Origin of the sequence: Sphingobium sp. CFD-2, assembly GCF_024611135.1 — a bacterium.
Taxonomy (GTDB): domain Bacteria; phylum Pseudomonadota; class Alphaproteobacteria; order Sphingomonadales; family Sphingomonadaceae; genus Sphingobium; species Sphingobium fuliginis.
This window is the reverse complement of record NZ_CP084405.1, coordinates 3,096,403-3,207,396: the sequence shown is the minus strand read 5'-3', so window position 1 is coordinate 3,207,396 and position 110,994 is coordinate 3,096,403. Positions and strand designations below refer to the sequence as shown.

General features: G+C 62.5%; 123 protein-coding genes and 1 riboswitch (2 of these 124 cut by a window edge). Of the genes, 66 read left to right on the top strand and 57 right to left on the bottom strand.

Annotated features, from left to right (window positions below; genetic code table 11):
- The 7 genes from LDB29_RS15860 to LDB29_RS15830 all read right to left on the bottom strand — a co-directional run.
- Positions 1–232 carry the 5' portion of an NAD(P)-dependent oxidoreductase gene (locus LDB29_RS15860; protein ID WP_025549946.1) on the bottom strand. It extends 1,220 nt beyond the left edge of the window, so the window shows 232 of its 1,452 coding nt (coding positions 1–232); it begins with the start codon at positions 230–232; its stop codon lies off the left edge, out of view.
- A gap of 165 nt (positions 233–397) precedes the next feature.
- Complete coding sequence (locus tag LDB29_RS15855; protein ID WP_061939563.1) at positions 398–1,207, bottom strand: undecaprenyl-diphosphate phosphatase; 810 nt, start codon at positions 1,205–1,207, stop codon at positions 398–400.
- A gap of 157 nt (positions 1,208–1,364) precedes the next feature.
- Positions 1,365–2,303 (bottom strand): complex I NDUFA9 subunit family protein, encoded by a 939-nt coding sequence (locus LDB29_RS15850; RefSeq protein ID WP_099186393.1) that lies wholly within the window; start codon positions 2,301–2,303, stop codon positions 1,365–1,367.
- A 103-nt stretch (positions 2,304–2,406) separates the two neighbouring features.
- A complete protein-coding gene (locus LDB29_RS15845; protein ID WP_048577407.1) occupies positions 2,407–2,985 on the bottom strand; it encodes a TMEM165/GDT1 family protein in 579 nt (192 codons plus the stop codon).
- A 94-nt stretch (positions 2,986–3,079) separates the two neighbouring features.
- Positions 3,080–3,197, bottom strand: a riboswitch (yybP-ykoY riboswitch).
- A 111-nt stretch (positions 3,198–3,308) separates the two neighbouring features.
- Positions 3,309–4,208 carry a UTP--glucose-1-phosphate uridylyltransferase gene (locus tag LDB29_RS15840; RefSeq protein WP_025549942.1) on the bottom strand — a complete coding sequence of 300 codons (900 nt, stop codon included), beginning with the start codon at positions 4,206–4,208 and terminating at the stop codon, positions 3,309–3,311.
- An 87-nt stretch (positions 4,209–4,295) separates the two neighbouring features.
- Positions 4,296–4,724 (bottom strand): hypothetical protein, encoded by a 429-nt coding sequence (locus tag LDB29_RS15835; protein WP_025549941.1) that lies wholly within the window; start codon positions 4,722–4,724, stop codon positions 4,296–4,298.
- Positions 4,725–4,922: 198 nt separating this feature from the next.
- Positions 4,923–5,096, bottom strand: a complete 174-nt coding sequence (locus LDB29_RS15830) for a DUF1674 domain-containing protein (protein WP_064485884.1) — start codon at positions 5,094–5,096, stop codon at positions 4,923–4,925.
- A gap of 104 nt (positions 5,097–5,200) precedes the next feature.
- Between LDB29_RS15830 and htpX the strand changes: the two genes are divergently transcribed.
- Positions 5,201–6,133, top strand: a complete 933-nt coding sequence (gene htpX, locus LDB29_RS15825; RefSeq protein WP_173676460.1) for a zinc metalloprotease HtpX — start codon at positions 5,201–5,203, stop codon at positions 6,131–6,133.
- Between the two features lie 144 nt (positions 6,134–6,277).
- Here the strand turns inward: htpX and LDB29_RS15820 are convergent, their stop codons facing one another.
- Together LDB29_RS15820 and LDB29_RS15815 are read right to left on the bottom strand one after the other, a co-directional pair.
- Entirely contained in the window at positions 6,278–7,513 is a 1,236-nt protein-coding gene (locus tag LDB29_RS15820) for a murein hydrolase activator EnvC (RefSeq protein WP_044661264.1), read from the bottom strand.
- A 154-nt stretch (positions 7,514–7,667) separates the two neighbouring features.
- Positions 7,668–8,090, bottom strand: a complete 423-nt coding sequence (locus LDB29_RS15815; RefSeq protein ID WP_025549938.1) for a 23S rRNA (pseudouridine(1915)-N(3))-methyltransferase RlmH — start codon at positions 8,088–8,090, stop codon at positions 7,668–7,670.
- A 330-nt stretch (positions 8,091–8,420) separates the two neighbouring features.
- On the opposite strand from LDB29_RS15815, the gene LDB29_RS15810 reads away from it, so the two are divergent.
- Positions 8,421–9,362, top strand: coding sequence for an IS110 family transposase (locus LDB29_RS15810; RefSeq protein ID WP_193666736.1), 942 nt, complete (start codon positions 8,421–8,423; stop codon positions 9,360–9,362).
- Positions 9,363–9,411: 49 nt separating this feature from the next.
- Here the strand turns inward: LDB29_RS15810 and rsfS are convergent, their stop codons facing one another.
- The 4 genes from rsfS to LDB29_RS15790 all read right to left on the bottom strand — a co-directional run bounded on the left by rsfS (position 9,412) and on the right by LDB29_RS15790 (position 13,343).
- Positions 9,412–9,801, bottom strand: coding sequence for a ribosome silencing factor (rsfS, locus tag LDB29_RS15805; RefSeq protein ID WP_044661265.1), 390 nt, complete (start codon positions 9,799–9,801; stop codon positions 9,412–9,414).
- A 12-nt stretch (positions 9,802–9,813) separates the two neighbouring features.
- Positions 9,814–10,446 carry a nicotinate-nucleotide adenylyltransferase gene (locus LDB29_RS15800; RefSeq protein WP_255309038.1) on the bottom strand — a complete coding sequence of 211 codons (633 nt, stop codon included), beginning with the start codon at positions 10,444–10,446 and terminating at the stop codon, positions 9,814–9,816.
- A 189-nt stretch (positions 10,447–10,635) separates the two neighbouring features.
- On the bottom strand, positions 10,636–12,069 hold the full coding sequence (locus tag LDB29_RS15795; protein ID WP_099186390.1) for a DNA recombination protein RmuC: 1,434 nt from the start codon (positions 12,067–12,069) through the stop codon (positions 10,636–10,638).
- Positions 12,070–12,155: 86 nt separating this feature from the next.
- Positions 12,156–13,343 (bottom strand): aminotransferase, encoded by a 1,188-nt coding sequence (locus tag LDB29_RS15790; RefSeq protein WP_099186389.1) that lies wholly within the window; start codon positions 13,341–13,343, stop codon positions 12,156–12,158.
- A 103-nt stretch (positions 13,344–13,446) separates the two neighbouring features.
- On the opposite strand from LDB29_RS15790, the gene LDB29_RS15785 reads away from it, so the two are divergent.
- Positions 13,447–13,707: a DUF6356 family protein gene (locus tag LDB29_RS15785; RefSeq protein ID WP_099186388.1), complete on the top strand. Its 261-nt coding sequence runs from the start codon at positions 13,447–13,449 to the stop codon at positions 13,705–13,707.
- A 224-nt stretch (positions 13,708–13,931) separates the two neighbouring features.
- Here the strand turns inward: LDB29_RS15785 and guaA are convergent, their stop codons facing one another.
- From guaA to rpsM, 10 genes are all read right to left on the bottom strand, one after another.
- Entirely contained in the window at positions 13,932–15,491 is a 1,560-nt protein-coding gene (gene guaA / locus LDB29_RS15780) for a glutamine-hydrolyzing GMP synthase (protein ID WP_044661270.1), read from the bottom strand.
- Positions 15,492–15,533: 42 nt separating this feature from the next.
- Positions 15,534–16,787, bottom strand: a complete 1,254-nt coding sequence (locus LDB29_RS15775) for a TCR/Tet family MFS transporter (protein ID WP_099186387.1) — start codon at positions 16,785–16,787, stop codon at positions 15,534–15,536.
- A 145-nt stretch (positions 16,788–16,932) separates the two neighbouring features.
- Positions 16,933–17,580, bottom strand: coding sequence for a YoaK family protein (locus tag LDB29_RS15770; RefSeq protein WP_099186386.1), 648 nt, complete (start codon positions 17,578–17,580; stop codon positions 16,933–16,935).
- Positions 17,567–17,980, bottom strand: a complete 414-nt coding sequence (locus tag LDB29_RS15765; protein WP_244968624.1) for an OB-fold-containig protein — start codon at positions 17,978–17,980, stop codon at positions 17,567–17,569. The genes LDB29_RS15770 and LDB29_RS15765 overlap by 14 nt, the downstream gene beginning before the upstream one ends.
- A 91-nt stretch (positions 17,981–18,071) precedes the next feature.
- Positions 18,072–18,614 (bottom strand): hypothetical protein, encoded by a 543-nt coding sequence (locus LDB29_RS15760; protein WP_099186385.1) that lies wholly within the window; start codon positions 18,612–18,614, stop codon positions 18,072–18,074.
- Between the two features lie 135 nt (positions 18,615–18,749).
- Positions 18,750–20,942, bottom strand: coding sequence for a prolyl oligopeptidase family protein (locus LDB29_RS15755; RefSeq protein ID WP_373886281.1), 2,193 nt, complete (start codon positions 20,940–20,942; stop codon positions 18,750–18,752).
- A gap of 205 nt (positions 20,943–21,147) precedes the next feature.
- On the bottom strand, positions 21,148–21,573 hold the full coding sequence (rplQ, locus tag LDB29_RS15750) for a 50S ribosomal protein L17 (protein WP_044661277.1): 426 nt from the start codon (positions 21,571–21,573) through the stop codon (positions 21,148–21,150).
- Between the two features lie 184 nt (positions 21,574–21,757).
- A complete protein-coding gene (locus tag LDB29_RS15745; protein ID WP_044661278.1) occupies positions 21,758–22,822 on the bottom strand; it encodes a DNA-directed RNA polymerase subunit alpha in 1,065 nt (354 codons plus the stop codon).
- Between the two features lie 122 nt (positions 22,823–22,944).
- Entirely contained in the window at positions 22,945–23,334 is a 390-nt protein-coding gene (rpsK, locus tag LDB29_RS15740; RefSeq protein WP_004208752.1) for a 30S ribosomal protein S11, read from the bottom strand.
- Positions 23,335–23,434: 100 nt separating this feature from the next.
- Positions 23,435–23,803: a 30S ribosomal protein S13 gene (gene rpsM, locus LDB29_RS15735; RefSeq protein ID WP_025552414.1), complete on the bottom strand. Its 369-nt coding sequence runs from the start codon at positions 23,801–23,803 to the stop codon at positions 23,435–23,437.
- Positions 23,804–24,120: 317 nt separating this feature from the next.
- On the opposite strand from rpsM, the gene LDB29_RS15730 reads away from it, so the two are divergent.
- Positions 24,121–24,660: a hypothetical protein gene (locus LDB29_RS15730; protein ID WP_137709593.1), complete on the top strand. Its 540-nt coding sequence runs from the start codon at positions 24,121–24,123 to the stop codon at positions 24,658–24,660.
- A 662-nt stretch (positions 24,661–25,322) separates the two neighbouring features.
- On the opposite strand, the gene LDB29_RS15725 is transcribed toward LDB29_RS15730, so the two are convergent.
- Positions 25,323–26,834, bottom strand: coding sequence for an acetyl-CoA hydrolase/transferase family protein (locus LDB29_RS15725; protein ID WP_099186382.1), 1,512 nt, complete (start codon positions 26,832–26,834; stop codon positions 25,323–25,325).
- A 100-nt stretch (positions 26,835–26,934) separates the two neighbouring features.
- On the opposite strand from LDB29_RS15725, the gene LDB29_RS15720 reads away from it, so the two are divergent.
- Positions 26,935–27,816 (top strand): LysR family transcriptional regulator, encoded by an 882-nt coding sequence (locus LDB29_RS15720; protein ID WP_025552267.1) that lies wholly within the window; start codon positions 26,935–26,937, stop codon positions 27,814–27,816.
- A 168-nt stretch (positions 27,817–27,984) separates the two neighbouring features.
- On the opposite strand, the gene LDB29_RS15715 is transcribed toward LDB29_RS15720, so the two are convergent.
- The 4 genes from LDB29_RS15715 to LDB29_RS15700 form a co-directional block, all read right to left on the bottom strand.
- A complete protein-coding gene (locus tag LDB29_RS15715) occupies positions 27,985–28,254 on the bottom strand; it encodes a 3TM-type holin (RefSeq protein ID WP_044661281.1) in 270 nt (89 codons plus the stop codon).
- A gap of 9 nt (positions 28,255–28,263) precedes the next feature.
- The gene (locus tag LDB29_RS15710; protein WP_044661282.1) at positions 28,264–28,803 is read right to left on the bottom strand and encodes a glycoside hydrolase family 108 protein; all 540 of its coding nucleotides are present in this window, start codon (positions 28,801–28,803) and stop codon (positions 28,264–28,266) included.
- Between the two features lie 408 nt (positions 28,804–29,211).
- Positions 29,212–30,441, bottom strand: a complete 1,230-nt coding sequence (locus tag LDB29_RS15705; RefSeq protein ID WP_257554791.1) for a hypothetical protein — start codon at positions 30,439–30,441, stop codon at positions 29,212–29,214.
- Positions 30,438–30,833: a hypothetical protein gene (locus LDB29_RS15700; protein ID WP_257554790.1), complete on the bottom strand. Its 396-nt coding sequence runs from the start codon at positions 30,831–30,833 to the stop codon at positions 30,438–30,440. Before LDB29_RS15700 ends, LDB29_RS15705 begins: the two co-directional genes overlap by 4 nt.
- A 258-nt stretch (positions 30,834–31,091) precedes the next feature.
- Between LDB29_RS15700 and LDB29_RS15695 the strand changes: the two genes are divergently transcribed.
- The 4 genes from LDB29_RS15695 to LDB29_RS15680 all read left to right on the top strand — a co-directional run bounded on the left by LDB29_RS15695 (position 31,092) and on the right by LDB29_RS15680 (position 35,864).
- The gene (locus tag LDB29_RS15695; protein WP_257554789.1) at positions 31,092–31,931 is read left to right on the top strand and encodes a hypothetical protein; all 840 of its coding nucleotides are present in this window, start codon (positions 31,092–31,094) and stop codon (positions 31,929–31,931) included.
- A 27-nt stretch (positions 31,932–31,958) separates the two neighbouring features.
- Positions 31,959–33,083 carry a hypothetical protein gene (locus LDB29_RS15690; protein WP_257554788.1) on the top strand — a complete coding sequence of 375 codons (1,125 nt, stop codon included), beginning with the start codon at positions 31,959–31,961 and terminating at the stop codon, positions 33,081–33,083.
- The gene (locus LDB29_RS15685) at positions 33,080–34,300 is read left to right on the top strand and encodes a hypothetical protein (protein WP_257554787.1); all 1,221 of its coding nucleotides are present in this window, start codon (positions 33,080–33,082) and stop codon (positions 34,298–34,300) included. The genes LDB29_RS15690 and LDB29_RS15685 overlap by 4 nt, the downstream gene beginning before the upstream one ends.
- Before the next feature lie 124 nt (positions 34,301–34,424).
- On the top strand, positions 34,425–35,864 hold the full coding sequence (locus tag LDB29_RS15680; RefSeq protein ID WP_257554786.1) for a hypothetical protein: 1,440 nt from the start codon (positions 34,425–34,427) through the stop codon (positions 35,862–35,864).
- A 52-nt stretch (positions 35,865–35,916) separates the two neighbouring features.
- Here the strand turns inward: LDB29_RS15680 and LDB29_RS15675 are convergent, their stop codons facing one another.
- The 3 genes from LDB29_RS15675 to LDB29_RS15665 form a co-directional block, all read right to left on the bottom strand.
- On the bottom strand, positions 35,917–36,285 hold the full coding sequence (locus tag LDB29_RS15675) for a hypothetical protein (protein WP_257554785.1): 369 nt from the start codon (positions 36,283–36,285) through the stop codon (positions 35,917–35,919).
- A gap of 123 nt (positions 36,286–36,408) precedes the next feature.
- The gene (locus LDB29_RS15670) at positions 36,409–37,026 is read right to left on the bottom strand and encodes an NAD(P)H-dependent oxidoreductase (RefSeq protein ID WP_257554784.1); all 618 of its coding nucleotides are present in this window, start codon (positions 37,024–37,026) and stop codon (positions 36,409–36,411) included.
- A gap of 11 nt (positions 37,027–37,037) precedes the next feature.
- Positions 37,038–38,150, bottom strand: coding sequence for an endonuclease/exonuclease/phosphatase family protein (locus LDB29_RS15665; protein ID WP_257554783.1), 1,113 nt, complete (start codon positions 38,148–38,150; stop codon positions 37,038–37,040).
- A 1,078-nt stretch (positions 38,151–39,228) separates the two neighbouring features.
- On the opposite strand from LDB29_RS15665, the gene LDB29_RS15660 reads away from it, so the two are divergent.
- The 15 genes from LDB29_RS15660 (at position 39,229) to LDB29_RS15590 (ending at position 52,990) form a co-directional block, all read left to right on the top strand.
- Positions 39,229–40,155 carry a toprim domain-containing protein gene (locus tag LDB29_RS15660; protein ID WP_257554782.1) on the top strand — a complete coding sequence of 309 codons (927 nt, stop codon included), beginning with the start codon at positions 39,229–39,231 and terminating at the stop codon, positions 40,153–40,155.
- 40 nt (positions 40,156–40,195) lie between these two features.
- The gene (locus LDB29_RS15655) at positions 40,196–41,830 is read left to right on the top strand and encodes a PRTRC system ParB family protein (protein ID WP_257554781.1); all 1,635 of its coding nucleotides are present in this window, start codon (positions 40,196–40,198) and stop codon (positions 41,828–41,830) included.
- 37 nt (positions 41,831–41,867) lie between these two features.
- Positions 41,868–42,302: a PRTRC system protein E gene (locus LDB29_RS15650; RefSeq protein WP_257554780.1), complete on the top strand. Its 435-nt coding sequence runs from the start codon at positions 41,868–41,870 to the stop codon at positions 42,300–42,302.
- Positions 42,303–42,349: 47 nt separating this feature from the next.
- Positions 42,350–42,556 carry a PRTRC system protein C gene (locus LDB29_RS15645; protein WP_257554779.1) on the top strand — a complete coding sequence of 69 codons (207 nt, stop codon included), beginning with the start codon at positions 42,350–42,352 and terminating at the stop codon, positions 42,554–42,556.
- Positions 42,557–42,559: 3 nt separating this feature from the next.
- The gene (locus tag LDB29_RS15640) at positions 42,560–42,781 is read left to right on the top strand and encodes a hypothetical protein (protein WP_257554778.1); all 222 of its coding nucleotides are present in this window, start codon (positions 42,560–42,562) and stop codon (positions 42,779–42,781) included.
- A gap of 40 nt (positions 42,782–42,821) precedes the next feature.
- Positions 42,822–43,727: a hypothetical protein gene (locus LDB29_RS15635; protein WP_257554775.1), complete on the top strand. Its 906-nt coding sequence runs from the start codon at positions 42,822–42,824 to the stop codon at positions 43,725–43,727.
- 8 nt (positions 43,728–43,735) lie between these two features.
- Entirely contained in the window at positions 43,736–44,554 is an 819-nt protein-coding gene (locus LDB29_RS15630) for a PRTRC system protein B (protein WP_257554773.1), read from the top strand.
- Positions 44,551–45,213 carry a PRTRC system protein A gene (locus LDB29_RS15625; protein ID WP_257554771.1) on the top strand — a complete coding sequence of 221 codons (663 nt, stop codon included), beginning with the start codon at positions 44,551–44,553 and terminating at the stop codon, positions 45,211–45,213. The genes LDB29_RS15630 and LDB29_RS15625 overlap by 4 nt, the downstream gene beginning before the upstream one ends.
- Positions 45,203–45,991 (top strand): PRTRC system ThiF family protein, encoded by a 789-nt coding sequence (locus LDB29_RS15620; protein ID WP_257554769.1) that lies wholly within the window; start codon positions 45,203–45,205, stop codon positions 45,989–45,991. The genes LDB29_RS15625 and LDB29_RS15620 overlap by 11 nt, the downstream gene beginning before the upstream one ends.
- Complete coding sequence (locus LDB29_RS15615; RefSeq protein WP_257554767.1) at positions 45,988–46,263, top strand: hypothetical protein; 276 nt, start codon at positions 45,988–45,990, stop codon at positions 46,261–46,263. Before LDB29_RS15620 ends, LDB29_RS15615 begins: the two co-directional genes overlap by 4 nt.
- Positions 46,260–46,532 (top strand): hypothetical protein, encoded by a 273-nt coding sequence (locus LDB29_RS15610; protein ID WP_257554765.1) that lies wholly within the window; start codon positions 46,260–46,262, stop codon positions 46,530–46,532. Before LDB29_RS15615 ends, LDB29_RS15610 begins: the two co-directional genes overlap by 4 nt.
- Positions 46,533–46,595: 63 nt before the next feature.
- Complete coding sequence (locus LDB29_RS15605) at positions 46,596–47,075, top strand: hypothetical protein (protein WP_257554763.1); 480 nt, start codon at positions 46,596–46,598, stop codon at positions 47,073–47,075.
- Between the two features lie 60 nt (positions 47,076–47,135).
- Positions 47,136–48,338 carry a hypothetical protein gene (locus tag LDB29_RS15600; RefSeq protein ID WP_257554761.1) on the top strand — a complete coding sequence of 401 codons (1,203 nt, stop codon included), beginning with the start codon at positions 47,136–47,138 and terminating at the stop codon, positions 48,336–48,338.
- A gap of 110 nt (positions 48,339–48,448) precedes the next feature.
- Complete coding sequence (locus tag LDB29_RS15595; protein ID WP_257554759.1) at positions 48,449–48,775, top strand: hypothetical protein; 327 nt, start codon at positions 48,449–48,451, stop codon at positions 48,773–48,775.
- A gap of 177 nt (positions 48,776–48,952) precedes the next feature.
- Positions 48,953–52,990, top strand: coding sequence for a lactate dehydrogenase (locus LDB29_RS15590; protein WP_257554757.1), 4,038 nt, complete (start codon positions 48,953–48,955; stop codon positions 52,988–52,990).
- Positions 52,991–53,026: 36 nt separating this feature from the next.
- On the opposite strand, the gene istB (LDB29_RS15585) is transcribed toward LDB29_RS15590, so the two are convergent.
- Both istB (LDB29_RS15585) and istA (LDB29_RS15580) read right to left on the bottom strand, forming a co-directional pair.
- On the bottom strand, positions 53,027–53,887 hold the full coding sequence (gene istB, locus LDB29_RS15585; RefSeq protein ID WP_119750084.1) for an IS21-like element helper ATPase IstB: 861 nt from the start codon (positions 53,885–53,887) through the stop codon (positions 53,027–53,029).
- Positions 53,884–55,146, bottom strand: coding sequence for an IS21 family transposase (gene istA / locus LDB29_RS15580; protein WP_119750086.1), 1,263 nt, complete (start codon positions 55,144–55,146; stop codon positions 53,884–53,886). Before istA (LDB29_RS15580) ends, istB (LDB29_RS15585) begins: the two co-directional genes overlap by 4 nt.
- Before the next feature lie 166 nt (positions 55,147–55,312).
- Between istA (LDB29_RS15580) and LDB29_RS15575 the strand changes: the two genes are divergently transcribed.
- On the top strand, positions 55,313–56,449 hold the full coding sequence (locus tag LDB29_RS15575) for a helicase-related protein (RefSeq protein ID WP_257554752.1): 1,137 nt from the start codon (positions 55,313–55,315) through the stop codon (positions 56,447–56,449).
- A 123-nt stretch (positions 56,450–56,572) separates the two neighbouring features.
- Here LDB29_RS15575 and LDB29_RS15570 read toward each other — a convergent pair whose 3' ends face one another.
- Complete coding sequence (locus tag LDB29_RS15570; protein WP_257554751.1) at positions 56,573–57,073, bottom strand: MucR family transcriptional regulator; 501 nt, start codon at positions 57,071–57,073, stop codon at positions 56,573–56,575.
- A gap of 250 nt (positions 57,074–57,323) precedes the next feature.
- Here LDB29_RS15570 and LDB29_RS15565 point away from each other — a divergent pair, with 250 nt between their 5' ends.
- From LDB29_RS15565 to LDB29_RS15470, 20 genes are all read left to right on the top strand, one after another.
- A complete protein-coding gene (locus LDB29_RS15565) occupies positions 57,324–58,517 on the top strand; it encodes a DUF932 domain-containing protein (RefSeq protein WP_257554750.1) in 1,194 nt (397 codons plus the stop codon).
- Positions 58,518–58,593: 76 nt separating this feature from the next.
- Positions 58,594–58,812 carry a hypothetical protein gene (locus LDB29_RS15560; RefSeq protein ID WP_257554748.1) on the top strand — a complete coding sequence of 73 codons (219 nt, stop codon included), beginning with the start codon at positions 58,594–58,596 and terminating at the stop codon, positions 58,810–58,812.
- 62 nt (positions 58,813–58,874) lie between these two features.
- Positions 58,875–59,288 (top strand): hypothetical protein, encoded by a 414-nt coding sequence (locus LDB29_RS15555; RefSeq protein WP_257554747.1) that lies wholly within the window; start codon positions 58,875–58,877, stop codon positions 59,286–59,288.
- Between the two features lie 195 nt (positions 59,289–59,483).
- Complete coding sequence (locus LDB29_RS15550) at positions 59,484–59,978, top strand: hypothetical protein (protein ID WP_257554745.1); 495 nt, start codon at positions 59,484–59,486, stop codon at positions 59,976–59,978.
- Positions 59,979–59,980: 2 nt separating this feature from the next.
- Complete coding sequence (locus LDB29_RS15545) at positions 59,981–60,568, top strand: RES family NAD+ phosphorylase (RefSeq protein ID WP_257554744.1); 588 nt, start codon at positions 59,981–59,983, stop codon at positions 60,566–60,568.
- 137 nt (positions 60,569–60,705) lie between these two features.
- Entirely contained in the window at positions 60,706–61,050 is a 345-nt protein-coding gene (locus tag LDB29_RS15540) for a DUF2958 domain-containing protein (RefSeq protein WP_257554743.1), read from the top strand.
- A 175-nt stretch (positions 61,051–61,225) separates the two neighbouring features.
- Entirely contained in the window at positions 61,226–61,642 is a 417-nt protein-coding gene (locus LDB29_RS15535; protein ID WP_257554742.1) for a hypothetical protein, read from the top strand.
- Between the two features lie 194 nt (positions 61,643–61,836).
- Positions 61,837–62,484 (top strand): hypothetical protein, encoded by a 648-nt coding sequence (locus tag LDB29_RS15530; protein ID WP_257554741.1) that lies wholly within the window; start codon positions 61,837–61,839, stop codon positions 62,482–62,484.
- 11 nt (positions 62,485–62,495) lie between these two features.
- Positions 62,496–62,957 carry a hypothetical protein gene (locus LDB29_RS15525; RefSeq protein ID WP_257554740.1) on the top strand — a complete coding sequence of 154 codons (462 nt, stop codon included), beginning with the start codon at positions 62,496–62,498 and terminating at the stop codon, positions 62,955–62,957.
- A 43-nt stretch (positions 62,958–63,000) separates the two neighbouring features.
- Entirely contained in the window at positions 63,001–63,756 is a 756-nt protein-coding gene (locus LDB29_RS15520) for a hypothetical protein (protein WP_257554738.1), read from the top strand.
- A 5-nt stretch (positions 63,757–63,761) separates the two neighbouring features.
- Positions 63,762–64,241, top strand: coding sequence for a hypothetical protein (locus LDB29_RS15515; protein ID WP_257554737.1), 480 nt, complete (start codon positions 63,762–63,764; stop codon positions 64,239–64,241).
- Positions 64,242–64,455: 214 nt separating this feature from the next.
- Positions 64,456–64,650, top strand: a complete 195-nt coding sequence (locus tag LDB29_RS15510; protein ID WP_257554735.1) for a hypothetical protein — start codon at positions 64,456–64,458, stop codon at positions 64,648–64,650.
- Between the two features lie 131 nt (positions 64,651–64,781).
- Entirely contained in the window at positions 64,782–66,266 is a 1,485-nt protein-coding gene (locus LDB29_RS15505; RefSeq protein ID WP_257554733.1) for a DUF3560 domain-containing protein, read from the top strand.
- Positions 66,263–66,781 (top strand): hypothetical protein, encoded by a 519-nt coding sequence (locus LDB29_RS15500; RefSeq protein ID WP_257554731.1) that lies wholly within the window; start codon positions 66,263–66,265, stop codon positions 66,779–66,781. The genes LDB29_RS15505 and LDB29_RS15500 overlap by 4 nt, the downstream gene beginning before the upstream one ends.
- Before the next feature lie 2 nt (positions 66,782–66,783).
- Positions 66,784–67,224, top strand: coding sequence for a hypothetical protein (locus LDB29_RS15495; protein WP_257554729.1), 441 nt, complete (start codon positions 66,784–66,786; stop codon positions 67,222–67,224).
- Positions 67,225–67,376: 152 nt separating this feature from the next.
- On the top strand, positions 67,377–69,074 hold the full coding sequence (locus tag LDB29_RS15490) for an ATP-binding protein (protein ID WP_257554727.1): 1,698 nt from the start codon (positions 67,377–67,379) through the stop codon (positions 69,072–69,074).
- 53 nt (positions 69,075–69,127) lie between these two features.
- Complete coding sequence (locus tag LDB29_RS15485) at positions 69,128–69,907, top strand: hypothetical protein (protein WP_257554726.1); 780 nt, start codon at positions 69,128–69,130, stop codon at positions 69,905–69,907.
- Positions 69,907–70,095 (top strand): hypothetical protein, encoded by a 189-nt coding sequence (locus LDB29_RS15480; protein ID WP_257554724.1) that lies wholly within the window; start codon positions 69,907–69,909, stop codon positions 70,093–70,095. The genes LDB29_RS15485 and LDB29_RS15480 overlap by 1 nt, the downstream gene beginning before the upstream one ends.
- Entirely contained in the window at positions 70,080–70,643 is a 564-nt protein-coding gene (locus tag LDB29_RS15475) for a hypothetical protein (RefSeq protein ID WP_257554722.1), read from the top strand. Before LDB29_RS15480 ends, LDB29_RS15475 begins: the two co-directional genes overlap by 16 nt.
- A 358-nt stretch (positions 70,644–71,001) precedes the next feature.
- Complete coding sequence (locus LDB29_RS15470; protein ID WP_257554721.1) at positions 71,002–71,337, top strand: hypothetical protein; 336 nt, start codon at positions 71,002–71,004, stop codon at positions 71,335–71,337.
- A gap of 178 nt (positions 71,338–71,515) precedes the next feature.
- Here the strand turns inward: LDB29_RS15470 and LDB29_RS15465 are convergent, their stop codons facing one another.
- From LDB29_RS15465 to LDB29_RS15440, 7 genes are all read right to left on the bottom strand, one after another.
- Positions 71,516–71,965: a hypothetical protein gene (locus LDB29_RS15465; protein WP_257554720.1), complete on the bottom strand. Its 450-nt coding sequence runs from the start codon at positions 71,963–71,965 to the stop codon at positions 71,516–71,518.
- A gap of 11 nt (positions 71,966–71,976) precedes the next feature.
- Positions 71,977–72,729, bottom strand: a complete 753-nt coding sequence (locus LDB29_RS15460) for a GNAT family N-acetyltransferase (protein ID WP_257554718.1) — start codon at positions 72,727–72,729, stop codon at positions 71,977–71,979.
- Entirely contained in the window at positions 72,722–73,603 is an 882-nt protein-coding gene (locus LDB29_RS15455; protein WP_257554716.1) for a hypothetical protein, read from the bottom strand. The genes LDB29_RS15460 and LDB29_RS15455 overlap by 8 nt, the downstream gene beginning before the upstream one ends.
- Positions 73,600–74,457 carry an RES family NAD+ phosphorylase gene (locus LDB29_RS15450; protein ID WP_257554714.1) on the bottom strand — a complete coding sequence of 286 codons (858 nt, stop codon included), beginning with the start codon at positions 74,455–74,457 and terminating at the stop codon, positions 73,600–73,602. Before LDB29_RS15450 ends, LDB29_RS15455 begins: the two co-directional genes overlap by 4 nt.
- Before the next feature lie 128 nt (positions 74,458–74,585).
- The gene (locus LDB29_RS29410; protein ID WP_373886349.1) at positions 74,586–74,822 is read right to left on the bottom strand and encodes an EamA family transporter; all 237 of its coding nucleotides are present in this window, start codon (positions 74,820–74,822) and stop codon (positions 74,586–74,588) included.
- A 174-nt stretch (positions 74,823–74,996) separates the two neighbouring features.
- Positions 74,997–75,146: a hypothetical protein gene (locus LDB29_RS15445; RefSeq protein WP_257554712.1), complete on the bottom strand. Its 150-nt coding sequence runs from the start codon at positions 75,144–75,146 to the stop codon at positions 74,997–74,999.
- A 305-nt stretch (positions 75,147–75,451) separates the two neighbouring features.
- Entirely contained in the window at positions 75,452–75,847 is a 396-nt protein-coding gene (locus LDB29_RS15440; RefSeq protein WP_257554711.1) for a hypothetical protein, read from the bottom strand.
- Positions 75,848–76,009: 162 nt separating this feature from the next.
- Between LDB29_RS15440 and LDB29_RS29405 the strand changes: the two genes are divergently transcribed.
- The 3 genes from LDB29_RS29405 (at position 76,010) to LDB29_RS15430 (ending at position 78,478) form a co-directional block, all read left to right on the top strand.
- A complete protein-coding gene (locus tag LDB29_RS29405; protein ID WP_275489330.1) occupies positions 76,010–76,207 on the top strand; it encodes a DUF5818 domain-containing protein in 198 nt (65 codons plus the stop codon).
- A 679-nt stretch (positions 76,208–76,886) separates the two neighbouring features.
- Positions 76,887–77,357, top strand: coding sequence for a DUF736 domain-containing protein (locus tag LDB29_RS15435; protein ID WP_257554709.1), 471 nt, complete (start codon positions 76,887–76,889; stop codon positions 77,355–77,357).
- Positions 77,358–77,440: 83 nt separating this feature from the next.
- Positions 77,441–78,478 carry a DUF2493 domain-containing protein gene (locus LDB29_RS15430; protein ID WP_257554707.1) on the top strand — a complete coding sequence of 346 codons (1,038 nt, stop codon included), beginning with the start codon at positions 77,441–77,443 and terminating at the stop codon, positions 78,476–78,478.
- A 173-nt stretch (positions 78,479–78,651) separates the two neighbouring features.
- Here the strand turns inward: LDB29_RS15430 and LDB29_RS15425 are convergent, their stop codons facing one another.
- On the bottom strand, positions 78,652–78,975 hold the full coding sequence (locus tag LDB29_RS15425) for a hypothetical protein (protein WP_257554705.1): 324 nt from the start codon (positions 78,973–78,975) through the stop codon (positions 78,652–78,654).
- Between the two features lie 468 nt (positions 78,976–79,443).
- Between LDB29_RS15425 and LDB29_RS15420 the strand changes: the two genes are divergently transcribed.
- The 5 genes from LDB29_RS15420 (at position 79,444) to LDB29_RS15400 (ending at position 86,126) form a co-directional block, all read left to right on the top strand.
- The gene (locus LDB29_RS15420; RefSeq protein WP_257554704.1) at positions 79,444–79,743 is read left to right on the top strand and encodes a CopG family transcriptional regulator; all 300 of its coding nucleotides are present in this window, start codon (positions 79,444–79,446) and stop codon (positions 79,741–79,743) included.
- A gap of 106 nt (positions 79,744–79,849) precedes the next feature.
- Positions 79,850–81,988, top strand: a complete 2,139-nt coding sequence (locus tag LDB29_RS15415) for a type IV secretion system DNA-binding domain-containing protein (RefSeq protein WP_257554703.1) — start codon at positions 79,850–79,852, stop codon at positions 81,986–81,988.
- Entirely contained in the window at positions 81,985–84,972 is a 2,988-nt protein-coding gene (gene mobF / locus LDB29_RS15410) for a MobF family relaxase (protein ID WP_257554701.1), read from the top strand. Before LDB29_RS15415 ends, mobF begins: the two co-directional genes overlap by 4 nt.
- A gap of 9 nt (positions 84,973–84,981) precedes the next feature.
- On the top strand, positions 84,982–85,572 hold the full coding sequence (locus LDB29_RS15405) for a restriction endonuclease (RefSeq protein WP_257554699.1): 591 nt from the start codon (positions 84,982–84,984) through the stop codon (positions 85,570–85,572).
- On the top strand, positions 85,569–86,126 hold the full coding sequence (locus LDB29_RS15400; protein ID WP_373886280.1) for a lytic transglycosylase domain-containing protein: 558 nt from the start codon (positions 85,569–85,571) through the stop codon (positions 86,124–86,126). Before LDB29_RS15405 ends, LDB29_RS15400 begins: the two co-directional genes overlap by 4 nt.
- 54 nt (positions 86,127–86,180) lie before the next feature.
- Here LDB29_RS15400 and LDB29_RS15395 read toward each other — a convergent pair whose 3' ends face one another.
- The 4 genes from LDB29_RS15395 to LDB29_RS15380 all read right to left on the bottom strand — a co-directional run bounded on the left by LDB29_RS15395 (position 86,181) and on the right by LDB29_RS15380 (position 90,018).
- The gene (locus LDB29_RS15395; RefSeq protein WP_257554698.1) at positions 86,181–86,813 is read right to left on the bottom strand and encodes a ParB/RepB/Spo0J family partition protein; all 633 of its coding nucleotides are present in this window, start codon (positions 86,811–86,813) and stop codon (positions 86,181–86,183) included.
- Entirely contained in the window at positions 86,779–87,243 is a 465-nt protein-coding gene (locus tag LDB29_RS15390) for a hypothetical protein (protein ID WP_257554696.1), read from the bottom strand. Before LDB29_RS15390 ends, LDB29_RS15395 begins: the two co-directional genes overlap by 35 nt.
- Entirely contained in the window at positions 87,240–88,466 is a 1,227-nt protein-coding gene (locus LDB29_RS15385; protein WP_257554694.1) for a phosphoadenosine phosphosulfate reductase, read from the bottom strand. Before LDB29_RS15385 ends, LDB29_RS15390 begins: the two co-directional genes overlap by 4 nt.
- A 244-nt stretch (positions 88,467–88,710) precedes the next feature.
- Positions 88,711–90,018 (bottom strand): helix-turn-helix transcriptional regulator, encoded by a 1,308-nt coding sequence (locus LDB29_RS15380; RefSeq protein WP_257554693.1) that lies wholly within the window; start codon positions 90,016–90,018, stop codon positions 88,711–88,713.
- A gap of 46 nt (positions 90,019–90,064) precedes the next feature.
- Here LDB29_RS15380 and LDB29_RS15375 point away from each other — a divergent pair, with 46 nt between their 5' ends.
- Both LDB29_RS15375 and LDB29_RS15370 read left to right on the top strand, forming a co-directional pair.
- On the top strand, positions 90,065–91,948 hold the full coding sequence (locus LDB29_RS15375; RefSeq protein WP_257554692.1) for an SGNH/GDSL hydrolase family protein: 1,884 nt from the start codon (positions 90,065–90,067) through the stop codon (positions 91,946–91,948).
- 14 nt (positions 91,949–91,962) lie between these two features.
- Positions 91,963–92,763 carry an alpha/beta fold hydrolase gene (locus LDB29_RS15370; RefSeq protein WP_257554690.1) on the top strand — a complete coding sequence of 267 codons (801 nt, stop codon included), beginning with the start codon at positions 91,963–91,965 and terminating at the stop codon, positions 92,761–92,763.
- Between the two features lie 118 nt (positions 92,764–92,881).
- Here LDB29_RS15370 and LDB29_RS15365 read toward each other — a convergent pair whose 3' ends face one another.
- The 4 genes from LDB29_RS15365 to LDB29_RS15350 all read right to left on the bottom strand — a co-directional run bounded on the left by LDB29_RS15365 (position 92,882) and on the right by LDB29_RS15350 (position 96,922).
- Positions 92,882–93,442 (bottom strand): hypothetical protein, encoded by a 561-nt coding sequence (locus tag LDB29_RS15365; RefSeq protein WP_257554688.1) that lies wholly within the window; start codon positions 93,440–93,442, stop codon positions 92,882–92,884.
- 157 nt (positions 93,443–93,599) lie between these two features.
- Positions 93,600–94,445: a hypothetical protein gene (locus LDB29_RS15360; RefSeq protein WP_257554686.1), complete on the bottom strand. Its 846-nt coding sequence runs from the start codon at positions 94,443–94,445 to the stop codon at positions 93,600–93,602.
- Positions 94,432–95,991, bottom strand: a complete 1,560-nt coding sequence (locus tag LDB29_RS15355) for an FAD/NAD(P)-binding protein (protein WP_257554685.1) — start codon at positions 95,989–95,991, stop codon at positions 94,432–94,434. The genes LDB29_RS15360 and LDB29_RS15355 overlap by 14 nt, the downstream gene beginning before the upstream one ends.
- 166 nt (positions 95,992–96,157) lie before the next feature.
- Complete coding sequence (locus LDB29_RS15350; protein ID WP_257554683.1) at positions 96,158–96,922, bottom strand: A24 family peptidase; 765 nt, start codon at positions 96,920–96,922, stop codon at positions 96,158–96,160.
- Positions 96,923–97,475: 553 nt separating this feature from the next.
- Between LDB29_RS15350 and LDB29_RS15345 the strand changes: the two genes are divergently transcribed.
- Together LDB29_RS15345 and LDB29_RS15340 are read left to right on the top strand one after the other, a co-directional pair.
- Positions 97,476–97,850 (top strand): winged helix DNA-binding protein, encoded by a 375-nt coding sequence (locus LDB29_RS15345; RefSeq protein ID WP_257554681.1) that lies wholly within the window; start codon positions 97,476–97,478, stop codon positions 97,848–97,850.
- A gap of 160 nt (positions 97,851–98,010) precedes the next feature.
- A complete protein-coding gene (locus LDB29_RS15340; protein WP_257554680.1) occupies positions 98,011–98,547 on the top strand; it encodes an SIS domain-containing protein in 537 nt (178 codons plus the stop codon).
- Positions 98,548–98,618: 71 nt separating this feature from the next.
- Here the strand turns inward: LDB29_RS15340 and istB (LDB29_RS15335) are convergent, their stop codons facing one another.
- Positions 98,619–99,386 (bottom strand): IS21-like element helper ATPase IstB, encoded by a 768-nt coding sequence (gene istB, locus LDB29_RS15335; RefSeq protein WP_054944222.1) that lies wholly within the window; start codon positions 99,384–99,386, stop codon positions 98,619–98,621.
- Positions 99,383–100,879, bottom strand: coding sequence for an IS21 family transposase (gene istA, locus LDB29_RS15330; RefSeq protein ID WP_082430708.1), 1,497 nt, complete (start codon positions 100,877–100,879; stop codon positions 99,383–99,385). The genes istB (LDB29_RS15335) and istA (LDB29_RS15330) overlap by 4 nt, the downstream gene beginning before the upstream one ends.
- A 141-nt stretch (positions 100,880–101,020) precedes the next feature.
- On the opposite strand from istA (LDB29_RS15330), the gene LDB29_RS15325 reads away from it, so the two are divergent.
- The 4 genes from LDB29_RS15325 to mazF all read left to right on the top strand — a co-directional run bounded on the left by LDB29_RS15325 (position 101,021) and on the right by mazF (position 103,092).
- Positions 101,021–101,509, top strand: coding sequence for a CBS domain-containing protein (locus tag LDB29_RS15325; RefSeq protein ID WP_257554678.1), 489 nt, complete (start codon positions 101,021–101,023; stop codon positions 101,507–101,509).
- Entirely contained in the window at positions 101,510–102,343 is an 834-nt protein-coding gene (locus tag LDB29_RS15320; protein WP_257554676.1) for a 3-deoxy-manno-octulosonate cytidylyltransferase, read from the top strand.
- Between the two features lie 174 nt (positions 102,344–102,517).
- A complete protein-coding gene (locus LDB29_RS15315) occupies positions 102,518–102,760 on the top strand; it encodes an AbrB/MazE/SpoVT family DNA-binding domain-containing protein (protein WP_257554674.1) in 243 nt (80 codons plus the stop codon).
- Positions 102,760–103,092 carry an endoribonuclease MazF gene (gene mazF / locus LDB29_RS15310; RefSeq protein WP_257554672.1) on the top strand — a complete coding sequence of 111 codons (333 nt, stop codon included), beginning with the start codon at positions 102,760–102,762 and terminating at the stop codon, positions 103,090–103,092. Before LDB29_RS15315 ends, mazF begins: the two co-directional genes overlap by 1 nt.
- Positions 103,093–103,132: 40 nt before the next feature.
- On the opposite strand, the gene LDB29_RS15305 is transcribed toward mazF, so the two are convergent.
- From LDB29_RS15305 to LDB29_RS15290, 4 genes are all read right to left on the bottom strand, one after another.
- Positions 103,133–103,942, bottom strand: coding sequence for a helix-turn-helix transcriptional regulator (locus tag LDB29_RS15305; protein ID WP_257554671.1), 810 nt, complete (start codon positions 103,940–103,942; stop codon positions 103,133–103,135).
- A 117-nt stretch (positions 103,943–104,059) separates the two neighbouring features.
- Positions 104,060–105,055 (bottom strand): FecR domain-containing protein, encoded by a 996-nt coding sequence (locus LDB29_RS15300; protein ID WP_257554670.1) that lies wholly within the window; start codon positions 105,053–105,055, stop codon positions 104,060–104,062.
- Positions 105,056–105,117: 62 nt separating this feature from the next.
- Positions 105,118–105,669, bottom strand: a complete 552-nt coding sequence (locus LDB29_RS15295) for an RNA polymerase sigma factor (RefSeq protein WP_257554669.1) — start codon at positions 105,667–105,669, stop codon at positions 105,118–105,120.
- Positions 105,670–105,721: 52 nt separating this feature from the next.
- Positions 105,722–106,462 (bottom strand): energy transducer TonB, encoded by a 741-nt coding sequence (locus LDB29_RS15290; RefSeq protein ID WP_257554668.1) that lies wholly within the window; start codon positions 106,460–106,462, stop codon positions 105,722–105,724.
- 111 nt (positions 106,463–106,573) lie between these two features.
- Here LDB29_RS15290 and LDB29_RS15285 point away from each other — a divergent pair, with 111 nt between their 5' ends.
- The 3 genes from LDB29_RS15285 (at position 106,574) to LDB29_RS15275 (ending at position 107,929) form a co-directional block, all read left to right on the top strand.
- Entirely contained in the window at positions 106,574–106,774 is a 201-nt protein-coding gene (locus LDB29_RS15285) for a hypothetical protein (RefSeq protein ID WP_257554667.1), read from the top strand.
- Between the two features lie 12 nt (positions 106,775–106,786).
- Positions 106,787–107,491: a helix-turn-helix transcriptional regulator gene (locus LDB29_RS15280; protein ID WP_257554666.1), complete on the top strand. Its 705-nt coding sequence runs from the start codon at positions 106,787–106,789 to the stop codon at positions 107,489–107,491.
- Between the two features lie 126 nt (positions 107,492–107,617).
- On the top strand, positions 107,618–107,929 hold the full coding sequence (locus LDB29_RS15275) for an HU family DNA-binding protein (RefSeq protein WP_257554665.1): 312 nt from the start codon (positions 107,618–107,620) through the stop codon (positions 107,927–107,929).
- Between the two features lie 103 nt (positions 107,930–108,032).
- Here LDB29_RS15275 and LDB29_RS15270 read toward each other — a convergent pair whose 3' ends face one another.
- Positions 108,033–108,863, bottom strand: coding sequence for a secretin and TonB N-terminal domain-containing protein (locus LDB29_RS15270; protein WP_257554664.1), 831 nt, complete (start codon positions 108,861–108,863; stop codon positions 108,033–108,035).
- A gap of 314 nt (positions 108,864–109,177) precedes the next feature.
- Here LDB29_RS15270 and LDB29_RS15265 point away from each other — a divergent pair, with 314 nt between their 5' ends.
- Complete coding sequence (locus tag LDB29_RS15265) at positions 109,178–109,993, top strand: LuxR C-terminal-related transcriptional regulator (protein WP_257554662.1); 816 nt, start codon at positions 109,178–109,180, stop codon at positions 109,991–109,993.
- Between the two features lie 184 nt (positions 109,994–110,177).
- On the top strand, positions 110,178–110,994 hold the 5' portion of the coding sequence (locus LDB29_RS15260; protein ID WP_257554661.1) for a ShlB/FhaC/HecB family hemolysin secretion/activation protein. Its footprint extends 755 nt past the window's final position; only the first 817 of its 1,572 coding nucleotides appear in the window; it begins with the start codon at positions 110,178–110,180; its stop codon lies beyond the right edge, outside the window.

The window sequence follows — 110,994 nt, the reverse complement described above, 5'->3', positions numbered from 1 at the left end:
GCCGCCCTTCGGCGGTCAGGCGCAGCCAGTCGGGGATATGGTTGTGCAGCGGGCAATGGGTCGAGCAATAGGGCACGCCGCATTGCGAGCAGCGCGACGCCTGTTCCTCCGCCCGATCCAATATGAAGCTGCGGCTGATTTCCAGAAAATCGTCGGCGCGATCGTCGGCCGAACGCTTCTCGGGATAGGCTTGGCCCGTTCCCACGAATTTCAGCATTGGATTGTCTGCCATGATGAGTCCCTGAAATGAATTTGCAGGGAGCGCATAGCAGAAAAACCCGCAGAGTCACGCGGATTCTGCGGTTTATGTCAGCATGATTGACCTATTTTCCGGGAAATACCTCCGGAACTTCTCCGCTCCTGAAATAATCTTGCGTTAAATAGGTCCGTTTCGGGCTTATCGCAGGGAAAGCCACAGCAGGGCGGCTATTCCGGCGACGATTCGGTACCAGGCGAACGGCGCGAACCCATGGCGCGACACCAGCCCCACAAACCATTTGATGACCAGCACGGCGACGATGAAGGACACCACGAACCCCAGCGCGATGCTGTCCCATCCCACCGCGCCGGAGGTGATCTTGTCGCCATTCTTCAGCAGTTCCAGCGCGGATGCGCCCAGCATGGTCGGGATGGCGAGGAAGAAGCTGAACTCCGCCGCCGTGCGCCGCTCCACCCCCAGCGTCAGCGCGCCCATGATCGTCGCGCCCGACCGGCTGACGCCCGGGATCATGGCCAGGCACTGTATGAAGCCGATGCCCACCACCCGCACGAAGGGAATGTCGGCTATGCCGTGGAACCGGTTTTCCTTCACCATCCGCTCGATCGCCAGGATCGCCACGCCGCCGACGATCAGCGCCCAGGCGACGACCCGCGGCGCGCCCAGCAGTTCCTCGATGTGATTATGCAGGGCAAGGCCGATCACCGCCGCCGGAATGAAGGCGACCAGCAGATTGCGCAGGAAACGCCAGCTCGTCGGCTCCCTGCGCAGCAGGCCCATGCCCACCGCCCAGAATGTGCGCCAGTACAGCACCACCACCGCCAGGATCGCGCCCAACTGGATGATGACGTTGAACATCGCCCAGGTGGACGCGTCATAGCCCAGCAATTCGCTCGCCAGGATCAGGTGGCCGGTCGAGGATACGGGCAGGAACTCGGTCAACCCCTCGACGATGCCAAGCAGGATGACTGTCAGATAATGCAGGTCCATGGAGGGATGCAGTCCTTATGGGGCGAACAAAGGGAAACCCTCCCCCGGGGCGGGAGAGGGCGGTGGGTGCGTTGCGCCCATTGTGCAGAAGCGAATGGCCCGCGCAAGACGGCCCGTCGCGGCCCGATGTCGGTCCGGCTGATCGGATTCCGGCGGATCAGGCCTGAACCCGGCCCGCGAAACGGCCATGCTTGCGGTAGCGGACCAGCCATTTCTCCGCGACAGCCGGCATCGGCGTGGGCGCGACGCCCAGTTCGGCCAGCCCGTCCGCGCCGGGCGCGACGACATTGTCCTTGGCCAGCATGGACAACTGGTCCCGCGTGATCGGTCCGCCCGGCAGCATGGCGATCAGCGAGGCGACCGAAGCGGGAACGGCCCACAGGCTGCGATCGCGGCCGATGGTCCTGGCGATCCAGGCGTTGAGTTCCCGCATCGTATAGGTCTGCGGCCCGCCCAGTTCATAGGTCTTGCCGCCATGCTCGCCGGGATTTTCGGCGGCGTTGGCGACGGCCTGCGCCACGTCCGCGACATAGACCGGCTGGAACCGGGTGTCGGCGGCGATCACCGGCACCACCGGGGCGATGCGGACGATCTCCGCAAAGCGATTGAGGAACCGGTCCTCCGGTCCGAAAATGATCGAGGGGCGCAGGATGGTCGCATTGGGGAAGGCGGCCTTGACCGCCGCCTCGCCCTCGGCCTTCGACCGGCCATAGGCGGAGGGGCTCTGCGCATCCGCGCCGATGGCGGAGATGTGGACGAGCGCCTGGACGCCCGCCTCCGCCGCCGCCCTGGCGACGTTCGCCGCGCCGTCATGGTGCGAACCCTGGAAATCGCCGGAAAGCACCCCCACCAGATTGATGACGATATCGCTGCCGGCAACGGCGCGGGCGACGCTTTCGGGCTTGCGGATGTCCGCCGCGACGAACTGCGTCTGGCCAAGGGCGCCCAGCGGCTTGACGCGCACGGCGGTCGACAGATCGCGCTGCGCCACGCGCACCCGGGCGCCGCGCGCCATCAGCGCCTGGGCGACCTGCCGCCCCACAAAGCCGCCGCCGCCGAACACCGTAACCAGACTGTCCTTCATCACGCGTCCCATGCCTGTCTGTTCAAAGGGAATGACTCTGCGCATCCCCTGTCATCCGATAAGGAATGGCTTTCCGCCATCCCCTTGCAACAGCCGCGGCCCGCTGACAACTGCTTTACCCGATCCAGCCCCGCAAATCAGCAATCATCCACAGGCCCAGGCCCAGGAACAGCAGGGCCGCCCCGATCTGGAGCGCGCGCATCGGCACCTTCTTCGCCAGCACCTCGCCGAACAGCACCGCGGGCACGTTGGCGATCATCATGCCCAGCGTCGTGCCCGCGGTGACCGCCAGCACATTGTCGAACCGCGCGCCCAGCATCACCGTCGCCACCTGCGTCTTGTCGCCCATCTCCACCAGGAAGAAGGCGATCAGCGTGGTCAGGAATACCCCCGCCTTCGACGGCGCGCGCAACGGCTCATCCTCGTCGATCCTGTCGGGGATCAGCGTCCACGCGGCCATCGCGACGAAGCTGGCGGCGACGGCATAGCGGAACCATGGCTCCGTCAGCACGCCGGCGACCGAATGGCCCACCAGCGCGGCGAGGAAATGATTGGCCAGGGTGGCGGCGAATATGCCCGCTATGATGGGCGCCGGCTTGCGAAAGCGGGTGGCGAGCAGCATCGCCAGCAATTGCGTCTTGTCCCCCATTTCCGCGAGCGCGACGAGGGCGGTGGAGGTGAGAAATGCTTCCATCAGGGTCTGTCCGGGCCGGGCGAAGGTGAAGACGCAATGCCACCATCCCCTCCCGCCCGGCTGGACGGAGAAGATGATGCCATTGGTCTCGCCCGATGCGGAAGGACGTTGAAGGTCTCCCGCATCCCGCCCGCCATGGCCTCTCGGCCAAATATGTTGACGAACGGCCCGCTCCCTCGGGAACGGCTGGCTACTCCCCAGATGACGCAGGGGCCCATAGGATGAATCGGCGGCAGAGGCAAGACCGCCCGGCGCTGTTGCCGCGCGCCGCAGAAACGGGAAAGGCGTAGCGGCCGGCCACGCCTTTCCTCTCCATCGCCCTGTCAGGCCGCGGCGGCGATCCCGCTGACGCCCAGTTCGGCCAATGCGAACTTGCGGATATGCTCGCCCATATCCTCGCGGTCCAGCGCGAGGGCGAGGTTCGCCTCGATATATCCTGCCTTCGATCCGCAGTCGAAGCGGCGTCCATCGAAGGTCACGCCATGGAAGGGCTGGGTGCCGATCATCGATGCCATCGCATCGGTAAGCTGAATCTCGCCGCCGGCGCCCTTCTCCTGCGTCTCCAGGATCTTCATCACTTCGGGCTGGAGGATATAGCGGCCCGGCAGGATCAGGTTGGACGGCGCCGTGCCCGGCGCGGGCTTTTCCACCAGTCCCTTCACCTCGGTCAGCGCGCCGTCGCGCTGGCCCGGATCGATCACGCCATAGCTCGGCGTGTCGGCCATCGGCACTTCCAGCGCGCAGACCAGATTGCCCCCGACCCTGTCATAGGCATCGACCATCTGCTTCAGGCATCCCCGGCCCGGCGCGCCCTTCATGAATTCGTCGGGCAGCAGGATCGCGAAAGGCTCATCGCCGACAATGTCCCGCGCACACCAGATGGCGTGGCCCAGGCCCAGCGGCTCCTGCTGGCGCAGGAACACCGCATTGCCCGGCGACAGCCGCGTGCCGTCCAGCGCGGACAGGTCCTTGCCCCGCTCGCGCTGCGTCGCCTCGGCCTCGAAGGCCATGTCGAAATAATCCTCGATCGCGCCCTTGCCGCGGCCGGTCACGAAGATCATCTGCTCGATCCCCGCCTCCCGCGCTTCGTCCACCGCATATTGGATCAGCGGACGGTCGACCACCGGCAGCAATTCCTTGGGCACCGACTTGGTCGCCGGAAGAAAGCGCGTGCCAAGACCCGCGACAGGGAAAACGGCTTTGCGAATCGGTTTGTAGGACATGAGGCTCCTGTTTCTTGGCTCGCGCGCGGAATGAAGGCTTCGCCCTCCGCCGCATAAAGATCAAGCGTGGAAGATTACTTAACCCGTTCAGACAGCCAGCAGGCGCTGCGCCACCCTTTCGAGGGAAGCAATTTCCGCTTCGAGTTGCTCAAGCGAGACATGCGTCTGATTGTTCCGCGCATCGCGGCATGTGAAGCCGCCGGGCGCGGGCTGCTGAAAGCCGCCGATGATGAGCGACCGGAACCGGTCGATCCTCTGCATGTCGCGCTCGATATCCGCTATTTCCGTCAATGCGCCGGCATTGCGCCTGTCCCGCATCGACACCATGGTCCGCAGTTCGGTCATCAGCTTCGTCATGCCCGGACGGGTCCGGGCACCCACGGTCCGCACATCCCCCATGGCTTCCCGCATCATCGCGATCTTCGCCTCCAGGCTCTGTTCCAGCATCGTCCAGGCACAGACCAGACGACCCACTGCACACAGAAGCGCCGCATCCTCTGGCGCGTAATCCGACACTGACCTCACATTGACTTCGGCAACCACGTTCACTTCATCCGCGCCCCGGTATGTTATGCTTTCCGCTCGGATAAAAGCCTGCCCGTTTTGCAGCGCAAAAGGCTAGGGGGGTGTTCGGTGCCGCCCGCATCCGCGGCACAGGCCATCGCCAACTGTGCCCAAACAGCGATGAACCGTTAACCGTCTTTCGCGGCCGGATCAGAAATCGATAGCGATTCCCTTGCGTTCCCAGTCGCCGTAGCGAACGGGGCTCAATAACTCGTCATGGCGGGAGGGACTGTCGATCGGGTCGGGCTGCGGCACCGGCGGGCTCTTGGAAAGGTGCGCGGGCGGCTTCACATGCGCGGGGCGCTTGCCGTTGAAGGTTCCCATCGGTCCATCCTTTCGATTGCGGGGGCGTCATCGCCACCCCATATTCAGGGCGCCCCATATTCAGAGTAAGGCCGCTATCTGGGCCGTAAAGGAGACTTTCGCAAGTGAGTGGGATGAAGACGGTGATGCTGCTGTCGGCGCTGACGGCGCTGTTCATGGCATTGGGCTACACGCTGGGCGGCGGCGGCGGCGCGGCGATCGCGCTGCTGGTGGCGGCGGGCATGAACCTGTTCACCTTCTGGAACGCCGACAGGATCGTGCTGTCGATGCATCATGCGCGGGAGGTGGATGCGCGGAGCGCGCCCGAATTCTACAGCCTCGTCGCGGACCTCGCCCGGCGCGCCGATCTCCCCATGCCGCGCGTCTATCTGATCGATGAGCCGCACCCCAATGCCTTCGCGACGGGCCGCGACCCGAAGCATGCGGCCGTCGCCGCCACCACCGGCCTGCTGTCGATGCTCAGCCGGGACGAAGTGGCGGGCGTCATGGCGCATGAACTGGGCCATGTTCGCAACCGCGACACGCTGATCATGACGATGGTGGCGACCATTGCGGGCGCGATCTCCATGCTCGCCAATTTCGGCCTGTTCTTCCGCGGCGGCAATCATGACAACGGCCATGGCAATGTCGCCGCGACGCTGCTGGCGGTGATCGTCGCGCCTTTCGCCGCGATGATCGTGCAGATGGCGATCAGCCGCACGCGCGAATATGGCGCCGACCGCGCCGGCGCGGAGATCAGCGGCAATCCCCGCGCGCTCGCCTCCGCCCTCGCCAAGATTTCCGGCCGTGCGGAGGCGATTCCCAATCCGGTGGCCGAACGCAATCCCGCCGCGGCCCAGCTCTATATCGTGCCGGTGCATGTCAGCGAGCTTTTCTCCACCCACCCGGCGACGGAAAAGCGCATCGCCGCGCTGGAGGAGATGGCGGGCGGCCCATCCCTGCCGCCGCGCGCATCCGCCCTATCCCCGTCAGTCCAGTCCCCGGCAGCGACCCAAGCCCGCAAGTCGAGCGCGCTCGATCCGCTGCGCCGGGATTAAGCATCGCACGCCGCTGGCATCCTTGCACCCCGTTCCCACGAGCCGCTTGTCCCGTGGAGCGCGCGGCCTGCGTCCGATTTAACGCAGCGCGCTCTGGCGCCGCCGTTCCGGGACAGGGGATCACCTCCCGACTTGCGCGACGGATCAGCCAGCGCCCACCAGCGGCACGATGTCGACAGGGCGGCCGTTCCGTCGCAGTTCGACGGTGATGCTGGGCCGCCCGGGCCCGGCATTGCCGAGCGGATCGCCTTGCCGCACCACATCCCCCACGGCGGCGTTGAGGCGCAGCAGGCCGGTGATCAGCGTCGTCCAGCCGCCGCCATGGTCGATGATGACGATCTGCCCATAGCCGCGATAGGGGCCCGCAAAGACGACGCGGCCGGCCGTCGGCGCCACGGCCAGAGCGTCGGGGCGCGTGGCGATGGTCAGGCCGCGTGAGCGGACGCCGCCTTCCGACACTTCGCCCATGCCCGTCACCAGTTGGCCGACGACCGGCAGGCGATAGGGCGGCGGCGCGCCAGGGCTGCGCGGACGGGCCGGTGCGGACGCGCGCGCCTGATCGGGCCGGGCGGGGCGCAGCAGGGGACCGGGCAGGGCAGCCAGCCGGTCGCGCAGGTCGCCCGCCTCCTCCAGCCTGTCCATCAGGTCGACGATGTCGCGCGCCCGCTCGCCAAGGGCAAGCGCGCGGTCGCTTTCCAGATCGGCATTGGCCCTGTAATCCTGCGCTGCCAGCCGCTTTTGCGTTTCCAGCCTTTGCAGGGCCGCCTGCCGCTGCTTCAGGTCCCGCTGGCTTTGCGCAAGCGAATCCGCCGCCTGCTCGGCCGTCGCGCGCAGGGCGCGGCTGCGCTCCAGTTCCGCGCGCAGGCCGGCGGTCCGCTCCCGGATGACGGGCAGCACCTGCCCCAGCACGGCGCGCATATGGATGGCGTCGTCGATCGATCCCGGCTGGACCAGCGCCAGCGCCAGCGGCCGCTGCGCCATCATCTGCAAGGCTGCGGTCAGGCGGACGACCGGCTCCTGCCTCGCGGCCAGGCGAACGGCCTGTGCCCGCTGGAGCCGGGCGACGATGGCGATGCGGGCCTGCGCGGCCTGTATGTCCGCCTCCGCCTGCTGGATGCGGGCGGCCATGGCGGCGGCGCGGCGGCGGGCCTGGTCGGCTTCGTTGCGGGCGGCGGCGGCCTGCTGTTCCAGCCGTTCGGAGCGCGACCGCGCTTCCTCCGACTGGCGGCGCGCGGCCTTCAGGGCGGCCTGTTCCTCGCTGAGGCTGGTGCCGCCAGTGCCGGTCAGGATGATGGCCTGCCCCTCGGCGGCGGGCAGGCGCGATCCGGCGAGCGCTGCCGCGCCGGCAAGAAAGGCCGCGATGATCGCCGTCCGTTTCAACCAAAACCCCCTGCCGGTTCCGCGGTTCGGCGCCGACCGTCCCTGACTAGGCTGTGTTCCGGCGGAATGAAAGAACCTCCATTCCCGCAGGTTCCTACGCAGGCAGGAACCCGGCTCTTGCACTCCCTGTTCAGAGCAGGAGAAACTTCAGACCCTACCCTTCGCGATGATAGGGATGCCCGGCCAGGATCGAGCAGGCCCGCCACAATTGCTCGGCCAGCATGGCGCGGGCCATCATATGGGGCCATGTCATCGCGCCAAAGGCGATCAGCAGGTCCGCATTGTCCCGATCCGCATCGTCGAAGCCGTCCGCCGCGCCGATCAGGAAGCGGCATTCGCGCTTGCCGGAATCTCGCCACCCCTCGATGCGGCGGGCGAAATCGATGGAACTGAGCTGCCGGCCCTTTTCGTCCAGCATGACGGTGACGGTGCCCGGCGGGGCCGGCGGCAGCTTGCCGCCCCGATCGGGCAGTTCGGTGATCCTGAACGGCATGGTCAGCCGCTTCGCATAACGGTCGACCAGTTCCGCCTCGGGCGAGCGCCCGATCTTTCCGCGCGCGATGATGTGGAGGAGCATGGTCTGCCCCCTTAGAGCATCGTGCAGAAAAATCGTGCAGAAAAGTGGGAACCGGTTTCCGCTTAATGATGCGACGACGAAAATTTAGGGCGCGCGACCTGCGTCCGATTGAACGCAGCGCGCTTGTCTTATGACATTGCGGTCCGTTTGGGTCATGCTGGATTGCCCGGGCCGGGGTGGCCACCCCGGCCCGGGCGGAAGGGGACGGATCGTGAAAGCGCCGGTCGTTGTGGGACCGGGTTAGAGTAGGATCGCCCCTTTCTTTTCGTGTCGGCCCGAACGGATACCGGGGTTTTGGACCCGGATGACAAGCATGGGACAGCGGAAAAGATGAGCGACAATCTACCACAGACGATCGGCATCGACATCTCCAAAGCGAGCCTCGATTGCTATGCTCACCCCATCGGCGTCGAGCGCCAGTTCACCAACACGGCCAAGGGCCACAAGGCACTGATCGCCTGGCTGCGACAATGGCCGGTCGAGCGGATCGCCTATGAGGCAACGGGCACCTATCATCGGGCGCTGGAGGCGGCTCTGGCCGACTGGCCCTGCGTGAAGCTCAACCCGGAGCGCGCCCGGCGCTTCGCCCAGGCGACTGGCATTCTGGCCAAGACCGATCGCATCGATGCCATGTTGCTGGCCCGTATGGCGGCCACCTTGCAGCCGCCGGTCAGACCCGCTCGAAGCGCACAGCAGGCGCAGATAGCGGAGCTCATCAATGCCCGAGACGGCCTCGTGCGCGATCGCACCGCGCTCAAGAATCGCGAGAAGAACCTCACCATCGCCTTCCTCAAGCGCCAGTGCCGGCAGCGGCTCGAGCAGATCGAACGGCATATCGAGGCGCTCGATACCGAGATCACCAACCTGATCGCCGCCGATGCCGCGCTCGCCCGCCGGCATGAGATCCTCACCAGCATCGCCGGCGTCGGAACGCTGACCGCCAACCAGCTCATCGCCACCATGCCCGAACTCGGCAGCCTCGAGAACAAGCAGGCCGCATCCCTCGCCGGTCTCGCCCCCGTCGCTCGACAGTCCGGACAATGGAAAGGCAAGAGCTTCATCCGCGGCGGACGCGCCAACGTGCGGCAGGCTCTCTATATGCCGGCCCTCGTCGCCGCCCGGTACAATCCCGATCTCAAGGCAAAATATCAGCAGCTCGTTACTGCCGGCAAGCCCGCCAAGATCGCCATCACCGCCGTCATGCGAAAGCTCGTCGTCACCGCGAACGCCATGCTCAAAGCCGATCGATGCTGGACGCAATCTCCAGCTTGATCATCACGGATACTCTAACAAGGCGGGACGCGCTTGTCGAAGCGGCGGGTCAGGCGGTTCCCGCCACCGGCGCGTCGACGAAGCCCCACATCCGCTCCAGATTGTAGAAGCTGCGCACCTCCGGCCGGAACAGATGGACGATCACGTCGCCGGCATCGATCAACACCCAATCGGCCACGGGCAGGCCCTCTATGCGGGCGGAGCGCCCGGTCGCCTGCTTGATCCGCTCAGCCAGCTTCTGCGCCATCGACGCCACCTGACGGGACGAACGCCCGCTGGCGATCACCATGTGATCGGCGATGCTGCTCTTGCCTTCAAGGGGGATGGAGATGGTTTCCTGCGCCTGGTCGTCGTCAAGCGACTTCAAGACAAGGTCATGCAGGGCGGCAACGCTGTCGGCATTATGAGCCGTGTCGTTGGCAGGATGCGGTCTGGTCAAAGATGCTCCATTCTAGACAATCAACCGGCGCGTGAGCGGGTCGCGCACGCGTTTGTGTTCATATTCGCGATGCCAGAGGGGGTCTGCCTGCCGCAGCAGGGTCGCCGATCTTGGATCAGGGCGAAAGCGCAGAAGCACAAGCGCCGGCGGTCTCCAATCCGTCCATGCTGCACTCTGGCGTGCGGGCCGGACGAAGCGCCGCAGCCAGCCCATGGCCGGTGAGCCACGGGCGGCCTCATCATAGCCGGGCCGGGCGATCACGGCAATGGGCATAATCCGGGCTATGCCGCGCCAGTCCCTCCACTGGCCGAATTGCGCGAGATTGTCCGCCCCCATCAGCCAAAGGAACCGGTGGCGCGGATAGCGCCTTCGCAAGGCCTTCACCGTGTCGATGGTGTAGCGGGTGCGCAGCTGCGTTTCTATGGCCGTGGGCCGGATGAGGTTGCGCCGCGCGACTTTTCGGGCGTGGGCGAGACGGGCGGGGAGGGGCGCCATGCCGGCCCGGGGCTTCAGCGGATTGCCCGGCGAAACCAACCACCAGACTTCATCCAGCCGCAAGGCGTGGATCGCGAACCGGGAAATATCCCGATGCCCGTCATGCGCCGGATTGAAGGAGCCGCCGAGAAGGCCGATGCGTTTCATGATTCGCCCATGCCATTTGGCGGGGCCGGGAGCAAATTTCCTGCCGAGTGGGCATGATGCTTAGCCAGCTAATAGATAGATCGAGCGATAAACAGGCCTCCTCCGGTCCACACTCCTGAGACGGCAGCAGCCCAGTTCCCGAATCCCGCTTCACCCCAAAATAATTAGCCTCCTAACCCATGCACAGGAAATCTACTCCGCCGCATCCGGCAGCGCCTCCGGCAAAGCCCGCAGGGCCTCAGCCGAGGACGGTTCGCGAACCAGCGCCTCCACGGGCTCCAGTTCTTCCAGTTCCTTGCCCCCCGTCTCGATATTCAGGTCGCGCAGCTTGCGGCCCGTCACCAGCACGCGACCCTCGAAGCTGCCGACGAAGCTGTTATAATCCGCCACGGCCCCGTTCAGCCGGTTGCCCAGCTTCTTGAGGGACGCCGCCGCACCGGCCAGCCGCTCGTAAAGTTCCTTGCCCAGCATACCAATCCGCTTGGCCTCATCCGCCATCTTCTCCTGCCGCCACACCGCCGCGACGGTCCGGGCAATGGCGATGAGGTTGGTCGGCGTGGCCAGCAGCACCCGCTTCCCGAAGGCATGGTCCCAAAGCTGCGGATCATGCTCCAGCGCGGCGGAGAGGAAATGTTCGCCGGGCACGAACATGATCACATAATCGGGCGCCTCGTCGAACTGGTCGGCATAGCTTTTCCGCCCCAGCGTCTCGACATGCGCGCGCATCGCAGCCGCATGGGCGGACAGGAGCCGCTTCCTCTCCTCCTCGCCCTCCGCGCCATAGGCGTCCTGATAGGCATTCAACGACACCTTGGCGTCAATCACCAGCGCCCGCCCGCCCGGCACGCGCAGGATCGCGTCGGGGCGCAGCCGGCCGTCCTCGCCCTCCACGCTCACCTCGGTCCGGAAATCCACATGCTCGGAAAGGCCGCATGTCTCCAGGACATTGCGCAATTGCTGCTCGCCCCAGCGGCCCCGCGCCTTGGGCGCATGGCGCAGCGAATCGACCAGCCGCTGTGCCTCGGCCCGCACCGCCTCCTGCCCCGACTTCATCGATTCGATCTCGCCGCGCAGTATGCCATAGGCCTCCGTCCGCTGCTGCTCGATCTGGGTGATCTTCTGGTCGTAACGCTGGATCGTCTCGTTGACCGGATGCAGCAATTGCCTCAGCTGCGCCTCACTCTTCTCATGGGCCTGCATCATGCGCTGGTCGGCGCGTTCCAGGAAATGGCTCTGCGCCTGGTGCAGCAGCTTGCCGCCAATTTCGCTGAACTGGGCCGAAAGCTGCTCCTTCGCATCCTTGAGCGCGGCGATCTGCGCTTCGAAGGCTTCCGCCCGCGCCTGCGTGTCGGATCGCAAGGCCGCCAGTTCCCGCGCCGCCGCTTCGCGCACCGCGCGCTCCGCCTCCAGCTTCTGCGCCAGATCCGCCGCCTGCGCCGCGCGCTCCTGCGCCACCACCAGTTCCTGGATCGCGGCGTTGCGCTGGGCCGCCGCCATGTCGAGCTTGCCTGCCAGATCGGCCTTTTCCGTCAGCAGCGGCGCCACGGACCGGCCCCGCGCCAGCCAGCCGATCGCCAGCCCCGCGACCAGAGCGACAATGATGAGAATGGCGGCCAGGCTGTCCATATATGCCCCTTTGCAGAACGAAAGGTGAACCTAGCCGCATGACGTCACCGCCGCAAGCGGCATGCGGCATCCGCCGGCCAGGCGTTTCAGGTCAGGGACGTTCGGAAAGCCGCCAGCCGCGCCACCGCCTCGTCCAATATTTCGTCCGCCTTGGAAAAGCACAGGCGGACGAGATGCGTCACCGGCTCTGCGGGATAGAAGGCGGAAATCGGGATCGCCGCCACGCCCGCTTCGTCGATGATCCGCTCGCAAAAGGCGACGTCGTCCATGTCGATGCCGGAAGCGGGCAGGTCGACGGTCACGAACCATGTCGCCGCGCTGGAATTGACGACATAGCCTGCCCCGCGCAGCCCGGCGACGAGGCGATCGCGCGAAGCCTGATAGGCGGCGCGCATCGCGTCGAACCAGCTTTCCGGCTTGGCCAGCCCCTCGGCCACCGCCCATTGCAGATGGGGCGGGGTGGTGAAGGTGATGAACTGATGCGCGCGGGCAAGCAGCGTCGCCAGCGGCGGGGCGGCGCACATCCATCCGACCTTCCATCCGGTGACGGAGAAGATCTTGCCCGCCGACCCGATCTTCACCGTCCGATCCCGCATGCCGGGAAAGCCGATCAGCGGCTTGTGCGCGATGCCGTCATAGGCGATATGCTCCCACACCTCGTCGCAAATGGCGATCAGGTCGTTTTCCACGCAAAATTCCGCCAGCAGCGCCAGTTCCTCTTCGCGCAGGGCGATGCCCGTCGGGTTCACCGGATTGTTCATCAGCAGGAACCGGGTTTTTGGCGTGACCGCCGCCGCCAGCGCCTGCCGCCCGATCCGCCATTCGGGCGGGGTGAGCCGCAGCACCCGCGCCACCCCGCCCGCCCGCTCGATCAGCGGCAGATAGGCGTCGTAGAGCGGCGCCAGCACCAGCACCTCGTCGCCGGGCCGGACCAGCGCCAGCAGGCTGGCCGCGATCGCCTCCGTCGCGCCGGAGGTGACGATCACCTCCTGCGGCGACAGGTCCAGGCCCTGATGCCGCGCATAATGCGCCGCCACTGCCTCGCGCAGTTCGGCAAGTCCCGCCATGGGCGGATATTGGTTGGACCGGGTCAGCAGCGCGTCGGCGGCGGCGCGGAGTATCTCCTCCGGTCCCTGGGCGTCGGGAAAGCCCTGCCCCAGGTTGATCGCACCGGTCTCCCGCGCGCGGCCGGACATTTTCTCGAAGATGGTGGTGGGCATGTCCCGATAGACGGGATGGCCGAGAGGATCGCGTTCGCTCATGCCGGTGGACATGCCGGTTTTCGGGGTGGGGGGTCAAGTTCCGTGCAATCGGCCCTCTGCTTCGGCCCGCTTATGCATTAGGATGCCGCTTTCCCATGGCCATGAGCGAGCAGACATGATCGACCGCCTGTTCCTGAAGCATCCCAGAGAGGTCAATGAAAGCTATGGCGAGCATTTGGAGGTGGCGACGCGCTTCGGCTTCCTGATGGTGCGGGCGGGGCTTGCCTGCATGATCCACGGGCTGGTCCCGGCTTTCTTCACCCGCACCGGCAGCGCAACGGTGAAGCGGCTGTACGATGAAATGCGCCAACGCCAGCCGGACCTTCCCGAACCCGCTTATCTCAACCCGAAATGGCACCCGGAATATGAGATTTGAAGGAAGAAGGCGGCCGGCAGGGTGCGGCTTCGCTTATAGGGCGACGCGCTCCTGCCAAGGCGGGAGCCCAGTCCTGACGGTGCGCTAAAACGGCGACGCTTGGACTGGATCAGACCTTCGCAGGCGCAGTTGCATCTATTTCCCCGGCGCTCTGCAACCGCTCCGGCGCCGCACGGCGCCAAGTAAAGCCGGCGAATGTCCCCCGGACATTCGCTTTTCCGGCTTTACTCCCACTCGATCGTCCCCGGCGGCTTCGAGGTGTAGTCGTAAACCACCCGGTTGATGCCCTTCACCTCATTGATGATCCGCGTCGCCACCCGGCTCAGGAAGGCGGCGTCGAAGGGATAGATGTCCGCCGTCATGCCGTCGGTCGACGTCACCGCCCGCAGGGCGCACACGCTGTCATAGGTGCGGTGATCGCCCATCACGCCTACCGTGCGGACGGGCAGCAGCACGGCGAAGGCCTGCCAGATCGCATCGTACAGCCCGGCGCTCCGGATTTCCTCCAGATAGATGGCGTCGGCCTTGCGCAGGATGTCGCAGCGCTCCTTCGACACTTCGCCCGGAATGCGGATGGCGAGGCCGGGACCGGGGAAAGGATGCCGCCCGACGAAAATCTCCGGCAGCCCCAGTTCGCGGCCCAGCACGCGCACCTCGTCCTTGAACAGTTCGCGCAGCGGCTCGACCAGCTTCATGTTCATGCGCTCGGGCAGGCCGCCGACATTATGGTGCGACTTGATCGTCACCGAAGGCCCGCCGGTGAAGGACACGGACTCGATCACGTCCGGATAAAGCGTCCCCTGCGCCAGGAAGTCCGCCCCGCCGATCTTCTTCGCTTCCTCCTCGAACACGGCGATGAACTCGCCGCCGATGAATTTCCGCTTCTTCTCGGGGTCGGTCAGGCCCGCCAGCCCGCCCAGGAAGCGTTCCTCGGCATTCACATGGACCAGCTTGATGCCATAATGCTCGCGGAACAGGCTCACCACCTGCTCCGCCTCGCCCAGTCGCATCAGGCCATGGTCGACGAACACGCAGGTCAACTGATCGCCGATCGCCTCATGGATCAGCACCGCCGCGACGGCGCTGTCGACGCCGCCGGACAGACCGCAGATCACCCGGCCTTCGCCCACCTGCGCCCGGATGTCCGCGATCTTGGTCGCGCGGAATTCCGCCATGGTCCAGTCGCCCTTGAGGCCGCAGACATGGCGCACGAAATTGGCGAGCAGCTTCGCGCCATCCGGCGTATGCACGACCTCAGGGTGGAATTGCGTCGCGTAGAAACGCTTTTCCTCATTCGCCGTGATCGCATAGGGCGCGCCCTCGCTGACCGCCACCACCTCGAAACCGGGGGCGAGCCGCGTCACCTTGTCGCCATGGCTCATCCAGACCTGATGGCGCTCGCCCTCCGTCCAGAGGCCGTCGAACAGCGCGCAGCCTTTCTTCACCTCGATGAAGGCGCGGCCGAACTCGCCGCTCTCGCCGCCTTCGACATGGCCGCCAAGCTGCTGCATCATCGTCTGCTGGCCGTAGCATATGCCCAGGATCGGAATGCCCGCCTCGAAGAAATGCTGGGGCGCGCGGGGGCTGTCCTCCCACATGACGGAGGAGGGGCCACCGGAAAGGATGATGCCCTTGGGCTTCAGCCGTTCGAAGGCTTCGGCGGCGCTGTTGAACGGCGCGATCTCGGAATAGACGCCCGCCTCGCGCACCCGCCGGGCGATGAGCTGCGTCACCTGGCTGCCGAAATCCACGATAAGGATGGAATCCTGAAGGGGCAGCGTCATCGAATCGCCTTTATATGTCCAGAGGAAGGGATTCGCGCCCGGTTAGTGCGCTTGCGCTCCCTTGTCCAGCGAAGCCGCGTCCCCGCGCCGCCCCGCCGCCCATCCCAGCACGGCCCCGCCCGCCAGCACCGCCGCGGCGATCAGGAAGGCGCTGCCGATGAAGGGCAGCAGCGGCTTCGCGCCCACCGACAGGGAATAGACCGTGCCGAAGAACAGCGGCGACACGATGCCCGCGATCGATCCGACGCTGTTGTTCGCGCCCTGCAACTGGCCCTGTTCGGATTCCGACACGCGCTGCGTCATCAGCGACTGGATGGTCGGCATGGCAAGGCCCCAGAGCGCGTTGGGGAACATCGCCGCGACGAACAGCCAGCCGGTCGGCGCCAGCCCCATCGCGAAAATCCCGACCGCGCCGAAGCCAAGCCCGATCACCATGGTCGTGCGGTCGCCCAGCCGCTTCACCACCGGCCCGACCAATATTCCCTGCACGCCCATGTCCATCAGGCCGACCAGCGCCAGCAGCGTCCCCACCTCCCACGCCCCCCAGCCATAGCGGTCCCCCGCATAAAGCACGAACACGGCGGAGAAGAGGTGATGCGCGAAATAAAGCAGGAAATTGACCACCGCCAGGCTCGACAGCTCGGGATGCGACCGCAGCAGCCGCAGCGCCCCGAACGGATTGGCCCGCTTCCACGAAAAATCCATCCGCTTGTCGGCGGCCAGCGATTCCGGCAGCACGGACAGCCCGTAGAAAAAGGCCAGCCCCGACAGCCCCGCCGCCGCCCAGAAGGGCGCCCGCAGCGAAATCTCCCCCAGCACCCCGCCCAGCAGCGGCCCGGCGACGAAGCCGCCGCTGAACGCCGCCCCGATCAGCCCATAACCCCGCGCCCGCTCTTCGGGCGGGGTGATGTCGGCCATATAGGCGAAGGTGGAGGTGAAGCTGGACGACGTCACGCCCCCCAGCATCCGCCCCACCGCCAGCCACCACAGATTGGGCGCGATCGCCATCAGCAGGAAATCGAGCGCGAGTCCCGCGACCGAGACCAGGATCACCGGGCGCCGCCCGAACCGGTCGGACAGCGATCCGATGACCGGCGAACAGAGGAACTGCATCCCGGCCCACAGCGCGACGAACAGCCCGTTCCACATCCCCGCCGCCCTGCCGGAACCCGACAGCGTCTCGACCAGTTGCGGCAGCACCGGGATGACGATCCCCATCGACATCACGTCGAGCAGCGCCGTCACCAATATGAAGGCGATCGCGGCCTTGCGGCGATGGGATGGGCGCGGTGACATGATGGACTCCTGGGTGTCGATCCGGACAGAGCTTGTTCCGAGCCGACTGCATCGGATCGAATGCCACAGCCTGATGCTTTACCGCGTTTTTCGAGCCGGCAGATGATTCCTTCTGCTTGCAAAGGGCTCTAGGCGCTGCGCCCGGTCATGCCAAGTCCAACGGTCCCAGGCGGCCGCTCCACAGCAGCAACAGCCCGGAAAAGGCCAGGGCGACCCACAGCGCATGCAGGCCCATCAGCGCGAAGAGGCCACCCCCCGCCACCGCGCCCGCCACCAGCCCCAGCCACAGCAGCAGATAGGGCAGCCAGTTCCATCGCGGCCCGCCGGTCAGCGCCACCGCCAGTTGCTGGCCCAGCTTCACCAGCGCGCCAGTCATATAGGTGACGCCGATGCTGACTTCGCCGTCGCGCTGGAAGACGTTGTTCACCGCGCCCATCGCCGCCGCCATCAGCAGCGTCAGCCCGGAGCCCGGCCGGTCCGGCAGGGCCAGCAACGCGGCGCAGAACAGCAGCGCGGTCGCAAGGCCCAGCACCACCTGCTTGCGCCAGCGGCCCGCCCGGCGCGCGACCAGCGCACCGGCCAGCACGCCGCCGACAAAGGCCCCGACCAGTCCCGCCGCCATCCCGGCGACCGCCGCGCCCTTGGCCAGCCCCACGCCCAGCCGGGTGGAATTGCCGCTCATGAAGGAAACGAACAGCCCGCCCAGCTTCAGGAATCCCAGCGCATCGATGAACCCCGCCTGCGCCGCCAGTCCGATGGCCAGCATGTGGCGGGAAGCATCATATCCGCGCATGGACGGGCCCTCGCACCATCAGCGCGTCCAGCGGAACGGCGCTGCTCTGGTCGCGGGGAAGCAGGGGGGCAAGCCGTCGCGCGGCAAGGCCGGTCGAAGGCAGGCTGGCGATCAGGGCGGCGGGTGCGGCGATCAGCGGCGGCAGCATCGCACCGGTCAGATCGAGCAGCAGATGCTGCCCGATCAGCCCGATCATGCCGAACAGCGCCAGGAATATCGCCAGCAGCATCAACAGCGGCAGGCGACCGACGCCCAGCCAGCCCAGCAGGTCCGCATCGCCGTCAATGTCGAGATCGAAGTCGCCCGCGATGCCGATGGCCTGCACCGCCCCGATGAGCAGCATCAGGACGATCGCTGAGACGAAAACGACATTCTCGGTCGCGAAAAGGAACGCGGCCACCCCTGACTCCCCTGATTCGCGCCGATGCTAATGGATTGACGTAAAACAGGATAGGGCAAAGCGTGGCCGCGATGCGGCGGACCGGGCGCGCCTATCGGGCGGCGCGATCCCGCCGGAAATAAAGGTCCGCGATCCGGCCATTCTGCACCGAACAGGTGAAGTGGCGCGACCGTCCATCCTGCGCCCGCCAGCCGGACCGGACCTCGACATCGCCCTCCACATCATAGCCGTTGCGGGTCTCGCGGGGCTCCTGCACCTGCCGCACCTCGGCATAGCCGCCCTCCCGCTCCGCCTCGTCGCGGGCGGCGAGGGCGCAATAGGTGATCGCATCCTCGCCATCCCGGTCGGCGGGCGCCTCCGCCAGATCGCCCCGCCCGCCCTCGCTGTCAGGGGATCGGGCGCCGGCATGGTCCTGATCCGCCGCCACGACATCGGAAAAATCATCGTCGGCGCGCGTAGGGCTCGCTCGGTCGTCCGGGGCGGCGGCATCGGCGGGCGGCTGCGCTTCGTCCGACAGGTCATCCTGTTCCTGCGGCGCGCCTTGCCGCGGTTGATAGGCCTGCGCCGACGCGACGCCGCCCGCCAGCAGGGCCGTCGCGATCAGCGATCCCGTCATCCACCTCATCTTGTTCATGACCCTCGTCCCTCAGCCGAAATTTGCCGATGGCTAGGCGATCATGGCTGTCGGAGGCCTGAACGCGAGTGCGCCGCCACCGGCGGCCATGGACGCATCCCTCCCGAACCGGTAAGCGCCCGCCCTGCTGCCCGGCTATCGCGGCTGCGCGTCCAGTTTCAGCCCGGTATAATAGGCCGCAAAGGCATAGCTGTCGGCATATTCGTCGATCAGCTTGTCCACGGGCTTGCCCGCCCCATGCCCGGCCTTGGTGTCGATCCGGATCAGGCGGGGCTTCGGCCCCAGCTCCGCCGCCTGCAAGGCCGCGGCATATTTGAAGCTGTGCGCCGGCACCACCCGGTCGTCGGTGTCGCCCGTGGTGACGAGGATCGCCGGATAGTCCTTCCCGCCCGCGATGTTGTGATAGGGCGAATAGGCGTAGAGCAGGCGGAAATCCTCCTCCCGGTCGGGCGATCCATAGTCGTCGATCCAGTAGCGGCCGGCGGTGAAACGGTCGAAGCGCAGCATGTCCATCACGCCCACGGCGGGCAGGGCGGCGGCGAACAGATCGGGCCGCTGGTTCACCACCGCGCCGACCAGCAACCCGCCATTGGACCGCCCCTCGATGGCAAGGCCGTCCTTCGTCGTATAGCCATTGGCCTTCAGATATTCGGCCGCCGCGATGAAATCGTCGAACACATTCTGCTTGTTGGCGAGCCGCCCCGCATCGTGCCATGCCTTGCCGAACTCGCCGCCGCCGCGCAGATTGGCGATGGCATAGACGCCGCCCTGCTCCAGCCACGCCATGCGCGTCGCCGAATAGCCGGGCGTCAGCGCGATGTTGAAGCCGCCATAGCCGTACAGGATGGTGGGCGCGGGCGCTTTGGAAAGGGCCAGCGCCTTCTTGCGGATCACCGTCATCGGGATCATCGTGCCGTCCTTCGACGGATAGCTGACCTGCTCTATGCCGTAATCGTCGGGATTGAAGGGCAGCTCCGGCCGCGCGAACAGCTCGTAACGCAGCGTTGCCGTGTCGAAGCGGTAGATGCTCGACGGCGTGGTGAAGCCCGAAAAGCTGAAGAAGGTTTCAGGATCGCCGTCGCGCCCGCCGAAACCGGCCGCCGTGCCCAGGCCGGGCAGCGGCACGTCGCTGACCTTTCGCCCGTTGAGGTCGATCAGCTCCGCCACGCTTTCCGCATCGGACAGATAGGCCAGGATCAGCCGGTCCCCGACCAGCGACCCGCCCGCCAGCGTGTCCATGCGTTCCGCCACCACCTGCCTGGCGCCGCGCCGGGGGAAGCGGGCGTCGATGCTGACGACGCGCAGATGCGGGGCATATTGGTCGGTGATGAAATAGACCGTCGGCCCGCGGCTGCCGATCAGCCGCCAGTCGTTGGTCATGCCCTTCACCAGCGGGCGGACCTTCACCTTGCCGCCGGTCAGTTCGGCCAGATGCAGTTCGCGGCGGGGGTCGGTGCCCTGGAAGCTGCTGATGACCAGCCAGCGCCCGTCCTGCGTCACCTGCGCCGTGTGGCTGAGGCGCGGCTGGTCCGGAGTCGCGTAGATAAGCTGATCCTGCGCCTGCGGCGTGCCGAGGCGGTGATAATGAAGTTCCTGCCCCACCGTGGAGGATTGCAGGCCGCCGCCTTCCTGCGGCGCGGCGAAGCGCGAATAGAAGAAACCCTGTCCTTGCCCGTCCCAGGCAAGCTGGGAGAATTTCACCCATTGCACGACATCGTCGAGCGGCCGGGCGGTGGCGACGTCCAGAACCTTCAGCGTGCGCCAGTCGCTCCCGGCCTCCTGCACGGCATAGAGCAGGAACCGGCCGTCGGGGGAGGGCGCCCATTCCGCCAGCGCGTCCGACCCGTCCTCCGCCCAGTCATTCGGGTCGATCAGCAGCCGCTGCGCACCGTTCAGGCCGTCGCGCACATAGAGCGGCGTCTGGTTCTGGAGCCCCTTGTTATAGCCGTAGAAATAGCGCCCGCCCGCCTTGCGCGGGATGGTGTAGCGGCCATGGGCGAACAGCGCCTGCATGCGTTTCTTGAGCGCCTCGCGACCCGGCAGCCCGTCGATATGGCGGCGCGTGAGGCGGTTTTCCTGTCCCACCCAGTCGCGGACGGCGGGATCAGCGCGCAGGTCGTTTTCCAGCCAGCGATAGGGATCGGTCACCTTGACCCCGAAATGATCCTCCACCAGGTCCAGCCTTTTGGCGGCGGGATAGCGCAGTCCTGAAGCGCCAGCGACCGCCGCATCCGGCTCCGCCTGCGCGGGGAGCGCCGCGAACAACAGCGCCGCCAAAGCAAAGCAGCCAAAGGCGCGCATCCGATCCCCCCGAAATCCCATTCCCATTCTCTGGCGTCTCATGGCGCGGAAAGGCAAGAAAACAAAGAATATTTCTTATCTCCCCTCCCCTTCGGAGCAGGGGCCGGGGGTGGGGGCTGACCGAATGGCTCGACGCCCCGCATATCCACGCCCCAAAAAAGAAAAAGGGCCGCGCCCCCTTCCGGAAGCCGCGGCCCTCTTCATCTGCCCGCTTGCGCGAGCCGTCAGCGGATCACGCCGCTTCCAGCTCGTCGGCGTCCGCACCCTGGACCGGACCGGAATCCTGACCCTTGGCGTCGACGTCGCGGTCCACCAGTTCGATGATCGCGATCGGCGCTGCGTCCGAAGCGCGGATGCCGGCCTTGATCACGCGGGTGTAGCCGCCATTGCGGTCCTTGTAGCGCTCGGCCAGAACGTCGAACAGCTTGGTGAGCTGCGCGTCGTCCTGCAGGCGGGCATGGGCCAGACGACGGTTCGACAGGCCACCCTTCTTGGCGAGGGTGATCAGCTTCTCGACATAGGGACGCAGTTCCTTCGCCTTGGGCGTGGTCGTCAGGATCTGCTCATGCTTGATGAGCGAGGCGGCGAGGTTGCGGAGCAGCGAGTTGCGATGCCCGGCGCTGCGCTGCAGCTTGCGATGACCAACCTTGTGACGCATATGTCTTTCCTTCCGTTCGTTAAGGGGCCGTTTCAGGTACCCCAGACCAGGCGGCGTTTCAGGGCCGCCGCCCCTTTGCCCTGCCCCTTAAAAAAAGGGGCGAAGTTCACACCGTTCAAAGCGGACGCGAATCCGTGCTTTCCGGTGTCCAGCATCCCTCCGGGCGAACCGGAGGGAAGGCGGATCAGCCCAGCAGCTCCTGTTCGAGCTTCTTGGCCATTTCCTCGATATTCTCCGGCGGCCAGCCGGGGATGTCCATGCCCAGGCGCAGGCCCATGGACGACAGCACTTCCTTGATCTCGTTCAGCGACTTGCGGCCGAAATTGGGGGTGCGCAGCATCTCGGCCTCGGTCTTCTGGACCAGATCGCCGATATAGATGATGTTGTCGTTCTTGAGGCAGTTGGCGCTGCGGACCGACAGTTCCAGCTCGTCCACCTTCTTGAGCAGGTAGCGGTTGATCTGGTTCGCGTCGCTCTCGCCCTCGCTGGCCGAACCGCCGGCAGCGGCGCCGGCGGCCGGAGCGGCGACGGGCAGCGCGTCCTCGAAGTGGACGAACAGCTGGAGCTGGTCCTGCAGGATGCGGGCGGCATAGGCCACCGCGTCTTCCGGCGTGACGGTGCCGTCGGTCTCGACGGTCAGCGACAGCTTGTCATAGTCCAGTTCCTGGCCGACGCGGGTATTGTCGACCTTGTAGGCGACCTGACGCACCGGCGAATAGAGCGCGTCGACCGGGATCAGGCCGATCGGGGCGTCGGCCGGACGGTTGGCGACGGCGGGGACATAGCCCTTGCCGACGTCGGCGGTCAGTTCCATGTTCAGCGTCGCGCCCTGGTCCAGGTGGCAGATCACCAGGTCGGGGTTCATCACTTCGATGTCGCCCACGGTGGTGATGTCGCCCGCGCGCACTTCGGCGGGGCCGGTGGCGGAAAGCTGGAGACGGCGCGGACCGTCGCCTTCCATTTTCAGCGCAACCTGCTTGATGTTGAGGACGATGTCCGTGACGTCCTCACGCACGCCCGCGAGCGAGGAGAATTCGTGGAGGACGTTCTCGATCTTGATCGAGGTGACCGCCGCGCCCTGGAGCGAGGACAGAAGAACCCGGCGCAGCGCGTTGCCAAGCGTCAGGCCGAAGCCGCGCTCCAGAGGTTCGGCGACGAAGGTCGCCTTGCGCTTGCCGTCGCCCGCGACCTTGATCTCAAGGCTGTTGGGCTTCTTCAATTCCTGCCAGTTCTTCATGTTGACAGTCATGTATTTCCCCTGGGGATGAGGCCGAAACGTTCAAAAATCCTGACCCGACAGGACGTTCCGACCGATGCAGATGGGTGAGCGGGCGACGCGTCCGCCGCCCGCCGACAAGCCGCGCGTCGTTGTTAGACGCGGCGGCGCTTGGAAGGACGCACGCCATTGTGCGGGATCGGCGTCACGTCGCGGATGGAGGTGATGTGGAAGCCGACGGCCTGCAGCGCGCGCAGGGCCGATTCACGGCCCGAACCCGGACCCTTCACTTCGACTTCCAGGGTGCGCACGCCATGTTCGGCCGCCTTGCGGCCGGCGTCTTCGGCGCAGACCTGCGCGGCATAGGGCGTCGACTTGCGGCTGCCCTTGAAGCCCATCATGCCCGCCGAGGACCAGCTGATCGCATTGCCCTGGGCGTCGGTGATGGTCACCATGGTGTTGTTGAAGCTGGCGTTGACGTGCGCGACGCCGGCCGAGATGTTCTTGCGTTCGCGGCGCTTGATGCGCTGGGGTTCGCGTGCCATTTTTGCTCTATCCTACTGAAATCTTGTGTTCCGGGAGGCTGCGCCCAGGAAGGGCTGCCTCCGGCGGAGAAGAAGATGAAATAGTCCCCCGGACTATTTCTTACTTCTTCTTGCCGGCAATCGGCTTCGCCTTGCCCTTGCGGGTGCGCGCATTGGTGTGCGTGCGCTGGCCGCGGACCGGCAGGCCCTTGCGGTGACGCAGGCCGCGATAGCAGGCCAGGTCCATCAGGCGCTTGATGTTCATCGCGGTTTCGCGGCGCAGGTCGCCCTCGACCGTGTGGTCGGCGTCGATGGCTTCGCGGATCTGCAGCACTTCGGCGTCGGACAGGTCCTGCACGCGGCGGCTGTGGTCGATGCCCAGCTTGTCGGCGATGTCGACGGCGGTCTTGCGGCCGATGCCGTGGATGTAGGTGAGCGCGATGATCACGCGCTTGTTGGTCGGGATGTTGACACCCGCAATACGTGCCATGGTATTCTGTACTCCTGCTCCACGGGGCGGTTGGCGCCGCCCCATCTCAAAGCGTCAGGGCTGAAGTCCTTAAGGAGACGACAGCCGATTCGATAGGCCCCAAGACGCAAAAAAGACGGCCAGTGCCACTGCACTGCCGCTCGTCAGCGTGTCGGGAAGGGGTGCCCTTAGCGATTCGGCCTCCGGCTGTCAATGACGGGCAGGCGCGAAAGCGGCGAAATCCGGCGCTTCCGCCGCCCTTTCTTTCGACCGGTCCGGCATGTCGTCCCGCCCTTTTCGGGTTGATGCCATCCCCGTGCCTAAGGCATGGAGGCGGGATGCGCTTCACTCTGCCCTCCGCCATGCCGGCGGCCGCCTTCGTCCTGCTGGCTTCCTGCGTGGGCGCGCCCCAGCAGCGCGCGCCTGTTCCCGCACCTGCGCCCCGGCCGGCTCCCGCGGCCCGGCCCGCCCCCCCTCCGCCGCCGCCGGCCGACTGGCAGGACCGCGCGACCACCGCGGGCGACTGGCGCTATCAGGTCGACGGCGCCGGATCGGCCGCCCTGTTCGGCCCGGATGCGCAAGGCAGCCTGTTCGTCATCCGCTGCGACCGGACGACGCGCCGCGTCAGCCTTTTGCGGCCCGGCCCGGCGCAGGCGGCGATGACGGTGCGGACCAGCTATGGCGCGGTCAGCTGGCCGGCCGGCCCCGCCACCGGCGCCATCGCCGCGACCCAGGCGACCCGCGCCGCCAGCGACGCCACGCTCGATCAGATCGCCTACAGCCGGGGCCGTTTCGCGGTCGAGGTGCAGGGTCTGGAGATGCTGGTCCTGCCAAGCTGGGCGGAGGTCGGCCGCGTCGTGGAGGATTGCCGCGCCTAAGCCCTTGATTTCAGGCGAAAGGCGCTGGTTTCAACGCAAATCGCCTGCAAAAGGCGGACGCAAAAGTATGATTCGAAAAAAGAATTTTACAAGCCTTGAAGTGGCGGCCGGTCTGATTCACATATCATTTCATAGACGGCGAAGGACCAGTACCGGGAACGGCTATAGGGGCTTCAACTAGCGAAAGGAGGTGATCCGATGTCTCATGGTTCAGCAATGGGGTCGGTCAAGTCCATTCGGGGAACGCGCCGCTGAGCGACGCCTTATGCGTCGGTTTTCCAGAATAGGGTGACTGTCGACCGCGGTTTCGCGATCGAGGCGCCGTATCTGGAAAATAGCGCGATCAACGTTTCCCTTGGGCGGCGCTTCCGGCCGCTGACCATGTCAATGATGGGCCGTCGGGGTTTAATCTACCCGGCGGCCCCTCTCATTTTCGTGATGTCCGATTTGGGTGTAAGCGGACACCCACTTTACCCCTCTCCCTTGAGGGAGAGGGCTGCGCAGACTTGGCAGCTTGCTGCCTTAGTCGTAGCTGGGTGAGGGGGTTCGCGCGGGCCTCAGACCCGCTCCCTCTCATCCAAATCAGCCCAGGGCTCCTTCGCCGCCAAGGCCTCCTGTCCTTTTCCTCCTCTCCGCCGGAGAGGAAAGCGAAGCCCCAATCCCTACCCCCGCATCGTCCCCGTATCGATGAAGCGCTGGTGCCACGCCAGCGCCTCCCCCGGCAGCATCGGCGACTGCAACCCGTATGACCCCGCCAAAGCCCGCCGGAAATAGTCCTTCAGCATCGGCCGGAAGTCCGGATGCGCGCAATTCTCCATGATGACCTCCGCCCGCTGCCGGGGCGCCAGCCCGCGCAGGTCCGCCAGCCCCTGCTCGGTCACGATCACCTGCACATCCTGGTTGATATGGTCGACATGGCTGCAATGCGGCACGATGGCGGAGATCGCCCCACCCTTGGCCGTCGACGGCGTCATGAAGATCGACAGAAACGCGTTGCGCGCAAAGTCCCCCGACCCGCCAATGCCGTTCTGGATGCGCGATCCCATCAGATGGGTCGAATTGACGTTGCCGTAGATGTCCGCCTCGATCAGCCCGTTCATCGCGATGCAGCCCAGCCGCCGCACCAGCTCGGGATGGTTGCTGATCTCCTGCGGCCGCAGGATCATCCGGTCCCGATAGCGCCCCATATCGGCATTCATCCGCGCCGCCGCCTCCGGGCTCAGGGAAAAGGCCGTGGCGCTCGCCATCCGCAGCTTGCCCGCGTCGAGCAGGTCCAGCATCCCGTCCTGGATCACCTCCGTAAAGGCGACCATGTCCTCGAACGGCGCGTCGATCAGGCCGGTCAGCACCGCATTGGCGATATTGCCGACCCCCGACTGCAACGGCAGCAGCGAAGCGGGCAACCGCCCCTTCTTCACCTCATGGCGCAGGAATTCCAGCAAATGCCCGGCAATCGCCCGCGCCTTGTCGTCCGGCGCCTTGAAGGGCGCGTTGCGGTCCGGCGCATCCGTCTCGACCACCGCGATCACCTTGTCCGGATCGCAGCGGAAGGTCGGCTGGCCGATGCGCTGGTCCGCCCGCATCAGCGGGATCGGCTGGCGATGCGGCGGCAGCGCCGTGCCGTAATAAATGTCGTGCATCCCCTCCAGCGCGGGGTTCTGCCAGCGATTGACCTCCAGTATCACGCCCTTGGCCCGGTCGATCCAGGTCTTGTTGTTGCCCACGGAGGCGGAGGGGATCAACTCGCCCCCGGCGGTGATCCCCGTCACCTCGACCACGGCAATGTCCAGATCGCCCAGGAAACCCTGCCACGCCATCGGCGCGACCTGGCTCAGATGCATGTCGAAATATTGCATCTGGCCCTTGTTGATCCGCTCCCGGGCAATGGGATCGCTATTATAGGGCAGGCGGAACTCCACGCCGTCGGCCTGCGCCAGCGCCCCGTCCAGCTCCGGCCCGGTCGACGCGCCGGTCCACACCCTGACCCGGAAGGGCTCGCCCGCCGCATGCGCCTCGGTGATCCGCTTCGCCAGCGCCAGCGGCACCGCCTTGGGATAGCCCGACCCGGTAAAGCCGCTCATCCCCACGGCCATCCCGTTGCGGATCAGCGCCGCGGCCTCCTCCGCCGTCCGGCATTTGGCGGCCAGCCCGGCATGGGCGATGCGATCGGTCATGGCTATCCTCTTCCATCATTCCTTGCGCGCTGGCATCTGGCTTTTCGGCCGATCAGACAATAAGGATAAGCCGCACAATATCTGTGCGAGTATCGTGCAAATGTCCGATCTGTTGATCGCCCTCCGGACATTCGTCCGGCTATGCGAAAAACCCAACTTCTCCCGCGTGGCTGGAGAGATGCACGCCAGCCATACGACGATAGCCCGCCGGCTGGATCAGGTGGAATCGCATTTCGGCGCCATCCTCTTCCATCGCACCACCCGCCGGCTGATCGCCACGCCGGAGGCTGACCGCCTGCTGGTCCACGCCCGCGCGATGCTGGACGCGCTGGATGGGGCGGAACAGGAATTCGGCCCGGTCCGCGATCAACCGGGCGGCCTGGTGCGCATCGGCTTCACCACCGCGCTCGGCCTCTATTATGTCGAGCGCCTGGGCGATCTGACCGCGCGCTACCCCGCGCTCCAGCTCGATTGCGCCATGACGGACTGGCAACGCGACGTGGTGGAGGACCGCCTCGACCTTGCCCTGCGCGTCGGCCCGGTGGGCGACGACAGCCTGGTGGTTCATCCGCTGGGCGCGCTGCCCCGCCTGCTGGTCGCGCATCCCGCCTATCTTGCCGGCCGCGGCATGCCCTCGTCCGCCGAAGACCTTCCGGGGCATCAGTGCATCGCCTACGCCTATGGCGACGTGCCCGCCCGCTGGACCATCGATGGGCGGGAGAGGGTGGTGGGCGGCACCTTCCGCAGCGACAGCAGCGAAGCCGTCCACCGCGCCGCCCTCAGCGGCCTAGGCATCGCCCTGCTCCCCGCCATCCGGGTGCAGGGCGACATCGCGGCGGGACGGCTGGTCCCGGTCCTGCCGGAAAGCCACATCGCCCCGCTCGACATCTGGGCCGTCCACCCGTCCCACAAACGCCTGCCGCCAAGAGCGCGGGTGGTGCTGGACTTCCTCAAGGAGAATTTCCCCGGTGAACGGCCCTAGAGCGCTGCGTCAAATCATAGGCAGGCCGCGCGCTCCAAGCTTTTGTTGTCGCATCCTTTTGAACGCAAAACCGGTTCCCACTTTTGCGCAGGATGCTCTGGCCCTGAAGACCTGCCGCGCTCATTCGAGCGCCTTCGCAGGAACAGGATAAGGGGCAAGGGGCGCCTCTTACCGCTCTACCCCCTTCGCCTTCCCCCAGGCCCGCGCCGCCGTATAGCCCAGATAGCCCGTCCCGAAGAGCGCATAGAGCGGCTCCGGCAGGGCGTTGAAATAGGCTCGCATCGCCCGGATGATCCCCGCCGCCACATCGGGCCGCACCCCGCCGACCAGCCCCAGCGGCACCGACCACAGCAGCAACCCGTACATCATGTAGAGAAAGGCCGGCCGCGCCCGCAGCGTCCACCGGTCCCCCGCGACTCGCCTGCGTGAAGACGTCATCCCTGCCTCCTATCCGATCCGGTTGGCGAGCCAGCCATAGAGAAAGGCCTCATTGGCCGGCCTGCTCTCGGCCAGCGCCAGGTAGCGCTCGCCCTGAAGCGCTTCGAGGGCTTTCAGCAGCACCTTCTCGCCCGCCCGCCCGCGAACGGCCAGAAAGGCGCCCAGCGCGGAAAGCGTCTTCGCTCCCACCGCCTGATCCACCTTCAGGTCGGCATAGTCCCGCCCGTTGCGATTGAGCGCGTTCAACGCCCGCTGCAGGAAACCGCCGGCCGTGCCCGGCCCCATGTTGACCGCCGTGTCGAACAGTTCCTCCGCCACCGCCGGCGCCAGTTCCGCGACGAAGGCGAAGCCCGGCTTCTCCCAATAGAGCCTGCGATAGATCGCCTCGGCCACCGTCCGGGGCATCGCCCGCATATCGCCGCCATAACCGTTGGCCCGCGCTACGGCCTGGGTGATGCCGAAATTGGTCGGTCCGCCGCGATCCGCCGGATGGTTGCCGTAGCCACCCTCCCGCGCGATGACTTCATCGATCAGAGCCGCAATATCCATGAAAACGCCCTCCTGTTCCGGAAAGGCGGGTCATTTATCCCATTTGGTTAGCTGTAGGACAGCGGAAAAGCGCTGGCGCAGGCGAAATGGAGAAAAATGGGAAAAAGGCAGGCAGGCCGGAAAAGGCCCTGCCGGAAATTTGGTCGGCCTTCGCGTTGTCCTATAGAACTTTTTGCGCGGCTCCAAGTGGCGATTTCCGGGTTCGAATGGAGGAAATCCGGCGCGATGAACATGGCTGGCTGAAGGCAGCATGAGCTCAAGGCCACCGAAACGGAAGGCGTTGCTCGTCCGATGGCAAGAAGGAACGACACGGCAAGTGCTGGGACGAAATGCCCCAAATAATGTTGGGGCAATCTCCGCGAACCATGGCAATCCTGGTGGTGCATCGAGATTGGCAAATGGCGTATCTCAAATTTCGGGGAGTTCGGCGGCGAACAGGATGTCGGCCTCCGGAATTGCTTCCACCCAGCCCTGCAGTGCATCGGTAAAGCCCGATAGGGCTATGGTCAGATGGTCGAGGATTACTCCGTCGAGCTTTGACAGTGGCGCACCGAAAACGGCCGCGACTTCGGCATATTGTGCGAGAAGTCCTTTGACTCGGTGCCAGCGCTCGGTGAGGGCGAGTAGTGGTTCGCCCTTGAACGCAAGACGGCGTGCGAGGGCGGATCCTGGTGCAAACTCGGCCACGCGCGCAGCAAGGAGGCTGCGCAGGGTGAAGAACATCGAAGCGGAATAAAAGAACCACAGAGGGCCGAGCAGGATGCGACCTCCCTCACTGAGCGGCGCGCCTTCGAATATGTCGTCGCGCCAGCCCCAACTGCACGCGAAGAAGCGGAAACCGATAAGGTCGGCCGCCTGCTCTAGGGCTTGGTCGATGGCAAAATCGGGATTGATCGCGTGAAGGACCCGATGCGCGAGCTCGTGGGATAGTGCATAGTCCAGCGCCGAGTAGGAAAGATGGCTTTCCAATGTGTAGGGCTCGTAAGGGTTGCCGTCGGGACACAGGATTTCGCTTCGTGCCATGAGCGCATCAGTAGGATTGTCACCAGGCTCTGCGGGATGGAAGGCATGATCGGTCAGGAGGCGAGCGAAGAGTCGACGCATCGCTGGCGGCATTGATGGCGCGATGCCAGTGTCGGAGTTTGCAAGCGCGGACCATGCTTTGTCCTCGCCGCGTCCAAGCGCTTCATCGAAAGCACGGGCGGAGAGCATCAGCAGCTCCTGGTAGACATAGGGCACGATTACGAAATGAACCGGTGCGACGATGATGTGTTGAGGTGTAGCGAATCCGTAGCTTGTGCCGAAGCTTGTGCGAACTACGACGTCTTGGAGCAACGCTGCATCCTGCGGATTAACCTTCCACCAGCTGCTGAGTTGTTGCAGACATCGGGCTTGAAGCGTCGCTTCGTTGGCACGGGTCCAGAGCAGGGGGTCGGCCGCGAAGTCGTACCCGAGCGCCTGGATCGCACCGCCCATCGTTCGGTCTACCAGCCCCATATGGACGATGGCCGCCTCAATCCCCGGAGATTCGGCCTCGGGGTTGCGTAACAAGGCATCAGCCTCGGCGTCCTGATGCACTGGGTCGAGCAAATGGGCGATGGTAGCCCATGCTGCCTCGATGGATGCTCTGTCGATCAAGCGGGTAGGTTCGGGCAGAAATTGCGGGCACCAAGACGAACGACGAGGACAGCGGCAAGCGCCGCATTGAGCCCAATTCCTGCCGAACCGATGATGCTTGCGATTACCGCAGCGAGCGCGATAGCATCTCCGCTTTGCTGCGAGGTGATGAGAGCCTGCGCCCAGGGCTCTTGGAGGCGCGGGCAGATGGCTCTCTGAATACCGCCTCGGGCATTGCGAAACGCGGCACGTCCTTTTTCGATGAGGTCGCTGCCAAAGGCTTCATGGCCGGGGAGGCCCCCTGCGAGGCCGGCATAGAGCGCGTCCTCAGACGTGAGCGTTTCGTCGAGCAACGTCGCGACGAAAGCGCGCAGGGGTTCGTTGGCGTCTGGCGTTGGCGTCATCGTTTTCATCAGGCTACGTTCCAGTCAGCAAAGAGATAATATGATTCGTTGCGGAATCTGCTGATCATCGCGCGTCTAGCTAGAGACAACAAATGCGAAACAGCGGCGTCGAACCACTCGATGTAAAAAAATTCTTTGCCAAATTTCCCTGCTGAAGTGTCTTCAATGATAGGGCAGAATAGACGTCCAGATTGCTTCCGTATCGGTTCTGTGGGGCATTTCCAAATCAGTCGATCGACGGATGGCATAAACTGTAGGGGGGCTTCGATGGGAGTTTGTTCAGACCGTTCGGTTAACTACCTCAAATCGTTGAATCTAAACGTAATACTGCATCCTCTCGAAGATTTGGCGCCTCTGGCCCTGCTCGGCGAATATAAGGGTGCTCGCGGAATTATTGGGACTCTGAGCCAGCTTGCCGAAGAACAAGGTGGCAACCTTCCGCAGATTACGTCGGGCGAAGCCGCCAACATTAACGGCCAGAAGAGCAGTAAGCTGCCTATCGAGCTTGGCCTCGATATACTCGGCAACATCATTGGCGCCATGGGCGGTAATCTAGGCGTGAAAGCGGCCTATGAGCGCGCCAGCAAAGTCGAGTTCAGCTACACCGGGGTGACGCGCCACCGAGCCAATACGATCGAGATCGGCGACTACCTAGAGGCGTCCAAGGTGCGGTGGGATCACCCGATCTTGAAGAAGTATCTGTTCGGTAAGGGGCGCCTTTACATACTCACAGAGATTGTGGCTTCGAAGAAGCTGGGTGTCACGGCTTACAATCGCGATAATAGCAGCATCAAACTTGAGGTGCCGGTGATCAAGGAGTTGGTCGGTGGCTCGCTATCGGTTGGCAAGGACACAGAGACGACCACGACCGTCACATACGAAGGCGATAAGAATCTGGCCTTCGGTTTCGTGGCGATCGAGCTTTCCGCCGGCGACCGGGGTGACGATGGAGAGTTTGATCTCGTTTTCCGCCCGGTAAAAGCGGGTACGGTCAGCTTCGGCGTCGGTGCGGGGCAAGGTGTCGTGTTCGCTGATTTTGAAGGCGCGCTTGCGGAACTCAAGACGGTCGATCCAGCGGAGCTTGGCGAGGGTGAACTATTCGCCTGATTAAGCAAGAAGCGGGATAGCCAGAAAATGACTCAATTGGTGTTTGTGCACGGCGTCGCTACAAGGCAGACTCCAGCATATACAGCCGAAATTCAGCTTCGAGATGAGCGGTTCCGCAAACTTGCGATCGGAGCAGAGGCGGGCATCCACAATCCGTTCTGGGGGGATCTCGGCGCTGCCTTCGCTTTTGGGGAGCAATGCCTGCCGCGCAGCGGTGACGTGCCCACGCCATTCAGCCTCGCCGGAGGCAGTGCGTCAGTCGGCGCAACTGGCGGTGTGTCGATCTCAGAGATTGCGGCCGTGGATTTCCCTGCTGCAGTGGACACGCTCTACACGGTGCTCATCGAGACCGCAGCGACGCAGAATCGGCAGCTTGATCCTGAGGAATTTTCTGAAATGCAGGCCGCCGCCGCCTACGCCGAGGTCAATCCCGCCCCGGCTTGGATCAAGCCCGACATGACCGACGCGGCATTCATCGACGCCTTGCGAGAGCGCCTCCAACGCGAAACTCCTGCCGCCTACGGCCTGCTCGATCGCTTGAAGGCAGCCGCCGGCACCGTTCTGGATCGCGGCAGGAATCTGGTTTCGTCGGGCGTTGTCGGCCTTACCCGTGACAAGCTTAACCCGGTGGTTGCCAGGTTCGTCGGCGACGTGTTCGTTTATCTGCGCGCCGGCGCTGCACGGACTGATATTCGTCAGCGGGTGGTAACGGAGTTGCTCGCAGCACGCACCGATGCAACCGCGAAGGCTGAGCCGCTGGTTGTTGTAGGCCATAGCCTTGGCGGGGTCATCCTGTACGATCTCCTGACCGATCCCGTTGGTGCTGGTTTACCGCCGGGTTTCAGCATCGACGTTCTGCTGACCGTGGGCTCGCAACCGGGTTTCTTCGAGGAACTCAAGCTGTTTGCAGCAAGCGATGAGTCGATTCCGTCGCTTGATCATCCGCTGGCAGAAAAGCCGGCGTCGGTTGCGAATTGGTGGAATGTCTATGACCCGGTCGATGTCCTGAGCTTCCGCTGCCAAGGGATATTCGAAGGCGTCGAGGATTTCATGTTCAGTTCGATGGCGGGCGTGATTGACGCCCATACCAGCTATTTCATGCGCCCCCGCTTCTTCGAGCGTCTGCGGTCGCGGCTGCAGGCGCTAGCATGACGCTTATCTATCAACGACAGGTCAACGGCGCGGCAACTCATGCCTTGATCATCGGCGTCGGTGCCTATCCAGACGCCAAGATGGACAAGTTCGTGCCAGGCACTACACCCGAATTGCTTAAAGACGTGCGCGACCTTCCCAGTGCCTCCGCAGGCGCGGCCGCTTTTTGCGATTGGCTTATCGGCGAGGCCGCGCTTGATCAGCCGCTTGCTTCCATCGCAATGCTGTCCAACGGTCCTGCACCAGCTCATGGTCAATATACTTGGCACGCTCGTGTCCAGCCAGCCCAGTTGAACGGCAACGCGCCCTCAGACCCGCGCGGAAATCCTGCGGTCGGTGTGCCGAACACGGCCAACGTAACCTCAGCAGGCACCCAATGGCTCTCGCGGCTTAATTCCGTGGCTGGAAATGTCGGGATTGTATTCATTTGCGGTCACGGCGTCGCCGTGACCTCGCAGCCCTTCGTGCTGCTGGCCGATCTTAATCAGAATCCGGTCAATCCTTGGGGGGCATTCCTCAACATGTACGACCTGGGTGTCGGCCTCAAGCAGGCACCCAATGTGTCGGCCGCGTATCTTTTCGTCGATGCCTGCGGTGAGATGGTGACGGATTTGTATGTCCAAAACCCCGGTGTCGGGGCGAAGTTTATTCGTTCCGATCCATTTGTGGGGGGAACTGAAAAAGTCACATTGATGGCGGCAGCTGCGAGCAGCTATTTCACCTACGAAGACAGTCCGACGACTGGAGGTCGCTTTACGCAGACCTTATTGCGCGCTCTTCGCGGAAAATCCGCCCGCAATCCGTCAGGAACCGCGCAATGGGGAGCATATCCTATTGCGATTCATGAGGATTTGAAGAGCCTCTATTCACTGGAGCAGCGCTGGCAGCGGCAACCGTTCGAGCCTGTGTCACCGATGCTGCCGACCACGACTGCGGCGATTGTGACCTATCCTGAGCCACCCGATGTGACGGTAAATGTCGTGCTCGATCCGACCCAGGCGCTTTCGATCGGGACAGTGAGTATCCGCGACCCGCAAGGCGCAATTCTGCACACCTGTCCTGGGATTGCTGCCGACAGTTGGCCGCAGCCGATGCGAGCGAGCATCTATCCGCATTTCGTCAGCGCGTCGTTCACAAACGGTAGCGGTTATCGCGATGTCGAGCAGGTGTTCTGCCCCAATCGGTCGCTCTATCATCATCTGGTCAATGTCCGATGAGTGGAGGCAGCGCTTGAAAACTGTGTCCTTCTTGGCACCCCCCGACGCTGTCGCGGCCCGAATTCGGATTCTGGGACCGCAAGGTGAGATGCAACTCGAAAGACGAGGCGTTGGCTCGGAGAGTATGACCACGCCTTCGAATCGCGAGGTGATGATCCAGGACGTGGTTCCCGGCGCCTATGCCGCTGTCATCGAGCCGCTGGGTGAAGCGCCGACCTTTTATTCCTTCGTTGTCGATGACCTTACCGACAGAATAGACGCGCCAGCGCTGTCGGAATTGTCCGGATCATCGGTTTCCAAGGACTGGCTGGAGCAGTTTTCCGGCAGCGTGTGGTCGAAGCCGACGGAGGGTTTTTCTACGACAGGACCGCAAGTACGGGAGATGGGTGCGGCCTCATCCGCAAGCGATGACGATTCTGACGGCGAGGCTGGCTTCGACGACATTGACGACCATGTCGATTTGGGCCTCCCGCCCGGACATGCGAACAAGTCGGCGTTGGTGGACGACAGCGGCTCGTTTACTGGGCGTGAAGAGTTAAGTGCGCCTATTGATGCACGCCGTTTTTCGATTGGCCTCTCGGTCGATACCAGGCCCATGGGTTATGGTGGCTGGCGGCCCTATGTGGGTCCTTGGCCGACCTCCTTCTCGAAAGCGCGCGATCGCGCTGACGCTTTTGATCATGGCGCCGTGCTTGAAAATGTGAAGAGTGCGCGGCTGCACATCCAGCGCGACCACATCACGCTCATCTCCAGCAAGGGTGATGCGAGAGGAATGCCCTTGCCCGCAGACGGCGCACGGCTGAGGCTGTCCGTTTCTATCGAAGGGCTAAGGGTCGAGCGGACGCTGGTGCCACTGTTCGCCGGTGGTGTGACCGTCGAATTTGCGTTGGACCCGTCAGGAGGGTTGCTCCTCGACGTCGCGCCGGTCGATCTGGAAAAACAATCGCTATCCAGGGCCTTGTCCTCGGCGGTTGGATCCGAGGGACAGGGGATTTGGAGCGACTTTACGCGCCGCACGCCGGTCACCGACTATATTTCGGGGGACATTCCCGAAGATCCGTGGACTACGATCCTGGCGATGCTGTGTGCAGTTCGCTTCCCTGCCATCGAGGAGCGCGAGGCCCTGCAATGGGCGCCGAAGCTTGCCGGACAATTCGGTTGGATTCCCGACAGCCATGTTCTTCTGGCCCGCAGCCTTTTGATAGGAACTGCGCCGGACGACCGGGTGGCGGCGGCGGCGGAAGCTTTGCGCGCGTTGTCGATGGCGCGGAGATTGGGCGCCCCTTATTTTGCTTATACGAATACATTGCTGGGAGATATGCTGACCGCGTTACGCGATGGCGCTCCAGAGGCGGAACAAAGAGCCCAAGCCACCAAAGAAATGGGATATTGGTCCCGGCACCTACCGCATCAGCGCGCTGCTGGCTCTTCGTTTAGTTGGGTCATGTCGAGCGGTGCGCGGTCCCGCGGAGGACTGGATGAACGTTATTCGAGCATTCTCGCATTCGGCTCCGTGAATGCAACTGCTCTCACTGTCACGCCAGTCGTCAAATCCGTCGATTAGAATGCGTTGTGCGGTCCGATCCGAACCATAAGGAGAGTCGCCGCGCTTGCTATTATTGCGCCAGTCTTAAGGCGCGCTGCCGTTCAGCTTGGCGCATAAGTGCGGGATCGATTTCTGGTTTTTTCCAGCGCGCTGCAGGCCCCAGCGTCGCGAGGTCCTCTGGATAAGTCAGGAACGTAAACACTTTGTTGGTGATCTCGATCATCAACTGTTTCATCTCAGCGTCGGAGATACGAGAGAGTTGAGTCCAGGCAATCTCCCCAAAGGGCGTTACGACTTTTACGTCGCCATAGTCACCGGTGGCGCTGTCGGGCACTGTGCCAGAGTGTAGCGTTTCCAAAAAGGTGTTGCGTACACATTGCTCGACAAGCGCGAGAGTAAAACGGGTCTTTTCAGTATCGGTTAGGGTGTCATTGGACATTATCTTCTCCCGTACTGCCACGGTGCTTTCGAAAACGATTCTGCGAATGGACCGACAATGATGAGTGTATCGGAATATATCACTTCTAAATATCTTATATAAGATCAAGAGAATGCCGTTTCTCTAGCTCGGAAGAACGGCTGTCAGCTTTGTGGCACGTTTCAGGCCGGAGGTCGTTGTCGCGAGCCGTTTGACCTTTCTCCGCCATGCGGCGATGTTCTTCTGGACGCCGCCCTGACGGACTGGCCCGAATGTGGTGATCCGTGCGGGCTTGAAGCCGCAGAAACCCAGAATCTGGCCACGCCAGCGGCGCACGACCGGGTTTCCGTAGGCGAGCCAAAGAAAGAAGGCAGGCGTATCCGTGGTAATCAGGACATCCGCCGAGCGTCCCGCCAGCAGCCGGCTCCAGAAGGGATCGTCGTTGTGATACCGAAAAGCGAAGCCGGGCAGCAAAACCCGGTCGATCAACCCCTTAAGCTGCGCTGGCTCGCTGCCCCACCACATCGGAAAGCCTACCACCAGATGATCGCAGGCCGCAATGGCGGCGCCGATCCGTTCCAGATCGGGCTCCCAACCCTGAACCTCTTTATAGCCGCGCCGCAGGTTCGGTTCGAAGGCAAGATCGCGCACCGCGATACGCTCGATCTCGACCTCTTGGCCAAGCGCGGCCTGATAGGTATCGAGGAGATGGCTGACAAACCGGCCTGCGTCGGGATGGCCGTCGAGGATGAGTACGCGCATCGCAGTCTCCGTCAAAGGTCGATTTCCGCCCACAAAGCGGCATGATCCGACCCTGCATCGGCCGATCTGCCGACTTCGGGATAGGCCTCCCAGCGCCTGGGCCGCGAGCCTGGCCACATGCCGGTGCGGAACACGCCCCCAGATCGCACACGCTCAAACAGCGAAGGCGACAGCAGCATATAGTCGATCTTATTGGCCGCGTTGCACAGTCCATAGGTGCCAGGATAACCACCATCGTCGAACGCAGGATGCGTGAAAATGTCCGCAAGCTCGGTGTGATGGAGCAGCGGGGCGAGTGGGGGGCTCGACGGTGTGTCGTTGAAATCGCCGATGATAGCGACATGGCGCGCGCCGTTGTCGATCAGTCCTTTATAGATTTCCGCAATCCGTTCGGCCTGCGCCTTGCGTTTGGCGTCGGACGCAGCCTTGCCGCCATAACCCTTACTCTTGAGGTGGTTGACCAACACCAGCAGCGTCTCGCCGGTCGGTGTCGTCACCTCGAACTGCGGGCAGTCGCGCGAGAAGACTGGCTTGCCGTTCGGCAGCCGGTCGTCGACGCGGCTGCACATGGTTCCAATCGGAAAGCCCTCGCGGCTCATCAGTCCGACATCGATGCCCCGATCATCATTGCCGTCGATCAACATGACATGGCGAAACGGCGTGCCGCCGAGCGCTGGGAGAATCTCGGTGTTGAACGCTGACAGAACCGGGCGACTTTCCGCCTCGATGACGCCGAGCACGTCGGCCTGAAGATCCATGATAACCCGCGCGGTGTTGCGCATCGCATGTTCATTGACTGGTTCGTCGCGAAGCTCCAGCGAGCCCACCCAATCGGCGCGTCCGTCTGCCTCGATCACGACGCCACCATCCTTGGGCCGTCGCAACAAACCGCCGCGGTTGCGTCGCAAGATGACGAACGGGCCGGTGTCGGATTTCTCAAGGCCGAGGTCGTGCATCAACTCGACCATCCGGGTTTTTTCGGCAGGAGAATAGGTGATCTGACCTAGAAGTCCGTTGAGTGTAGCGAACTTCTCCAGAACTGGGCGGCCTTCTTCCCAGCTATCGAGATTCATCGCCTTGGCGCGATCAAACAGGTTTTCAACGTTATAGACAGCGAGCTTCATGGGCTTTCTCCATTTTCTTCAGCTATTTACCCAATTACTGTTGCGGGTCCGCGACGAACATGGGAGCCAATATTGAACAGCTATCGCTGACATGTTCGTTATCCGCGTTCCGACGCAGGAATAGCTAAATCGGCAACGGGGTTTCCCCGCCAAAAGGCGGATTGACCCAATAATAATTCAAGCCATGATCGGGTGATTAAATTCCGTTTCGACGATGCCGGGGGGCAAACAACCGAGCGGTCCGCGTCAATTTCTGCGGCGACCCGCGAAATGGGACGGAGAATATCACCCATGCAGTATCAACGCCGAATTGAATCCATGTTGGAAGAGGACGGTCAACTGGCCGTTTTTTCGACTCTTTGTAAGTCAATCATCACAAGCAGGACGCAACTGGCGGGATTGTTTGGCTCACTCTGCTCGGACCCAGGTGGCGAGATGCTTCTTGATCTTTATTGGCGTGACAGCCAAGATCTGAAAACCTCGCTGACGAGTTTATGGCGTGCTTCAAAGGCCTCAGAAATGACAGCCCGGCACTGTCTGGCTGAAATGGAGGCACAAGCCATTGTCGAACGCTTGCCTGATCCTCTCGACAAGCGTCGCACCTATGTTCGGTTAACCAGCTCTGGCCGAGAGAAAATGGATGCCTGTTTTCGAACTCTCTTGACCGGATTTGCTCAAGCCTTCCAAGATTGCACTATTCCGTGCACAGACACCACTCGGCCCCAGGATCATTGCCCCTGGAGTGGTAGTTCGTTCGCAGCCTCATCAGCGGCTGCCCGCCACCGGTCTCGCTCCTCAGGTCAAAGAACAACATCAAACCACGCAAATAGACGGGCCTGAAAAGACGTCCGGCGCGCGAGACATGGCCGGCGAGTACTCCATAGAATCGCAGTTTTCCGGGACAGGGATGCTTGTCGAACAACGTTGAACCGCCAGCGCGATACCAAAGAGGTCACACCGGCAACGTTTCCTTGCCTGACGAGACCCTACAATCCCATCGATTAGGTCTGGTGGGAAAAAACGTCGGAAGAGAAGGGGGCTTTGGTTTGGGAAGCAAGCTCAAACCGGAGTGTTTCCCATGGCTCTTTCACGAACCAGCGCTGACCCTCGCCTGCATGCCGCCGCTGCGCGGATCGTCAAATCGCTCGGCAGCGAGTGGAAGCCGTCAGGCGTGATGTGCCGTTGCCCGGCGCACAACGATCACAAGCCAAGCCTGTCGGTTCGGGTCGGCGAACGTAGCGTCCTCTTCAGATGTTTTGCCGGTTGCTCGACCATTGACGTCATCCGAGCGCTTCGCGCCGGTCGACAGCCTATCCCGACTGCTGATGCCGAAGTCGAATTGGCGTATGCCCACGGCCGCGAGCGACAACTTGCTGGCCGTATTCGTTCACTTTGGAAAGAGGCGCGTCCAATTACCGACACGCCGGCGAGCCGATATGCGGCAATGCGCGGTTTCACCGGGCCACATTCGGCGTTGCGTTATCATGACGGAGTACCACTTGGCCGCGGCGCTGACGTCTGCTTCCGACCCGCGTTGCTCGCTGCGCTCGAAGCTGACGTTGGGGTGATCGCAGTGGAGCGGCTATTTGTCGATCCCCATACCGGATTGCCGGCCAACGATCTCGATCCGCCGAAGCTTCTGCTTGGTCGCCCGCTCGGCGGCTCGGTTCGTTTCGGGGCGACGACCAATATTCTGGGTCTCGCAGAAGGCTGGGAGACGGCCTGGTCTGCACACATCCTGCTCGGCATTCCGGTCTGGGCTTCACTCGGCGCGGATCGGCTACCGCTGGTGACAGTACCGGAACGGGTCGAGCATTTGATCCTGCTCCCGGATGATGACGCGGCAGGCCGTCATGGCGCGCGGCGAGCGAATGAGGTCCATGCACTGCCCGGACGAAAGATCGAGACGCTGTTTCCGGATGGAGGCTTCAACGACTGGAACGACCGTTACCGGTCAGGAGGGGGAGGGGGAGGGGGAAGGGGATGGGTGTCGCAAGTGGCCTGAGGGTCAGCTGCGCTCCGCTCATTCTACCAGGAGATCAGCCTTGAATGCACCACAGACACGGTGGCCCACCACGCTGCCGCTCTCCAGAATCGTCAAAGGGGACAACCCTCGCCGATACTTCGACCGAAAAAAGCACGAGGAAATGGTAGCTTCGGTACGGCTGCGCGGCATAATCCAGCCGATATTGCTTCGTCCGCGGGGTGACGTCTTTGCCATTGTCGCCGGCGAGCGCCGTTACAGGGCGGGGCTGGAGGTTTACGGCGCCAGCGGCGAAGTGCCGGTCATCATCCGCGAGATGACGGATCAGGAAGCGCTCGAAGCCGCGATCGCCGAGAACGACGACCGTGACGACCCGTCCGAGACGGAGCAGGCGGATGCCGCCGTCCGCTACCTCGCGGCGTGCCAGGGCGACCGGGCCGAGGCAATACGGCGGCTCGGATGGTCGCGGGACAAGTTCGATCGACGCCTGGCGCTCGCCAATCTCTCCGAGGTGGTCAAGACCGCGCTCGACGAACGCCGGATCAAGCTCGGCCATGCCGAACTGCTCGCCGCGGTTCCCGGCGACAAGCAGGACAAGGCCCTCGAAACGATCCTGAAAGCCGGTCTCGACGTGAACAAGACGCGTGAACTGCTGATGCGCGTCACGCAGCATCTCGGCAGCGCGTGCTTCGACAAGAGTGAATGCACGACCTGCTCATTCAACTCGGCTAAGCAGCGCGCGCTTTTCGAAACCCATGTCGAAGACGGCTATTGCACCAACGCGGCGTGCTTCGAACTCAAGGCCGAAGCGGCTGAGGTGATCCGTTTCGAGCAGGAGGAGCGCGCCGCGAAGGCGGCAAGGGCGGCATCTCCGCCGATCGAGGCGGTCGAAGACGACGACCACGATGATGCGATCGAGGAAACCGTAGCATCGACCGACGCTCAGCCGCGCTCGGAATACACCACCTCGAACCTGGATGGCAGCGGAACGCGTGACACGACGCCCGCCGCCCCGGTAAAATTAGCTACCAGCGCCAGTACGGTGGACAAGCCAGCCGTCAACGGCAAATCCCTCGCGGCCCGCACCGCCGAGCTTCGCGAGGCGACGTGGCGAACCGCGCTTGCCCGGGCGCTCGCCGGCAATGCCGAGCACGCTCGCACGACCGTCCTTGTCGCGGCGATGTCGGGCACGCTCTCGCAGATCAAGTCCGATACGCTGACGTCGCGCGCCGGCCTGCTGGTCGGCCCCGCGTTTCCGGACCACGACTATAGCGCCAAGATCGCAGCGATCCGCGCGCTGCCCGACGCCCGCGCCGTGAATGTGCTTTCCGTCATCGGCGCCGCCTACGCCAAGGATGTGGTCAGTTTCGGCCATGTCGCCGATCTCGCCAAGATGTTCGAGGTCGACCTGCGCGATAGTTGGCGGGTCGATCAGTCGTTTCTCGAGCGATACACGAAGGGCGAGCTTAAATTCATCGCCCAGGAATGCGGCCTGATCGCGCATGTAGGCGAGAAGCGTTTCGCGAAGATGCTTGGCTCAAAGAAGCCCGAGCTGATTATCGGCATGCTCAATCGCATCGGCTTCGATTGGGCTGGGCGCCTGCCGAGCGCCATGACCCTCGACGGCACTTATGGCCCGCCGCCGGACCGCGCTGCCCGCCAGGCCGAAGCGCCGATCGCAGAACTTGCTGCCTGACCCGCTTCCCTACACCCCCGGACAAAGGACTACCGATATGCTTGTTACAAGCCTGCTCCCGCTGCTCGCCCGCTATTCGCTCGGCTTCGATCTGGTCGCCGGCCCCGACGAGACCGTCACCCTGACCATCATTCCGCGCAAGGCGGACCCCAAGTCTGCTGCGCTCGAATCCAGCGAGACCCGGCCGATCTCGATCACCGCGAGCGCCGCGGAGATCGATGCGGAATTGGCCCGTGGCTCGGACGGCGCGCTCGGCCAGCTCATCGCCACGCGCAGGACGCTCGCCGACCAGATCGCCGAGCAGCGGCAGGCGGACGAGGATGCCAAGGCCGCCGCCGCGGAAGCCGCGAAGGCAAAGGCTGCCAAGGCTGCGGCGAGCAAGCCCCCGGCGCCGACCACTCCGCCGAAAATCCAGACGCCGACCAGCCCGCCGACCGGCGCCAAGGCGGATGAGCCCGCCACCCTGTTCTGAGCGCCGCCGCTCGAACCGTTCCATCATCATCAACCCGGAGACCTCATATGCAGATCAATCAACTCGCGCGTGTGTATCGCTATGACGGCATCGACCTTCCTGTGCCGCCGCATCTCGCGGGCGACCCGGATGCCCTGCGCGCCTATCACGCCACCCTGTATCCGGCGATCCTCAATGCCGAGATGGTCGACGCCGGTGTGACCGGTGGCGCGCACGTCACCGAGTATCGCCGCGCGGTCGGCACCAAGGGCTGATCCATGCCGCACCGCAAACGCCCGGCCATCCCGGCCGCATCCCGCAAAAGCCTCCTCGAATGGATCGAGAACGATGGCAACTCGACCGATATCTCCCAGCTTGCCTGCAGCAGCCAGGCCCAGGCGCTCCATGCGCGGTTCCTCGCCGACCCCTATGACGGGAACCGCGAAACTCCCGAACCGCTTGCATCTCCCTCCGCCTTGCGCCTCCCGCCGCTCGGCTGACCTTGCGGGGCGTGCCGTCGCGATCTCGGCGGATATCCCCGTGATATTCGATGTGCCCCTGCCGCCCCATCACAAGCTGATCGGCCGCTGGGTCGCCACGCGGGAAACGTCGGCGAGGCTGTTCACTCGCCCGGAGGCCCGTCGACATATCGAAGGCGCTTTCAACGCCGCCGTGCTGAAGATCCTAGATCCCATCGAACTCGCCGACTTCAGGGTCGCCGTCATTCTCAACGAGGAGGATGGCACGCCCGCGATTGCCGTGATCTGCCAGAGTCTGGGCCAGATCGATCTCGGGTGGATCGAAACCGGCGATGCCCCCATTCCCTGGCGTGCCGCCGCTTACAGGGCGCTTGAACAATGCCTTGGTCGTGTCCTTCCGATTTTCGGATACGAGGATCTCTTCAACGAGATCTCGATGTATTATTGGGATGGCGAGATCGACGACCAAGCCGCGCGTCAAAGCCTGATAGCCTATCACGGCGCGGACGCGGAAGAGCTCGACGAACTCACGCTGCCGTCCGAGATGAACGCGCGTCGGCCCGAATGGATGATCGAGGAAAATGCGGCGCCATCAGCGCGGCTCCCGGCGGGTCTGCGCCGGACGCTGAAGAGATTTCACGCCGCGCATAAAGCCGTCGGCGCTCTTCGGCCCGAACGCAACGCCTGGGACTTCGATCTCCAGGTCGCCTACGACTATATCCCCGGCATCGAGGAATGCTCGTCCCTTCCACCGCTCACGCTCGTTCCCTTCGATCACTTCGCGCGCGAACTGGACGACGTCGGCCGCAACGGCATGGAGATGGGCTTCATGGAGGTCGCCGGGCTCTGCCCGCTGCCGGACGCGGATTCAGGCCACATCGACGACTGGTTCGCGTCCTTGGCGGTAGGCGCGGAATTCCTGCTCGCGGCGCAAGAGCTGATCCAGCTTGATCCAACCCAGCTTTGAGGTGACTCATGTCCGACCATTCAACCCAGTTCGAAGCCGCTGGCGGCGGTTTGGTCCTGAGGGGCGCGATCCTGCTCTATCGCAGCGAAGGTCCGCGCAATTTCAGTTCCCATGGCCCCCATCGCGGGGACACGGCGGCATTCGCCAGCATGCACGCCGTCGAGCATGACGAGGAGGGCCGGCCGGTGATCGCTTCGGGCGTCCCGTTGTCACGCGCACACCTGCGGCAATGGACCGAAGCCCTCGGGCGAACAGTCCGGCCGGAGCTGCTCCCGGAAAACGTGCTGGTCGCTCACCCCGACATGCTCGCCTGGTGGGTGCCGGAACAGGTGCGCCCGGCCTATTTCAACCTGTCGACACGCCTGGCGGGGCTTCGGGTCCTGACGCAACGAACCGTGGTGCCCGTTCCCTATCCGGCACATCTGTTCATCGCCACCCGGTCACGTCTCGGCGTCTATGCGCTCCCTGCAAATGAGCGCCCCGTCGCCGAGACGCGCCTGCTCCACTCACCGATCCTCAATGTCTTCGTCAATGGCGCGCTTTGCTGGGGCAATATCCCGATACCGCGCGCGCTTGCCGCTTCCTCCATCCCCGAGTTCGAACGGGCGGTGTTCGACAGCTGGTCGACGCACCCCAATCCCGGCCAGGAGTTCACCGTCAGCGGCAAGGGCGGCCTTGTCCGGCTCTGGGACGATCTTGCCGCCCGCCGGGCGAGGCGCTTTCCGGTCAAGCGTCTCAAGCCGTTCGGCGCGAGCGACAGGCGACAGGGACGGCGCGCATCGACCGAGCCGATAACAGTCGGAATGCTGACAGGAGGCTCGAGATGACCGTCTCGCTCGCCGACGAGCCCACGGCGGCCGCGCTGCTTGCCGATGTGCCCTGCTATCCGGTCCCGCGTCACGGAGGATCGCCCGCCCTCGATGCGCTTCGCGCCGCTCGCGTCGGACGCGGCCTCGCCGTGGGCAAGGACGGCGTCCTGCTGATCCTGCGCCGTCCGTGGCTCGCGCTCGACATCCCCGTCACGCCGCCGATCGCCGCGCACCTTCCTTATGGCAGCGTCGGCGGGCCCAAGGCAGACCTGCGCTGCGGATTCATCCCCGGCGCACATCTCGGATCGATCCTCGACCATCTGCGGGCCGCGCTGCCCAATGAGGCAGCGGCATTCGTTCTCTGGAACGAGGCTACGCGAGGGTTCGCCGTCGAGTTCCCCGTCATCGACGAAGCCACGCCCTCGCGCCTCGTCTATCGCACGCCGGTCCTGCCGCCCGATTGGCACATCGTCTGCGATATCCATAGCCATGGCACCGGAGCGGCCTTTTTCAGCGCCACCGACGATGCCGACGACGCGCACGCGACCAAGATATCGCTTGTGTTCGGCCGGTTGGATCAGCCTGACGGCCCCACGAGAGCGTCGCGTCTCTGCGCCGGCGGCATGTTTCTTCCGCTGCCGCGCAGCCCATTCGCAGGAGATCCTCATGCCCCCTGACACCAGCGACCGCCATTATCTTCCCGCCGAATTCGGCGACCGCGCACTCAAGGTTCTGCTCGTAGGCTGCGGCGGCAACGGCGCGCAGATGCTGATGGGGCTAGCTTCGCTCGACACCGCATTGCGCGCGATCTCCTCGCGATCGCTTCATGTCACCGTGGTCGACGACGATATTGTCACCGAAGCCAACCTCGGCCGCCAGCCCTTCTTTCGCTGCGACATCGGCAATTCGAAGGCGCGCACGCTGACCGAGCGGATCAACCTCGCGCACGGCCTCGCCTGGAAGGCGGTTCACGGGCGCGCGCCCGGGAAGGTCGGTGTCGAAGGCGCCGATATCCTCATCACCTGTGTCGACACGGCGTCTGCCCGCCGCGCGATCGGAGCGGCGCTGGCCGAGGAACGGAACAGTCCCGCCTACTGGATGGATCTCGGCAATCGTGCGAGCGACGGTCAGTATCTGATCGGCTGTCCCGGCAGGGCCGCGAGCAGGGATCGCCGGCGCCTCCCGACCGTGCTCGAATATTTCCCCGAACTCGCCGACGACAGCGTGCCGGACGACGATACGCCATCCTGCTCCGTCGCGGAGGCGCTCGAACGCCAGTCGCTGTTCGTCAACCGCGTCATGGCGAGCCACGCTCTTGCGCTGCTGTTCGAGCTGCTCGGTCGAGGCTCCATCGGCCACGCGGGCGGCTTCATCAATCTCGCGAGCGGCCAGTCCGTTCCGATCCCGTTGCCGCAGGGCAGCGCGAACGAACCCCTGGAAGGACAATGCGCATGACCTCGATCACCCAGAACCAGTGGACTCTTCACTATACGATTGGCCGCGTTCTCGCCGCCAAGGTCAAACCCGGCGACGTGGTTCACATGCCGGGCGGGGGCGGCGACCTGATCGTGCTGGATGGCCGCGCTCCGCTACGGGCCAACGACCGCGGCAGCATTACCGTCCGTCATGCCATTGCCGAAGACGGAAAGCAGTTCGAGACGCAGCCCGGCGCGCTGGGCATGGTCTGGATCAGTGCCGCCGGTGGCTGGTCGGAGCTGCCAGCATGAAACTGCACCTTGTCCATGTGTATACGACGATCAGGGTGAAAGTCGCGGTGACCGCTGAGGATCACGCAGGCGCCATGCGCCAGGCGGAAGCGATCGTCGGGAGCGGGATCTTCCCTGTTCACCTCCTTCCCAACACCGCCGCGGTGCTGGAAGCGGAGCCCGCCGAGGAGATCACCGGCTTTCTGGTCGACGAAGCGGACGATCCCGAGTTTGAGAATAGCTGCTCCTACGACGCGGAATGCCGACGGCACGAGGATAGCCCCGCCTGATCGCAAGAAGGGGAGGAGGAAGGGAAAGGCGCTCCGTTTGGTGGAGCAGTCTGGAGCTTCCCCATGAACATAGAACTACGGCGCGTCTCCTACAACGCCGCGCTCTCGCAGGAAACGAGCGCCTTTACCGCCGAGGTCTGGATCGATGGCGAGCTTGCTTTTCACGCTCGCAACCAGGGAACGGGCGGGGCGGACTTCTATCGTCAGGTCGGCCGCTGGACCGAGGCTGAGGTCAATGCCTGGCTCACGGCCAATAGACTCCCGCGCAGCCTTGGCGAAGACCTTGCCTGCGACCATGATCTCGAGATCGAGGTGAGCGATCTTCTTTCTCGCGCCGTCGAGGGAAAACGCCTCAAACGCCTTCTCCGCACCAATCTGATTGCGATCGAACACGATCAGATCCTGCAGTATCCGCTGCGCAAGCGTCCGCTCGCGATCATCGCTCGTGCCGTGCGTGCCACCAATCCCGATGCTGTCATCGTCAACGACGCCGGCGACGATGTGTTCGCGCGCGCCCTCGACGTGCTGCTCGCCAGCCGCTGACACTCCGGATCGGAAGTGCCCATGACCAACGACTTCGATCCCGCCGATGCGGGATGCTGGATGGCGCACGGCCGTCCGGCCCACCATGCGCATGCGCTCGCCGACGCCTGGCGCCGCTTTCCCGATCTGCCGAACGACGCGCCGCTGGACGAGCGCATGGCGCGTGGCCGCGAGCGCGTCCAGGCGCTTCGCCCGCTCAACGAGGCGATAGGGCTGGAGACCGAACGGCAGCGCCAGTCCGCGAACTTCGCCTGCGTCGAGCGCCAGATCGCCGAGGGGAGCACCGACGGCCGCAAGGCCTTCATCCTCCATGCTCGCGACGTCCATGGCTATGACTGGGACGCCGCGTATGCCTATGCGGATGGTCGCTATGCAGCCGAGGCTGGATGGGAATCGCGTCCACCGTCACCATACCGCGCAGGGGAACAGGAGGTCCGCCGCCTCGCCTACCAACAGGGGTTTCTGGATGGCGGCGGTCAGCCCGACGACATCTTCGATGCCGCACGGCGATCATTTACGGCCTCTCGGGCCGAGATCGCGCACCTTGAATGGCCGCGCGCCACGCGGCCGCTTCCCAGCCAATGGCCAAGCCCGACTGACATCCCGGCACCCGCGTCCTGGCATCGGCGCTTGCTGTTGCTCGGCACCTCGGAACGCGAGACAGGCGCGATTGGCATCCTCGCGATGCTGCACGAGCGGCCTGGCCATGAGGCTACGGCCCAGTTTATGGTCAGCGCCGACACCGGGCTGCATCGGCTATCGGGTTTGCCGGCCCCACCGCCTGGCGATGCCACCGCGCTCCGCCAGATGCTGCGCCAGGGCGACTATAGCGATATCCTGATCGTCGCGGGCGATGCGGAACTCGGCCGGCTCGATGCCGAAGCCGATATCCTGCCGCTCGCGCGAACGATGGAGCGAACCCGCAATTCGGTGCTCCAGCAGCGCGCGCAATTCCGGCTCTGGCTCGCTCGCGGTCGCGCGCCCGGTGACCAGTTCGCCGCCGGCCATATCCGGTGGAGCAAAATGGCCGCCGGGCTGTCCGGACGCCTTGGCGATTTCACCGCCCGCTACGCCGGTCCGGCACAACCGCGCGGCCACCGCATCGTCGTCATTGAGGATAGAAGCGGCGATCTCGCCCATGGCTATCGTACGCCGTTCGGTGAGGAACTCCATCCCGAGATCGTGATCGGCAACAAGGCGCATGCCCGAACCGCGATGGCCGACCTGCTGCGGAAATATGCCGCTTCGCTTCGCCTGGGCTGATCCTGGGTTACCGGCCCGGCGGAACGCGCAGATGGGCCCTGTCGAGTAGGCGCGTCTTGGGTGGGAAGGGGGAAAGGATTGGTGGAAATTCTGACGAAGGACTTCTGCCAATGAATTCTGCCCTTACCAATGAACTTGCCGCTCGGGCCGCCGAAGGCTGGCATCCGGTCACTCTCAGCCAAATCAAGCAGCAGTTGCGCGATCTGGGATACGCCCTCGACCGCACCCTCGACTGCCGCTCAAGTGCCCGCATCATGACAGGTCCTCGCGCCGGACAGACCTACCCCAGTCTTTCGACCGGCATCAAGGAAACGGACACCGGGCGTAGCGCTTTCCACGTCGATGCCCGGCGCGACACCAGGTTCCGAACACTTCAGAATCTTCGATTTGAGGTCGGCCTCTACACCGTCCTCAATGGCGCGATCCTCGACCTCTGATCGAAGGGGCTGCGCTTCATTCCATCCATGGCTTGGCGCGAAATGACCGGCCAAGCCTTTGCCGCCCGCGCACGAAACCAGCCCACCTGAACTGACGCTCGGCGTGAGGCTCCCGGATTCCTGACATCCCACCGGGCCGCCGCCGCGCTCGCAAGACCACCGAAAAGGAAGCATTCCATGCGAAACAGTGCATCCGCGCTGGCTCTCCAGCTGTGCCTCGACTTCGACCAGCTGATCGCGCCTGCCAAGCCAGTCATACCCGTCGCCCCGCAGCCGACACTCTTTACAACGACTATCGTTGATGCCGCGCAACCGCCGCGCGAGGCGCCTGTCGATTTCTCTTTCGCCGCAGGCCGGACCCTGGCGCGCTCATGGAAGGACCGCGCACGAGACAATGTTGAGGCGATCAGACTGCTGAACCTGCTCGACCGCGAGCAGCGATCCGCCTCGCCGGCAGAGCAGGACACGATTTCCAGATTCATCGGCTTCGGCGCGTCGGAACTTGCCAACACCATGTTCGTGCGACGCGGCGATGAGTTCCGCGAGGGCTGGGGCGAGTTGGGGCAAGCCCTGGTCGCGGAAACGACCGATGTCGAGCTCCAATCGCTCAAGCGCGCAACGCAATATGCCCATTACACCCCCGAATACATTGTCCGCGCCATATGGGACGCCGCCCGCATCCTCGGCTTCACCGGCGGGCAGGTTCTGGAGCCGGGATGTGGCAGCGGCCTATTCATGGGGCTCCGGCCGGAGACGCTGTCCGACGACACGCTGTTCGTCGGTATCGAAAACGATCCCATCACTGCGCGGGTCGCAAGCGCACTCTATCCCAACCAGGTCATCCGCTGCGTTGACTTCGATAAGGCGCCGCTGCCCGCCGATTTCGACCTCGCCATCGGGAACCCTCCATTTTCCAACCTCACCGTTCAAAACCGGACCGAACTCGGCAAGCTTGGCCTGTCGCTTCACGATTATTTCATCGCCAAATCGCTCGAGCATCTTCGGCCCGGCGGCATCGCCTTGTTCGTGACCTCGCGTTATTCGCTAGACAAGAGCGATGCCAAGGCCCGACGCCATATCGACGGCATCGCCGACTTCCTTGGCGCCGTGCGCCTTCCCGGTAAGGCCATGCGGGAGGAGGCCGGCACCGATGTTGTCGTCGACATTCTGCTCTTCCAGAAACACGGTTCCGCCACGCTCTATCGCCCGTCGAACTGGATCAATCTCGGCGAAGTTCCCGACAGCGACGAAGGTGAGGGGCCGCTGCGGATCAACCGCTATTTCCTCGATCATCCTGACCATGTTTTGGGTCGCCACGAATGGCGAAGCAGCCAGTTCGGCATGGACTACACGTGCGCGGCCGAGCCCGGCGTTGATCTCAAGGCAGCCCTTGCGTCCACCTTGTCAGAAATCGCATCGAAGTACAAAGGCACCTGCAAGCCGATCGAGCGCATCACCTCGCTACGCGACACGCTCAATGTCGCGCTGGATGTAGAAATCGGCACAGCTGCCGACGAAGCCGAGTTCAAGGAAGGGAGCTATCTCGTCTCCGGCGGCGTTCTCCACCAGATCGTCAATGGCATTTCGACTGTCGTCGGCGTGAAATCGGGACGCGGCGGCGCCGGACTGTTCGCGAAGCACGCTGCCATAATCAAGGCGCTGATCCCGATACGCGACACGGTCCGCGCGATCCTGCGCGCGCAGCTCAATGACCGGCCCTATGCCGTCCTTCAGGAGACGCTGCTGGCGCATTACCGCCAGTTCGCGAAGAAGTACGGGCCGATCAACCGGACTATCACCAGCGTCCGCACCGATCCGGACACAGGGGCCGAGAAGGAATATCAGCGCCGCCCCAATCTCCAGCCCTTCCTCGACGATCCCGACGTCTGGCTGGTCGCTTCGATCGAGGCCTATGACGAGGCGAGCGACATCGGCACGCCGGGCCCGATCTTCACCGAACGCGTCATCAAGCCGCCTGTAGCCCATGAAATCCACTCGGCTCAGGACGCGCTGGCGGTATCGCTCCACGAGCGCGGGCAGGTCGATATCCCCCTGATCGCCGGTATGCTCGGAGTTGCCGAGGCCGAGGCGCTCGCCGATCTCGCAGGCGACGTGTATCTCGATCCCGTCCGCAGCACGCCGCATTTCGACCACTGGGTCACGGCCGACGCAGTGCTGTCGGGACCGGTCCGCACCAAGCTCGCTCTCGCGCGTGAAAAGGCCGAGACCGATCCGCGTTTCCTAGCCGTCGTCACCGCGCTCGAAGCGGTCCAGCCGGTCGATCTCAAGCCCAGTGAGATCACAGCGCGGCTGGGTGCGCCCTGGATTCCGGTGGACGTCATCGAGACCTTCATCCTCGACATCATGGAGGTCGAGACCCGGATCCTGCATACCGTGGAACTGGCGAGCTGGACCGTCGACAAGGCCCCGTTCGCGGGGCACGTCAGTTCGACCTCGACATGGGGAACCGCACGCCGCAGCGCCGCGGACCTGCTCGAAGATGCGCTCAATTCCCATATCCCCAAAATCTACGACACATACCGAGATGAAAACGGCTCCGAGCGCCGCGAACTCAATGTCACCGACACCGAGGCGGCCAAAGAGAAGCTTGCGAAGATCAAGTCGACCTTCGAGACCTGGGTCTGGCAGGATAGCGAACGCGCCGACCGGCTGGTCCGCATCTACAACGATTCCTACAACAATCTCGTACCCCGGACCTTCGACGGTAAGCATCTGAAGCTGCCCGGCGCGTCGACCACGATCCGGATGCGTGAGCACCAGAAGCGCGTCGTCTGGCGGATCATCGCTTCGGGTTCGACTTATGTCGCCCATAGTGTCGGGGCGGGCAAGACCTTCAGCCTCTGCGCCGCCGTGATGGAGCAGCGCCGTCTCGGCCTCGCCAACAAACCGATGATCACGGTGCCCAATCACTGCCTCGCGCAGATCGCACGCGAGTTCCTTATGCTCTACCCCACCGCGCGCATCCTCGTCGCCGACGACACGAACTTCGTGAAGGAAAAGCGGCAGCGGTTCCTGGCGCGGGCGACCACCGGCAACTGGGACGCGATCATCATCACCCATGACGCGTTCAAGTTCGTGCCCACGCCGTCATCGTTCGAGAAGCAACTGATCGAACATCAACTCGACAGCTACGAGGTGCTGATCACCGGCATCGACAGTCAGGACCGCGTGTCGCGCAAGCGCGTCGAACGCCTGAAAGAGGGACTCAAGCAAAGGCTGGAGAACCTCCGGTCCCGCAAGGACGACCTCGTCCATATCGGCGAGATCGGCATCGACCAGATTGTCGTTGACGAGGCCCAGCAGTTCCGCAAGCTCACCTTCGCGACCAATCTCGGCGATCTGAAGGGCGTCGATCCGGTCGGCTCGCAGCGTGCCTGGGACCTCTTCGTGAAGAGCCGATATCTCGCCGGGACCAATCCCGGACGCGAACTGATCCTCTCCTCGGGCACGCCCATCACCAACACCCTGGGCGAGATGTATACGCTACAGCGTTTCATGCAGCCCGACGAGCTACACGCCAAAGGTCTCCACGAGTTCGATGCCTGGGCCGCCGCTTTCGGCGACACGCGTACCGAACTCGAATTGCAGCCGAGCGGCAGCTACAAGCCCGTCACCCGCTTCTGCGAGTTCGTCAACGTCGCCGACCTGATGGCAATGTACCGCTCGGTCGCCGACGTCGTGCTGAAGGACGATCTGCGCCAATACGTCAAGCTGCCCACCATCAAGGGCGGGAAACGGTATATCGTCGTCGCCAAGTCCGGCGCGCCCTTCAAAGCCTATCAGCGCGTGCTAGCCCAGCGCATCAAGGCTATCGAGAACCGCGGCGGGCGACCGCAAAAGGGCGACGACATCCTCCTGTCGGTTATCACCGATGGCCGTCACTCGGCGATCGACCTGCGCTTCGTCGACCCGGACGTCGGCAACGAGGAGGGCAACAAGCTCAATCTTCTGATCGAGAACGCTTACCGCATCTGGGAAGAGACTGCCGACAATCGCTACATCGACCCCGAGACCGGGAAGCCGTATCCGCTGTCCGGCGCCGTGCAGATGATCTTCTCCGATCTAGGCACCGAAGCCGCGCTCGAGACGCGGGGGTTCTCCGCCTATGTCTGGATCCGCGATCGGCTCGTCGCGATGGGTGTTCCGCCCGAGCTGTCAACGGGCACCGAAGATTCCGCAAAAGTGGGCATCTAAAATTCCCTAGTTTGGCGGGAGGGTTTGTGTCGGTGATCAGCCGTGATGGAGATCGGGCTTTTCCTTTGCTGGCGGGCGGCCGCGCCGCTTTGGCAAGGGCGGCGGGTTGTTGGACGGTGCCATGCGCGCATGCTCGGGCAGCAGGTCGGCGTGCTGTCGCATGCGATAGCTGGAGCCCTCGATCTGGATGACCACAGCGTGGTGAAGAAGGCGGTCGAGCAGCGCGGTGGCCACCACCGGATCGCCAAAGACATCACCCCATTCGGCGAAGCCGCGGTTTGACGTCAGGATCATGGCACCCTTTTCATATCGGGCGTTGACGAGCTGGAAGAAGAGATTGCCGCCGCCGGGCGTGACGGGAAGATACCCGATCTCGTCGACGACGAGCAGGGAGGATCGGCATAGGAAGCGGATCTTCTCGCGCAACGTGCCCTCGCGTTCAGCCTTGGTCAGTGAAGCGATCAGATCGGCGAGCGGGATGAAGTAGACGCTCTTGCCCGCCTTCACGGCCTCGACGGCAAGGGCCGTGGCGATATGGCTTTTCCCGGTACCGGGCGGGCCCAGCAGATGCACCACCTCGGCCCGGTTGATGAAGTCCAGGCCAGCGAGCGCCAGGATGCGGTTCCGGTCGAGCGATGGCTGGAAGGAGAAGTCATATCCGTCCAGCGTCTTGATGATCGGCAGCCTTGCCATGCGCAGGGCTGCCTTGATCCTGCGGTTCTCCCGGAGCGACAGTTCTTCGTTCAGCAATATGTCGATGGCCTCGATGCCATCGATTTTGCCCTGCTCTATGCCGCGCAGGGTGGCGTCGAGCATCTCCAGGGCGCGTGGCATTTTGAGATGGACCAGGCTGCGGCGGATATTATCGACGCGGGATGCGGCACCCCCATGGTTCATGGCCGTTCTCCCCGCGCCAGTTGGCTGCCGATCGCTTGATAGATGGCCAGGGAGCGCACGGTGACATGCTCGCCTACACGACCGATGGCGATTACCTCTTTACCATGGATACGGCGCTTGGCGCCGCTGCTGCCTGTCCGGTGCGCAGGATCGATCCTGCACTGCCGGCGCCCCTCAAGAACCGGGTGCTCGGCAATGACCTGGCCCCGGTCTACGATCCGGATCTTGTCGGGCAACTGCTGGATTTCGACGACGCGCCGGGTGCGATCGGGAACGCTGTAGTAATTGCCGCCGACCGAGACCATCCCATCGTGGCTGACGCGGCGCTCCAGCTTCAGAACAGCGTCAAAGCGGCCCGCCGGAAGCAGCTGCAACTCAGGCTGCTCGGCGGCGAAGGCTTCAGCAATAATCCGCTGCGTCGTGCCGTGGACACGGACGTTGGCGACGGTATCGAGCCAGTCGATCAGCTGGACATTGAGATCGTCCAGATTGCGGAAGCTCCGGCCCAGGAAGAAGTCCTTGCGGATATAGCTGAACGGCCGCTCGACCTTTCCCTTGGTCTTGGCCCGATAGGGACGGCAGGCGCGTGGCACGAAGCGATAATGCCCGGCCAGAGCCAGCAATGATCGATTGTAGATGATATGGCCCTGATCATCTTCCCCGGTCACGGCGGTTTTCATGCGATCGTAGAGGATTTCGATCGGGACGCCGCCGAGCGCTTCAAAGGCCTGCATATGACAGCGCAACAGGCTTTGGAGATCCTGATGCATGACGTAGCGCGCAAACAGGAAGCGCGAATGGCCCAGCACCAGGCTGAACAGCCAGACGATCCGGCTGACGCCGGGCTCATCGGTAAATTCGACGACGAACCGGGCAAAGTCGACCTGTGCCTGCACGCCAGGCGGCGTCTCGAAGCGAACCTCGAAGGGCTTGGGGCCGTTTTCCGGTCGGATCGCTGCCAGGAACCGCTTTACCGCGGTATAGGCGCCCATATACCCCAGCTCACGGATTTCCCGCGTCAGACGCGCCGCCGTCAGATCGGGAAAGGCCGTCACTCGTTCACGCAAAAATTCTAGATAGGGTGCCAGTTTGTTCGGTCGGCCAAGCATGCGCGGGCCGTAAACCGGGGCCTCGATGCCCCGTTCGATATATTTTCGGATGGTCTTGGGGTCGCGACCAGTGCGTCGGGCAATGGCGGATATCGATACGCCCTGTCGATGTAGTTCGAGGATCATCATCAATTCTCCAAGTCGGATCATCGGCCCCGTCTCCGCGTCTGCAAAGGAGATGAGGACAATGTCGGCTCATCTCATTCTGCCGGGGCTAGCCCCGGCAGAATGAGATGAAGGGGCCACCAACTAGGGAATTTTCAAAGCCCACTTTTGCGGAGAATTGCACGACCGATGACACGAGCAGATCGCCTTCATGCAGCACTACAAGAAGAACAGCGCGAAGCAGCGCCTGTTCAACGACCTCAACCAGGGACGCAAGCGGTTCGCTCTTGGTTCGACCGCGACTATGGGCACGGGCGTCAATGCGCAGCAGCGCCTGATCGCGATGCACCACCTCGATGTTCCCTGGCTACCGTCCGATATCGAGCAGCGGGAAGGGCGCATCGAGCGGCAGGGCAACCAGAATGACGAGATCCAGCTTTACGGCTACGCGACCAGCGGCTCGATGGACGCGACCAACTGGCAGATGCTCGAACGCAAGGCCCGCTTCATCAACATGGCAATGTCAGGCGACCGCTCGATCCGGCGGATCGAGGACGTCAGCTCCAACGTCAACCAGTTCGCGCTGGCCAAGGCTCTCGCGTCCGGAGACGATCGGCTGATGAAAAAGGCCGGGCTCGACGCCGAGGTCGCACGGCTCCAGCGCCTGCGCGATGCCCATGTCGATGACCAGTATAATATTCGCAGGACCATCACGCGAACGACGCGCGAGATCGAGAGCTGCCAAAAGCAGATCGCCAGACTGGAGGCGGACATCGCGCGTCGTGCTCCCGCGAAGGTCGATGAGGTCATATTCGATTGTGACGGCACGATGGTCACCGATCGCAAAACCGCCGGGGAACGCATTCTCGGCTATGCGCACCGGATGCGGGCGGACCGCACGGGAGCCCGCTGGATACTGGGCGTATTCAACGGCATCGGCCTGGAACTCACAGGCTACGAGGCCATAGATACAGAGGGACGGCCCTATCTCTGCACTGTGATCACGGTGCAGCACAATGGAGAGCAACACGAATTCGAGGTTACCGAGAAGACGCGGCCGGGCACTGTGGTAGGCCGGGTCGAGTCCTCTATTCGCAATCTGGACATCGATCTCGCTAATGCTAGGGCGAACCTTGAAACCAACGAGCGGCGCCTTCCAGCGTTCGAGGCGCGCCTCGGTCAGGCATTTCCCGATGCTCCACTCCTGGAAGACAAGCTCCAAGAGCTCGCCGAACTTGAGGCCGAGTTGGCGAGCAGCAAGGGTGAATTCGAACCGGGGAACGACCAGGAAGCAATAATGGCTGAGTGCGGCACCATCGACAAAAAGCCGTTGCCGCAAGCAGCTTGATCAGCCTCAGACATTCAGACGCATAGGTCTGACGCACGCATATTGACTATGACCACGTCCATTCTGAGCCTCATCCTTTGTCGGCCCGGTATTGGACCAAGGGGGATTGTCGAAGGCGTCACATCATGCCGGTTGGGGTGTCTCGGCAATTTTCTTGCGTGGGCGGCGGGCAGTTGAGGTCTTGGCGGGCTTTACGGGTTCGGGGATTGCCGTCACAGCCCTAGGCTTGCGACCGAGCCCGATCGACTTCGCCAGTGTCCGGCGCTGTTCGGCATAGTTGGGCGCGACCATGGGATAGTCGGCAGCAAGGCCCCACTTGGCACGATAATCCTCGGGTGTCATCTGGTAGTGGGTCATCAGGTGGCGCTTGAGCATCTTGAGCTTTTTGCCGTCCTCCAGACAGACGATGTAGTCCGGCTTCACCGATGCCCGGATCGACACCGCCGGCTCGGGTTTTGCTTCGGGTTCTGCCTTTTGCTGACCAAGCCCGCTCAATGCTCCATGGATATTCTGAATCAGCATCGGGAGATCGCCGACCGCCACGCTGTTGTTGCCGACATGCGCCGCCACGATATCGGCGGTCAGCGTGATGAGTGTTTCGTGCATATCGGCATTTTCAGTCATGCGATGTTTCTCCTGAGCCAATGTTTGGCAATGATAACCGGTGCCTCTCAGTGGCATCGAGACAAGCCGTCTGGATAGCAGGCAATACAGAACACAGCCACAATATTGCGGGCGCTATCAGCCCTTGGTGAATGATAGCCTTATTCGCGTGTGAACGGCAGGGGAAGGGAAGGGGGAAGGAACGGAGTCGCCGGTGGTGCTGATGAGTACCGCGACTGGCTTTGCTCCTTCAACTCTTGGAGAAACTCCAATGGCATCGCTTGCCCTTAGCCCTGAGCGCGCTGTTTCCGGCGCCTATGGTGTCAATATCACGCGTGGCTCGTCCAACAGTCGCGTCTCCTCCGAATGGTTCTCGCGCCCAGCTGATGAGCGTTTCCTGTCGCTCCGCGATCTCCATAGGATCGTTCGTGCCCGTGCCGAGAAGGCGCACACCCGCATAGTCGAGAGTCGGTCGATTAAGGTTGAGGCGCGTCGCGACGAGCCTGGGCGCCTCACGCTGATCCTGCCCGACAGCGATGTGCCCGTAGAGCCCACCAATTGGTCGTTCGGGCAAATGTGCAGTCTGGTCGGTGCGCCCGCTTCCTATCTACGCGACCTGCCGGCACCGCTCGCCGGCATCAATCTCCAGCACGGCCTGCTCAACCACCGAGGCGAGCAGGTGAAGCTGCTTCAGACCGATGACGGTCGCACTGAGCTGCGCGCCGTGACCGGCCCCGATTACGGCCGCATCTGGGATTATCAACTCGTCGAGGCTGTTATGCGCTTTGCAGGCAACGGCACCGGCGACACGCGCTGGAAAGTCCCTGGGGTCCTCGACTGGCGAACGATGCAGTATAACCCCCATGTCGATGTCACGCGCGACACGACAACGCTTTATGCCTCGGATCGCGACGTGTTCTTGTTTCTGGTCGACGACACGCATCCGATCGAGGCGGGCAAGCTGCCGAACGGCGAACCCGATCTCTTCTTCCGCGGCTTTTATGCGTGGAACAGCGAGGTCGGTGCGAAAACCCTCGGCATCGCTACCTTTTACCTGCGAGCAGTGTGTGCCAACCGCATCTTATGGGGTGTCGAGCATTTCGAGGAGATCAAGATTCGTCACTCGAAATTCGCCGCAGGCCGATTCTCTCATCAGGCTGAGCCGGCCCTCGCCCATTTCGCCGACGCTTCGCCGCGGACGTTCGTTGACGGCATCCGAACCGCCCGTGAACGGATCGTAGCCCGCACGGATGAGGATCGCGATAGCTTTCTGCGCAAACGCGGCTTCTCCAAGGCCGAGACCAGCAGGGTCATCGAGGCGGTTCTGGTCGAAGAAGGGCGTCCGCCCGAGAGCATCTTCGATTTCGTGAACGGAATCACGGCCGTTGCCAGGTCCAAATCGCAGCAGGACAGCCGCCTGGACCTTGAAGGTAAAGCCCGGGCCCTGCTCGAACGCCTGAACTGACACCAACCCGCCGGGGTCTCACTGGCCCCGGCGATCCATCACGCCGCATATCCACTAGATCAGAAGGAACTGCCTCATGAGCGCAGACGCCTATGTGCAGCTTCGCACCTATGTCGTGACTGTCGAATTCTTCAGTGACGCAGAGTGCTACGCGAGCGAACTCTATACGATCGATGCCGTGAATTGGTATCGCGCCGAGCAAACAGCGATCGCCATGTCCGACAGCAGCACCTATTATCATCCCGCTATCCCAGCCCTCAGCCGCGCTGCCGTCGCTCAAGCGACGGATGTGTAATTGCGCTCGGCGTGAGCAGCGGCTCGTGCCGCCGGCCATCTTTTCCTGAAAGGACCAATGCCGTGACCATGATCAGGCGCAATCACGCGCAGTTGCTCAGCCGTGCCCGTGCGGCGCTCGAAACCCCTGGCGATCTCGACGCGGATGCGCTGCTGTATCTGATCAAGGATCTGACGTCGGCTGAAGACGCCGTAAAGAGTCATATCGTACCCTGGCCAGTCGACATCCATGTCGCGGAGATCGACCATTGTCATGGCACCAATGTCTATGCCGCTTTGACACGCGAAGCCCTTATGGCTCAGGTCGCCGCATTCTGTAAGGAATGGTGGTCATCGCTCAACGACACCCGTGATCCGAACCAGCTTACGGATGAAGAAGCGGTCTCGGTCTATTTCGACAACCAACTCGACGAATATCTCTCCACCGACCGCATCCCGTGCGAGCCAAGCCGGGTATTAACGGCCGATGCTACATGACGCGGCTTCATACCTGACGATGGTGACCCTTACAATCGGCTGAACAACGCCAGTTGAAATTGTCTTGTAAATCCGCTATATGAAACTCATTCAACTAGGAGTGCGGATATGCCCCGTCCTGCGACCACGGCCACCATCGATGTCGATCGCGTTCTGCGCGACCGGATTCTGGCGAGCGCCGACCGCATCATCAAGATGATGCCGCTTGCCGCAAAGACCGTGGCGATCAGCAGCATCGACGTTCCTGCTCTGGTTCTCAACATCGCACGAGGCATTCCGGCGATCGAAGCCGACGATCCGGAGGAAGCCGAGGAAATCGCCAACGCCATCGCCTTCAAGCGCCGGATGATCGAGCAGGCGGGTGGGGCGTTCGATGCTGAAGCGGTCCGCAAGCTTCTCGGCCACAAAACCGTTCAGGCTGTCTACAAGGCGGCCCGCGATCACAGGCTCCTGATGGTTGAGGACAATGGCGCCAAGCTTTTTCCGGCGCTTCAATTCGACGGCAATTCCGTCCGTCCGGCCATCCCGAGAGTTCTCGCAGCCGCCCCGACGGTGAGCGGTTGGGCGCTGCTTCAATATCTCGTGAGCGGAGATGAGGGCTTGGGCGACGTCCGGCCGATTGACCTCATCAAAGAAGATGAAGCAAGCATCGAGCGCGTTGTGCGTTTCGCGCAAAGGCTGAACGATTAGCCATGACAGTCCCCGGCGCGATGCCGGTGGCGACCGTCGCCACCGGTCAGACTCTTCATCGCCTGCACGACGCGGCCGTCGCCGCGCTTTGGTATGGGCGCAAAGATGCTACTTGGCGTTGGGACGACCCATATGGGAAATATGGTGTCCTTTATCTCGGCAAGACGTTGGTTGGCCCGTTCGCCGAGACTTTGCTGCGTATGCCGAGTGATCCCGACATCCTCTGGGGCCAAGTGCGGCAGAAGCGCGCGGCCACCTTCGTGACCACGAGAACGTTGCGACTTGCAAAGCTTCATGGGCCCGGCCTTGCCTGGTTTCGCACGACTACAGCAGGCGTTGCTGCCGATTTCGATCCCGCGATCAAGCCCGGCGCCTACGATACGACCCAACCTATTTCGGCAATAGTCCACTCCGATACGAAACTCGATGGTATCCAATACCGCTCGCGCTTTGACAGCGATGAGCTATGCATCGCCCTGTTCGATCGCGCGGACTCCGCCATCCGTCTTGCCACGGAAGGAATGCCTATTGAGAAGGATTGGGTCAGGAAGATCTTAAAACCGCGAGGTTACAAACTCATAGAATTGTAAACCTTTTCTGCAGCCATCGGTCCCGCCCGTCGCCCAACTAGGTGCGATGGAAGGGGAGGGAGGAGGGGAGCGGTGAGGCGTTGCAACGGTCGTTCTGAACCCGCCAGCCTCGTTCCCTTCTGCAAACGAGGTCTCCCATGGAACTCATTACCGATGAAATCCGAACTGCCCTTCTCGCCAACGGCCGTCGAGCTGCGCAGGGCGATGACATCGACCCTCTGCCTGTCGTGAAGTTGTTCACGCCCGATACCAGCGCCACCTGGCTTCTGACCGAGGCCGATGTTGATGAGCCCGACCTCTACTTCGGGCTGCGCGATCTTGGCATCGGATGCCCCGAGCTGGCCATGGTTTCGTTCGCCGAATTACAGGAATTCAGGGGCGCTACCGGCATGGTGGTCGAACGCGATCTCAGGTTCGTGGCACATTATCCGTTGAGCATCTACGCCCAGCAAGCCGTAGCCGCAGGCCACATTACAGCCTGACAGCCCTCATCGATTGCGTGGCGGCACACGCATCGGCTCAGCTGGGAGCGCAGAGCCGCTTCCGCAATATCTAACCATATCGGCCTCTTCCAGACCGACCGGCCATCAGCGGAAGCTGCCGTCTTGGTGGCGCCGACGACGTCTTCCTATTTCTCAAACAACAAGGAATAAAACTATGCACGCTTCTCCAGATAGCCGGGATGCGCTCATCAGGCACGGCTTCCAACTCCTCACTCGCCTTTCGGACACCATCATATCCCTCACCGAAGACGAGTTCGATGCTAGTGCGATCCTGGCGTTCGATCCTGAGGCCGAGCTACCCTTTGCCATCTTCGCATGCCCTGTCCTGTCCCATGATATCACTCATCAAGTGACGGGGGGCCAATTCGATGTGACGACCTGGGAGCGTCTCGCCCGGGCGTCCATATCGGAAGCTGATACACTGGACCGCTCGACATGCCTGGCGCTCTTTCTTGCTCGGCGTGCTGTTCCGAAATCCAACGACGACGCACCAATCCAGCCGTCGCTTGATCCGCAGGTTCGCATCCTCCCACGCCAGCGGATCGATGGCGATTGCTTTCATCAGCGATGAGACGGGGGTTCCGACAGAACTCCTGGATGCACTGACATTCGCCCGGGACAAGTGTTGCCGTTATCTGATCCGGGACTGTGATGCCGGTACTTCCGATCGATTGGCTTGTTTCGAGTGGTGACATTCTGGCTGGAGAGAAGGGGGAGGGGATGAGGTGGGCGTGAAGATGCGCTCAAGCCTCAGGAGAAATCCCCGTGTCCTACGACATAGCTTTTCGATACCGGCAAGCGTTGGATCCATCGGCGCTGATTACACTGCCGGCGGTCTTGCACGCGCTCAATGCCGCGATCGCGGATTGCCGCAACGCCGGGCAGTCCCACGAAAGCGATCCCGCCGTCATCCTGTTCGCGCGGCATCTCGGCACCATTGCCTCGCAGATCGGGGCTCCCGATGTCGAGTTGCGACGCGCCTGCATGGATGCCATCGCCGACCTCAGGCGCAAGCCCGAACTTATCGCGCTGGCCCATAAGGGTATCTCCTACGACGAACCCGCGAAGAAGCTGTTCCACAGCCTCGGTCGTAAGGCGTTGAAACGCCTCGCTGACGCTTTGAGGCTACCTAAAGGGCAATATGATCTGCGCTCCAACGTCGCGGGGCCGGCCGTATCGGGCGAGGTGACCCTTCACGGCGTCGAGGTCTATGTCCAGCTCAGCCTGGGCGCCATGGGGCCGGGCCGGGAAGTCATGTTCCGCAAGGTTGCTGGTCGCAAGGACTATGTCGGCGATCGCAACCATTTCGCATCGGTCCACGATCTCATGTCGCCCGACACGTTCGCGGCCCGCATCCGCCGTGAGCTGCATCTTTCTGATCCCGACACCACGCCCACGCGGCTTGTCGCCTGAGGACAATCATCATGGAAATCATCGTCACCCGTTCCCGCATCGCGGGGACGCTTCCGCACTATGTCTATCGCGCGTTGGTGCCCGCCGACAAGGTATCGCCCGAGCGCCGGAAATTGACCGGCACGGTTGCCGGTCCCGCGATCGTCGGTCGTATCCCATGTGTCCGCATCGGCCCGTTGCTCGCGCCTGAGCGCTATTTCGAGATGGCACATCACGAGCGAAATGAATTGGCCCCGCACATCGGCGCCCTTGCACGCCGGATCGAGACCCTGGTCATCAGGACCAGCTTTCCAGAGATGACCGCAGCTTCCACGCCCATCGTGTTCCAGCTCAACGCCGACCCGGGCGATGCCTGCAGCTGGACCGACATTGACGATCTGACGGCCGCGTTCGACCGCCTCGAACCCCAATCCGACCTCCTTACCGTTGCCGATCTCGGATTTCGCCACGGCGATGACCGCCGCGCCGCCTGATCTCCTCGGTCCCAGATCCTTCATCATAAGCGGAGAACACAGCATGAATATTTTTGTCGTCACCGCATCCCTCTTCTCACAAGCGTCCGCGGTCACCACTTATCACGCCAGCGAGCGCGAAGCGATCATCGCCGCAACCGAACGCGTGAACTCACTTCGCGCGAACCTCGACCCCGAGACTCTGCCGCCGGTCCATATGAGCAGCTGGCAGCTTGGACTGGTCGGGGCGCAGTTACTCCAACTCAAATTGCTCGGCTCCAACACCGTCGAGGTCGATCACAAGCTGCTTGCCGATTCCGCCGGATTCGATGTGCGGATCGAAAAGGTTGAACTCCGGGGCATGTCGGTCCTCACGTTCGGCGACCGGGAACTGTCGACTGTCCTTGCGGCGTTGCGCGACTATCAGCGGTGTAGCTGCCCGCCCGATCTTGCCGATGTCGCCAGCAATCTCCGCCACCACGAACCGCTGACCGCGGGTGAGATCGATGATCTTTACATGCGCATCAACGACGACACGCCGCTTCCGCTCGAAGCCAATATCGTGGTCACGCTCGACGGCGGTCTTATCCAGGGTATCGCCGCCGACCGGCCGATTACGGTGCGCGTCGTCGACCACGACGTCGAGGGCGCCGATCCCGATGACCTCGTCATGGTCCCCCGAGACCAGGGCGAACCCATACCGGCATCCGTCAGCAGTTGGGCGATGGAGAGCATCTGCATCGATCCGGAATGGATCACCAGCCTCGACGCAGCAATCGCCTTGGGAAACCAGCCCGCGGCGCTGATGACGGTGGAATGACGGCCATGAGCGTTATCGGACACAATCACATTCGCAGGGTCGAGAGCTTCGATGGCTATGAGATTCTCGCTCACCCGCTGCCGTGCCGCGACGACCGAGTGTTCCATCGCGGCGAATCCGAAACTTCGCGCGTCTCGATCACTTATGCGTCGCACGACGTTAAGATCGCCCGACCGACGGGAATTGGAAGCAAGGGTCGGATCGCCATCCTCATGCATCATGGCGCGGGGCGTCATGTCCTGGAATTCAACGAGAGCGCCTTGCCGATTACCAGCGCGCTTCTCACGCTTCCTGAACGCGAGCAATACGCTCTTGCATATACGATCTTCGAGCAGGCAGATGAATGCTCCGGTGGCGCCCGTGCGGCCGAGGCGACACGATGGGCCGATGCGTTCGTTGACGACCGGATCCGCAAACGCCGCAGCGGTGGCCGACGCTACATTCATATCGAGACGCCGGATGAGAAAGCGCGTCGCCGATCCTGACCGTGGCTCAGGCTCCCCTTTGCGCCGAATCGAATGATCGCCTGCCCGCCGCCAGGTGATCATGATGAACGCGTCACGGACATCGCACGCCGATAAGCAGCGTGAAGCCTATCTTCCCGAAATTTCCGGCGCAAATGGTTGGGCGCACCGGATCGTATCGCCCGCGCCGCGGGCCGTTCCCGACCACCACCCCTCCACAGTCAGGAGCACTTGCATGAAAGCCGACGATCTCGATACCGCAACAGCGGAACAGCTTGCCCCGATCCTCTATGTGGCCCTTCAGCGTCTCGGTCAGCTCGGTCGCACGGGGGCGGTTGCACTCGCCGCGCTGGTCGACGAGGAAGATGCCGATTTCGAGGAAGCTGCGTCCTGGGTCGGTGACATAGCCGCCGGAGACCTGCGCGAATAACTCTCTACCACCGACACTTCTACCCCCTCACGAAGCCCGGCCATCGCGCCGGGCTTCGTGATTCTGGGGACATGCAAATGCACCGATCCGCCCCGGCACAGGATGCCGGCGGTTGCCTGAAAGGACCATCGATGACCAGCTTCACCGCGACATACAGCCCGGAGGACAACAAGATTCGCCTCTATGCGTCCTCGCGCCTCGATGCCGAGACCTATGCCCGGGTCAAGGAGGCGGGCTTCAAATGGGCTCCGAAACAGGAACTGTTCGTGGCACCGAAATGGACGCCGCAGCGCGAGGATCTCGCGTTGGAACTCGCCGGCGAAATCGAGCCCGAAGAAATGACGCTAGCCGAGCGCGCTGCCCTCAAGGCCGAGCGGCTCGAAGGCCTTTCCCACAAGCGCCATGCCCAGGCCAACGCCTTCGCGCGCCGGGCCAACGAACTCTCGCAGGCCTTCTACATGGGCCAGCCCATCCTTGTTGGTCATCATAGCGAGCACAGCGCCCGCAGGACGCAGGAGCGGATGCATTCGGCCTCGAGTGCCGCAGTGAGCGCCGGAAAGGCCGCTACTTACTGGCTGGATCGCGCGAGCGGCGTCGAGCATTTTGCCAGCATGAAGAACAGCCCGCGCACGCGGGCGAACCGTATCAAGACGCTGCTGGCCGAACTGCGCGACCTCCAGCGCGGCATCAACAGGGCCCATGCGGCGCTCGCGATCTGGGAGAAACTCACGACCGACCAACAGATCCTTCATGCCCTCGGTCACATGGATTCCCGGATACTCTGGTCGAACTACGATCTCTACTACAAGGTCGATCGCGGCGAAGTCACGCCGGCCGATGCCCGGCAATCGTGCATCGAGGGCGCAACTCTCGCCGTGGGCGGCCCCAACCGCCGCCGCTGGATCGAGCACATCCTGCACCGGCTCGCGTTCGAGCGGTCGATGCTGGGTGACGTGCCACGCTATGATGGCGAGTTGACCCCGGTCATCATCCAGGCCTTCGCCCGCGAACATGGCACCGAAAGTCCTAAATGCACCGTGACGGATGCGGGCCGTCTCCGGCTCGAAAGCCCGGTTCCGCTCCCGGCGCATATCGCTTCCGATGCCTCCCTCGAACTCGGCGAGGACGGTTGGCGCGACCTGATGGAGGCGTGCGGCTACACCGTGCCGGAGAAGAAGGCGCGCCGGGCCTCGGGAAGGCCGGACACCGTACCGCTGATCAATCTGTCGCGGGAACAGGCCGAGCAGCTCCAGACGATATGGAACCTGCGCATGGTCGCGGCCTGCAAGGATAAGCAGGCCAAAGCCAAGGCCGCCGAGATCTACCCGACGACGCAGGCCACCTACTCGGCCAATTCGAAGGGCAGCTATGACGTTTTCAATACGATAGAGATCGCCGCCGATGGCCGCCGCGTGCGGATGGGATGGCAAGGAAATGAGCGTGTGCAATCCGGCGAACCGATAGCCCGCATCCGCGTCTCCGGGATCGGCCGCGACTTCTACCAGCCGGACTCGATAGTTTTCATCACCGACAAACCGAGCAAGCCTCTGCCGATCGACCTCGATGTCCTCGAAACGGAAGCGCGCACGGCTGCAACCGAGGAAGTCGCAGCATGAAAACCGACATCTATCAGCGGCCCGCACCGCCATTGCCCATTGTCGTCCCGCCGCACCATGATTTCGAGAAAGTCGAGATCGCGTCCGCTGCTCGAAACCACAGCAGCGCCGTGCGGACGGACACTCTCGAATCCGCGCTCGAGACCGCCGCCTGCCTCTGGGAGGCGGTGCTGACATTGCGCGACCATCCAGCCACCAACCAGGACGCCATCGCCCTGGCCCTGGCCATCCGTGAGACGTGCAATGCCGTCGGCACCGCGGACCTGCGATTGACCGTCATAGGATGGACCGGCGCCGTAGAGGCGGCCTGGAGCGCCATCGCCGACAGCTACGACCTTTGTTTCGACTGGGATTACGTGCCGGGCTGGATCATCGACCACATCGACTGGTCCGATCCGACCCATCCCACGATCAGGCCCGAACCCTTGCTGCCGGATCCCGATCCGCCCGCGAACGCCGAGCCCGTTGCCACGCCATCGCCGGACATACGCCTATCTGCCGCAGAGGGGAGCTGACCATGGGGCGCTCGGTATCCTATCCCAGCGAGGCGTATGTCGCCTTCTCCCAATGGGAGGCAGGCTGGATCGAAGACGACGACGATCCCGACACCCGCCGTTTCGACCAACTCGCGGCCCAGGACGATTGGGACTTCATCGTCGAGGATTTCCGCGAGCAAGTGCTCGCCCTCTATCCTTCGGCATGGACCGCGAACGGCTGGATTGGTCGCGAAGAGCGTATTGTCGCCATGAACCGCTATGCCCGCTTCGGCATCTCGGAATATTGCGGTTGCATCGCTTACTGGGTGGTCCTGCGCGATGACATCGATGCCGGTCAGGAAGGGCTGGCGCAACGCTGGCTCGATCAAATCGCAGGCGGTTTCAAGAAGCGGTTCGCGACCCTCGTCCGCCTGGGTGTGTTCTCCAACGGCGAGGCAATTTTCGAACGGATTGCTGCCTGACTGCGCCGCTCCCCGATCGCGTCCCTCGTAACATCTGACCAAGGCATGACCCTGCCGAGCGGCCACCGCTCGGCGGCGCGGCCCCGGCTGTGGAGCGAAGGGAGAGTGGTTGGGGGTGCGGCGATGAAGTCGCGGCAACTCAGGAGGCTCACATGACATTTCCCACCACGATCCACGCCAGCGTCGGTCAGTCGATCATCCACAAGGCGACGAGACTTTTTGCTGGCTGCGTCGCCGACGCTCTCCACGAACTCCTCCAGAATGCACGCAGAGGCGGTGCCACCCGCGTCGACATCCACCGGCTCGACCGGGACCACAGAACGATCCTGCGCGTCCGCGACGATGGCCGAGGCATTACCGATCCGACGAAGCTTCTCGCGCTCGGCGACTCTGGTTGGGAAAGCGACATTGTCAGCAGCGAGGATCCAGCGGGCATGGGCATCTTTAGCCTTGCCGGTCGTCACGTCGTCATCCGTTCGCGCATCGCCGACGCTGAGGACGGATGGCAAGTGACGATCCCACCGCAGGCATGGGAGAGTGGGGAGCCGCTCGATCTTGTCCCGGCGGTGATCGCCAAGGGGACCGAAATCGAAATCGAATTGTCCAAGACGTGGGCTGACGAGCTTGAACAGGCTGTGAAAAGCGCCGCGAAATTCTATCCGCTTCCGGTCTTTTATGGCGAGGAGCGCCAGCTCCGCGAAGGTTTTCTAAAAGAGGCTGCGCGCGTCGAAAACTGGAACGGGTGCCGCATTGGCGTTTTTCTCGACAAGTACGCGCCCCATCGCGAACAGGCCCGGATCAACTTCCATGGCCTCACCGTCCCGTGCCGCCTTCCGCATGTCCATGACGCCGATGGCGGGTGCGGTTGGTATGCCAAGGTCGATATCGTCGACGCGAAAAATCTTCAGTTCGTGCTTCCGGCGCGCAAGGAAATGGTCCAAAATCCGGCGCTCGACGCCCTGCGCGAAGCTTGCGAAGCGGCGATTTACCGCACCATCGCCCGTGAGGGCCATCATCGACTTTCCTACGCGCAATGGCTGCGCGCGCGCGAGCTCGGAATCTCGCTGCCCGAAGCGGCGCCCTACCTGCATCTCTGGACACCCCGTATAGCCGAGACAAACGACGTCTTTCCGGGTGAGCGGATCGCGGGAGAACCGATGGTCATCATGCCCACACAACCCGCGCACATCGAGCAATGTATCGACCGCGTACTGAAACCCGGCGATGGTCTCGGCGGTTCGCCCGTTCGCGCCATGCCCGAGTTTGCCGGATATGGCTGGTACAATGCGCTCACTCACGTCCTCGGCGTCTCCTTTCAGGTCGAGACGGGCGACGAAACCCTCTACTATCACGAAGACGCAGTGCTTCCGGAGAAACTCGTTTCCGGGCGGGTCGACACGATCACTCTTATGCTTGCATTGCGGGGTACAAACGATTCCGATGGACCGGCAGAGATCATCGTGCTCCCTGCCGATGTCCTGATCGTCCCGACTGACTGTTCCAGTAACCTCGACGACATTGCCATCCTTCTCCGCACCGACTGCGCGATCATGCCCGGCGAACTCGCCTCTTTGCTCGAAGCCTCCTGCTTCTGGCCTAATGAGGATTGCGACGCTGACAGCCATTACACCCAACAGGCAGCTTTCGAGATGCAAGCCCGCTTTGCAGCGAACATGCTGCTGCTCGGCGAGGATGCCGCGGTCCTCGAACGAGTCCGCGAGGCGATTCGTGAGCATGTCTCCTGGCTGATCCCCAAGGATCGGGCAATCAGGACGCACCTGGTCAACCATCTGGTCGAGGCGAACTTCGCGGACAATGACGACGCTCCTTCGAAGGACGCCGCCGAGTAGCCGACCCGGCTGCAACCCCAACCGTCACGTTCCGCTGATCTCAGGAGAAGACCATGGCGAACAACTATCTGAAACTGTCGTTCACGATCTCGCCGGCCCCGCAAGAGGTCGAACTGCTCGATGAGTGTTACGACTTGTCCACCGAGTTGGCCGACCTGGATGAGAAAGAACAGGGCGCGCGTTACGATAGCATGTCGGATGCTTTCAAAGCAGCGTTTCCAAAGAAGCCGCGTGAGACGGTCTCCCCTCATAATATCGGCCGCGGCGAAATTGGGCCCGAACATGCGGTCGAGGAGGAAGGCGACCCGTTCGCGTCCTTTCGCGACATGTTCAGCGACGGTGATTTTCCTACGTTCGACGTCGAGCATTTCGGTTTCACGAACGAGGCCGACAACTATCTGATCGCGGGTTCCCAGGCCGATCCGTACGCCATCGCCAGCGTGATCCAAAAATGTGCTCCGAGCGTCCTGCCGTTAGCCTTCGAATGGGCACAGACTTGTGACCGGCTCCGTCCCGGCGAGTTCGGCGGTGGCTATTATGTGGTGACGTCCGACGACATCATGGGCGGCGGCACGAATTGGCTCATGCGCGGCGAGTTGAACGGACTGAAGGGTGAGTCCAAGCCGACCGCCATTCTCCCCGACACGGACGTAGTGTTCGACAGCAAGCCAGGAGAGCATGTCTGGATCACGGTCGGCGAGGCCACCATCAGGGTGAAGCATGAGGACGAAGGCGTTGTCCTCGACGTCTATGCCGTGGACCATGAGGATATCGAAGCATCTGCCAACCTGTCGGCGCCCTTCGCGGAACTTGAACGAAGGGAGGTCTGCTAATGCCCAAAACTGAAGACCAATTTCCGATCGTTCCTGGCATATGGATACGCACCGAAGAAGGCGAAAAGCTCTTCTTCCGGCGATATTCGTCCACCAGCCACTGGGGGTTTTTCTCCGACAGCAACCACCATGCCGCCGCAGAACACAAGCTTCCGCTCGCCGGCCTCAAACCGTGGTATCGATCATGAAAGCGCAAGCACTTGCCGCCGGCCTGCGGCTCACATTGTCGAAAACCGAACTGGAAACGTTGCTGATCCTTGCTCGCTACGGCGCGGATCGGCTCCGCGACGATGGTCGCAGCCTCTTTCTCCTGACCAGAAAACAGGAGAACATTGCCGTCGATCTCGTTCATGGCCTCGAAACGGGCCTGACATCAGTCCGCTGGAAGCAAGCCGAAGCCAAGGCGAGGCGTGACGAACCCAAGCGCGAGGCCGAACGGCGTGCGGCTCGCGAGCATCACGCGCAAATCGACGGTTATACCATATTGGGCCTGCTCGGTGATTGGGCTGACGTCTCCCCCGATCCCGATCGACGCCAATGGGCTGATCTATACCATTCGGACACGCGGCCTCGCGACCAGGGAGAGCTTCGGCGCAACGTCTGGCGCATCTACATCACAAAAGGCAGCGCCAGTTCCGACGGCTTTGTGGTGCTACCGGGCGACTGCACCATGACCGCCGACCGTGACGAGATCGCGGTCCTCGCACGGCGCATAATCGCGGATACGTCGCACTGATCATCGCGCTTCACACTCGCATTCGCCTTCCACTTCTTCACCAAGGAGTTTCCCATGACCACTCTGTCCCCCTTACGTGCACGACTTGCGTCGTTCGAGAATGCATACAGTCTCGCAATCCAACGCCGGAAGGCTACAGGCCGCAACCAGTTCGTCGTACGAACGGGGAATTCGTGCCAGCCGTTCCGCGTCACGGAGACGCGACCGGTTAACGATAAACATCTACTCGTCCGGGTCGCCTGACCAACCGATCACCAACCCGCCAACGCCTATCTCCCAACCTTGAACGCTAACCTCACTTGCGTGGTCCGCTAGCCGCGCGAGCCGATTTGCGCGTCTGGCTGACAAGGAAGCATCCATGTCCAGATATACCGACGACGGGCAGGCTCTGCCCGAACCGCTGCTGCGCGCGACGCATCGCTATAGCTTTTACCAGTCGAACGAAGGCCGTCATGTGAACGTGGAGGTTTCCGAAGCCCATGAAAAAGCCTTCTTAACGCTGACACTTGTTGCCGTTACCGAAGGCTGGGAAGCTCTCGGCAAAAGATATCTTTACGGGATCGTGGCTCTTCGCCTGTCTGAAGGCTGGTCCATCCTGTCATCAGGCGAACGCTACTATGTGCTCGCTCCGCCCAAATCTGTCCGTCGTCAGAACATTTGGCGCAGGTTGCTGCGTAAATTGACTGGAGATTGATGTTAGGCGGCGATCAAACCGCTTCTCGCGGTGGTGGCCGAGGATGGCAAGGAGGGTGGCGCCCGGCTTTGACATCGGCGGCAAGCGAGGCTGCCGACGATGAAGGCCCTGACTTTGGCGGTTCGCGCGACCGATCGCGTTCCAGGGGGCCGGGGCTCAACGTGCCTGACAGCGGACGCTATACCCAGACAATGCGAAGGCCGGCGGGATCGGGATGCGGACCCGTTGGCAGTCGCAAGAAGACGGCGAAATCATAACCGATCTGCTGCTTGATCTGCTGAAGCTTGGCGATGTCCAGGTCGTCGTCGACGGGATTGGTGGTTTTCTTCACTTCGACGACAAGAAGATTTGCGTCGTCATGGCCTGGTTTGTGAACGATGATGTCAGGAAAGATGCGCTTCTCGGTGAGTTCACCGGCCCCATCGGGCAGTTCGATCTCCTTCGGATAAATCCCGTGGCGATTATATTCGACATGGACTGCGTGATGATCGAAGGTGCGCTTCAGGATGGCAGCCAGGCACGCGCAGATTGTCCGTTCACCGACATCGAATTGCAGGATCGTCGCTTCCTCCTGTTGAAGCGTCGCGATCGCGGCCAGCATTGTATTTTCGATGGTCTGTTGATCCATGCCAGTCTTCTCTATGGTTCGCGCGGCTCGACGTAGTCGACATAGAAGGTGCCTCCATGCCGGTCATGGATCACGCCGGCCTCCGCAGCTTCCTCATATTTTGCCTTCGAGAAATAGCGCAGTTCGCCGTCGACCTCGATCTTGACCGCAAGGTTCTTTCCTTCCGGTTCGTCATCCGACAGGGCGATGACGCGGCGCTCCAGCATGATGGCGCCATCGTTGAGGCGTCCGCCCCGAACCGGATGCACGGCGATCGGCGGCACGTCGCGACCATAGGTGACGGCTTCGGGATAGAAGCCGATGACGACGTGCACCTCCGGCAGCTCCGAGGGCACGTCGAACGCGCGCGCCAGCACGCGCCGGGCGGTCAGCTTTCCCCACTCGCGCATATCACCGTAGCGCTCGAAACCGTGGCGCTGCCAATAGCTCCACGAGCTGCGCGGCGAACATTCGATCGAGAGGAGGTTGACGTTGTCGGCAACGGCTCGTTCGAGCGAGGCGGCGAACAGCATGTCGCCCAGTCCTTGGCGCCGCCAGTCCTTGCGGACATTGGCGATGGCGGGGGCATAGCTTCCGACCTGGAAGGCGACGGCTTCGCCGCCGCGCCGAATGACCCAGAGAGTTTCATATTCGAGCGCATCCGTGATTGTGCCGCGGTTGCTCCAGAAGCCTTCGCCATCCTCCTGATATTCGCGTTCGAGCCAGTCGAGCACGGCAGCAAGGTCCGCCGGGTCAGCCCTGGCGACGTCGGGGGCGCTAGGCATAGAACGCCGCCTTGCGCGGCCCAGGCCACGACTCCTGTTCCATTTCGTCCGCGAAGTCCTGATCGCCCAGTCTCCTCGCGGCGGACGCCGCGATGAACTGCGCGCCGAGCGCGAGCTTCACAACCGCGAGCCTGGTCAGCCCCGCCGATTTGTAGCGGCTGTCGACATAGTCGGGGAGGGCTGTCGCAACCGCCGCGACGATCGGATCGTCACGATGCGGATGCCTGGCTGCAAGCCGGCGTGCGAGTTCTTCGTGATTGTGCCCGACGTCGCGTCTGGCCAGCGCCTTGGAATCGTCGCCGAGATCGACCAGCGCCGCTTTCATCGACAACTCGGCCGTGAGGCAGATCGGTTGCAGAACGGAATCGACGCTGAAACCCGTGGGAAGGATATTCGCCACGTCTTCCAGGTTGGACAGCGCCATCCTCCACAATTCGGCGGAGGCCGCGCCGGCGGGCGGATTGACCCCATAGGCGAGGTCATAGGTGTCGGCGAACGCAAGGGCGCTGCAAGCAGCGATGGCCGGGTCTCCCCGGCACCACTGCACCCAGTCTTCATGGGTCTCGAAGCCCAGGCCCTTGTGGACCGAAATCGCGCATGTCCCAAAAATCACGGCGACGGTCACTTTGCGCACCGTGTCCACGGACGCGGCGAGGCCGATGCCTTTGCCGGGCCAAGCCTGATGCGTTTGCGGGAACAGCCGCAGATAGGCTTCGGTGATCCGGTCGACTTCCGGGTTCCCGAGCACGCCGATCACGAAACCGCTTCCGAGAATGGACATCGCGGCGCGCATCGGCCGTGCGTGCATAGCGACGCCTTCCTGCGCGAACTCGGCGTCGAGCCGCAGAAGATCCTGGTCGGTCCATCTGCTCACGACGGATCGGCCTCCGAGGTCAGCGAAATCATCGGGCCTTCGACCGGGCCAATCGCCGTGAGGACGTTGCGCACCAAGGACGTCCTGCCGTCCTCCTCCTTCTGCACGATGTAAGGATTTTCAACCTCGTCGTGGACGAGCTGCACATTCTTGATCCCGTGAAGCTCGCAGGCTTCCAGTTCCGCCGCGCCGATGTCGAACAAGACGATGTTGGTTCGGCCTTCACCAAAGGCGCTGCCATAGGCGATGCCGTCATAGCCGTGGTTCCGAAACGCCTCGGCAATGATCTGTGTCGGCGCATATCCGGCACGATTGTCCTCGCGCAGAACAGGCTCGCGGAACGCGCGGGCGACATGGCTCCAAACCGCTGCCTCGCGCTGATCCGGCGAGGGCTCTCCTTCGAGATAGAGCGGGGTGCGACCGCTATCGTCGCGCACGTCGACGAGCCTTTGGTCTGTCAGGGTCCGCATGATCGCGACCGAGACCAGCGACCCGATCCACGGCCGCACCTCGGCGATCGCCGTGTGCCGATCATCGGCCATGTAGAGGCACGGGATGCCGCGCGGATTGGCGCGGCCATCCGAGGCCGAATATGGCAAGGGAACCATGCGCGCCGGCAGGGCGGGACGTGGAAGGGGTCCGGCATCGGGGTCGTCATACTCGCCGTGAGCAACCTGCGCCCGGCAGAGCCGGTGGCCGGCGGGCAATCGGCTCTGCCGCTTTTCGGACGTCCGGATCAGTTCGTCGAGAAACGCCCGGCTGGGCGGCGATAGGAGGTAGCGGTGTTTATGGGAGACCTCGCGCGCAAAATCCCAATAGCTTCTCCAAGATGCAAAGGCGGACTCGTCACTCATCTGTTCTGATTCTCAGCACGTTACGACGTTGTCCATCGTGAACTGCTCCACAGACAGGCGCAAGGCGCTCAAGTACTTCCACGAGGCGAACAATCAACGCAGGATCAAATCCCAGACTCCCTCACTCATCAACTAAGACTCCGATTTGCAAGTGTCCGCCTCCCGAGGGGCTGCCGGATAGTCTGCGCGACCACGACACTCGCCAGGGCGATGCCGCCGCCGAAGATATGGAATAGCCTAACTGGTTTGCCGAGCAGGATGATCGCACTCACAGCAGTTAAAACGGGGAGCAGGTTCATGAATGCGGACGCCCGGCGAGGACCTGGGAGCTCCATGCCACGGATCCAGAAATATGGTAGGACGATTGATACCAGCCCCTAGTGGTAAGGTCTGGGCGTTAAGCGCTCGCATCGGAGCAGGCGCCGCGAGCACCGCCGGAAACATGATGTCAGCGCACAGAGCGCTTGGACCAAGGTCGACTGCCAGCCGGGTATGGGCAGGCTCCGTCGCCTCTCCGATTCCGGAGAGACTGCCATCTCTCAGGATGTTTCTAGCAACCGGCTCCTCGCCAGATCCAGTGCGTGCGACAACCGCATCGCCACGACCTGGTCTTTTGGGTCGATGAGGATCGCGAGTGCCTCCTCCATTAACTCGATGGCCTTCTTCAGTCCTGACTTGTCTTCAGTCATGTCCGCCTCTTTCCGCTAAACCCAACTCAGTCGGCGGGCACCCTCCGAAGGAGGATGCCGGCCCCTGAGCCGGACGATCGAAAAACGCGACGATAGACGCGCGCCTGCACCTTTAGCCGAACAGCCTGGACATGCGCACAGGCCATCCGGCCGCAAAAGCCTTGCAGCCGACTCTATCGTTCAGAGTTTCGACACTCCGGTTCGCCATCGGCGAACGCGGTTCCTCTAGCCCCATCGGCATCTACTGCCAATCGGTTACTAACTTCACCTGAATTCGCTGGAATTCGGAGGCCCGCAGAAACGCCTTAGCGAATGGACAAGCGCGCGGCGGCCACCGGCCGATACATATCGGTGCGGTCTCGCATCAGGCCCGTAAGCCAGACAAGATGACTCGCCGCGTCCGCCAACGACAGTGTAGCCACCGCATCAAACAGGCAGCGCTGGTAGGGGGAGTTGCGATCAAGGATGTCCACCAGTCGATCGCGCGCCGGGCTATGGGGATCGTTGATCTCGGCATTGGCTTCGTGAGCCGCCTCGAGGAAGGCTTCCGCCAACTCCTGCGCCTCATAGTAACCGCCTTCCAGGCTTTCGCTTATGGCCAGGGCCGCGAGCTGGCTGCGCACAGCAGGCAAATCAGGATCATTGACCGCGTCAACCAGAGGCAGGTTGAAATCGAAACCGGCAAGATAGCTGGCGATCATGGAAATATCCTTTTACGCAACGCCGAAACATATAGGGAACATATTTGCAAATTGCAAGTGTTTCGTGCATGATAAAGCGATGTCTATAGGCTCCCGCTTCAACCTCTTTCGTGCCTCCACCGCAGGGGCGCCCGCCTGCAGCGGTCGAGCTTCGGTGTAATCATGGCAGTCGTGCCTCTGCGCCTGCGTGGTGTCTTGCACACCAGCGACCGCGGGTTCCTTCTCGAAACAGAGGATGGTCATGTCTGGCGCCTATCCGGAGCTGAAGATTTGACGCCGCTCGAATATTCCGATGTCATTGTCGAGGCACGCAAGGTCAGCAACAGTCTGCTCGATGTGCTCTGGATAGGGTCAGCCTAGCGAGCAAGCGGGGCGAATGCCCGCCAGGGGCGGGCACCGGGCTCTATCTCCGCTTCGCTCCGACCAAGCCCCCTGCGGGGTCTTGTCCGCTTCGCGGTAACGATCCCTTTCGCGAGCAAGCTTCAAGGTGCCGCATCTCCCAAGCGTCCCGCATTGGGCAGCGATGCTGCGGCCCTCGGCGGGGCGCCTCGGTCCGCAATCACCGTCGGGCGAGGTCGTTCATCGCATCCTACACCGCCCTCGCAGTGTCTCGGCGTGCCGCGGGTGGTCCGGGGATACAAGGGCTGCCTCCGGTCAAGAAGTTCTAGGAGATAAGGGGCCTGCCGACAAAAGTGCCTGTTTCAAAGGGGTCGGCAGGCCCCTTATCTCCAAGAACTTCTAAAGACCGCAGCGCGACGTCCCTTGCATCCCCGGACCACCCGCAGCCCTTGAGCCCCGGCGAAGGCGGCTCCGGATGCGATGAACGACAGGCACCGTCTCACCCTCCGTCGATCAGGAAGGAATGCTTCGCATACTTTGTGATTGGGCCGCTACCGCGGCCGTTTTACTGGCTCAGGCTCACCAGATACGATGAAATTCTGTCAAGAAAACAATAATATATCTAAAATAAAGGGGAGGGGGTAAAGTAATTGTGCGGCTGGGGATTGTCTCTGTTGCACTTTTACTAGGAGTATAGGTGATGAATATTGGTGAGTTTAACTTGAAGAATGGCCGTCTCCTTGGTTGGATCGCCACGCGCAACATTGATATGCCCAAGCTTGGCTTGCGCCCAGTCGAAAGCCAGCACGATCAGGCCCCCAATTACGAAATCGTAGAACTCAACGTGGGCAATCGCTGGGTTCAGGTCGGCGCGCTTTGGGAAGCCGTCGCAAAAAAGACCGGCGAGGTATTCTTGCAAGGAAACATCGACGATCCGAGCATGGCCGAGCCGCTCCCCATCGCACTTTTCGGCTCGGTTGAGGAAGGCTATCGCGTAGCGTGGCGCAGGCCGGAACGCCGTGACGATTTCGGCTCGGCTGTTCGCACGTCCCGCGAAAACACGCCTTCCCGCAGCGGCGATGACTATGGTTTCGGAGGCAGCACCGCCGACGATAACGGCGCATTGGCCGACAACACCGCCGCCGAACTTGACGATGAAATCGCGTTCTAACGGCTAGGCCAAGACGGGCCGGGGGAGCGCAGCCACGCTTCCCCGGACCCTGACCGATCATCCAGTCATCAGGAGTCAGACTCATGAGCAAGAAATCAGCTAACAAGACCGTTAGCACCTTCACGGACATTGCGGAACTTTATGCCGAAGAAACCGCCACCCCGGACTTTCAGGCATCCTTTGGTGACCCGCTCCCCCTTTCGATCATCGAACCGGGGGACGAACCGGGCGAACACACCATGCCCGAACCCTTCGCGGCGCAGAAGGTTTGCGGCGAGCTTATCACGTCACTTCATAACCTGTTGAAGGATACCCGCCTTGACGCGCTGGCCCCTCAAATCGCGTGGGGCATCGTCAACAGCTTCCATTTTGTCGCTGGAACGCTGGAACGCCAAGAGGACCGGCTTGCCGACAAGATACGCGAAATGACGCGGCGCATGGAGCCGGGCGAGGTGTTCAACAAGGAACTGGAGGACTTGCAGCTTCAATGCCAGTCGCTTGCCGAGCAGCGCGCCAATGTCGAAACAATGCGAGACTATGCAGCAGCCCTCTATAAGGCTTGCTGGCGTCGGGCATGGGTGCAGGCCAAGGGCAGCAAAGCGTCATCCGTCACGACCGCAAGCTATATCAACGCACTGGACTTCCTACGCGAACGCGCCCTTGCCAAGCGCGAGAAGCACCAGCCGCAAGGCCCTATTGTCATCTTTTCCGGCCCCGCCATTTGGGAGCAATGGGAACCCCTTTGGACCAAGCTAGGCGAAATCAAAGCCCGCATCCCCCATATGACGCTTGTTACCACCGGCCAGCGCAAGGGAGCAGACGCCATTGCAGCAGCATGGGCCGCGCGGGAAGGCGTCCCCGTCGTCGCCTATGGCCTCTATGGGGGAGGCAAGAAACCGGCTTTCACCCGCAACAAGAAGCTGGCCGAGCTTGAGCCGGTCGAAGCCATCTTGTGCGAAGGTTCAGGCATACAGGCCAATCTTTATCAAACCATGCGGAAACAGGGCGTTCCTATTCATGCCTTCCACTGGCCCAAGGATAAGCCCAAGCCGACCCCGAAGCAGGCAACCGGCCCGATAGAGCCGCGAGACACATTCAGCCGCGCCAGACGCTACGCCTGACCTGATATAGCGCGGCGCTTCATTGGCGCCGCGCTACCCATCATCATCATAGACCCGCCAACCCGCCAAGGCTGGCGCGCTTTCCAGCGCGCTGGCCTTTTTTCGTGCCGCCGGTCGCCGCCGCGCCTGACGGCGCGGCGGCAAAAGAGAAAAAAAGGGGCAGGGCGACAAACTCATGCCCCTATGGAGGCACCTGAAGCCGCGCCGTCATTCCCCTTTTGAGGGGGAGTCGCCGGCGATGGCTTCCCCGAACGGGGGGCATCGGATGCCGCTAAAGCCCCCTTGAGCGCGACCAACGCCGCAGCGCCGCCCAGCCGCAGCACATGGCCCAGCACGTCGCGGAACTCTCGTTCCGTCATTTGCTCGACAGGCAGCGCCGTAACTATCGCAGCATAGCGATCCCGTAGCTTCTGGCGCATCGCTACAATCTCGCCAGCAATCTTCTTTTCCCGCTCGACCAGATCGGCGAGCCTATCGCGTTCCGACATTTTCGGCATGACCAGTTTCCTTCTCTCAAGGCTGGTCCGCTCGTCACGCGATCCTTGTCGCATAGGCGCAACCGCACCACAAGCGACACCGCCGCGCAGCGCGGCCCATCCCCCCACATAGACCCAGCCGCCAAGGGTGCGCCCGGCAGCGGTGGAGCAGACGCAGCGACGCCGTCGCTGCGGGCAAGCGACGCACGCGCTTCGCGGTTTGTAATGCACCGTACGCACGGGTGCTAAGGCCAGAAATAGCATTAAAAACAACAACATATTCTGTCTGACGCGTCGGACAAAATCGACATTCTGTGTCCGACACCAGTGACAACTCAGTATCGAACCGCCAAAAAGCCCAGCATTACTGCGGCTTTGCGCTGTCTGACGCGTCGGACATGCTGAATTTCTTGAGGTTTCCTCGAAGGCCGGCTATAGTGCCAGTCGCTTCAAGACCGCCTTGGCGAAGCTCCATCAGGAGCTACCGCCTTGGCGCGTATCACCATCCGTATCGATGACGATCTGCTCGACCGTCTGAGCCGCCGTGCGCGGCGCGTCGGCGTCACCGTCTCCGAACTCGTCAGACCCGCACTCGAACACGCTGCCGACAGCCGCGCGGGCTATGTCTTCACCTCGCAGGACGAGATCCTCGCCGGCGTTCTGCAGACGATGTCCATCGTCGCGGCGGCGGTACGGAAGCGTTCGCCCGAGACGCTCGAACAGGGCATGGCGGATGCTCGTGCCCTCCTCCACGAAAAGGGGTTGCTCGCCCCAGGAGAACAGCCGTGAGGCGGGGTAGGCCAACCCCCGCCGACATGGTGCTGGCGCTACGCCTGGCCTCCAGCATGGGGACCATATGGCCCACGATCATGCCTCTCGGCGGGAGGGGCGCGCGATGAGCATCTTCCGCAATGACACCTTGGGGAGTTGGACCCGCGGCGGTCAGGCGATCGTCCACAACGTCCGGATGACCACCCAGGTCTTCTTCCAGACCTTTGTCGCCGGGCTGGTCCTCTGGGTTATGGGCACTTGCTGGTATGCCTTCGAGAAGTCGAACGAGTATCAGCGGTTCGTCCTGGTCAAGCTGGTCGAAGCGACCTTCAAGGTGGATGCCGCGCCGGGGACCAATGACCCGGTCCTATTCCGCACTCCGGAGGGGCGCCAATACTGGACCTCGGCCGACGCACTGGTCGAGTCCGGCGTGGTCAAGCAGGCACTCAAAAAGCTCGAAACCGATCTCATCCACGGGGCGCTTCTTGCGGGGCTGTTTTCCCTCGCGGCGCTGGCCTGGGCCTGGTTCTATTTCACCAGAACCGGGAAAGGCCTTGGCTCCAACGAGTATCTGCGCGGCGCCCGTTTCGGAACCGTGGCGCAGGTCCGTCGGGCGCTCTGGCGTCAGAAAAAAGGGTGCCTCGTTATCGGGGGGGTGGCCGTGCCGGACGCCTTCGAGCCGGAACATATCCTCATCTGCGGTGCTCCGGGGACGGGCAAGACCAACTCCATTACCACCATGCTCACGGGGATCCGCAAACAGGGCAAGCGTGCGATCGTCTATGACACCGCCGGTTCCTTCGTCGAGAAATTCTATCGGCCGGGGCACGACATATTGTTGAACCCGCTCGATGAGCGGACCGCCATCTGGAGTCCCTGGGTCGATGTGCCCAAGGAGTATCATTACGATCAGATCGCTGAATCCACGATCCCCGACAAGCATGGCGACCCCTTCTGGTCGAAGGCTGCCCGTGGGACGCTGGTCGCCGTGCTGCGGAAACTGGCTCGGCAGCAGCACACCCTGATCTCGGTCCTTCTCGACCGGGTATTGCGTTCCCCGCTCGCCGACCTCGCTGCCTTTGTGAAAGGGACGGATGCAGCAGCGTTCATCTCCTCCGAAGGGGAACGCACGTCGGCAGGCATCCAGGCCGAGCTCGCTTCGGTCATGCGAAGCTTCTCCTATCTCGACGATACCGAAGATGGATTCTCGATCCGGCGCTGGGTGGAAAATGAGGAGGACGACAGCTGGCTCTTCATCACCGTAAAGGCCGACCAGCTTCCCTCGCTGCGGCCCCTCATCACGGTCTGGCTGGATATCGCGATCAGCGCGATCATGAGCCTCACCCCCGACCGTAACCGTCGCCTCTATTGCGTTATCGACGAGTTGCCGACGCTCCAGAAACTTCCCAGCTTGTCCGACTTTCTCGCCCGCGCCCGTAAGTATGGCGGCTGCGGGGTTCTCGGTTTCCAGTCCTATCCCCAACTCGAAGCGACTTACGGCATTCAGGATGCCGCGGCCATCACCGGCTATTGCTCGACCTGGGTGGCGCTGCGGGCAAACGATACTACCACCGCCAAGCACGTCTCGGAGAATCTCGGCCAAGTCGAACAGGTCGAGGCCAATGAAGGGATGAGTTACGGGGTCAACGATATGCGCGATGGGGTCAACCTCTCTCGCATGCAAGTGACCCGTCCGCTGGTAATGCACACGGAGGTCACCAACCTTCCCAACCTTTCCGGCTATCTCCGGTTCGGCCGCAACTTGCCCGTCGTGCGCTTCAACGATCGCTACAACGCTCTGCCGACGGTCGCTGAAGCTTTCATCGAACGCGCCGAAGCCCCCAAACGCCTTCCCCAGGGCAAGACCATCATCGCCCAGGCGCGCGCCGTGCGCCGCGCGGCAGAAGCCGCAGCGGAGCAGGCGAGGGCAGGCGACAACGGACCGGCGCCCCTTGCTGCACCGCCATCGCCCCCTCCCGCCCAAGGTGACTTGTTCGGCAAGGAGAAAACCCCACCCATCGTCGAGCCTGTCGTAACGCCGCCGCCCGAAGATGCAGCAGCAGATCATGAGGCCTTTGTACCTGCCGCACCCGATAGTCCGGAGACGGATGACGACCTCGCCGCTGCGGGAGTTGCCCCTGATAACGAGCACAGGACCGCAACGCCCGTCACCCTGCTTGGGGCGTCTCGCGGCAGCGTTCGGGTGACGCTCGCCAGCCATGACCGTGCCGACGGCGCCCGCGAAAAGGCGAAACCGGCATGATCCATCCTCGCCGCCTCAAAGGCACCGCCGCCAATATCAGTCGATACTACACGGTAGGCGATTATTACACGAAGGGTGGGGATGAACCATCCGAATGGGGCGGGCGCATCGCGGCTGACCTTGGTCTCTCGGGGCGGGTAGATCCCAAACAGTTTGAGGAACTTCTTGCCGGTAAGGTCGGTGACCAGCAACTTGGCCGTCGTCGCAAGGAGGGTATCCAGCATCATCCCGGTTGGGACTTCAATGTCAGCGCCCCCAAATCGGTATCGATCCTGGCACTGGTGACAGGCGACGAACGGATCATCGTTGCCCATGAAAAGGCAGTAACTGCGGCGCTCACCTACCTCGAGGAACATGCCGAGCTACGCCGGCGGGTCGAGGGCGAAATCGTCCACGAAACCACCGGACGCCTGCTCTTCGCTCGCTTCACCGAGCATGCAAGCCGCGAACTCGACCCGCATCTCCACACCCATGTCGTCACTCTCAATATGACCAACCATGCGAACGGCGAGCGCATGTCGAGCCTTGAGACGCGCTCCATGTTCACCGAACAGATTGTCGCAGGGCAGATCTACCGAAACGACCTGGCTCATAGCCTTCGCGAAATTGGTCATGAGATCCGCTTCGATCCACGAAAGGGGCTGTTCGAAATCGAAGGCGTCCCCGGCCAGCTTATTCGCGACTTTTCGCAGCGCGCCGAGCAAATCAATGCACATGCGGAAGAGCATGGCCACACCGGGCAGGCCGCACGGCGTATCTCTTTCTTCGAGACCCGAAAAGCGAAGGAGAAGATCGGGATCGACGAACTGCATGCGCAATGGCGCACACGCGCCGAACCTTATCGTGAAGATCTCGACAAGGTTCTGGCGGCGGCCGAAGAGCGCGGCGAAAGAACGATCGAAACCAACCCGAGCGTCGCTCGCCGCGCGACATTGTTCGGCATTCGTCAGAGCGAAACGCGCGAGGCGGTCAACAATATCGGACGCCTCTATCGCACGGCACTTGCTTCCCATGTCGGCGAGGTCCGGTTTGCAGACATACGCCCGTTGTTCGACGCGCAGGAAGCGACCCGCAAGCTTCTCAAGACCGTGCGCCAGACCGGCGATCAACCGCTCCCGCGGGGACGTACTTCACGACGGACAGCGAAACTCGAATTGGCCCTGTCCGAGCATCTATCGCTCGCGATGGGCGACGCATCGCCCGTAGCCACTCGCGAGCAATTGGCCGAGGCCGCGCGCGCGATCGGCTTGTCGAAAGAACAGGCCGTCGCATTGGAAGCGATCGGCACCGGAACCAACCGCGCTGTCGGTGTCCATGGCGGCGGCGGCTCTGGCAAGTCGACCTTGGTCCGCGCGCTGGTCGAGGCGACAAAAGACGATCATACCACCATTGCGCTCGCGCCGACATCGTCGGCAACGGCGGAGCTTGGCGAGAAGGCCAGAATTGAGTCCCGCACGGTCGCATCTCTTCTTGCGAGTGGTGGATACGGCATCACCGACAGGCATATTCTGGCGCTTGACGAAGCGGGACAGCTTTCCAACCGGCAAGCGCTCCGCGTGCTGGAGATCAGCCGTGCCACCGGCGCACGTCTCATCTTCCTTGGCGACAACAAGCAGACCGGCGCGATCGAGCAGGGAAAAGCCTATTGGCTGCTCCAGCAACTGGGCCTGCCGACGAGCCACCTCAAGGAGTCCAGGCGCCAGCAGACCGACGAGATGAAAAAGGCGGTCGATCTCGCGCGAAAAGGCGACTACGCGACTTCCCTCTCGGCGCTCGATCGCGTTACCAGCGGCGACAGCGCAGAGAAGCTTGCAAAAAATATGGTCGATGAGTGGACCCGGCTCAAGCCGTCGGTCCGCGATGCCACCAACATCCTGGTTCTCGACAACGCCACCCGCCTTATCGTCAACAACCATATCCGAGAGGCCCTGAAGCGCGAAGGCGTGGTCGCCGCCCAGGATCATCGGCTGGAGGTGCTGACCCCGTCAGGCATGACTGAGCAGGAAAAGCAGGTTGCCCGCTTCTACACCGCAGGACAGGTGCTGAAGTTCTCTCGTGACAATGCAGGTCTGGGGATCGCGCGCGATGCCGAATATCGCGTCGTCATGGTCGGCCGAAACGGACAAGGCCGCCAGATCGTGCGCATGGTCGATGAGAACGGCCGTCAGATCGACTGGAATCCCCGACTCGGCAAGGCGGCCCATGTCAACGTGTTCCTGCCCGAAGAACGTCAACTTGCGCAGGGTGACCGCATTCAGTGGCGATTGGTCAACAAGGACATTGACGTCAAGAATGCCGAGCGCGGCACTGTCCTTGCGCTCGACGGAACCATGGCCACGATCAAGTGGGATCGCGGCCAGCGGATCCGAACAGTCGACCTGTCCGAGCATCGGACCTGGGATCACGGCTATGCTGAGACCGTTTATTCTGCGCAGTCCAAGACCTATGCACGCGTCTACATACTGGCTCCGGTCGAGTCCGCTCTAGTCAACGCTCAGAACTACTACACGGCCATCACGCGGGCCGCCTATGGTGTCAAACTCTGGACCGAAGACGTTAAGCGTCTCGCGGAAAAGCTCGCCTCGCATTCCGGTGAGAAGACCTCCTCGCTCGAAGGCCTCGGCCGGTTGAAGCTCGACAGCCATAAGGTTCGCGGCGCCCGTCACAAGGACAGGCATGATCGCTCCCGCGTGAAGAACGCCCGGGGCCGCGATGAACGCAAAGCCGAGCGAGAAGAGCGCGAGCAGGAGCGTCCGGAACGTGCCGACCGAAGGCTGCGCGGCATAGGTGATATCCTCGCTGGTCGCGCCCAGGAAAGCGCAGCTCTCGTTGATCGTTTCCTGCGCGGTACGATCGAGCGCGATCGCGCTCGCACGGCGATGGAGCATGAGCGCGGCGGCGCTACCGAGCATGCCCCCCAATCCCAACCCCAGCCTCAACCCGATCATGGCCATGGCGGCCATGGCGGCGGACATGATCGATAGGAGAACCACATGGATATTCTACTGCTGGCGACGCTTTTCGCTATGCTATTGGTGTTCCTGTTCAGGCGCTACCATATCCCAATCAAACACCGCTGGCGTCGTCGTCAGGCACGGGCGATGTGCGAACAATTGCGCGGTCCGGATCGCGACCAGCCTGCGGGACTGCATTACGCGCGGCTTCGGGCGATGGACCCGCTGGCATTTGAAGAATTGCTGCTCGAAGCCTTCGAGCAGCGGGGGCATCGCGTGATCCGCAATCGGCGCTACACGGGCGACGGCGGCGTCGACGGCGAGGTCGTCATTGATGGCGAGCGCTGGCTGATTCAGGCGAAGCGCTATCGCGACGCGATCCGGCCCGAGCATGTCCGCGACTTCGCCATGCTCTGTGCGACCCGAAAACGCCGAGGCATGTTCATCCATACCGGCCGCACTGGAGGGATAAGCCGCACGGTGGTTCTCAGCGCGGACGGTATCGAAATCGTCTCGGGGCAGCGATTGCTCGCCCTGCTGACAGGCGCGCCGTTCCACCCCGGCGGTTTTCCCCCTCTTGCCAGCGTTGGCTCTGGCCGTTCCGGCCTTCGCGATCGAGCGCCGCTGTGAGGGAGTGGAATTCACCGACCGCCTGTTCTCGGCATTTCAGAATCGCGTGCGCGACACTGGCGATCTTGTCGGCGGTCTGCACATCGAATCCTGCACTGGCAAAGCGGGGGGCTTCAGGCGAGGCATCGGAAATTGCCCGTTGCATCCGTATTGCCGCGCGCGGCCAGGGATGGCTTGAGAAAACTCTTTGGGGGCTGCGTGAGCAGGAAGCCGGCTGGCTGGGTGCGGAAGTTGCGAACACCAACGGCACCCACGATCTAGGACCGCTACAGATCAACAGCTGGTGGGTGCCGCGCATTGCCCGGCTGGTTGACAAGCCCGAACCACTGGTCCGACACTGGTTGCGACATGATGCCTGCTTCAACGCGGAAGCGGCACGCTGGATCTTCCTGTCCGGACTGAGGACGACCGGCGACTATTGGAAGGCGGTCGGAATCTATCACAGTCCGACGCTCTGGCGGCAGCGCACCTATGCCGCAAAGGTGGCCAACCACATGCGGGCAAGGTTTGGGCCGGATGTATTTGCGGCGGCAAGCGCGGAGGAGGGGAGGTAGGTGAAAGGGAGGTGCGGGGGCGGGGGAGCCGAGCACTTCCTCGCTTCAGCAAATTCACTCCCAGGACCGAGAATATTCATGGTCGCGGAATAGCTCGGGTAAGCCTGAAATCTGTTTGAAGCGGACGACTTCGTCGGCATCCATGCCAAGATTGCGTTCGACATCCTTGTCGCTCCACCCCGAACGCAACAACGCTACGACAATGTCTGTCATCGGTGGAACCGCGTGGACGCCCCGAGCGCGATTGTGCCGGATGGTGGCGGCGATGCGCTCAGCCTTGCCTGCCCGCGCCAGACGGATTGAAACGATCGGCAAATAGCCATGGAGGCGATCCCGGATGTGTTTGGACTGCTTACCGACACGCTGGCGGTGAAAGCCATCCACGACGATGTGGCGATCATCTTCTTCATGGGAAACGATAGGCTGCGTAAAGCCATCGGCGTCGATCGACCGCTCCAGCAGCAACATTTCCGGCGGGGCCACGGTATTTGGGTTGTAGTCGTTGCCTTGGACCTTCTCGGCCGGAACCCATTGCAGGCAATCGACGGGCTCCTCAGCGAACGGGCTGTGCATGTGGAGCTGACGCCGCAGCTGGTTGAGTGCTTCCACCCGTCGGGCGAGGGGAAGCTTGTCCAATTCGCAAAACAGGGCTTCAGCCTGCTGCACGATCTGCGCGACCTGCGGCATGAGCGTTCCTTTTCAACGTTACCCAGGATCCCCGGGTGGAATGGGTGATGAAACCATATGGCGCGAGTGGTTGCACGCATGTTTCCGGCACACTCGCCCAGCTTTCGGCGCCAAGATCATCAATGTAGGCCAGGACCGCCATGCGTAATGCACGAAACAGGCCATTGCCGCGTATCTCGGGGCACACATAGCCGTAGCGGATTCTGAATATGTCCGCCTGCCGTTCGACACCAACGAAGCCAAGAACCTCTGCTTTTGGCGTGCAGCGCGCAACGAACCAGCGATAGCCGGCCCCGTCGTTAAGCGGATATCCGCCGCAGTCCCTCCGGACAGCTGCGCTGGCGAAGAACCGGCCCATGACAGAAAAGAAGGCGGCCTCACCGTCGGCAGAGCGCATCTGGGTAATTTCGAAGCTGTCGAGAATGTTCATCCGTTACCGCGATGTGTCAGGGCCAGGGTGTCGATATCGCGCCGGGCAAATCCAAATGAGAGGGAGCGCGCCATGTCCTGCTTGAGCAGCGATAGGGCAACGCGACGCCAGGACGGTTGCTGCTTGCGATTCTCCAGTTTCGGATCGCCTGCATCCGGCCAGGATGACAGCGGATAGCCGTGAACAGCCCACCAGTCGATGAAGCGCTGGATGCGGCGTTCATATACGGTGCGTAAAGCTCCAGGCATGCTCTTGAGCAGGAATTCACTATACTGCTGCCAGGTCGTGAATGTCGGAGGCAGTCCGAGACCTCCCCGGTAGCCCAGAAAACGCTGACGGCTGTAACGGGCAGCGTAGTTTGCACCGGCAACGCGTTTGACGACGCGAAACCAGGTCTCCGGCTCCAGTCGATGAAAAAGATCCAGGCCCTTGCGCTGATCGTCACCATAGGGTTGGCATATCCGCATCTGGGAAAAGGGCAGGCCAGCCTTGTACATTTGATCGTAGAGGCGATTGTAGGCGCAACCGTGTTCCGCGACATATCGCCAGAGATCTTCGAATTTCCAATCGTAGATCGGAAAGAAGGTGACGGCATCACCGCCAGCAAGGTCGCGAGCGCTCCATTGTACAGGGACGCCGGTCCGAGGGGAGCGCCACGCGCTTTTCTTGACGCGCGCACGGCGCTTGACGGCCAGGTAACGATTCAGGGATTCATCCGAGCGGATGCCTACCAGGAAAGCAGTCGGCGTCCCGTCCGCCAGCCACTCGTTGAATGCGGGTATGAACTCCTCGAACTCCATGCGGTATTCGTAGAAGGGGAAATAGCCTTGATCACGAATGACAGAGCGATGCTCAGGCATCGGACGAATCCAGTCAGCCTCGCGCTCCGGTTCCCAGGAACACCAATAGGGTTCTTCCAGACTGGAGGCGTTACGCAGGTTGATCGGCAGGCAAATCCACCACGGCCGGACATCATCCCGGTCGAACATCTCGATCACATGATCGATTGTGAACTGATACTGCCCCTCGAGGTCTACGAAGAGGACGTCGACCGGTACGCGTCCCAGTTCGTGAGCGACTTCCAGCGCCAGATGAAGCGTGACCGAACTGTCTTTCCCGCCGGAAAAGGCCACGCATACGCGCTCGAAATGCCTGAACACGAGACGCATCCGTGCCTTTGCGGCTTCATAGACATTCGCCTCATGGTAGCTTTTTCCAGCCATGCGTGTCGTTCGTCTCCTGCCGGATCCGCGCTACACAGAATGGCGATGAATACCGTATGCGTCGCGTTCCTCACAGACCACCCAGCGTGGTGAGTGCAGCATACTCTAGATCGCCGGGGCTTCATCGGCACTAGGAGAATCCCTAACACGTCCTGTGCCTTCCGGACACGGTAGCGAAATGGCTGTCATGGGCCGAGAAAAGGCTTCAATCGACTAGCGGGAGGCGATTGGACTCCATCGTAAGCTAGGTTGCGTCAGGTCGTGTATCTCGCCAAGCGCTCGGACTCATGCCCCGCATCTTGCGGAAGGCTGCGTTAAAGGTGGATTTCGCATTGAACCCGACCTCCTCGCCAATCGCGAGTACCGTCTTGTCTGTTTGCGACAGGAGACCGCAAGCAGCGTCGATCCGCCAACCATTCACATAGTCGAAGAAGCTGATCCCGCGACGCTGATTGAGCGCCTGGCTGAGATAGCCAGGACGCACGCTCGCCGCATCGGCCAGATCCTTCAGCGTCAGCATCGGGTCGGACCAAAGCTGTTGCTCGGCCATCGCACAATCGAGCCGAACAAGAATCCGGTCGAGATCGGCGTCCGCCAGCCCAGACCGGGCATAGGCGGGGCGAGCGGCAGCGGAACCTTCGACGATGCCAGATTCGGCAAGCGGCTCCGGCACGTCCGGTTGCGGCGCTTCCGGTGCAAGCACTTCATCGGCCCATTCCGGCAGTGGCGGCTCCACCGTGAGGCCGTGAACGGCAAAGCCGAGGATCACAGCCAGCAGAAAAACATCGTCGGCGCGTCCGCTAAGCAGCTCAACGCCAAACCCGGCAGCGATCATCTCGCCGAGCTGGACGCAGAAGATCACGCCGAGCAGCCCCGCCGTGACCGCAAATCCCTGTAGGTCGCCACGTCCTTCGGTCGAGTAGATCGCGGCGAGCCGCGTCCGATGCCGCCGGAGCCGGATGGCAATGGCAATGGCGCTGGCGAACGTGACGATCAGCCACGCCAGCCAGAACAATCCGACCGAGGCCACGGCCATGAGCAGCATCGGCGGCGGCAGGTCCGGCACCTCACCGGCGAGCAAGGCGCTGCGAGCGGCGGGCGCGACCAGCAGAAACGGCAGCAGCAGGACATCCGGCGCCAGCGCCCAAAGCCAGTCGCGCCGTGTGACGACCGTTCCGGTCAAACCGTCGAGATAACGCCGCAGCAGCACCGGCAAGGCGGGCAGCACCAGCAGCTCCCAACCGACGATCCATCCGGCGGGTCCGTCTGCGGCAAGGTCGGGCAACAGGAACAGGACCAGCAATAGCTCGAACAGCGCCAGTGCACTGAGCGCCGCACCTAGGCGCGGACGATCGCGCCGGCGCAGGGCCAGCGCGAGCGCGGCGGTGACGCCCATGCCGATCGAAATGGCGGTGATGTCGGCTGCGATCATGTCCTGTCCGGTTGGTTTTCTAAACATCTGCAACAGTTTGTGCGCGGCGGCAACGACCGGGCCAGCTGGACGGCGACCGGGCCGCTTGGCCCGGACGACGATCCGGCACTCGCCGGCCATGACCGGGGCGCTCCATCAGGCCCAATTCCCCAAAGGACTGCGTCATATGCTCCTCTCTCACTGCTTTGCCCGTCTCTCGGCGTCCGCCACCGCTATCGCGCTCGCCGCATCGCCCGCCTTCGCTCAGAACGATTACTTCTTTGGGGATTCGGATCTGGAGCAGGGCAATTTCCAGATCATCGGCGGCCTGTCGCCCGAGGACCGCGTGCCCTATTCTTGCGTCGACGGGCTGTGCCGGGATTCCAACGGCCCGGTGTGGGTCGAGCATATATCGCCCGGCGTGGCGCCGGCGCTAGCGGCCGAGCCACCTTATCGCTCACTCAACTTCGCGGTGTCGGGCGCACACATGACCGAGCGCGGCAGCGACGACCTTCCTGTCGACAGCGGCGTTGCCCGCCAGATCGAGCTGTTCGCGCAGCTACAGGACAGCGGCGCGATCCGCGTCGCCGGGGATGATCGTCTTTTTATCCATGCCGGAACCAACGACCTCACGCGCCTGCTGGCGGACGAGGCGCCCGAGGCGATCCAGTCCGACATCGTGACCGCCGCGACCGGCCATGTAGCGGCGCTCGGCGCGCGTGGGGCGCGCACGATCGTCGTCGCGACCGTGCAGCCGGTCCAATATCTTCCGATGCTCGGCGGCGAGGAGCTGGCCGACCTGCGCGGCGCTATCGGCGGCTTCGTCGATGACATCAACACCGACCTCGTTGCCTCGCTCGCCGCGCTGCGGCCGAGCCTCCCGGCGGGCACCAATGTCGTCCTCGTCGATCAGGGCGCCTTCTTCGCGCATCTGCGCCGCGACTATGCCAAGCTCGGCTTCGCGACCTTCGACACGCCTTGCTACAATACGGAGAGCGGATCGCTTTGCGCCGCCGACACGGAAGTGCAGAACGCCCATGTCTTTTTCGACACCAATCACCTGACCGCAGCGGGGCATGTGCTGCTCGCCGACTGGTATCGCGCCACGCTCTATGGTGCGTCAGGCGAAGCGGCGCGGGATGCCGGTCGCATGATGGATGCGCTCACCACCGGCGCGGATCGGATCGCTCAGGAAACCGACGCCGCCCGTGCGCTTGCCGCCGGGGGTGGGAACCGCCCGGTCCTGTTCGCGGCGCCGATCTTCGCCACGGCCCGCTATGATGGCAGCGCCGGGGACGGCCTGCGCCTGCGCCAGCGCGGCGGCCTGTTCGGCGTGCAATGGCCGCTCGGATCGCGCGGTTTCGCGGCCCTGTCCGGGGCCTGGCTCGACCAGCAAGCGCGGATCAGAGCGACCGATTCCTTCAAGGCGCGCGAATGGTCCGTTTCGGGCGCCGCGGGTATGACGTTTGGCAGCGACGCCAGCGTGGCGCTCCATGCGAGCTATGCCCGGCCGCGCTTTACCGGATTCGTACGCGACACCCATGCGCTCGATCTGTTGGCAAGGGGCGAGACGAGGGGAGAACGCTATGGCGTCGGCGTCGAACTTGCCGGAGCGACGATGCTCGGACGCGGGCTGCGCCTGTCATCACGGTCCGGGATCGACTATGTGCATGGCCGCATCCACGGCTTCGCCGAGCAGGATGCAGAAGGGCTTGCCCTGCGTTACGATCGCCAGTCCGTCGACGTCCTGGCGCTCGACACGCGCGCCCGGCTCGGCCTGGCTCTGGTCGATCGGCCCGGCTCGTTCTCCGTCATCCCCTATGTGGAGTTGCGCGACCGGGAATTACTCGCTGGCGATACGCACGGGATCGGCTCGACGCTGATCGGCAACATTGCCGACAGTGCCAGCCTTCGCACCAAGACCCTGTTCGGCCAGGGGCTGACGCTCGGCGGCGGCGCCGATGTCGCCGTGGGCGGCAGGCTGCGCTTCGGCCTGTCCTACGAGCGTGCCGTGAGCGGCTCCGGCGAGCGCAGCCACGCCGCATCCCTTCGCCTCGCCATCGCGCTCTGATTGGGAGACCTGTCATGCGCATCCTCGCCATCGCGGCCTTTCTCGGCCTGTCCGCCTGCGCCAGCGGAATTTCCGCCTCTCGCCCGAGCGACACCCGCCCGGAATGGCCGACGGTGGTGCTGGAAGCCGGCCTAGGCGATGGCGCGGCGAGCTGGCGTTCGCTCCGCGCGGCACTGCCGGGCGATGTGCCGGTCTTTGCCTGGAGCCGTGCAGGCTATCGCGGCGGCGCGTTGGGCGAACTGATCGGCGGCGGGCCGCTCTGGCCGTCCGACGCCGATGGCCGCCGCACCGGCGCGGAGATCGCTGCCCATCTGCACGAAAAGTTGATCCAGGGCGGCATAAGGCCACCCTATATCCTGGTCAGCCATTCGATCGGCGCCAACTATGGGTTGAGCTTCGCCAAGGCATATCCGGAAGAGGTCGCGGGCCTCGTGTTCGTCGATCCGCGACTCCCCGGCTTCAACCGGGCCTGCAAGGCGGAAGGACTTAGACTGTGCGAGATCCCGTCCATCCTCGCGGCGCTCATGTCGCCGGCCGAGCGCGCCGAAATCCGGGGGCTGGAGGAAACCGAAGCCAGCCTCGCCGACCTGTCCAGCATCCGCGATATTCCCGTGACGATCCTCACCGCCGAGCGGGGAAGCCCGACAAGCGATCCGCGGATGCGTGCGCTCTGGCAGTCCCATGCGGCCCGGTTCACCCAGGGGTTTACCCATTCTCGGCATATCATCGTCGCGGGGAGCGGGCACTATATCCATCACGCTGAACCGCAGCGTGTCGCCGCCGAAATCCTGCGAATGGCCGTGTCGACCCGATAGTGAGGGAATGCCCATGTACTCCCGCAACCGTGCCGCTCGATTGCATTATCGTGAGGACCGGCACCTCGAAAACATCGCGTCCAATGACATCGAGGTCGATTCCCGGCCAGGCCCGTGGTCAGGATTGATCTTCCGGCTTCTTGCTCCGGGCCTGATTCACAACTGCCGCCTCCCAGTCGACAGAATCTGGCTCCGGTTCGAGCCTGTGCATTTTCGGCGAAAGCTCAATTTCGTCAGTAGCACGACCTAAAAGAAATGGCCCCTCTCCAGTATCGATTCGTCTTTCCCCAAGATCGAGGCCAAGTACACGCTGGATCATGATACGCGTAGAGCGCAGAGCGACCCGAAGCGGTCCTGTCAGGCCCGGTCGCGAGGCGTGGATAGCAGCAGGTGGGGCCGCAGTCTCCAACAACCCTAGAAGCACTTGCTCGTCGTTGGTGAGAACCGTGGTGCTTCCATCCCCCGCTCGAAAACGGCGCCCGGACCAAGCTTCGAGAATTGACAGGAGTGCTGCGATGGCAGGGGCCAGAAAGCCAGCGTCGCGTACTTCAAGCCGCGCGAACAAGGTCGGCAGAATGGGGCGATGCCGGTCTACCGTTTCTCGCCAGCAGCGCGCTGCATCGACGATGATCGCTTCCGGTGTAAGAGGGTCAGGAAAGGCGGCCGCAACACAGGACAAGGTGGTTTCCTCTCATACAACACCCCTGTTTCTGGTTGACCGTCAGACGTTTAAGGGAGCGATGTTGCACGGACAAGACGATCAGCATCAAGCGTCCCGCGCCGGCTATCTGCCAAAGCATACGCCGTCCTCTGAAAACTGGGTTGAAATGAGGCTTCTAGCCGGAATTGTTCAAAGTGCGGGATGATTGGGCGATTTTGACCTTCGGCCAATCCTCACCAAGTGTCACGAACTTGATCGCCCGGCCTTTACGCAGTTCCTCGATCGGGAAGACGAGCGTCTCCTGATCCGCCGCGCCAACGATGATCGCCGACAGCGCGCCGGATTCCGAAATGACGGGCGCACCCAGTGCCTGCGGTTCTGCAAGGGGGCGGTTGCGGCCGCGGGTCACGAGGCCGCAGTAGGAATAGTAGAGTGTCGCACCGAGGTCGGGAATGCGCACCTCGTCCAGGTCTCCAGCAACCCGTCCCTTGCGATTGATGACCGGGCTCGACAATTGGCGGTTCGTTCGAATTGAGCCGCTACGACGGGAATCGCCATAGTCGGGATCCGTCCATGTGGGATCATTCAGGCGCCGAACGTGGAACAGGCCATCACTCCAGATTCCCTCCCGGAAGTTTCGGACCGTCGCAAGGGGTTTTGCGTTCTCCCGCTGGCTTTCGAACAACGGGGTCGCCTCGAGGCGAATGACGTGGAAGCCCAGATTGGAGCTCTCTGGACCCAGGACCTCCTCGGGAGGGACCAGCGTGCCCAATGCGAGGCGTTGCTTTCCAGGCCCTCGGATCAAAGTGCAGGAGACCTCCTCGGCGCTCGGCAGCAGATGCGAGTGCGCGGTCAACAGAAGATAGAGATTATCATCCTCACAGTCTTCGCGTGTGATGATGGCGGAAATCATCATGCGGGCGTCGCCGTCGCCGACGATACCGATCTTGATGATGGTTCCAAGCCGGAGAGCGTTGTTGGCAAGCCGGCTGGGTTCTGAAAGACCGCTACGCTTCGTCATTTGGGGGCCTGTTGCGATGAATGTTGACGGATGCGACCTGAACGGACGCCGGGCCTACACGGAGAGGAAACAGGCGCAGCTGTTCGGCTTTGCGCCTATCCTCCGCGTCGAGGACGACCTTGATCGGTCGACCGTTGGTGAAACAGTCATCCACTATGATAGTGGTTTGAAAATCGAGCCCATAGGCTCGACCGATATGGAGGAGCGTCTTGCGCACCGTTCGCGGTAGAGTTTCGAGCGAAACGCCCGACTTTCCCATGCCGTCGTTCGTCCAGCGAAACACCTCTCTGTCATAGTCGCTCACATCGGCTGCGGCGGAATGTTCGACGGCCTTTTCCCGTAGGCCAGCGAGCTCGGTGGCGCTCAACAGGTCCGCTGCGGCCGGCTCAGCGCCATGCCGGATGATGACGCGATCGAACCCCGATGGAGGGTCGAGCGGCGCGCCGTCGTCGTTGTCGGGTATCATCCTATGCTGATCCTCCTCGACTTCGAGTACCCCTTTGACGGCCGTCACATATCGCCTCGTTCCGTTACTGAAGAAGGCGAGCAGCAGCTTGTTGATAGGGGCGGCAGTGAATGAATAGGGACTGGTCGACCGATGCAGAAGCGTGATCTTACGATTGGAGAGACGATCGTCCGCGCCCGCAAACGAGGACAGCTTTCCTTGTGTCTCCTGGCTGAAAACGACCTTGCGGTAAAAGTCGCACGGATCAGTGCTGTCGCCAGTTCCGGGAATCCTGTGCAACGCTCGCTCTGCTTCGACCTCCAGGATATCATGCTTAACTTCGCTGTCCGTCAACGCGACAGCCAGCATATGGGCGGCACGCGTGACCTTGGCGCCGAGAATGGGGGAAAGCACGTCGATGAGGCCGCCATCGCCCGTGCCGCTGACGAGAACCGCCTGGGCTTCATCAGCTATGGCGTTGGGCGACCAGTAGCTCGGTGATATGAGCGCACCCAAACCGCGCTCCGGCTTGAAGCCTGTGGCGAGGACGACAATATCGGCCTCGATGCTGGCGCCGCTCTGAAGTTCAAGCAAAACGCCGCTGGCATCGTGCTGCAGCCGAACGACCTGATCATGGACGAGATCGACTTTCGGGCCAAAGCCGCGTTGCCATTCATCGAGAATATCCTCGATCACCATGTCCGCCTGGGACTGCGCCCAGTTAAGGAAGGGCAGGGCCGTGGCCGGCGTCGGCTGCTGCTTGGGCCAGAATATGATATTCGGGTGAAGCTCCCGATGGGTCGCATCCCGATATCGCTCAAACGGTGTTGTCCGGGCTTCTATCAGCCTGACACTCGCTCCGACACTGGCAAAGCCCGCTGCGAGCATTCTACCCGCGACACCGGCGCCCACGATGCAGATGTTTCGCCGACCGGGTAGGAGCCGTTTCCTGGCGATAACGGACACCAGAGCAAGTGCGCGTAGCTGTTGCGCGTAGAAATTTTGCTGCGTCAGAAAGGGATTCATCGCGTAGAGCGTGTCGGAAATCCGGCAAGCGCAATAAACCGCCCACGCCCGCTTATCGTGCTCGTTGTCCCCCATGTATGTCCTTGCACTTGAAGGGCGTGGCGCCCAAAGACGTCAGGCCCTCAGCTACGTGCTCGCAGGCCTCTTTTAGTAGGACACGCGCCGAAGCAATCTTGGCAAAGAAATACGGTTCGGATTGCCTGCGATGGGCAAAAAGATTTTTAAGTTTCATGCTTTGGGCTCAGGCCCCGGCAATTTGGTAGGCGAGCCAGACGGTGAAACCTGCCAGCGCCAGACAGGCGCCGAATGGCAGTTGCCGGCTTGAGAGCGGCTCTTGTCCCTCCCTGAGGACAGCCACGGCCATGACGAGGCCGATCAGGCTCGCGCCAAGTAATATGTGGGGCAACGCCTGCCAGCCAAGCCAGCATCCGATTCCCCCGAATAACTTAGGATCTCCGCCTCCCAGTCCGTCTCGACCGCGCAGCCGACGATAGCCTTGCTTCACCAGCCAAAGGGATAGGAAACCGACAAGGCCGCCGGCGATGCTGTCGCTCGGGCCAATACCGGCACTGCTGAGGCTTGCCGCAAGGCCGGTGATGGCAAGTGCCGTCGTCAGGAGATTTGGCAGGATGAAATGGCGCGCGTCCAATGCGCCGAGTGCGAGAAGCTGCCATCCAAATATGGCGCCCGCGATTGCGGTTATGCCGGGGGTGGCCATCCCGGCGAAGACACCGACGAGGCAAGCAGTGGCCTCGATTTGCCAATGCAAGGCATCGATCGGCGCATTGCACGTCCGGCATCGAAACCGTGAGATGATTGCGCTGAGTAGCGGAATGAGTTCGACGGGCGCCAACACCCGTGCGCAGTGGTCGCATCGCGAGCGCCCGATAACAATCGGACGACCGGTGTCCCATCGTACCACAGCCGTCGCGATGAAACTCCCAACGAGGACGCCGCCAAGACCAAGTGCGGCGATCAGTCGCAAGTCTGGTAAAGGATTAAGCATGAATGGAAGGGTCAGGTTCGGCTAGCTCCTCTGCCATATGGCGGACTCTATATTACAGGAAAGTGACAATAATATTCGCGATGCCCGCTCTTCGTTGATTTTGTTCAGAAGTGATTGACTTCTGTCAATGCATCGGCTGCATCTCATAATGAGGGTGGGGCCGGCCAACTGGGAATGGTGTGTGCGTATGTGCATAAGCGAGACAGGCATCCTCGTTGTGTCCGCGCCGGGGATGGCCGCGCCTTTGGAGGCAGGCCGACATATGGTGCCGACCATCCACTTGTCGTCGGTCGAGGGTGGCGACTCGCTCTCTAGGGTCGCGCCAGGTTGTGGTTGTCCCGATGCCGGGCATTTCCAGGGTGGCGATTCGCACAGTAGTCCGATTTTGGTTTCGGGAAGTTTCGCCATACCGGCGCTCGCCTCGACTTCCGGTGCCGGGTCTGTGCAAACCGATGGAGACCTTCACGTCCGCTTGTTCTCGGAGCCCGCGGAGGTAGCGGACGAAATGCCGCTGTTGGTTACACGGTCCGTTTCCGCAAGGGAGCCCGATCGGATGCACACAGCTTCTGAAATTGAAGCGATGATCGTGCGGGATATCCAGTTCATATTGCGCATGCGGCGGGCGCGGGCCGAGTTCTTCGACGGAAATCTGTTCGCGGATCCGGCTTGGGACATGATGCTCGATCTCATGGAAGCCCGACTGCGCGGGACTGAGATTCTGACCTCGAGCCTGTGCATGGCCGCATCTGTTCCGGCCACCACCGCGCTTCGCTGGATCAAGAACCTGACGGAGAAGGGGATTCTCGTCCGCCGAGCGGATGATGCCGACAAGCGTCGGGTATACGTCGCCTTGTCGGACGCTGCGGCCTCAGCGATGATGGACTGGTTCGAACTTGTCCATCGGCAGAAGACGACAATAGGTTTTTGAAAATCGCCCTCCGCGATCTCCCGGCACTGGCGTCGAACCCGCGAGAATATTCCATAAATGACTGTGGATTCTCCTAGCGTGATGGGTTCGATGTTCGATTAGCGTACCTTGTGGCTATCAAGCTTGCGTGTGCCTGGTGGAGCAAAAGGAACGTGCGACCATGACCGTGACCGGCGCGACGGAGGCAGATTCATCCTCCATCCTTGCCATTGGCCGTCAGGCCATAGCGACGGAGGCGGAAGCGCTCTGGTCACTTTGTGACGTCGACGATGCCTTCGTAGAAGCGGTCAAGTTGATCCATGATGCAAGGGGCCGACTGCTCGTGCTCGGCGCAGGACAGTCTGCCAATATCGGACCCAAGCTGGCCACAACATTCTCGGCAACGGGTACGCCATCATGTTATCTGAATGCGCTCGAAGCTCTGCATGGGGGTATCGGCGTCATGGTGCCGGGCGATGTCATTTTGATGCTATCGCGAACCGGAGAGGCTCAGGGGTGCGGAGCTATCGTCAGGTGGGCGCAGATGCTGGGCGTCCCCATCATCGCGATCACGGCAAACCAGGACTCGCTTCTTGCCAGAAGCGCGGATGTTCATCTTCTTCTCCCTGCACAGCCTGAGATTTGTCCGTTTGGCCGAACTCCTGTCAACGGCGGAGTAAAAGTCGGCCATTGGGCGGCGCAAAATCAGGCCGGGTGATCCGTGTGCTGGCGAGCGCCGCGAGGGCGTAGCCCGAGTGGGGGTCGCCAACACACGGATGGTCTTTTCTGTCAGGGGTTGGAGCGTGCCTTGCGCGCCTGGCTTTGGGCCAGACGATAGCTCTCTCCGTTCATCTCGAGTATGGAGACGTGGTGGGTAAGCCGGTCGAGGAGCGCGCCTGTCAGGCGCTCGGAGCCGAACGTTTCGGTCCACTCGTCGAACGGCAAGTTGCTGGTGATCAGCGTCGAGCCGCGCTCGTAACGCTGCGAGATCAGCTCGAACAGCAGTTCCGCGCCGGTTTTCGAGAGCGGCACGAACCCCAGTTCATCGATGATGAGGAGCTTGTATCCGGCCATTTGCTTGTGGAGGCGCAGAAGGCGGCGTTCGTCGCGTGCCTCCATCATCGCGCTGACCAGCGCGGACGCGGTGGTGAAGCCGACCGTCAGGCCCTTCTGGCAGGCGGCAAGGCCGAGGCCGATCGCCACATGGGTCTTGCCGGTTCCCGAGGGACCAAGGGCTATGACGTTCTCGCGGCGGTTGATCCAGTCGCAGCGTGCCAGTTCCAGCACCTGCATCTTGTTGAGCTTGGGGATCGCGGCAAAGTCGAAGCTGTCGAGGCTCTTGGCGGCCGGGAACTTCGCAGCCTTGATCCGGCGCTCGACCATCCGGCGTTCCCGGTCGATCAGCTCCAGTTCGACAAGCCGGGCAAGGTAGCGGACGTGATCTGCGCCCTCGGCCGCGCATCGCCGGGCCAGCTTGTCATGCTCGCGCAGGAAGGTTGGTAGCTTGAGCGTCTTGAGGTGGCTGGCCAGTAACAGCTCGGGGGACGGACTGCTCATGCCGCATCCTTCGCATCGCCCGAGAGCAACTGCATGTAGGAGCGCGCCGATGTCGTCTCCACCCTGGCTCTGGGCAGATAGGGATAGATCGCCATGTCCAATCGGGGTGGTCGGCGCTCCACCCGGCACAGCAGGAGATGCTTCACGGCATCAAAGCCGATCGCCCCGATATCGAGAGCCTGCTTTACGGCCGCATGCAGATCGGCAAGCGTGAAGCTCTCCAGCAGACGCAGCACCTGCACATACTCGCGCCGACCATGCTTGCCCATACGAGCTTCCATGAGGCGGCGCAGCGTTGCAAACGCTTCGGGCAGGTGCCAGCCTTGCAGGGGCGCTGCCTGATCGAGCGCATTGATCTTCTGTTCGATCAGGGGAAGGTAATGGATGGGATCGAAGATCACGTCCTCGCGCTCGTAGCTGCGCACATGACGGGCAATGACCTCGCCCCGGCAGCCGATCACCACCTCGCCGACATAGCCCCGGATCCATACCTCCTGATGGCCGAAGCGCACCGGCACCGAGTAATCATTGGTCCGGTAACGCACCAGCGCCTGCGACGAGACCTGGCCGCTGGTCTGGTCACAAGCCTCGAACGGGGCAGCCGGCAGTTCCTGCATCGCCGCCAGATCGCGCTTCAGCCTCTCGCCGATCGTCTCGCTCTCGCCCCGCAGCCGGTCGTTCTGACGCTTGCGGCATTGCTCCTCGAGCCACAGGTTGAACGCCTCCCACGTCGCGAACCGGGGGATCGGCACCATGAAGTTGCGGCGAGCATAACCGACCAGCCCTTCAACACTGCCTTTGTCGTTCCCCCTGCCGGGACGGCCGTAACGATCGCGGATCAGGTAATGCGACAGGAAGCCGCTGAACAGCCGGGCGCGCTGCCTCGTGCCGTCGGGCAGGATCTTCGAGACCAGGCAGCGGTCGTTATCGTAGACGATCGACAGCGGCACCGCGCCGAAAAACGCGAAGGCGTGCACGTGGCCGTCCATCCATGCCTCGGCAACGGCAGCGGGATAGGCGCGCACGTAGCAGGCGTCGCTGTGCGGTAGATCGAGCACGAAGAAATGCGCCTTCTGCACAACACCGCCGATCTCGACCATGGCCTCACCAAAATCTGCCTGGGCATGGCCGGGCGCATGCGCCAGCGGCACGAACATCTCCCGGCTGCGCTGCTCGCGCTGTCGGATGTAATCCTTGATGATCGTGTAGCCGCCGGTGAAACCGTGCTCTTCGCGAAGGCGGTCAAATACCCGCTTCGCCGTATGACGCTGCTTGCGCGGAACCTGACGGTCACCATCAAGCCATGCATCGATGATCGGAACGAACGCTTCCAGCTTGGGCCGCCGCACCGCCGCCGTCCGGCGGTAACCGGGGGGCTCCGAATACGACAGCATCTTGCGGACCGTGTCGCGCGATACGTTGAAATGCTTCGCCGCCTCACGCTGGCTCATGCCGCCCGCGCAAGCAAGACGCACCTTCAGGTAAAGATCCACGGTATATATCTCCACGCCCTCCCTGCTCGCGCAAAGAAGGCAAAGTGGACGACTTTTACGCCGCCCGCAGCAGCACTTCGCCGCCGCCACCGTGGTCTAATTTTGCACCGCCGTTCTCAAACTCCGACCACCTCTGTTACGATGATGCTCGTGCTGGGCGATGCAATCGCGATCACGCTCTTGCGGCTAAAGAACATCACGGCGACCGACCTTCATCGGCGTATTCCAGGAGCAAGCCATGGGCTCGACCTTCTCGCCGTGGACGAATTCATGCATCGCGGTGATGCACTGCCGCTGGCTCGCGCCGATGCGTCGCTCGAAGCCGTTCTGGACCTGATGAACGAAAAGGGCTTTGGCGTCGTAGGACTCGTCAACGACACCAAGCGTCTGCTTGGCGTGATCACCGATGGGGATGTGCGCCGGAATGCGACGAAGCTGGCATCGCTGCGTCCCGAGGAAATCATGACGAAGCGGCCGCGCACACTTGTGTCCGGGGCTCTGGCGCGCGATGCACTCGGGACCATGTCGCAATCCCGGATCACATCCTTGTTCGTGCTGGCCGACATGATTGGCGGGCAGGTAATCGGGCTTGTTCACATTCACGATGTCTTGCGTCACGGGGTTGCCTGAATGCTTCGCGTAGTCGGGGGCAAGGAATTCTCCTGCGAGGATCACGGTGTAGCCATCATCATACCCGCACGTTTCGGATCCACGCGGTTTCCCGGTAAATCCCTTGTGGAACTACGAGGGGTTTCGGGCGCGGCGAAGAGCTTGCTGCTTCGGAGCTGGGAGGCGGCGAACCTCGTGAACGGCGTCGATGAAGTGTGGATCGCGACCGATGATGCTCGAATTCAGGAAGTAGCCGAGCGGTTTGGCGCGCGTGTCATTATGACGTCCTCCAATTGCCGCAACGGGACTGAGCGGTGTACGGAGGCTCTCGTAGCGGCCGGCATCAAAGCCGATCTCATTGTAAACTTCCAGGGCGATGCGCCGCTTACACCGCCGCTTGCCGTCGAGGCTCTGATCCAAAGCATGCGCGAAGCGCCTGGTGTGGAAGTGGCGACCGCCATGGTTCGTTGCTCACCGGTTGCAGCGGATTGCCTTCGCGCGGATGAGAGAGCAGGGCGCTCGCGCGCGATCACGGTTGTCTTCGACAGAAACTATGATGCGCTTTATTTTTCCCGGAGCATCATTCCGTTCGTTCCCGAGCGAGTGGCCCGTCCGCCGGTTTATCTCCACATGGGCGTTTTCGGCTACCGCCGTGATGCTCTCATGCACTATCCGGGTCTCGAACCATCCATCTTCGAGGAAACCGAGGATTTGGAACAGCTACGTTTCCTCGACGCTGGAGTGCCGATCCGTATGATCGAGGTCGGGGCGCCGCCAGGAGGCATCTGGGAGGTCAATTGTCCATCCGACCTCGTGTCGGTGGAAGCTGGCTTGGTGGAACGTCATATCCACTGATGCTCACCCGCACCTTCCCAAGGCGTACGCGCCCGGTAGGGCATTAATTTCAGGCTATTCGATTTCCGTCTGGGAACGATCTTATACGATCGCAATGTCATGCGATAAAAAGTCGATACATTTGTTGACACATGGCTTGATAGCGCGTATCGCGAATGTCGATACATGGAGGTAATGATGCGTGTTCAGGTCAAGAAATGGGGCAACAGTGCTTCGGTTCGGATTCCGGCGTCGATTATGGCTGCGGCAGCTCTCCATATCGATCAGGAAGTGGATGTACGAGAGGAAGATGGACGCATTGTTATCGACCCTGTGATGCGGTCCTATAGTCTGGATGAGCTTTTGGCCAAGATGACGCCAGATACATTTCCCGATACGATCGAATTTGGAGCGCCGGTCGGAAATGAGTCCTGGTAATGGCTGCTTATGTGCCGGATATCGGCGACATCGTTTGGCTGGAATTTGATCCTCAGGCCGGTCACGAACAGGCGGGACACCGTCCTGCTCTTGTTCTGTCGCCAGAGAAGTACAACGGCTTGCGTGGTATGATGATCTGCTGCCCTATGACAAGCAGGATCAAGGGCTATCCCTTCGAGGTAGTCGAAAGCCGTACTCCTCCGAGCGTCGTTCTCGCCGATCAGGTCAAGAGCCTGGATTGGAGAGCGCGTCGAGCGAGCAAGAAAGGCAAGATATCCCAGGCGGCGCTGGCGGAAGTCCAAGCGAAAATTCGCGCCTTGCTGGCGTTGTAAGGGCCACTACTTTCCCCGCGGATATCCGAATATCCAAATTTCAGAATGTCGCAAGACCATGGGCGAAGGCGAGGACGACAGCCCGCAGCTTGGACGAAGCCCCCAATTTGTCCGACGCGTTCCGTAAATGATAATCCACGGCCTTCTCCGAAAGGCCGAGCGCCTCACCGCTTTGAGCGTAGGTGTACCCCATCGAAGCCAGTCGCAGAACCTGCAGTTCACGGGTTGAGAGGCGAGGAACCCAATCGGCGAGAGGCACGAACTGCTTTGCTTTCGCATGAAAATGCGCTGCGGCGAATGCCAGGTCCGCACCACAACGTTCGGCCATCTCTCGCGAACCCGTCTCATCATTTCCGAAGAGGCTGATATAGGCGGCACCCTGGACGCTATCCTGGATGGGAACAATGACGCCGGCAGATACGCCGCGCATTCGTTCGTTCTCCAGCCAGATACGTTGAATGGGATCAAGTCCGCCCTTCGTTCGTGTCGAATAAGCGAAAGGCACGAAAGCCGTGCGTGCCTGTGCCGCGCATGGATCGCGGACAAGCCAGTCGTCCGCATCATCCGCGTCCCGAGGTGAGGTCGACAGGAAGCGCAGCGGATGGTGTGGGCTGGCATCGGGTTCATTGGACCAGAAATTTCCGGCATGAATATAGCGAGCGCCGTAAAATCCGAGGAGGCGCGCATAATCCAGCAGCCAGTCTCGCAAACCCGAGAGAGACCTGCTGGCTTTCAAAGTTGCAAGGATATCCGGGTGGTTAGCGTTCCCAGGGCGCAGGAACAACGTGCTCGCTTCGACCACGGTCTTTGCATCGTGGCCGCGATCGCTGGCCAGCTTATTGGTGAACATCAAAGACCCCCGGGGAGCTGCTCCTATTTAGAGGACACGCCGGGAAGGAAATCTGGCAAGAAAAATATGTTACATTTCAATGACTCAATGTAATGAAACCGAAATATTTCACCTCCTTCAACTCAGGACGACCACGTCGCCCGGCAGGCGCGTCACCTTGGCCCCGACCGCCAATTCGGCCTGGTCGAAGAACTCGTCCAGCCGGTCGATGTTATAGGTCCCGCTGAGCCGACGCCCGCTTAAGGCGCTGTTCGCCAGTATGATCCGGCCCTCGCGGTAGCGGTTAATCTCCAGGATCACCTGTCGCATAGGGATGTCCTGGAAAATCAGCGTGCCGTTTCGCCAGGCGGTGAGCACGGCTGTGTTCGCCTGCGCGGTTACAGCACCGATACCGCGATCATCATATCGCACCTCCTGCGAGGGCGCCAACTGGCGATGCTCGCCGTTCCAGGCTACCTCGACCTCGCCGGACAGGCAGGTAATGCAAATCTCGTCTTCCGTACGCCGCGCGCTGAATTGGCCATGCTTGCCGATGCTGGTGCCATTGCCAGCGACAAGCGCCGCAGTTCCAGATCGACCACTGGTGACGACCGCCTCGCCACTGATGAGCTCGACCGCCGGCATCGCGAGATCGTCGCGCAGATTGATGCTGGTGCGGGTGTTGAGCTCGACGGTGCCGCCGTCGCCGAGACGCACCACAAGGCGTTCGCCGGTTCCGGTTCGATACTTGGCATTCAGTGCGGCGAGCGACGGCACCATGTCGAGCGAGCGTCCGAGGAACAGCAGTCCGCCAGCAACAGATGCCGCCATCGCGCCACCGAGAAATGCGCGCCTCGAGTGCTTCTTTGCCCTTTGAGCATTCAGGCTTGCGACGTTGCTGACGATCCCGATCGTTTCGGGACGTTCGACACCTTCGACAACGCGCACCAACTGACGCAACCTCACGGCCGATCGAAACGCCAACTCGTGAGCGGGGCTTTCGGCACGCCATGCAATAAGCTTGGCCGCATCCGCCTCCGTGGCGTCGCCGGAGAGCAGATGATTGAGATGCTCGAGCCCCTCAAGCCTGAGGCGCGCCAGCTCTTCATCGGTCCATGTCGTCCTTCCGCTCATCCTGAAAAGCCAACCAGTTGCTCGTCCATGAGCGCTTTGCATCGAGGCATGCTCGCGCTCCCTTATTTAGAGGACACTCTGGCGAGCTGTTCTTGCAAAGCTGCCACCGAAAAATCTTCTGTCACCCTGTGGAGGTGTCTGCTCGCCAGAAGCAGTTCGTGCCGAATTGAGCGTTCTGACAAGCCGTATTCCAAAGCCAGTTCCTTGTATGTTGCGGATTCGACCCAGAATCGCCTGAAAATGGCCTGGCGGCGGGGCGGCAGTTCCTGCAATGCCCGCTCGACCGCTGCAAGCTCCGACCGGCCCTGGGCCGTGCGGTCCTGGTCGGGACTTTCGTCCTGAATATCAATGAGGCGATCAATATCTGCCGCGGTGAGGTGCTTCATTTCTGCCCGCTGGCTATTTCTCGCCGTGTTCAGCGCCATAGTCAGCAGATACGAAGTCGGGTTTCGCACTTCATCCGCGATCTCGGCTCGATGCAATCGTAAATAGGTGTCGTGTAGTGCTTCCTGTGCCTTATCCGGTGAACCAAGCCGACCCGTCAGAAGGCGCTTGAGTTCCGGATATGCTGAAACGAACAACGACAAGAGAGCCTCGCGCGGGGACGAGGTCACGGAATAGATCCTCGATGCAAGGCCTTGGGTTGAAAGAAAATGGCTGCCCCCTTCAATTGGTCGTCCGCAAGGCGATCTGCTGCAGCGACGAGTCGATCTCGATCACGAAATCCATGCGGGCGGGCAGCGAGGCGGGGATGGGAGGAAGGGGGCGCGATCGCTCCAGGGCAGCCAGCGCGGCGTTGTCGAGCATGGCGGAGCCTGAACTTCGTTGTATCCAGCTCTCCAGGACATTCCCATTCCTGTCGAGCCGGAACGCCAGATAGGTGATTCCTGCCAGACGAAGCTGCTTGGCCTCTCCAGGGTAGCGGCTGTGACGCGCAACGATCTCGTAGAGAAGGCGCTGGTACTCATCGAGTTCCGCGGCTGCGAAAGCGGTGCCGCCGCCATCCTCTGGCAGAGACGCTGTCTGATCGCCACTTGAAGGCGCCGATCGGGCGGAGGCTCTTAACGCGGATCCGTCGAGCGCGGCAGCAGCCGTTGGCGTTCGCACGTCGTGGCCCGTCGGTGACTTGGATGGACTCGATGCGGAGTGGCTCGTTGATCGATCAGATTCGTCGTCTCCGCTCAACTCGATGAAATCGACCATCATTGCCGTTTCACGTTGCGCAGCCGGTCTCGAGGGCTTAGTCGAATTTGAATTGGCGGCGATGAGGCCGCCCAGCACGGCAGCATGTCCCAGGCATGAAACCAGGATACCCAGGACATCGATTCGAGCGGGGCTGGACATGGGGGACTCGCATAAATTGAATGGCGGGTTGGCGGCTTCATAGACGTCTTTTTCAGTCTGCAATATGACATGCCTCATGAGTGTCGGAATCCCGCTAGGGATTCCCCTAGCAAATGTGCCGAGTGGCTGGGGTAAAGGGCTGCCTATAGTCCTCGGGGCAAAGGCAGCTCATCTATGCTGGCAGCAGAAATCGGTCGATCTGGAAAAGATTTCGTCAAAAATCCGGCCGATAAGCTTGTCGGAATTGGCGAACATACTTTCAGCCTGAAACAAGAAATTCTGTCGCTACGCTGGGGGCGACTCGTTTCGTCTGAGAGGCAACTGTGCCTTGGAAAGCGATTCGTGCTGAGCGAATCACGCCGTTGCGTTGGTTGAGCAGGCTTCGTCATGGCAAACATTCTCCCGTTCGAGCGACCCGGCAGGCCATCCCAGCTTAAAGCCAGCATCGCCACGTCGCTCCTGAATCTGGCCGATGCCTACGGGTTGTACAGGGGCCTCTATCTGCATTTTGGACATACAAAGGGCAGTGCGGTTCGAGCCATCGCATCGACACCGAACGCGCAACGCAAATATGTAGGCCTCCTTGCCAGTAGCAGTTTGGTCATCAAGGCCCTGGTGGCTCACCGCCCTTTCGCCTGGTCCAGCAGCGAGCTTCAGTTCGCGAGCGATCTTGAATCGGATCATGTCGGCATCGCAGTCCCGGTACAGGATTATTCCAATGGTCCAGGTCTCGTCGCGCTTGTCGGAGTCGATATTTATGCGGCTCGCAAGGCAGTAAAAGAGCATGGTCCTTCACTATCCTGGGCCGCCACCGATATTCATGTAGCTGCACTCGACCTGCTGCGCGATGCGCGCCCGGAGGCACCGACGCGTCGGGAGATGGAATGCCTCCGGATGGCGGCCGAAGGCATGACCGTGCCAATGATGGCGGAAATGCTCGATATTTCCACCCGAACCGTTGAGATCTACTTGCACAGAGTCGTGAACAAACTGGGTGGAAGCAACAAGGTCAATGCCGTCGCAATCGCCGTGAGCCAGGGACTCCTCCGCTGCGATCCCTCGGGCTATGGGCAGGTGGAACCGGCTAGCTGACGAGATGTCGGCGCCTGCCAAATCGACACGATCTGCTCAGCGACTCCGTGTGGCCCCTGTCTTTCCCCGCCGCTTTTCATTTGTCTCCATCTTCAAGCCCATCCCGGCAAAGCGTGACTTCCGGCTATGAACAGAGATGAGTTGGTCGAGCGGGTTGCCGCGAGAAGCTATCTGACCCGCGCTGAAGCCCATCGCGCTGTCGAAGCAGTCTTCACCATAATCGCAGACTCAGCAATTCGCGGCGAGATCGCTTCGGTCAACCGGTTCGGATCCTTCTCCGTGAAGTTGGCTCCCGCAAGGGAAGGGCGTAACCCACGCACCGGCGACAGGATCTGGATCTGCGCAAAGCGGAAGCTGATCTTCCGTCCCAGCAAGGCTATCAAGGACCTGCTTCGGGAAGGCGGCGAAGCGAGTTCCCTTGACCCACACACACAGTAGATGACCCTTCTCGCCGACAGGCCCAGCACGGTCGAGCCAGCGAACGCAGTCCACATCGACCGAAAAGTGCCTGGTTCCAAAGGCCGGCATACGGTTCTCATGACTATCGAGAGCGCTGACTGCCTCGCGCCCCTCGCAGCACGATCGCCAGAGGCTGCTGGAGTCCATAGGGAGGAGGAGACACAACAGCCTGGAAAAGGGTTTCGACAACGAGCATGTCGGTTTTGCTGCTTCCGCTGCTGCGGTGAACAACGATTTCGCTCAATTTGCCGTCCGCGCTTATGCTGAGGTGGACGATCAGGCTGAACCTGAGACGTTCCGTATGTTCGCTGGCCTGGAGGCAGGCATACAGTTCTTCCTCCAGCAGCCCGTAGTAGGCGAGCCGCTCGACCGACTGCAGCCTTGCTGGAGCGACCTCTTCCCTGACGACGACGCGCCCAAGAGGCACCAGGGAGGATGGGCTGTCGCCGCTCTGCGTTGTGATGATGGCCGCGTCCGTCCCACTGTAGCGAACGACGAGCCCTGTGCCACTCAGGAGACGGCGAAGTGCTTCACGCGGTGTGTACCTGCCTTTTACGCGCGTGGACCGTTGTCCTGAAGTGAGCATGCTATCGTATAGGAGCTGCACGCCCGTGACGCTGAAATATTGCGCCAGAGCGGCGTCAAGTGGCTGCGCGGGTATGTCGAAAGGAACAGGCGTTTCAGAGGCCTCGGACTGAGCATGAGCATTCGTCCCGAACGAAGTCATGAGTACGACAAGGCAAAATGAGAGCGCGGCAGTCAGGCTCCGAAAGAAACGAGGTAGCGACATTCGGACGGAGAATAGGACATGCCCGGCCTGTTGGGGAGCCAATTGTCCGGTGTGATTGTATCGAACGACACCGCCTGATTGCATCCAACCTTCCTCCTCGCCGTGCAGATTCTGGCCTGACATTCAAGCTCGGCCACTAGAAATCGATATGCTTCCTAGTCCTCTGCGAGAGATTCCGATGGTGGAACTCATTAAACATCATTGTTGACGCCAAGATCATGTCATCGCTGTGACTTTGCGAAATGATAATTTCACTAATGGCTGTCGCGTTACCTGCACAGAACAGTGAATCTCTTATGCTCAATACGCGATTCACTGTCGAGTAAGTACGATATTGTTTCATTTTTATGACGAATCGACATGAAGGTGAAGAAAAAAACTTTGTCGAATTCCTTGCCAGATTCACGTGCTCAACGTGTCCATTTTTCAGGAGCTCCATGGGGGTAGTTGAGATGTTAGCCGGCGGTGCGCTTCAGCGCCAGTTTGATAATGCGTGCGCTGCCCTCGATGCGTCGTGGGTTGAGCACTTTGTCATGGAGGGCGGTTCGGTCATGGCGATGGGCCCGGTCGGGGATTGCGCATCTTCGGCGGACCTCGAAGACTGGTTACAGCAGTTCGCGTCCGAAATGGGATTTGGCGGCGCTCGTTACCTCCATATTGGTCATCGTCCGCAAGGCGGCGGGATCATCGAGCGTCCGCCGCTTCGCTTTCTCTCCACACTGGACAAGGGGCAGGAGCCTTGGCGTGCCGGAGATCCCGCACTGTCGCAGGTTGCCCAGGCTTCTCTTCCCTTCGCCTGGGTCGCAAAGGACGATCTCTCCCTGCCCGATGTCCAGCGCGCCTGGCTCAGCATCGAGCGACTGCGGGGCGTGGATGCGGGTGTCGTGATCCCCGTCCAGGACTACGTATCGGGCCCAGCGTATATCAGTCTCTTCAGCCAAACGATTTCTAGGGCGATCGCGGTGATCGAACAGCGGCGACACCAGATGGTCACGCTGGCGATTGAGTTTCACATCCGTGCGAAGCAATTGATGACGTCACGGACGAGGCCGTCAGGGTTGCTTTCGGATCGCGAGATCAGCTGCCTGCGCCATGCCGCCACCGGCGCGACGCTTGTCGAGGGCGCAAGCAGTCTCGGAATATCGAAACGAACAATTGAACTTCACTTGGCCCGCGTGACGCAAAAGCTCGGCGCGGCCAACCGGATCAACGCGGTTGCGATCGCCATCGGTGCTGGCTTGATCGATGTCTGAGAGGTGCATGATAGTTTCTTCCCCGATGCAAGGGGGCCCGCGCGCGAATATCTCGCCGTGCCTCGTTTTGGCCACTGTCCTGGCCGCAGTGCTACAGCCCGCCTGCGCCTTCGCGCAAAGCGATCAGAGTGCCGCCCAGCCCGCCACCGCGGATGCGGAGCCCGTGAGGGCTTCGGGAAGCTTTTTGATCGCCGCGATCGACGTCGTGGGGGCGACGAAGCTTTCCAACGCCGACATCGAGCGGATCATCTATCCGTTCCTGGGGCCGAACCGCTCCGAGGCGGATGTCATGGCCGCACAAAAGGCGCTTCAAGCAGCCTATGCAGCGAAAGGCTTTGAAGCGGTCGAGGTCGAAATTCCGATTCAGCCCAGCGAGCGCTTCGCTCAAGGGATCGTCCAACTCGCTGTTCATGAGGTTCCGCTCGGAGAAGTGCGGGTTGTCGATGCGAAGCATCATTCCGAGCAGAGCGTCCGCGGGGATGTCCCGTCGCTGGTCGCGGGGCAACCGATCGATATCGCTGCCCTGCAGCGCGATGTCTCCGAGGCGAACCGCTTTCCCGATCGGATGATTACGCCGCGTTTCCGGGCCGGCGCGCAACCCGGTACTGTCGATGTCGAACTGAAGGTTGACGACAAAGCCCCATTCCATGGCAGCGTCGAACTCAACAACGACAACAGTCCCAATACCAAGCCTTTGCGGGCCAGCGCTACTGCGCGCTACTCCAATCTTTGGGGACAAGGCCATACGCTGTCCGTCACGGGCTCGATCGCGCCCCAGGATCCGGACCAGAGTGCGGTCATCTCGGCATCCTACAACGCGCCCCTGATCGGCACGCCCTGGGGGCTTCTGCTCTACGGCTACCGGTCGAACAGCAACGTCGCAGCACTTGGCGGGACCAATGTGCTTGGTAATGGCTATCAGATCGGCTTTCGGGCGACCTATCGTCTGCCTAGCGCAAACACCTTTCAGCAGATCAGTTTCGGACCGGACTTCAAATCGT

Bases quoted from the DNA above. Each gene is read 5' to 3' on its own strand.
- LDB29_RS15855 (WP_061939563.1), bottom strand. From the start codon at position 1,207: ATGGACCTGCATTATCTGACAGTCATCCTGCTTGGCATCGTCGAGGGG.
- LDB29_RS15850 (WP_099186393.1), bottom strand. From the start codon at position 2,303: ATGGGACGCGTGATGAAGGACAGTCTGGTTACGGTGTTCGGCGGCGGC.
- LDB29_RS15845 (WP_048577407.1), bottom strand. From the start codon at position 2,985: ATGGAAGCATTTCTCACCTCCACCGCCCTCGTCGCGCTCGCGGAAATG.
- LDB29_RS15840 (WP_025549942.1), bottom strand. From the start codon at position 4,208: ATGTCCTACAAACCGATTCGCAAAGCCGTTTTCCCTGTCGCGGGTCTT.
- LDB29_RS15830 (WP_064485884.1), bottom strand. From the start codon at position 5,096: ATGGGAACCTTCAACGGCAAGCGCCCCGCGCATGTGAAGCCGCCCGCG.
- LDB29_RS15815 (WP_025549938.1), bottom strand. From the start codon at position 8,090: ATGCTCCTCCACATCATCGCGCGCGGAAAGATCGGGCGCTCGCCCGAG.
- LDB29_RS15810 (WP_193666736.1), top strand. From the start codon at position 8,421: ATGAGCGACAATCTACCACAGACGATCGGCATCGACATCTCCAAAGCG.
- LDB29_RS15795 (WP_099186390.1), bottom strand. From the start codon at position 12,069: ATGGACAGCCTGGCCGCCATTCTCATCATTGTCGCTCTGGTCGCGGGG.
- LDB29_RS15790 (WP_099186389.1), bottom strand. From the start codon at position 13,343: ATGTCCACCGGCATGAGCGAACGCGATCCTCTCGGCCATCCCGTCTAT.
- LDB29_RS15785 (WP_099186388.1), top strand. From the start codon at position 13,447: ATGATCGACCGCCTGTTCCTGAAGCATCCCAGAGAGGTCAATGAAAGC.
- guaA (WP_044661270.1), bottom strand. From the start codon at position 15,491: ATGACGCTGCCCCTTCAGGATTCCATCCTTATCGTGGATTTCGGCAGC.
- LDB29_RS15775 (WP_099186387.1), bottom strand. From the start codon at position 16,787: ATGTCACCGCGCCCATCCCATCGCCGCAAGGCCGCGATCGCCTTCATA.
- LDB29_RS15770 (WP_099186386.1), bottom strand. From the start codon at position 17,580: ATGCGCGGATATGATGCTTCCCGCCACATGCTGGCCATCGGACTGGCG.
- LDB29_RS15760 (WP_099186385.1), bottom strand. From the start codon at position 18,614: ATGAACAAGATGAGGTGGATGACGGGATCGCTGATCGCGACGGCCCTG.
- LDB29_RS15755 (WP_373886281.1), bottom strand. From the start codon at position 20,942: ATGGGAATGGGATTTCGGGGGGATCGGATGCGCGCCTTTGGCTGCTTT.
- rplQ (WP_044661277.1), bottom strand. From the start codon at position 21,573: ATGCGTCACAAGGTTGGTCATCGCAAGCTGCAGCGCAGCGCCGGGCAT.
- LDB29_RS15745 (WP_044661278.1), bottom strand. From the start codon at position 22,822: ATGACTGTCAACATGAAGAACTGGCAGGAATTGAAGAAGCCCAACAGC.
- rpsK (WP_004208752.1), bottom strand. From the start codon at position 23,334: ATGGCACGCGAACCCCAGCGCATCAAGCGCCGCGAACGCAAGAACATC.
- rpsM (WP_025552414.1), bottom strand. From the start codon at position 23,803: ATGGCACGTATTGCGGGTGTCAACATCCCGACCAACAAGCGCGTGATC.
- LDB29_RS15730 (WP_137709593.1), top strand. From the start codon at position 24,121: ATGCGCTTCACTCTGCCCTCCGCCATGCCGGCGGCCGCCTTCGTCCTG.
- LDB29_RS15725 (WP_099186382.1), bottom strand. From the start codon at position 26,834: ATGACCGATCGCATCGCCCATGCCGGGCTGGCCGCCAAATGCCGGACG.
- LDB29_RS15720 (WP_025552267.1), top strand. From the start codon at position 26,935: ATGTCCGATCTGTTGATCGCCCTCCGGACATTCGTCCGGCTATGCGAA.
- LDB29_RS15715 (WP_044661281.1), bottom strand. From the start codon at position 28,254: ATGACGTCTTCACGCAGGCGAGTCGCGGGGGACCGGTGGACGCTGCGG.
- LDB29_RS15710 (WP_044661282.1), bottom strand. From the start codon at position 28,803: ATGGATATTGCGGCTCTGATCGATGAAGTCATCGCGCGGGAGGGTGGC.
- LDB29_RS15700 (WP_257554790.1), bottom strand. From the start codon at position 30,833: ATGAAAACGATGACGCCAACGCCAGACGCCAACGAACCCCTGCGCGCT.
- LDB29_RS15695 (WP_257554789.1), top strand. From the start codon at position 31,092: ATGGGAGTTTGTTCAGACCGTTCGGTTAACTACCTCAAATCGTTGAAT.
- LDB29_RS15690 (WP_257554788.1), top strand. From the start codon at position 31,959: ATGACTCAATTGGTGTTTGTGCACGGCGTCGCTACAAGGCAGACTCCA.
- LDB29_RS15685 (WP_257554787.1), top strand. From the start codon at position 33,080: ATGACGCTTATCTATCAACGACAGGTCAACGGCGCGGCAACTCATGCC.
- LDB29_RS15680 (WP_257554786.1), top strand. From the start codon at position 34,425: ATGACCACGCCTTCGAATCGCGAGGTGATGATCCAGGACGTGGTTCCC.
- LDB29_RS15675 (WP_257554785.1), bottom strand. From the start codon at position 36,285: ATGTCCAATGACACCCTAACCGATACTGAAAAGACCCGTTTTACTCTC.
- LDB29_RS15670 (WP_257554784.1), bottom strand. From the start codon at position 37,026: ATGCGCGTACTCATCCTCGACGGCCATCCCGACGCAGGCCGGTTTGTC.
- LDB29_RS15665 (WP_257554783.1), bottom strand. From the start codon at position 38,150: ATGAAGCTCGCTGTCTATAACGTTGAAAACCTGTTTGATCGCGCCAAG.
- LDB29_RS15660 (WP_257554782.1), top strand. From the start codon at position 39,229: ATGGCTCTTTCACGAACCAGCGCTGACCCTCGCCTGCATGCCGCCGCT.
- LDB29_RS15650 (WP_257554780.1), top strand. From the start codon at position 41,868: ATGCTTGTTACAAGCCTGCTCCCGCTGCTCGCCCGCTATTCGCTCGGC.
- LDB29_RS15645 (WP_257554779.1), top strand. From the start codon at position 42,350: ATGCAGATCAATCAACTCGCGCGTGTGTATCGCTATGACGGCATCGAC.
- LDB29_RS15640 (WP_257554778.1), top strand. From the start codon at position 42,560: ATGCCGCACCGCAAACGCCCGGCCATCCCGGCCGCATCCCGCAAAAGC.
- LDB29_RS15630 (WP_257554773.1), top strand. From the start codon at position 43,736: ATGTCCGACCATTCAACCCAGTTCGAAGCCGCTGGCGGCGGTTTGGTC.
- LDB29_RS15625 (WP_257554771.1), top strand. From the start codon at position 44,551: ATGACCGTCTCGCTCGCCGACGAGCCCACGGCGGCCGCGCTGCTTGCC.
- LDB29_RS15620 (WP_257554769.1), top strand. From the start codon at position 45,203: ATGCCCCCTGACACCAGCGACCGCCATTATCTTCCCGCCGAATTCGGC.
- LDB29_RS15615 (WP_257554767.1), top strand. From the start codon at position 45,988: ATGACCTCGATCACCCAGAACCAGTGGACTCTTCACTATACGATTGGC.
- LDB29_RS15610 (WP_257554765.1), top strand. From the start codon at position 46,260: ATGAAACTGCACCTTGTCCATGTGTATACGACGATCAGGGTGAAAGTC.
- LDB29_RS15605 (WP_257554763.1), top strand. From the start codon at position 46,596: ATGAACATAGAACTACGGCGCGTCTCCTACAACGCCGCGCTCTCGCAG.
- LDB29_RS15600 (WP_257554761.1), top strand. From the start codon at position 47,136: ATGGCGCACGGCCGTCCGGCCCACCATGCGCATGCGCTCGCCGACGCC.
- LDB29_RS15595 (WP_257554759.1), top strand. From the start codon at position 48,449: ATGAATTCTGCCCTTACCAATGAACTTGCCGCTCGGGCCGCCGAAGGC.
- LDB29_RS15590 (WP_257554757.1), top strand. From the start codon at position 48,953: ATGCGAAACAGTGCATCCGCGCTGGCTCTCCAGCTGTGCCTCGACTTC.
- istB (WP_119750084.1), bottom strand. From the start codon at position 53,887: ATGAACCATGGGGGTGCCGCATCCCGCGTCGATAATATCCGCCGCAGC.
- istA (WP_119750086.1), bottom strand. From the start codon at position 55,146: ATGATCCGACTTGGAGAATTGATGATGATCCTCGAACTACATCGACAG.
- LDB29_RS15575 (WP_257554752.1), top strand. From the start codon at position 55,313: ATGCAGCACTACAAGAAGAACAGCGCGAAGCAGCGCCTGTTCAACGAC.
- LDB29_RS15570 (WP_257554751.1), bottom strand. From the start codon at position 57,073: ATGACTGAAAATGCCGATATGCACGAAACACTCATCACGCTGACCGCC.
- LDB29_RS15565 (WP_257554750.1), top strand. From the start codon at position 57,324: ATGGCATCGCTTGCCCTTAGCCCTGAGCGCGCTGTTTCCGGCGCCTAT.
- LDB29_RS15560 (WP_257554748.1), top strand. From the start codon at position 58,594: ATGAGCGCAGACGCCTATGTGCAGCTTCGCACCTATGTCGTGACTGTC.
- LDB29_RS15550 (WP_257554745.1), top strand. From the start codon at position 59,484: ATGATGCCGCTTGCCGCAAAGACCGTGGCGATCAGCAGCATCGACGTT.
- LDB29_RS15545 (WP_257554744.1), top strand. From the start codon at position 59,981: ATGACAGTCCCCGGCGCGATGCCGGTGGCGACCGTCGCCACCGGTCAG.
- LDB29_RS15540 (WP_257554743.1), top strand. From the start codon at position 60,706: ATGGAACTCATTACCGATGAAATCCGAACTGCCCTTCTCGCCAACGGC.
- LDB29_RS15535 (WP_257554742.1), top strand. From the start codon at position 61,226: ATGCACGCTTCTCCAGATAGCCGGGATGCGCTCATCAGGCACGGCTTC.
- LDB29_RS15525 (WP_257554740.1), top strand. From the start codon at position 62,496: ATGGAAATCATCGTCACCCGTTCCCGCATCGCGGGGACGCTTCCGCAC.
- LDB29_RS15520 (WP_257554738.1), top strand. From the start codon at position 63,001: ATGAATATTTTTGTCGTCACCGCATCCCTCTTCTCACAAGCGTCCGCG.
- LDB29_RS15515 (WP_257554737.1), top strand. From the start codon at position 63,762: ATGAGCGTTATCGGACACAATCACATTCGCAGGGTCGAGAGCTTCGAT.
- LDB29_RS15510 (WP_257554735.1), top strand. From the start codon at position 64,456: ATGAAAGCCGACGATCTCGATACCGCAACAGCGGAACAGCTTGCCCCG.
- LDB29_RS15505 (WP_257554733.1), top strand. From the start codon at position 64,782: ATGACCAGCTTCACCGCGACATACAGCCCGGAGGACAACAAGATTCGC.
- LDB29_RS15500 (WP_257554731.1), top strand. From the start codon at position 66,263: ATGAAAACCGACATCTATCAGCGGCCCGCACCGCCATTGCCCATTGTC.
- LDB29_RS15495 (WP_257554729.1), top strand. From the start codon at position 66,784: ATGGGGCGCTCGGTATCCTATCCCAGCGAGGCGTATGTCGCCTTCTCC.
- LDB29_RS15490 (WP_257554727.1), top strand. From the start codon at position 67,377: ATGACATTTCCCACCACGATCCACGCCAGCGTCGGTCAGTCGATCATC.
- LDB29_RS15485 (WP_257554726.1), top strand. From the start codon at position 69,128: ATGGCGAACAACTATCTGAAACTGTCGTTCACGATCTCGCCGGCCCCG.
- LDB29_RS15480 (WP_257554724.1), top strand. From the start codon at position 69,907: ATGCCCAAAACTGAAGACCAATTTCCGATCGTTCCTGGCATATGGATA.
- LDB29_RS15470 (WP_257554721.1), top strand. From the start codon at position 71,002: ATGTCCAGATATACCGACGACGGGCAGGCTCTGCCCGAACCGCTGCTG.
- LDB29_RS15465 (WP_257554720.1), bottom strand. From the start codon at position 71,965: ATGGATCAACAGACCATCGAAAATACAATGCTGGCCGCGATCGCGACG.
- LDB29_RS15460 (WP_257554718.1), bottom strand. From the start codon at position 72,729: ATGCCTAGCGCCCCCGACGTCGCCAGGGCTGACCCGGCGGACCTTGCT.
- LDB29_RS15450 (WP_257554714.1), bottom strand. From the start codon at position 74,457: ATGAGTGACGAGTCCGCCTTTGCATCTTGGAGAAGCTATTGGGATTTT.
- LDB29_RS15445 (WP_257554712.1), bottom strand. From the start codon at position 75,146: ATGACTGAAGACAAGTCAGGACTGAAGAAGGCCATCGAGTTAATGGAG.
- LDB29_RS15440 (WP_257554711.1), bottom strand. From the start codon at position 75,847: ATGATCGCCAGCTATCTTGCCGGTTTCGATTTCAACCTGCCTCTGGTT.
- LDB29_RS29405 (WP_275489330.1), top strand. From the start codon at position 76,010: ATGGCAGTCGTGCCTCTGCGCCTGCGTGGTGTCTTGCACACCAGCGAC.
- LDB29_RS15435 (WP_257554709.1), top strand. From the start codon at position 76,887: ATGAATATTGGTGAGTTTAACTTGAAGAATGGCCGTCTCCTTGGTTGG.
- LDB29_RS15430 (WP_257554707.1), top strand. From the start codon at position 77,441: ATGAGCAAGAAATCAGCTAACAAGACCGTTAGCACCTTCACGGACATT.
- LDB29_RS15425 (WP_257554705.1), bottom strand. From the start codon at position 78,975: ATGCCGAAAATGTCGGAACGCGATAGGCTCGCCGATCTGGTCGAGCGG.
- LDB29_RS15415 (WP_257554703.1), top strand. From the start codon at position 79,850: ATGAGCATCTTCCGCAATGACACCTTGGGGAGTTGGACCCGCGGCGGT.
- mobF (WP_257554701.1), top strand. From the start codon at position 81,985: ATGATCCATCCTCGCCGCCTCAAAGGCACCGCCGCCAATATCAGTCGA.
- LDB29_RS15405 (WP_257554699.1), top strand. From the start codon at position 84,982: ATGGATATTCTACTGCTGGCGACGCTTTTCGCTATGCTATTGGTGTTC.
- LDB29_RS15395 (WP_257554698.1), bottom strand. From the start codon at position 86,813: ATGCCGCAGGTCGCGCAGATCGTGCAGCAGGCTGAAGCCCTGTTTTGC.
- LDB29_RS15390 (WP_257554696.1), bottom strand. From the start codon at position 87,243: ATGAACATTCTCGACAGCTTCGAAATTACCCAGATGCGCTCTGCCGAC.
- LDB29_RS15385 (WP_257554694.1), bottom strand. From the start codon at position 88,466: ATGGCTGGAAAAAGCTACCATGAGGCGAATGTCTATGAAGCCGCAAAG.
- LDB29_RS15380 (WP_257554693.1), bottom strand. From the start codon at position 90,018: ATGGCCGGCGAGTGCCGGATCGTCGTCCGGGCCAAGCGGCCCGGTCGC.
- LDB29_RS15375 (WP_257554692.1), top strand. From the start codon at position 90,065: ATGCTCCTCTCTCACTGCTTTGCCCGTCTCTCGGCGTCCGCCACCGCT.
- LDB29_RS15370 (WP_257554690.1), top strand. From the start codon at position 91,963: ATGCGCATCCTCGCCATCGCGGCCTTTCTCGGCCTGTCCGCCTGCGCC.
- LDB29_RS15360 (WP_257554686.1), bottom strand. From the start codon at position 94,445: ATGACGAAGCGTAGCGGTCTTTCAGAACCCAGCCGGCTTGCCAACAAC.
- LDB29_RS15355 (WP_257554685.1), bottom strand. From the start codon at position 95,991: ATGGGGGACAACGAGCACGATAAGCGGGCGTGGGCGGTTTATTGCGCT.
- LDB29_RS15350 (WP_257554683.1), bottom strand. From the start codon at position 96,922: ATGCTTAATCCTTTACCAGACTTGCGACTGATCGCCGCACTTGGTCTT.
- LDB29_RS15345 (WP_257554681.1), top strand. From the start codon at position 97,476: ATGCACACAGCTTCTGAAATTGAAGCGATGATCGTGCGGGATATCCAG.
- LDB29_RS15340 (WP_257554680.1), top strand. From the start codon at position 98,011: ATGACCGTGACCGGCGCGACGGAGGCAGATTCATCCTCCATCCTTGCC.
- istB (WP_054944222.1), bottom strand. From the start codon at position 99,386: ATGAGCAGTCCGTCCCCCGAGCTGTTACTGGCCAGCCACCTCAAGACG.
- LDB29_RS15325 (WP_257554678.1), top strand. From the start codon at position 101,021: ATGATGCTCGTGCTGGGCGATGCAATCGCGATCACGCTCTTGCGGCTA.
- LDB29_RS15320 (WP_257554676.1), top strand. From the start codon at position 101,510: ATGCTTCGCGTAGTCGGGGGCAAGGAATTCTCCTGCGAGGATCACGGT.
- LDB29_RS15315 (WP_257554674.1), top strand. From the start codon at position 102,518: ATGATGCGTGTTCAGGTCAAGAAATGGGGCAACAGTGCTTCGGTTCGG.
- mazF (WP_257554672.1), top strand. From the start codon at position 102,760: ATGGCTGCTTATGTGCCGGATATCGGCGACATCGTTTGGCTGGAATTT.
- LDB29_RS15305 (WP_257554671.1), bottom strand. From the start codon at position 103,942: ATGTTCACCAATAAGCTGGCCAGCGATCGCGGCCACGATGCAAAGACC.
- LDB29_RS15300 (WP_257554670.1), bottom strand. From the start codon at position 105,055: ATGAGCGGAAGGACGACATGGACCGATGAAGAGCTGGCGCGCCTCAGG.
- LDB29_RS15285 (WP_257554667.1), top strand. From the start codon at position 106,574: ATGCTGGCAGCAGAAATCGGTCGATCTGGAAAAGATTTCGTCAAAAAT.
- LDB29_RS15280 (WP_257554666.1), top strand. From the start codon at position 106,787: ATGGCAAACATTCTCCCGTTCGAGCGACCCGGCAGGCCATCCCAGCTT.
- LDB29_RS15275 (WP_257554665.1), top strand. From the start codon at position 107,618: ATGAACAGAGATGAGTTGGTCGAGCGGGTTGCCGCGAGAAGCTATCTG.
- LDB29_RS15270 (WP_257554664.1), bottom strand. From the start codon at position 108,863: ATGTCAGGCCAGAATCTGCACGGCGAGGAGGAAGGTTGGATGCAATCA.
- LDB29_RS15265 (WP_257554662.1), top strand. From the start codon at position 109,178: ATGGGGGTAGTTGAGATGTTAGCCGGCGGTGCGCTTCAGCGCCAGTTT.